Here is a 92990-nt window from a genome sequence, read left to right as displayed (position 1 = left end):
GTACCCTCGGCGGCCCAGCCGCTCCCCCGTCGGGGCGAGCAGCCCGCCCACGGTCACCCCGGCCCAGAGCGGCAGGAGCAGCAGGGGTACGGCCTACTCGCCGCCACGGACCTCGTCGGCGAACTGGCGGGTGGCGTCGGTGAGGGCACCGGCCAGGTCCGCGTACCGCTTGACGAAGCGCGGCGCCTTTCCGGTCCGCAGCCCGGCCATGTCCTGCCAGACCAGCACCTGCGCGTCGGTGTCCGGGCCCGCGCCGATGCCCACCGTGGGGATCGCCAGTTCGTGGGTGATCCGCTTGGCCACCTCGCCGGGCACCATCTCCAGCACCACCGCGAACGCGCCCGCCTCGGCCACCGCCCGCGCGTCGGCGAGCACCTCGTCGGCGGCGTCGCCGCGACCCTGCACGCGGTAGCCGCCCAGGGTGTGCTCACTCTGCGGGGTGAAGCCGATGTGCGCCATCACCGGGATGCCGGCACCGACGATCGCGGCGATCTGCTCCGCGTTGCGGCGGCCACCCTCCAGCTTCACCGCGTGGCAGCCACCCTCCTTCATGAACCGGACGGCGGTGCGCAGCGCCTGCGCCGGACCCTCCTCGTACGACCCGAACGGCAGGTCACCGACGATCAGGGCCTGCCGGGTCGCCCGCACCACGGCCCGGACCAGCGGCAGCAACTCGTCGGCGGTGATCGGCAGGGTGGTCTCGTAGCCGAACACGTTGTTCGCGGCCGAGTCGCCGACCAGCAGCACCGGGACACCGGCCTGGTCGAAGATCGACGCCGTGTACTGGTCGTACGAGGTGAGCATCGGCCACCGCTCGCCGCGCTCCTTGGCGGCCATCAGGTCGCGGGTACGGACCCGCCGGGTGGCCGGACCGCCGTACAACGCGGTCACCTCGTGTCCAGTGGACTCCACCATCTCTGTCTCCCTTCCTCGAGGCCGCCTGCGCGGTCCCCGGGTTCCGTCGCGATCGTCGCACCGCGAGACGGGGTGACGGCAGGGCCCAGTGCAAGATGTCACTCCACCTCGGGCGAGGGCCGCGGCGTCGCCGCCGCGAGGTCACCGCGCGGCGGCGCCGGGCCGCGTCACCGACCCGACGCCCCAGGGGGTACGGCTCAGCCGTGCTCGCGCCACCGGTTGGTGATCGGCAGACGGCGGTCCCGGCCGAACGCCTTCATGGAGATCTTCGTGCCCGGCGCCGACTGCCGTCGCTTGTACTCGGCGGTATCCACCAGCCGCAGCACCTTGTCCACCACCGCCGGGTCGTGGCCCGACTCGACCAGCCCGTCGCGGCCGAGGTCACCGTCGACGTAACCGATCAGGATCGGGTCCAGGACGTCGTAGTCGGGCAGGGTGTCGCTGTCGAGTTGCCCCGGGCTCAGCTCGGCGCTCGGCGGCTTGCCGATCGAGTTCTCCGGGATCGGGGCGGTCGTACCGCGGCGGGCCGCGTCCCTGTTACGCCACTTCGCGAGCCGCCAGATCAGCGTCTTCCAGACGTCCTTGACCGGGTTGAAGCCGCCCACCGAGTCGCCGTACAGGGTGGAGTAGCCCACCGCCAGCTCGCTCTTGTTGCCGGTGGTCAGCACCAGGTGGCCCTCCTGGTTCGACAGCGCCATCAGGATCACGCCACGGACCCGGGCCTGGAGGTTCTCCACGGCCACGCCGGACAGCGACAGGTTGGCCAGGAAGCCGTCCACCATCGGCTGGATCGGCTCCACGCGGTAGTCCAGGCCGGTGCGCTTGGCCAGTTCGGCGGCGTCCTCCCGGGAGTGCTCCGACGAGTGCTGGCTGGGCAGCGACACCCCGACCACCCGGTCCGGCCCGAGGGCGTCGACGGCCAACGCGGCCACCACCGCCGAGTCGATGCCGCCGGAGAGACCGAGCACCACCGACGGGAACCGGTTCTTGTTGACGTAGTCGCGCAGGCCCAGCACCAGCGCCTGCCACACCTCGGCCTCGTCGGCAACCGGCTCGATCAGCCCGCCCACGGCGGCCGGGCCGGACGGTGCGGGCGGAATGTCGTCAAGCGTGCTGTACACGATCCGCATGCCGTCCGCCACCGTCTCGGTGGTGGGCGGGGTGGCGGCGGCCGGCAGCTCGACGTCGTGCACGAGCAGGTGTTCGACGAACTGCGGGGCCCGGGTGAGCAACTCACCGTCGGCGCTCACGATCATCGAGTCGCCCTCGAAGACCAGCTCGTCCTGACCACCGGTCATGTTGACGTACGCGATGGTGGCGCCCGCCTCGGCGGCCCGGCGGCGGACCAGCGGCAGCCGGATGTCGTCCTTGTTCAGCTCGTACGGCGAGCCGTTGATGTTGACGACCAGGCCGACGCCGGCCCGGCGGGCGGCGGCGAACGGACCGCCGGCCTGCCACAGGTCCTCGCAGATGGTCAACGCGACGTCCACGCCGCCGATCCGCACCACGGTCAGCGCGTCGCCGGAGACGAAGTACCGGTCCTCGTCGAAGACCCCGTAGTTGGGCAGGTGGTGCTTGAAGTAGCGGGCGGCCACGACCCCCCGGTGCAGCAGCGCGGCGGCGTTGCGGGCCCCCCGGCCCGGCTCGGCGTCCCCGCTGACCTGCGGCGGCCCGTCGGCGTCCAGATAGCCGACCACGACCGGCACCTCGCCGAGGCCGTCGGCGGCCAGGTCGGCGGCCAGCCGCTGCACGGCGGCCTGGGACGCGGCCACGAAGGAGCGCCGGAAGACCAGGTCCTCGACCGGGTACCCGGTCACCATCATCTCCGGGAAGAGCACCAGCTGGGCACCGGCATCGGCGGCCTGGCGAGTCCAGCTGCGGACCAGGTCGGCGTTCCCGGCGAGGTCGCCGACGCTCGGGTTGACCTGGGACAGGGCGAGACGCAGGGTGGGCATGTCCTCATCTTGCCCCAGGCCGCTCGGAACAATCCGTACCCTCCGACGAGATGACGACCACGCTGGGACGCGGGCGCTCGCCGGGCGGGACACGAGGGGACGACCGGCGGCAGTTCGCGTAACGTCTGCGTAACCAGGCCCGGGAACACTGGGCGATCAGGTCGGGTGCAGCCCGACCAAGGCGGACAAAAGAGTGTCGCGAGGGGTTGGGGAAGTGGACCGTCAGCAGGAGTTCGTCCTCCGGACGCTGGAAGAGCGGGACATCCGGTTCGTCCGGCTGTGGTTCACCGACGTGCTGGGCACGCTCAAGAGCGTCTCGGTGGCCCCCGCCGAGCTGGAGGCGGCCTTCGAGGAGGGCATCGGCTTCGACGGCTCGGCGATCGAGGGCTTCGCCCGGGTCTTCGAATCGGACATGGTGGCCATGCCGGACCCGACCACCTTCCAGGTCTTCCCCTTCGAGGGCGGGGTCAGCGGCGAGAGCGCCCGGATGTTCTGCGACATCCTGCTGCCCGACGGTGGGCCGTCCTGGGCCGACCCCCGGCACGTGCTGCGCCGCGCGCTCTCCAAGGCAGCCGAGAAGGGCTTCACCTTCTACACCCACCCGGAGATCGAGTTCTTCCTGCTGGAGAACGGCCCGCAGGACGGCTCGGTGCCCACCCCGGTCGACACCGGCGGCTACTTCGAGCACACCACACACGCCGTGGCACGGGACTTCCGCCGCCAGGGCGTGCTGGCGCTGGAACGGATCGGCATCTCGGTGGAGTTCAGCCACCACGAGGTCGCACCCGGCCAGCAGGAGATCGACCTGCGCTACGCCGACGCGCTGACCACCGCCGACAACATCATGACCTTCCGGCACGTGGTCAAGGAGGTCGCGCTCTCCACCGGTGTGCAGGCCAGCTTCATGCCGAAGCCGTTCACCGACCAGCCGGGCAGCGGGATGCACACCCACCTGTCGCTGTTCGAGGGCGAGCGCAACGCCTTCCACGACAGCGGCGACCCGATGAAGCTGTCCAAGGTGGCGAAGTCGTTCATCGCCGGCCTGCTGGTGCACGCCCGGGAATACACGGCGGTCACCAACCAGTGGGTCAACTCGTACAAGCGGCTCTTCCCGCAGGCCCTGCCGGACCGGATCACCGAGAGCCCGGCGTACGTCTGCTGGGGTCACCTCAACCGGTCCGCGCTGGTCCGGGTGCCCGCGTACGGCAAGCCCAACTCGGCCCGCGTCGAAGTCCGCTCACTGGACTCCGCCACCAACCCGTACCTCGCCTTCGCGGTGCTGCTCGGCGCCGGCCTGAAGGGCATCGAGGAGGGGTACGAGCTGCCGCCCGGCGCCGAGGACGACGTCTGGTCGCTGACCAGCGCGGAGCGGCGCGCCATGGGTTACGAGGCGCTGCCGGAGAACCTCGCCGAGGCGATCGACGTGATGGCCGGCTCCGAACTGGTCGCCGAGGTGCTCGGCGAGCACGTCTTCGACTTCTTCCTGCGCAACAAGCGGGCCGAGTGGGAGCAGTACCGCCGTGAGGTCACCCCGTACGAGCGGCAGCGCTACCTGGCGCTGTAGGCGCAGGGGCTGACGCGATTGCGCGCTGCCGCTATCGTCTCGATCACCGCGCCGGTACCCCTTCCGGGCGGAGATTCGGGAGGCAGTCGGTGCTGGAGGATCTGCTCAGCGGTGCCTGGCAGAGCGTCGTGTTCGGGATCGTCGGCGTCGGGCTCATGGCGGCCGGCTTCGGGCTCGTCGACGTGCTCACCCCGGGCCGGCTACGGGACCTGATCTGGGTCGACCGCAACGCCAACGCGGGGTTGCTGCTCGCCGCCAACCAGCTCGGCATCGCCGGGATCGTCTTCACCGCGATCCTGACCAGCTACAGCGACTTCGGTAAGGGGCTCGCCTCCACCGTGGTCTTCGGTCTGCTCGGGCTGGGCATCATGGCGTTGGCGTTCGTGGTGCTGGACCTGCTCACCCCGGGCAAGCTCGGCGAGGTCATCTGCTCGCCCGAGCCGCACCCGGCGGCCCGGGTCAGCGCCGCCACCCACTTCGGCGCCGCGCTGATCGTCTGCGCCTGCATCGCCTGAGGGCGGCTGGCCGGGGCGCTCGCGTCCGGGCGGTCGCCCCGGACGTCGTACCCCGGCCCTAGCGTGCCGGGCATGAACCGCACGGATCGCCTCTACGCGCTGGTCGAGGAGCTGCGGGCGGTGTCACCGCGGCCGCGCAGCGCCCGCTGGCTGGCCGCGCGCTTCGAGGTGAGCAGCCGGACCATCGAACGGGACCTCGGCGCGTTGCAGGAGGCCGGGGTGCCGATCTGGGCCGAGCCCGGGCGCACCGGCGGCTACGTCCTGGACCGCGCCCGCACCCTGCCGCCGGTCAACCTGACCGCCGCGGAGGCGGTGGCGATGGCGGTGGCGCTGCACCGGCTCGCCGGTACCCCGTTCGCCGGGCCGGCCGGCACCGCGCTGCGCAAGCTGGTGGCGGTTTTGCCGGCCGCCGACGCCGCCGAGGCGCACCGCCTCGCCGGCCGGGTGCACCTGATCGGCGACGGGCCGGCCACGCCCGTCCCGGCCAGCGTCGCCGACGCGGTCACCGCGCGGCGGGTGCTGCGCATCCGGTACGCCGACCGCTCCGGCGCAGACTCGACCCGTGACGTCGAGCCGCTCGGCTACCTCGGCAACTCCCGACACTGGTACCTGGTGGCCTGGTGCCGGCTGCGCGAGGAGCCGCGCTGCTTCCGCACCGACCGGATCCGCAGCGTCCGGGCGCTGCCCGACGTGGTGGCCCGGGAGCTACGCCTGACCGATCTCGACATCCCGCACGAACGGGTCCGTCCGCTGAGCCTGGTCTGAGACGCCTGCCTCGGCGGGCGCCTCGTCGGCGAAACCCGGCCAGGTGACCCGGAAACACCGACAGGACGCTGTCGCGAACGGCGTCGAGACTGCTCCAGACGACGGCCGAACGGCCGGCACGGAAATTCTGGAGGCAACAAATGTCCAGGTCCACGACGCCCATCACCTGGTTCGAGATCGGCACCGACCGGCCAGAGGATGCGGAGCGTTTCTACGGCGAGCTGTTCGGCTGGACCTTCGAGGAGCAGGGCTCGGCCAACGGCGGTTCCTACCGGGTGACCGGGGCTGGTGGCGACACCGGGATCGGCGGGGCGATCCGGGCGACCGACGGGACGTCGCCGAACTACGCGGTGTTCTACGCCGAAGTCGCCGATGTGGCGGAGACCTGCCGACGGGCCGAAGCGGCCGGCGGCCGGGTGCTGGTGCCGGCGCGTACGACTCCGAGCGGTCTCACGTTGGCCCACCTACTCGACCCGACCGGCAATCGCCTGGGCGTCTTCTCGCCCCCGCCCCAGCAGAGCTGACGGGCGGCCCCCGGGGCGGGCGAGCCCTCCGGGCGTCGGCGAGCCCTCCGGGCCGGTGATCGACTCGGGTTTCAAGGATGTCGCGGTGTCCGGGTGCGCCGGACACCGCGACATCAGGGAAACGGAGTGGATCACGCCGGGGCTGGCCCGGGGGAGGCCCGGACCTGCCCCGCCGGGTCACTTGCCGGGGGTACCTGCGGGTGCGCCGTGACCGCCCGGCCCGCGGTGGCCGCCGGGCCCGGGGAAGACGCCGGCCTCGACGGCCTTGGTGATGGCGTCGGCCTGCTCCTGGGTGAGCTTGCCGTCCTTGACCGCCTGGTCCAGCCGATCCTTGAGCGCGGCCTTCCGGTCCTCGGCGGACGGCCGCTGCGGTCGGTCGGCCGGCCGGTGCTGCTCGCGGACCTTCTTCAGCGCGGCGGTCACCTTGTCGGTGGGCACGCCCAGCTCCTTGGCGAGTGCCTCGGCGAGCTCGTTCTGCCGGTCGGCCTTCGCGCCGGGGGCCGCGCCCGGAGCCGGGGCGGTGCTGGCGTTCGGTGTCGGCGTCGGGGTGTCGGCGGCGAACGCGATCGTCGGGGCCGCGATCCCGACGCCGAGGACGCCGGCGGTGGCCAGGCCAGCCAGCAGGTGTTTCCTACGGATGGTGCGGGACATGCTGTCCTCCAGAGGTTCGGTCCTTCTGCACTGTCATCACCGACGGTGACCGGGCAGTCTGGGCGGAAGCCGTGGCGACCCTGTCAGCGAGCTGACAATCGAGGCCGACGGGCGGCGAAATCGGTTGTGCCATCCTGGCCGGGCGGTCAGGGTTGACGATCCACCGATGGGGAGGGGCAGCTCGGGATGACCGTCGAGATCCGGGAGATTCCGCTCGTCGAGCCGGGCGTCGGGCCGTACGGCATCACGCCCGGCCCGGACGGCGCGCTGTGGCTGACGCTGGCCCACGCCGGCGGAATCGCCCGCCTGTCGCCCGACGGCGCGGTCCGCACCTACCCGCTGGATCCGGCCGGCGGTCGCCCGCTCATCATCACGGCCGGCCCGGACGGCGCGCTCTGGTTCACCCGCTCCGGGGACGACCGGATCGGTCGGATCACCGTCGACGGCGAGCAGCGCACCATCGCCCTGCCGGCCGGCACCGGGCCGGGCGGGATCGCGGCCGGGCCGGATGGCGCGCTCTGGTTCACCGGGATGACCTCCGACACGATCGGCCGGTTGGACACCGACGGCACCCTCAGCGCGTTCCCGCTGCCGGTGACTGGCGGATTCCCCTCGATGATCACCGCCGGCGCGGACCAGGCTCTCTGGTTCACCCTCAACCAGGCGAACGCGATCGGCCGGATCGACCTGGACGGCCGGGTGACGCTGCACCCGCTGCCCACCGCGAACGCGGGCCCGGTCGGCATCACGCTCGGCGGCGACGGCGTCATCTGGTTCGTGGAGATCGGGGCCGGTCAGCTCGGCCGGATCGACCCGGACGGTCAGATCGTCGAGTTTCCGCTCCCGGACCGCGCGGCCCGTCCGCACGCGATCGTGGCCGACCCGGCGGGCGGCGCCTGGTTCACCGAGTGGGGTGCCAACCGGATCGGTCACCTTGATCCCGGCGGACGGATCGAGGGCTACGCCCTCCCCACCCCGAACGCCGAACCGCACGGCATCACCCGCACCCCCACCGGCATCTGGGCCGCCCTGGAAGTCGGCGCGGTAGCCCACCTAACCCCACCCACCCCCTGAACCCCACCCCGCCCCCCCACCTCCCATCCTTGTTGATCAAGAGGTTTGCGTCAGGATCCGCCCGGAAAATGACGCAAACCTCTTGATCACCGGCTGGGGCGGGTGGGGCGGGTGGGGCGGGTGAGGAGTGGGGGTGGGGTGGGGTGAGGTGGGGGGTTATTGGACGGCGGGGGTTGTGGTGAGGGTGGCGGTGGTGGTGTCGAGGGTGGCCTCGGTGCCTACGGGGACGGTCAGTTGGTTGGGGCCGTGGCCGATGGGGAGGCCGCCGAGCACCGGTACGCCCAAGTCGCCGAGGCGTTCGGTGAGGACGTCGACCACCGTGGTGTCCCAGCCGTCGGCACAGTCGGTGAACTGCCCGACCGCCACGCCGGCCAGTCCGTCCAGCGCGCCGGCCCGGCGCAGGTGGGTGAGCATCCGGTCGACCTTGTACGGGGGCTCCTGCACGTCCTCGATCAACAGCACCGCACCGGTCAGGTCGGGCAGGTCCGGGGTGCCGATCGACGCGGCGATCATGCACAGGTTGCCGCCGAGCAGTGTGCCGGTGGCGCGACCCGGTACGCGTACGCCGAAGGTCTCCTCGGTGGGGACCGCGGTGATCGACACCGGCTCGGTGGTCATCAGCGCCGCGTGCAGGGACTCGGCGGAACGCAGCGGCGTCCGCTCGTCGCGCCAGGCCGCCCCCGGGCCGTGCACCCCGGCCAGGCGGGCACCCCGCCAGAGCGCGAACTGCAACGCGGTGATGTCCGAGAAGCCCGCCACCACCTTCGGATCACGGCGGACGGCGGCCATGTCGATGGCGTCCACGATCCGCTGCGCGCCGTACCCGCCCCGGGTGCAGATCACCCCGCGGATCTCCGGGTCGGCGAAGGCCGCGTTCAGGTCTGCGGCGCGCAGGTCGTCGGTGCCGGCGAGGTAGCCGTGGCGGGCGTACGCGCTCGGCGCCGGCACCGGGCGCAGGCCCCAGCCGGTGAGCAACTCCACGCCCCGGGCCACCCGCTCCGGCGAGGTCGGCCCGGACGGCGACACCAGCAGCACGGTGTCACCCGGGCGCAGCACGGGTGGGCGGACGGCAGCGGTCAGGTCGTGGTGGTCGGGCACAGCGGCAGAGCTTAGCCGTGCCGGCAGATCACTGGTCGGCGTACCGCTCGGCCCAGTCCGGGGTCGGCGGAATGGGCGTGATCACGTCGATCAGCACGCCCGCCGGGTCGGCGAGGATGAAGTGTCGCTGGCCGAAGTCCTCGTCGCGCAGCGTCAGCTCCGGGTGGAGCCCGCCGTGGACGACCAGCCGCTCCCACTCCGCGTCGACGTCGGTGACCTCAAGGTTCAGCAGCAGCCCCTGCACCGGCTTCCGGTAGCCGCGGGGATGGTCGGGTGCGCTCTACCACCACTTCGCGAGCAAGGTCGAGCTGTTCCAGGCCGTGCTGACCCAGGTGCAGCAGGAGGTGGGGGACCGGGTCGCCGCCACCGCCGATGCCCAACCGGACCCCTGGTCCCGGCTCACCGCCGGCTGTCAGGCGTTCCTCACGGCCAGCGCCGATCCGAAATTCCAGCGGATCATGCTGATCGACGGACCCGCCGTGCTCGGCTGGCACGAGTGGCGGGCCCTGGACGAGGCAGCCTCGGGTCGCCACCTGGCCGACGCGCTCGCCGACGTCATCGCGGCGGGCATGATCACCCCGCAGCCGGTGGCACCACTGTCCCACCTGCTCTCCGGCGCGATGAACGAGGCGGCGCTCTGGCTGGCCGGATCGACGGACCCGGCCGAGTTGGGCGCCACCCAGGCGGCGTTGTCCCGGTTGATCGACGGGCTGCGGGTCAGTTGAGCCGCTGCGGGTCCGCCGCCAGGGTCACCGCGCGGGCGACGGAGGTCCGCTCACGCGAGCGTGTGCCGGGGCGTGGCACCGCACGGCGTACCGGCTAGCCTCGACGGGTGGCAACCGCGCTGGTGATCGAGAACGACCCGACGGACGACGCGCGCCGGCTGGGTGAGTGGCTGACCGAGGCTGGGCTGGAGCTGTGGGTGGTTCGCCCGCACGCCGGCGACGAACTCCCCGCCGACCTGGAGGGGTACGCGGCCCTGGTCGTGCTCGGCGGCGACCAACAGGCGTACCCGCTGCCGGACGGCTCGCCCGGCGCACCCTGGTTTCCCGCCGTGGAGGGCCTGCTGCGCAAGGCGGTCCGGCACCGGGTGCCGACCCTGGCCGTGTGCCTGGGCGCGCAGCTGCTCGCCACCGCGCACGCCGGGCTGGTGGAGCGCAGCCCGTCCGGGCCGGAGATCGGTCCCGGCGTGGTCGGCCGGCGAGACGCCGCCGAGGGCGACCCGCTGTTCCGGTACGTGCCGCTGATCCCGGACGTGCTCCAGTGGCACTCCGACGAGATCACCGAGCTGCCCCGGGGTGCAACCCTGCTGGCCGCGTCCACCCGTTACCCGCATCAGGCGTTCCGGCTCGGTGACCGGGCGTGGGGTTTGCAGTTCCACATCGAGTGCGACGCCGCGATGATCGCCGACTGGGCCACCGACTCCACCCAACTCGCCGAGCTGGGCTACGACCCGGAGCTGGTGGTCGCGGCCTGCGCCTCGGTGCTGGCCGACGTCGAGGAGGTCTGGCAGCCGTTCGCCGCCCGGTTCGCCGCGCTGGCCCTCGGTGAGCTGGACGACAGCACGACGCGGCGCGGCCTGCCGCTGCTCGGGCACTGATGAGCCGGCCGACCAGGGCACCGGGGCGGCTCGCCCGCTACGGCTTCGGCACCGCCGAGGGCGACGGCGGCGCGCGCGCCGCGGACCTGCTCGGCCCGGACGGGTTGCGGCTGTGGCGGCCGGACGAGCAGGAGCCGGTCGACGAGCCGGCGGGGGAGTTGCTCGCCGCGCTGTCCCGCGCCGCGGACCCGGACCTGGCGCTGCGCCAGCTGCACCGCATCGTGGAGGCCGAGAGCCGCGGCACCGCGGAGGGAACGGAGTCGCCGCTGCTCGCGGACCTGCACGCCGACCCCGGCCTGCGGCGGCGGCTGATCGCGGTGCTCGGTGCCTCGTCGGCGCTCGGCGACCACCTGGTCGCCCACCCCGAGCACTACCGGGCGCTGCGGACCGCCCCGGACGGGCTCGCCCCGACCGCCGAGGGGCGGCTGGAGCCCACTGACGGGGGCAACCCGGTGGCGGCGCTGCGGACCGCGTACCGGTTGGCGTTGCTGCGGATCGCGGCGGCCGACCTGACCGGCGGGCGTGGCCTGGAGCAGACCATGGCCGCGCTGTCCGCGCTGGCCGACGCCACGCTGTCCGCGGCGTACGAGATCGCGGTCACGGAGCTGGCGGAGGGCACCGAGCGGCCCCGGCTGGCGGTCGTGGCGATGGGCAAGTGCGGCGGCGGGGAGCTGAACTACGTCTCCGACGTGGACGTCATCTTCGTGGCCGCCGAGGACGCCGACCTGTCCGCCGCGACCCTGGTGGCGACCCGACTGATCTCCATCTGCGGGCTGGTCGCCTGGCCGGTGGACGCCGCGCTGCGCCCCGAGGGCAGCCGTGGCCCGCTGGTGCGGACCCTCGCCAGCCACCTGGCCTACTACCGACGGTGGGCGCGCACCTGGGAGTTCCAGGCGCTGCTCAAGGCCCGCCCGGCCGCCGGTGACCTGCCGCTGGCCCAGGAGTGGATCGACCAGCTCGCGCCGCTGGTCTGGCGGGCGGCCGAGCGGCCCGAGGCGGTCGAGGACGTCCGCGCCATGCGCCGCCGGATCATCGACCACATCCCGCCGAAGGAGCTGGAGCGCGAGATCAAGCGCGGCCCCGGTGGGCTGCGCGACATCGAGTTCGCGGTCCAGTTGCTGCAACTCGTGCACGGTCGCGGGGACGAGACATTGCGCCCGCCGGGCACCATCCCGGCCCTGCGTGCGCTCGTCGCCGGCGGCTACGTCGGCCGGGCCGACGGCGAGGCCCTGCTGCGCGGCTACCGTTTCCTGCGCAGCGTCGAGCACCGGCTGCAACTCCAGGGCCTGCGTCGGACGCACACCGTGCCCGCCGAGCCCGGCGCGCTGCGCTGGCTCGCCGCCGCGCTGGGTTTCACGGCCGCGCCGGGACGCAGCGCCGTGGAGAGCTTCCGGGCCGAGTGGGTCACCCACGCCACCGAGGTACGCCGACTGCACGCCAAACTGCTCTACCGGCCGCTGCTGGAGTCGGTGGCCCGGGTGCCGGCCGACGGGTTGCGGCTCACCCCGGAGGCGGCCCGAAACCGCCTGGAGATCCTCGGCTTCGCCGACCCGGCCGGGGCGTTGCGACACCTCCAGGCGCTCACCGGCGGGGTGAGTCGCACGGCTGCCATCCAGCGCACGTTACTTCCGGTGCTGCTCAGCGAGTTCGCCGACGCGCCGGAGCCGGACCGGGGGTTGCTCAACTACCGGAAGGTCTCCGACAAGCTGGGCAGCACCCCCTGGTATTTGCGGCTGCTGCGTGACGGCGGCCCGGTCGCCCGCCGGCTGTCCCGGGTTCTCGCCCTGTCCCGGTACGTCGCCGACCTGCTCGCCCGTGACCCGGAGGCGCTGCGGCTGCTGGCCGAGGAGAACGAGCTGGCGCCGCGCTCCCGCGAGGTGCTGCGGGAGGGGTTCCTGGCGGCGGCGGCCCGGCACACCGACCCGGTGGAGGCCACCCGGGCGGTGCGCGCGCTGCGCCGACGGGAACTGGTCCGGGTGGCCTGCGCCGACGTGCTCTGCCGGGCGGGCGCGCTCGCACCCAGCCCCACCCGGCCGGACGGCGCGAACCGGCCGGCTCCCGGGCTGTCCGACATCACCGAGGTCGGTACGGCGCTCGCCGACGTCACCGACGCCACCCTGGCCGCCGCGTTGCGGGCCGCTCAGGCCAGTCAGCCGGCACCGGCCGGGCTGCGGTTCGCGGTGATCGGCATGGGCCGGCTCGGCGGGTACGAGTCGAACTACCTCTCCGACGCCGACGTGCTCTTCGTCTACGACCCTCCAGCCGGTAGCAGCGAGAGCGCCGCCAGCGCCGCCGCGCACGCGATCGCCGAGGAACTGCGCCGGCTGCTCGGCGTGCCCGCCCCCGACCCGCCGCTGGGCGTCGACGCCGACCTGCGCCCGGAGGGCCGCCAGGGTCCACTGGTCCGCAGCCTCGCCGCGTACGCGCAGTACTACGCCCGCTGGTCGCGGGTGTGGGAGGCGCAGGCGCTGCTGCGTGCCCGGTTCGTCTGCGGCGACGCCGACCTGGGCGCCGAGTTCGAGGCGATGATCGACCCGGTGCGCTACCCGGCCGACGGGCTGACCCGCGAGCAGGTCGTCGAGATCCGGCGGATCAAGGCCCGGGTGGAGACCGAGCGGCTTCCGAGGGGCGCCGACCCGGCCACCCACACCAAGCTGGGTCGCGGCGGGCTCGCCGACGTCGAGTGGGCGGTGCAGCTCGTGCAGCTCCGGCACGCCGGCGCGAACCCGGCGCTGCGCGGCACGCGTACCCTTGACGCCCTCGCGGCGGCCGAGCGGGCCGGCCTGATCGACCCGGCGGACGCTGCGGAGATGGCCGCCGGGTGGGCCCTGGCCGCGCAGGTCCGCAACGCGTTGATGCTGGTCCGGGGCCGGGCCGGTGACCAGCTGCCCCGGCACGGGGTGGAGCTGGCCGGGGTGGTCCGGCTGCTCGGCCGCGACGACCCGGGCGAGTTCCTCGACGAGTACCTGCGCACCGGCCGCCGCTCCCGCGCCGCAGCCGAACGGGTCCTGGATGCCTGACGCGTCGCCGCGCCCGGTCGGGCAACGCACGGCACGCGCGCACCTCGGCTGGGCGGCGGCCAGCGGGGTGGCGGTGGTGCTCGCCGTCGCGTTCCTCCTCGCGCCGCCGATGGGCACCGACCTCGCCGCCCAGGTGGCCCGTGCCGGGTTCGCCGAGCGGTACGGCGCCGCGCCGATCGACCTCGGTTGGTACGGCGGCGTCAACCAGTACGGCTACAGCCTGTTCACGGCCCGGTTGGGCGCGCTCATCGGGGTGCGGCCGCTGGGGGCCCTCGCCGCCGTGGTCGGCGCGGCCGCGCTGGGCTGGCTGTTCACCCGCAACCGGGCCCGCCGGCCGCTGCTGGCCGGCGTCCTCGGCGCGGTGGTGCTGGTCGGCAACCTGGCGAGCGGACGGATCACCTTCGCGGTCGGGCTGACGTTCGGGTTGCTGGCCCTCTGCGCGGTCAGCGCGGAACGCCCACCGCGCGCGGTTCGGTTGACGCTCGCCGCGGGCTGCGCGGCCCTGGCGACGGCGGCGAGCCCGGTCGCCGGCCTGTTCACCGGGCTGGCCGGCGCGGCGTTGCTGTTGTCCACCCTGCGAACCGGGGCCGGGCCGGGCCGCCCGCTGCTCGCAGGCTTGCGGGCCGAGCGACCACTGACCGAGGGGTTCGTGCTGGCCGTGGCGCCCGCCGTCACCCTCGCCCCGATCGCGTTGCTCTTCGGCAACGGTGGCACCCAGCCGTACTCGGCCGAGTCGATGCGCATCAACGTCGCGCTCGCGGTGCTGGTGGCGGCCGTGCTGCCGCGCCGCCGCCGGGTGTTGCGCGTCGGCGCGCTGCTCACCGTGCTGCTCCTGGTCGGGGCGTACTACGTGCCCAGCCCGATCGGGTCCAACGCCCTGCGACTGCCGATGCTGTTCGCCCTGCCCGTGCTCGCCGGGTACGCGGCGCTGCCGGGGCCGTGGCTGGCCGGGCTGCTCGCCGCGACCGTGTGGTGGCAGTCGCCGGTGATGACGAGCGACGTGACCCGGGCCGGCGCCCCGGAGAGCGCCGCGAGCTTCTACCGGCCGCTCATCGCGGAACTCGACCGGCGGCAGCCGGTCGGGCGGGTCGAGGTGGTGCCGCTGCGCGACCACTGGGAGTCCGCGTACCTGCCGCCGACCGTCCCACTGGCCCGGGGCTGGGAACGCCAGGTCGACAGCGACCGCAACGCGCTGTTCTACGACGGCAGTCTGAGCACGCAGACCTACGAGCGGTGGCTACGCCACGAGGCGGTGAGCTACGTGGTGCTCGCCCCGGACGCGCCCGCCGACAAGTGGGGTCGCGACGAGGCCGCGCTGATCCGCGCCGGCCTGCCGTACCTGCGGGAGGTCTGGCGTGACCAGACCTGGCGGATGTACGCCGTGGTCGACCCGACCCCGCTGGTCGGCGCCCCGGGCCGGCTCGTCGCCGCCGAGCGCGGCGCGGTCCGGCTGACCGCCACGCCCGGGGACGTACCGGTCCGGGTGCGCTGGTCACGCTGGCTCTCGCTGAACGGCCCGGACGGCTGTCTGCGCCCGGGCGCAGACGGGTGGACCGAGGTGCGCGTCCGCACCGCCGGTGACTACACGATCTCCAGCGGGCTGGCACCGGCGCGACACTGCTGACCGTGCCTGCCGTCGGCCTCCCACCGACGGGCTGGCAGCATGTCCGGCGTGCCCTCCCACCTCGCGCGCTGGACCGGCCTCGCCGGCTCGATGCTGCTCGCGCTCGCCGCCTTCCTCGGTGGCGCGTTCCCCGGCGGCCCCCTGCGCAGCACCCCGGTCAGCATCTGGCAGGGCCCACACGGCCCGCTGATCCTCGCCGCCTGGGCGGTCGGCACCGGCCTGATGGCGTACGCCTGGTGGGCCCTGCGCGACGGGGGCCCGTCGACGCGGTGGGCCCTGGTCACCGTGGGGCTCTGGCTGCTGCCGATGCTGATCGCGCCGCCGTTCGGCAGCCGGGACGTCTACGCGTACGCCTGCCAGGGCGCCAGCTTCGTCGGTGGCATCAGCCCGTACGAGCAGGGCGTCTCCGCGCTGCCCTGCCCCTGGCTGGACACGGTCTCGGTCATCTGGCGCGACACCCCGGCGCCGTACGGGCCGCTGTTCGTGCTCATCGCGGGCGCCGTGGTCAAGGCCACCGGGTCACTGACCGCCAGCATCGTGGTGTTCCGCGCCCTGTCGCTCGTCGGCGTGCTGCTCACCGCGTGGGCCCTACCGGTGCTGGCCCGTAGGGCCGGGGTGCCGGCGAAGCGGGCCGTGTGGCTGGCGTTGGGCTCCCCCCTGGTCGCCGCCCACCTCATCGGTGGTCCGCACAACGACGTGCTGATGCTCGCCGCGCTGGTCGGTGGGCTGGCCGTGGTGGCAGCACACCCGCGCCGGCGAGGAATGCTGCTGGTCGGCGGGCTGCTCCTCGGCGTCGCGGTGGCCATCAAGGTGACCGCCGTGGTGGTGGTGCCGTTCGCCGCGCTGGCGGCCACCGCAGGGCCGTACTCGATCCGCACGCTGATCCGCGACGGCGGCTGGGTGGTCGGCGGCGCAATCGCCAGCGTCGTCGGCGTGACCGTCGCCGGTGGGCTGGACTTCGGTTGGGTCGGTGGGCTGTCCCAGGGCGGCGCCGCCATCGCCTGGACCTCCCCGCCGACCGCCGTCGGGCAGACCATCGGCTACGTCCCGGCGTTGTTCGGCGGTCACATCGACGCGTTGCCGGTGACCCGCGGGATCGCCGTGGTCGTCCTGGCCGTCCTGCTCGTCCTGCTCTGGTGGCGGGCCCGCACCCGCGACCCGCTCTACCACGCCGGCCTCGCCCTCGCCCTCACCGTCGCGCTCGCTCCCGTGGTGCACCCCTGGTACTGGACCTGGCCGTTGTTCGTGCTGGCGGCCACCGCCCAGCGGACCAGATGGTTCACCGTCGTCGCCCTGGTCGCGTCGTTCCTGGTGCTGCCCGACGGGACCGGGCTGCCCCGCTACACCAAGACGGTCGGGGCGCCGCTGATGACACTGTTGGTGATCGTGCTGGTCATCCGATTGGTACGGTCGGCTCGGGCGGCCCGTCAACCGGTCGCCGCCGACTGAGGGAAGGTGCGCCGGTGACCGCTCCCGGCAGGCCCCCCGAGCAGGTGGTTGCCCGCTCCGCGCGGTACGTGGATCGGGTGGCGCGCTCCGCCCGGTACGTGGGTCTGGTCGGGGCGGTTCTGCTCGCCGTGGCCGGATATTTCGGCGGGGCGCTGCCCGACGCCCCGTTCGGCGCGACACCGGCGTCGATCTGGCGAGCCCCGGGCGGCCCGGCCACCCTGACCTGCTGGCTGGTTGGCACCGCGCTGCTCGTCGGGGCGTGGTGGTCGCTGCGCGAAGGCGCCCCGTCGACCCGTTGGGCGTACGTCACCGCCGCGCTGTGGGCGCTGCCGCTGCTGGTCGCGCCGCCGCTCGGTAGCCGAGACGTCTACTCGTACGCCTGCCAAGGCTGGACGTACGCGCACGGCGTCGACCCGTACAGCGTGGGGGTGGCGGCGGCGGGCTGCCCGTGGGTGGACGCGGTGGCGCCGATCTGGCGGGACACCCCGGCGCCGTACGGACCGGTGTTCGTCCTGCTCGCGGCACTGGCGGTCGGCCTCGGCGGGGGCCTCACCGGCACAATCGTGGCGCTGCGCGTGATCGCCGTGGCGGGGCTGCTGCTGGCCGCGCTCTGCCTACCCGCCCTGGCGCGGGCGGCCGGGGCGCCGGCACGACGGGCGTCCTGGCTGGCGCTGGCCGGCCCGCTGATCGGCGTACACCTGGTGGCCGGCGCACACAACGACGCCGTGATGCTGGGACTGCTGCTGGGCGGGCTGCTGATCGTGGTCCGCCGACCGGGTCGGCCGGTCGCATTGCTGCTCGCCGGGGCGCTGCTCGGGTTGGCGGTGACGGTGAAGGCCAGCGCCGTGGTGGTGGCGCCGTTCGCCGCGCTGGCCGCCGTGCAGGGCCGGCACACCGTACGGGCGTTGCTGCGCGACGGCGGATGGCTGGCCGGTGGGCTGCTCGCCGCGTTGCTGGTCACCTCGGCGGCGTCCGGCCTCGGGTTCGGCTGGGTGGGTGGGCTCACCCACAGCGGAGACTCCGAACAGTGGACGTCGCCACCCACCGCCGTCGGCCTGGTGATGGACTACGCCGGCGCGCTGTTCGGACGTGACCCGCAGGCGGTGCCGGTGGTCCGGACGATCGCGCTGCTGCTGCTCGTCGCGGTGCTGGCAGTCCTCTGGTGGCGGACCTGGCAGACCCTACGCGACCCGGACCACGTTCGGCCGCGGGTGGCACAGGTCGACCCGGCGCGGACCGAGGTGGGGCGGGCTGACGCGGCGCGGTCTGACGCGGCGTGGGCTCAGGTTGAGGTGGCGCGGGTCGGGGTGCTGCGCTCGCGGATCGCGCTGCACGGGGCGGCGTTGGCGCTGGTCGCCACCGTGGTCCTGTCCCCGGTCTTCCACCCCTGGTACTCGACCTGGCCGCTGGCGCTGCTCGCGCTCACCGCCGCCCGGACGACCTGGTTCGCGTTGCCCGTCGCGGCGGCAGCCTTCCTCGCCCTGCCCGACGGCACCAACCTGGCCCGCTTCACCAAGGCCCCCGGCGCGCTGGCGATGACCGCCCTGCTCCTGACCGTCCTCGTCCGCACCACCCGCCACCGCCGTCGCCCACCCCGTCGATCATGAGGTTGACGGGTGGCAAGCCGGACTGAACGGCTCGGCAACCTCATGATCGCCACCGTCGCGGGGTCAAGATCGTGCTCGAACATGGATGTAGTGGTGTCCGACCCGATCGAGGCCACTACATCCAGGATCGAGCACGATCTTGGGGTGGGGTGGGGTGGGGTGGGGTGCGGGGCGGGGCGCGCGGGCGCGGGTGCGGGGTGCCGGGGGGTCAGGCTCGCGCGCCGCAGGTGGGGCAGGGTTGGCCTGAGGGCTGAGGGGCAGGGACCCGGCGGGAGCGGAACAGGACGGTCAGGAGCAGGACGGCAGGGCCGGCGAACGCGACGGCGCCAGCGGTCACGGCCAGTTCCGCGAAGGTGACGCTGCCCTGTGCCGAGCCGAAGCTGTCAGCCAGGCCGGGCACCGCCAGGAAACCGGCGGGGGTGACCAGTGTGACGAGCGCCCAGCCGCCGCGGGTGTCCCCGCCCAGTGCCAGACCTGCGGCCAGCAGAGCCCCGACGACCAGCAAGAGCCCGCCGACGGTGGGCAGGAAGACCTCTAAGGTGGCGCCGTAGTAGGTACCGACCGAGTTCAAGCCCACCAGGAACTCCGTCGCCGCTACCGCCAACAGGGCGGACAGCGCCGGCACGAGGCGGATCACCCGGGAGGATTGGTCGGGCAGGGCCAGCCCAAGCAGGCCCAGGACCACCTGCGGCAGCAGCACCATCAGGGGCGGTCGGAGTGCGTCGAGCGCTGCGGCCACCGGTGGCAGCGCAATCGTGAGCAGCAGCGCGAGGGCGATGGCCCACCGGGCGACCCGGCTCGGCGCGACGGCGATCACCACCGCCGCCAGCAGCCACGCCGCCCACGTGACGACACCGAGCGAGACGAACGGACCGACGCGGGGGACGCCCCAGTCCGCAGGCGGTGGATGCAGCTCTGCCGTACCCCAGACACCGGCGAGAGCGGTCGCGGTGACCAGGGCCAACAGCGCCGCGAGGCGTACCCCGGGGATCAGGTCGGTGACGCCCGCGGCCCGCAGCCGCTGGCGGAGGCCGCCGCGCACCAGGTCCGCGGCGTCCGCCGGCGTCGGCCAGCGTTGGTCAGGGGCGGCGAGGTCGAGGTAGGTACCGACGATTTCGGCGCCGCGGGCGCGCCGGTATTCCGCGGGGTACGTGCGCAGCAGCCGGAGGTAGCGGCGTTCAAGGTCGGTCATGCCAGCCCTCCGGCCGTGCGTGGGGTGATCGGGAGGGCGGCCCGAGTCCGCCTGGACAGCCGAGTGGTGGCGGCTTCGACGTTGCGGCGAAGGCGCTCGGTTTCGGCGCTCAACGTGGCTTCGCCGCCAAGGGAGAGGCGGTAGTAGCGGCGCAGTCGGCCGTCGACCACCTCTTCCCGGTCGACCTCGACGAGGCCGGCGTCGACCAGTCGGTCGAGCGCTCCGTAGAGCGTCCCAGGGCGTAGCGACACCCGGTTGTCGGAGAGGGCGGCGACCTCGCCGATCAGCCCGTAGCCGTGCATCGGCTGGGCGGCCAGCGCGGTGAGGATCAGGAAGGTCGGTTCGCGCAGAGGCGTGTCCACGCGAGCAATATATCGGACGCGAAGGTATGCCGGGGGGCGGCGCATAGCGAACCGGGCCAGCTCCGCGGTGAGCGGAGCCGGCCCGGCCGATGTTCGAGCGACTGCTCAGCAGTCGTCGTGCAGGTGACTGCTCAGCAGTCGTAGTACATGGCGAACTCGTGCGGGGTCGGGCGCAGGCGCACCGGGTCGACCTCGTTGGCGCGCTTCCAGTCGACCCAGGTGGAGATCAGGTCGGGGGTGAAGACGCCACCGTCGAGCAGGTAGTCGTGGTCGGCCTCCAGCGAGTCGAGCACGGCCGGCAGCGAGCCCGGCACCTGCTTGACGTCGCCCCACTCCTCCGGCGGGAGGTCGTAGAGGTCCTTGTCGATCGGCGTCGGCGGCTCGATCTTGCTCTTGATGCCGTCGAGGCCGGCCATCATCATCGCCGAGAAGGCCAGGTAGACGTTTGCCGACGGGTCCGGAACGCGGAACTCGACGCGCTTGGCCTTCGGGTTGCTGCCGGTCACCGGGATGCGGGTGCAGGCGGAGCGGTTGCGCTGCGAGTAGACCAGGTTGACCGGCGCCTCGAAGCCCGGCACCAGGCGGCGGTACGAGTTGACCGTCGGGTTGGTGAAGGCCAGCAGCGACGGCGCGTGGTGCAGCAGACCACCGATGTACCAGCGGGCCATGTCGGACAGGCCGGCGTAGCCGGTCTCGTCGTAGAACAGCGGCTCACCGTTGAGCCAGAGGCTCTGGTGGGTGTGCATGCCGGAGCCGTTGTCACCGAAGAGCGGCTTGGGCATGAAGGTCGCGGTCTTGCCGTTGGCCCAGGCCTCGTTCTTCACGATGTACTTGAAGAGCTGGAGCTGGTCGGCGGCGTGCAGCAGCGTCGAGAACCGGTAGTTGATCTCGGACTGTCCGGCGGTGCCCACCTCGTGGTGCGAACGCTCCACGGTGAAGCCGCTGTCGACCAGCCGCCGCACGATCGAGTCGCGCAGGTCGGCGTAGTGGTCGACCGGGGGCACCGGGAAGTAGCCGCCCTTGTACGCGGTCTTGTAGCCGCGGTTGCCGCCCGGCTCCTCGCGGCCGGTGTTCCACGCGCCCTCGACCGAGTCGATGTAGTAGAACGACTGGTGCGCGGAGGTCTCGTGGCGGATCGAGTCGAAGATGTAGAACTCCGCCTCGGCGCCGAAGTAGGCGGTGTCGGCGATGCCGCTCGCCGCCAGGTACGCCTCGGCCTTCTTCGCGACGTTGCGCGGGTCGCGGGTGTAGGCCTCGCGGGTGAACGGGTCGTGGATGAAGAAGTTCAGCGCGAGAGTCTTCTGCGCGCGGAACGGGTCGATGAACGCGGTGGCGACATCCGGGAGCAGGAGCATGTCCGACTCGTGGATCGCCTGGAAACCGCGGATCGACGAGCCGTCGAACGCGAGGCCGTCGGTGAAGAGGTCGTCGTTGACGGACTCGACCGGCAGGTTGAAGTGCTGCATCACGCCGGGCAGGTCACAGAAACGAACGTCGACGAACTTCACGTCCTCGTTCTTGAGGTATCGCAGCAGTTCCTCGGGATTGGCGAACACACATCCTCCTGGCACGTCCACGGGGTGGCTAGGCTTCTGGCGACGCTAGGGCCGGGGGGTTGCCCGGCCGTGTCTCCGTTGTTTCTGCCGTGTTACGTCCCTCGCGGAGCGTCAGCGACGCCCCTGTCCACGCCTCCGGCCCGCCAGGAACGCCGTACCGACTGTGCCAGTGTAATGACATCTGATGCCTTTGGCCTGAATCGGCACACAGCGGCGGCGGCACCCGGCGAGCCCTCCTCCCGGCGCGGATACCCTTGACCGCTGTGACCAATCCGCACCCCCCGGCAGCGCCGGCCACCGACCCCACCTTCACCCCACCGAGCCTCGGTCGGCGGTTCGGTGCGCTGATCATCGACTGGGTGCTCTGCCTGCTGGTGTCCAACTTCTTCGCCGATCCGGTACGCGACGGCTGGGCGCCGGTGCTGGTCCTGGTCCTGGAGTACGGCATCTTCCTCGGCCTGTTCGCCCAGACACCGGGCATGTACATCACCAAGATCCGTTGCGTGAACTGGCACGACGGCGGCCGGATCGGCGTGCTCCGAGCACTGATCCGTGGCCTGCTTCTGGCCCTCGTCGTGCCCCCGCTGATCATGGACGAGCACCGTCGCGGCCTGCACGACCGAGCCGCCGACTCGGTCATCGTCGACGCCCCCCGCGGCTGATCCGGACCCTTCCAAGCCGATCCCGGGTCGCTGCGACCCGCATGGCTCGACCCGCGCGACCCGCAAGCCCAGCCCCCGGCCGGGGGCGGCCGGGCGCCATGAGGTGTACGCGAAGGAGCCGGACCCGTGCGGGTCCGGCTCCTGTCGGCGTACGGCGAAGGGGTCAGCGGCCCCGCGACTGGCGGAAGGCGCCTGGCGGCCGCATGTTCTTCGGGATCGCGCCCTTGGGCATCTGCGGTCGGGCGGTGAGCGCCTTGAGCCGCTTGTCCAGCGAGTTGACGTCCTTGCCGGAGAGGGCGCGGGGCAGGCGCAGCAGCGTCGTCCGGAGCTTGCGGATCGGCAGCTCGCCTTCCTCCTGCCCGATCACGTAGTCGTGCAGGGGAGCGGAGCCGATCACCTTGGACAGCCGCCGCTTCTCCTGACCGAGCAGGCCGCGCACCCGCTGTGGGTTGCCCTCGGCCAGCAGGATCACACCCGGGCGGCCGATCACCAGGTGGACCATGTCCATCTGGGTGGTCGAGCTGACCGCCGGGGTCACCCGCCAGTCGCCGCGCATGTTCTCCATGATCTGTGCCGCCGCGCCGGGTTGCCCCTCGGCGGCGTTCATCATCGCCGCGTTGGACCGCAGGTTGAGCACGATCAGCACCGCGAGCAGGGTGAAGAGGATGCCCAGCGGCAGCCAGATCCAGCCCCAGAGGATGACCGCGACCACGGTGAGCGCGAGCGGGATCAGCACCGCCGCGGCGACCAACGGCGCGAACCACCGGTCCTGCTTGGCGGTGAACTGGAACACCATCCCGATCTGCTTCAGCCGTTGGCCGAACGAGACCTTCTCCTGGGGCTTTGCCATGTCGCAGAGTCTAGTGGTCCCCGCCGGCCCCGTTGATCCGCGTCCGGGTCACCGGGCAGCTGAGTACCTTACGTCGCCGTAGGCGTCGCTGGCGGCCGGGTAAGGAGGGTGCGGGCCGGGAAGATGAGGCGCTCTGCCCATGCCCGGGTGCCGCCTTCGCGCGAAGAGTCGTCAGCAGAAGACGACGACGCCACGAAGGAGCCCGACATGTTCGGCAACGACGCAGAATTCCTGCTCTCCCTGCACCGCTCGCACGCCGCCGAGCTGCGTGCCGACGCGGCCGCAGACCGACTCGCCCGGTCGCTGCCGCGTCCCACCGGCCGCGGCTGGTTGGCCCGCCGCAAGCAGGCCGGCCGCACCACCGACGTCCGCCGGTGACCGCGCCGAGGGCGGCGACTGCCGCGCCCGCGCCGAGGGCGGCGACTGCCGTCCCCGCGCCGAGGGCGGCCGCCGCGCCCGCGCCGAGCGCCCGACTCGATCCGGCCCCGCCGCCCGGTCACCGGCCGAGCGGCGGGGCCGGCGAGGCAGGCCGACATGGCATGCTCGAACACGTGACCGTACGCGCCGCCAGCTCCGTCCTCGTCGGGCGCCACCGCGAGATCGCGGCACTTCAGGGCGCGCTGAGCCGGGCGCGTGCGGGGGAGCCGACCACCGTGTTGGTCGGTGGTGAGGCGGGTGTGGGTAAGACCCGGCTGCTGGAGGAGTTCGCCGGCTGGGCCACCGACGGCGCGGCCCGGGTGCTCGTCGGCCAGTGCCTGGAGCTGGGCGAGGCGGGTCTGCCGTTCGCCCCGTTCGCCGCCGCGCTGCGTGCGGTGTTGCGCGCCGACGGCCCCGAGGTCTTCGCCGGTTACGAGGCGGAGTTCGCCCCGCTGCTGCCGGAGCTGGGCCGTGCCTCCGCGACACTGGCCGCACCGCGTCCCGTCGCACTCAGCGACGCCCCGCGCGGCTACCTGTTCGACCTGGTCGCCGAGCTGTTCCAACGGCTGGCCGACGCTCGTCCGCTGGTGCTGACCATCGAGGATCTGCACTGGGCCGACCGTTCCACCCGCGACCTCATCGGGTTCCTCGTCCGGGCTGCGAGGCCGGGGCGGCTGCTGCTGGTCTGCACCTACCGCACGGACGAGTTGCAGCGGGGACACCCGCTGCGCCCGTTCCTCGCCGAGCTGGATCGCGCACGCGGCGTGGAGCGCGTCGACCTGGGCCGGCTGGACCGCGACGGCACCGGCGCGATCCTCGCCGACCTGCTGGGCGCCGAGCCGCCGGCCCGCGCCGTCGACGACGTCCACGACCGCACCCAGGGCAACCCGTTCTTCATCGAGGAGCTGGCCGTCGCCGGTGACCCGATCGGCTGCGCGGCGCTCCCCGAGACACTGCGTGACCTGCTGCTGGCCCGGGTGGACCGGCTGCCCGAGCCAACCCAGCGGGTGCTGCGGATCGCCGCCGCCGGGGGCACCCGTTTCGCCCACGACCTGCTCGCCGAGGTCGCCGGGCTGCCGGAGGCCGAACTGGAGGACGCGTTGCGCGCCGCCGTCGCCGCCCAGTTGGTGGTGGCCGACCGGGACGGCGACTACGAGTTCCGGCACGCGCTGGTCCGCGAGGCCGTGCACGACGAGCTGCTGCCCGGTGAGCACGCCCGGCTGCACGCCCGCTTCGCCGCCGCCATCGAAGCCCAGCCGCACCTGGTCGCCGCCGGTCGGGCCCCGGCCGAGATCGCGCACCACTGGTACGCCGCGCACGACCACCCCCGTGCCCTCGTCGCCGCACGAACCGCCGCGTGCGCCGCCGCCGACCGGTACGCGTACGCCGAGCAGCGCCGGCTGCTGGAGCGGGCGCTGGAGTTGTGGGAGCTGGTGCCGGACGCCGCCGACCTGCTCGACATGGACCACCTGGCGTTGCTGGAGCAGACCCTGAACGCCGCGGTCATCGCTGGCGACTTCAGCCGTGCCATCACCCTGACCCGGGCCGGGCTGGCCGAGGTGGACGCCGACGCCGCTCCGCTGCGCGCCGCCCGCCTGCTGGACCAGCGGGGCCGACTGATGGCCCTGCTCGGCAAGAGTGACGGCAGCCGGGAGCTGCATGAGGCGTACCGGCTGGCGGCCGGTGGCCCGCCCGGCGTCGAACGGGTGCGGCTGCTCGCCGACATCGCCACCCACCTGGTCAAGGTCGACCCACAGCAGGCGGCCCGGGTGGCCGCCGAGGCCGCCGCGGACGCCGAGGCGTTCGGGGAGAACGTGGCTCTGCTCCCGACGCGGATCGCGCTGCTCTCCCACGGCGGGCGGGACCTGGCCGGCGGGCTGGCCGAGCTGGGCCAGGTGGCCGCCGCCGCCCGTGCGGCGGGGGACGCGTCGACCTTGGTGCTCGCCATGGTGTTCGAGTCGGACATGCTCTGCGAGTTGGGCCGCTACGCCGAGTCCGCGCAGGCCGCCGAGGCGGGCGTGGTCGAGGCGCGGCGGGTGGGGATCAGCCGCTCCACCGGGGCGTACCTGCTGTCCAACCGGGCGGAGGCGCTCATCGCGCTGGGACGGTGGGACGAGGCCGAGGCGGTCTGCGCGGAGGCAGCCCGGATCGACCTGTCGGGTGTCACCGGGCTGCACTGGCTCCAACTGGGCGCCGGGCTGCGACTGGCCCGCGCCCACCCGGGCGCTGACGAAATGGTCGACCGGGCGCTCACCTTCCTGGGGCGGCCCTACCTGTGGGCGAACCATCGCCTGCCCCTGCACGAGCTGGCGATCGAGGCGGCGCTGGCCAAAGACGACAAGGTCGAGGCGGTACGGGCGGCCCGCGTCGCGGTGGCCGACGAGAGCCTGCCGCAGTTGCCCCGGGAGGGTTGGCCGGTGCTCAGCGCCGCGGCGCGTACCGCAGCCCGGGTGAGTGACCGCGAGCTGGCAGCCGCCGTGTCGGCGCTCGCCACCGACCTGCCGGCGCGGCACCCGGCGGCCCGCGCGCACGCCGCCCAGGTCACCGCGCTGCTCGCGGTCGGCGACCAGGCGCTGCCGGCGTGGCGTGCGGCCGTGGACGCGTGGCGGGCCGACGGACAGCCCTACCCGCTGGGCCGGGCGCTCCTGGCCCTGGCGGAGGCGACCGCCGCCGCCGGGGAACGTGACGAGACGGCGGCGGCGGTCACCGAGGCCACCGAGATCGGCCGGCGGCTGAAAGCGGTACCGCTGGTCGAGGCGGCGGCCACCCTGGCGCGGCGGGTCGGTCTGCGCAGCGCGGCCGGGGGCGGGGCGGGAGCGGACCTGCTGACCGCTCGCGAGCGGGAGGTGCTGCGCCTGGTCGCCGAGGGGCACAGCAACAGCCGGATCGCCGAGCGGTTGTTCATCTCCCCGAAGACGGCCAGCGTGCACGTCTCCCGGATCATCGCGAAGCTGGGCGTGACCAACCGGGTGGAGGCCGCCGCCCTGGCCCACCGCCTCGGCCTGCTCACCGAAGCCGCCGCGCCGCGCTGACGCCCTGGATCAGCGTGGCAGGTAGATGCGCCAGCCCTCGATGGTGACCAGGTCGAGGCTGCCCGGTGCGGCGCGCTGCCGCTCGTCGAGCGCGTGGGCCAGCGGCGAGCCGGTCGGGGCGACCCAGGCCGGGGCCGTCGCGCGTTCCACCTCCCGGCGGTACGCGGGGTAGCGGTCGAAACCGGGGCGCAGGGTGTCGTCGACGACCGCGCAGACCAGCTCCTCGGCGCTGGCGAAGGTGAGGCGGTTGCAGGTCCAGTAGCCGGCGTGGACCTGGCGTATCCCGAGGTGGCGCAGGGTGTCCACCAGTTCGGCGTGCCGGGCCTCGGCGGCCCGGGTCGCCGGGACGGTCTGCGCTGCCCGCCAGGTGGCGTGGGCGGCGGTGCCCAGCGTGGCGGCGAGCACCACCACCGCGACCGGTCGGGCCAGCGTCGACACGACGCCGCGCCGACCGCTGACGAACGTCGACGCGACGCCGCGCCCACCGCTGACGAACGGCGGCACCCCGTGCCGGGCCACCGTCCACACCGGCCAGAGCAGCGCCGGCAGGGAGATGAGCAGGCAGGACAGGTAGCGGGAACTCTCCACCGGGGTGAGACCGGCGGCACTGCTCAGGGTGTACGCGCCGAGGGTGGCCACCGCGGCCAGCACCAGCGCCAGCCGGACCGCCGCCGCCACCCGGGGCGACACGACGCCGGGGTCGGCAGGGCCAGGGTCGCGGGTGCGCAGGGCCTGCCAGGCGGTGACGCCGGCGACGGCCAGCAGCAGTGGCAGGGCGAGCGCCCACCACAGTTGCCAGGTGGCGCACTGCCCGGGGGAGCAGAAGCCCATGCCCAGTCCGGGGCCGAGCAGTAGGCCGCCGGTCAGCCGGTCGGCCCAACCCGCGGTGGCGTTCGCGCCGCTGGCCGTGAGCACGGCGTCCAGGGGGTTCCGGCCGTTCAGCAGGCTGTGCAGCAGCAGCGGGGCTGCCCCCAGCACGGCCGCCGCCCCGAGCAGCGCCCCGGCGGCCCCCCACAGCTCCCGGCGGCAGAACCCGACGAGCACCACGCCGGTCGCCGCGACGTACGGCAGCACCAGCGGGTCGACCCAGAGCATCAGCCCGGCCAGGAACCCCCATGTCGCCCAACCCGCCAGCCGCCGGCCGGGTCGCCGAGCGTCGGTCGACCCCCGTCCGGGTCGGCCGCTGGCCAGCTGCACGGCGAGCAGGGCCAGCGCCGCCCCGGCCGCGTTCATCTCGGGGTAGCCGCCACCGGCGATCAGCTGGTTCTTGATGATCCGGTCGGAGCCGAGGGCCAGCAGCGCCACCACCAGCAGCCCGAACCACCGGTCCCCGGTCAGCCGCAGCGTCAACCGCCAGGCCAGCAGCAGGAACAGCGCGTACAGCGCCAGTGTGGGCAGTCGCAGGCCGAGCAGCGACGGTGCGCCGGCCAGGGCGAACACCGGCGCGGCCAGGTACGCCTCCAGCGTGCCCATGTACTGCTGGCCGTAGAACCAGACCGGGAAGCCCTCGCCCTGGGCGATGTGCAGCGCGGCCAGCCCCATGGTGGCCTCGTCGCTGTTCGTCGCCGGTGTGGCGTGCGCCAGCAGCCAGAGCCGGTAACCCACGCCGGCCAGCACGGCCAACCCGGTGAGCCAGCCGACCAGGCCGGGACGCGCGCCCGGCCGCGGGCGTGGAGTGCCCTCGCCGCGCGGCTGCTCGCGTACGCCGACGGTCATCACAGGATCATGACACCCGAACGCCGAGCAGCCGTGCGGCGCTGCCGGCGGTGTCAGCTGGCGGTGGCGACCGAAGCGGCGGCGCGGGCGTCGATGGCCTGCTGGTAGAGCCGGCCGGCCCGGTACGACGAGCGCACCAGCGGCCCGCTCATCACCCCGGCGAAGCCGATCTCCTCGGCCTCCTCGCGCAGCTCCACGAACTCCTCCGGCTTGACCCAGCGAGTCACCGGGTGGTGCCGGGGCGAGGGGCGCAGGTACTGGGTGATGGTGATCAGCTCACAGCCGGCCTCGTGCAGGTCGCGCAGCGCCTGCGAGACCTCGGCCCGCTCCTCGCCCATGCCCAGGATGAGGTTGCTCTTGGTGACCAGGCCGTCGGCGCGGGCCTGCCGGATCACGTCGAGTGAGCGGTCGTAGCGGAACGCCGGCCGGATGCGCTTGAAGATGCGCGGCACGGTCTCCACGTTGTGGGCCAGCACCTCGGGGCGGGAGCCGAAGACCTCGGCCAGCTGCTCGGGGACGGCGTTGAAGTCCGGAATCAGCAGCTCGACGCCGCAGCCGGGCTGAAGGGCGTGGATCTGTCGGACGGTCTCGGCGTACAGCCAGGCGCCGCCGTCGGGCAGGTCGTCGCGGGCGACGCCGGTGATGGTGGCGTAACGCAGCCCCATCGAGACCACCGACTCGGCGACGCGACGCGGCTCGTCGGCGTCGAACTCGGCCGGCTTGCCGGTGTCGATCTGGCAGAAGTCGCAGCGCCGGGTGCACTGGTCACCGCCGATGAGGAAGGTGGCCTCGCGGTCTTCCCAACACTCGTAGATGTTGGGGCAGCCGGCCTCCTGGCAGACGGTGTGCAGCCCCTCACGCGAGACGAGCCCGCGCAGCTGGGTGTACTCCGGGCCCATCTTGGCCTTGACCTTGATCCATGGCGGTTTGCGCTCGATCGGCGTCTCGGCGTTGCGCGCCTCGATCCGCAGCAGACGCCGCCCCTCGGGGGCCGCCGTTGCGGTGCGCGCTGCCTGGCCGGTCGTCGGCGCGGAGTGCTCGATCGTCACGAAAATGAGCCTACGCCGGACGGCGGGTGTCTATGTGCGTCAGGCGACCGGCGTCACGCCGCAGACGTTGTGACGCCGGACACCGGCCCGTCGAAAAACGGCGTCACAGACGGGTGGATCGGGTGCTACGGTCTCGGCCAACAGCGACGACGGAGCCGAGTAGCGCCCGACCCGCCAGAGCAGAGAGCCGCCGGTGCTGAGAGGCGGTCTGGTGCCGGTGCGCGAAGACCCTCCCGAGCTGCGGGAAGAACGGCTGCGGCTCACCCCGTGCCCAGTAGAGCCCGCCCGGCTGGCCCCGGTCATCAGGCGACGAACGAGGCCCCCGCTTCGGCGGGGGCGAAGGTGTGGTGGCACCGCGAGGTTCCCGCTCGCCCACACCTCCCTGGGGCTGATGCGACGCTTCGCCACCCCCGGGCGGCGACGGCGTGGCGATCGACCGAGGAGCAGCCCGCCATGCAACGAACCCTGTCCCATCACCTGCCCGCCCAGATCGGCGCGACCGTGCGGATCGCCGGGTGGGTGCACCGCCGCCGACTGCTCAAGTCGGTGGCCTTCCTGATCGTGCGGGACGCCGCCGGCCTGGCCCAGGTGGTCGTCACCGACCCGGCCGTCCGCGCCGAACTGGAGAAACTCACCGAGGAGACGATCGTCGAGGTAACCGCGACGGTCACCGCGAACGAGACGGCGCCCGCCGGGGTCGAGCTGACCGACCCGACGGTACGTCCACTCGGACCGCCCGCCGTGGCGCCACCGTTCGACCTGTACCGGCCGGCGCTCACCGCGAGCCTGCCCACCCAGTTGGACAACGCGCCCACCGCGCTGCGGCACCCCACCCGGTCGGCCGCCCTACGGATCTCGGCGGCTGCGGTGGCCGGGTTCCGGGCCGCCCTCGACGCCCACGAGTTCGTGGAGATCCACACCCCGAAGGTGGTCAGCTCCAGCACCGAGAGCGGGGCGAACGTGTTCGCGCTGGACTGGTTCGGCCGGCCCGCGTACCTGGCCCAGTCGCCGCAGTTCTACAAGCAGTTGATGGTCGGTGTCTTCGAACGCGTCTACGAGGTGGGGCCGGTCTTCCGGGCCGAGCCGCACGACACGGTCCGGCACCTCGCGCAGTACACGTCGCTCGACGCGGAGCTGGGTTTCGTCGCCGACCACCGGGACGTGATGCGGGTGCTGCGCGACACCCTGGCCGGGATGCTGGGCGCGGTGGGCGAGCGGGCCGGTGCCGCCCTGGCGACGCTCGGCGTCACGCCACCGCGGGTGCCGGCGGAGATCCCGGCGGTGCACTTCACCGAGGCGCTGACCATCGCCGGTGCGCCCGCCGACGAGCCGGACCTGGCACCCGCGCACGAACGGGCGCTCGGGGAGTGGGCCCGCCGCGAACACCGGTCGGACTTCCTCTTCGTCACCGGCTACCCGATGGCGAAACGGCCCTTCTACACCCACCCGGACCCGGCGCGGCCCGCGTACTCGAACGGGTTTGACCTGCTCTTCCGTGGTCTGGAGCTGGTCACCGGCGGGCAGCGGCTGCACCGGCACGCCGACTACCTGGCGGCGTTGGCGGCCCGGGGCGAACCGGTCGAGCCGTACGCCGGTTACCTGGACGCGTTCCGGCACGGCATGCCACCGCACGGTGGCTTCGCCATCGGCCTGGAACGGTTCGTGGCCCGGCTGGTCGGCGCGGCGAACGTCCGCGAGGTCACCGCGTTCCCGCGTGACCTGCACCGCCTGACTCCGTAAGGGGGTGCCCTGCCGGCCCACTCGATCGGGTGAGGGGGCCGGCGGGGATCAGGCGGGGCCGAGCGGCCCAGAGGTTGGGGTTCAGGCCGGGCCGAGCAGGTCCCAGCGGTTGCCGGCGATGTCCCGGAAGACGGCGACCCGGCCGTACGGCTCGGTGCGCGGCGGCTTGACGAACTCGACGTGCCTCTCGACCATCCGGCGGTAGATGGCGTCGAAGTCGTCGACCTGGAGGAAGAACCCGACGCGCCCGTGGGTCTGGTCGCCCACCGCGGCCTGCTGCCGCTCGCCGTCGGCGCGGGCCAGCAGCAGCCCGGTGCCCCCGCCCGGCGGGCGGACCACCACCCAGCGCTTCGGCCGCCCGTCGTTGGTCAGCGACGGGGTGTCCTCGGCCAGCTCGAAGCCGAGTACGTCGGTGAAGAAGGCGATGGCCGGGTCGTACTCGGTGACGACGACGGTGACGAGATCGATCTGCACCGGCCGAGAGTAGGCCGGCCGTCGGTCACCCCGACGTGCGGCCGGGTCTCAGACCTCGATCAGGGTGGGGAGCCGGCGCTCGACCACCGGCAGCACGTCGGCCACGCTGATCGGGCGGCCCAGCTCGGCGCTGAGCGAGGTGACGCCGGCGTCCCGGATGCCGCACGGCACGATCCGGTCGAAGTACGTCAGGTCGCAGTCGCAGTTGATCGAGAAGCCGTGCAGGGTGACGCCCCGGGCCACCCGGATGCCGATGGCGGCCACCTTGCGGGCCGGCCCCCGGTCGTCCTCGGGCACCCAGACCCCGCTGCGCCCCTCGACCCGACCGGCGGTCAACCCGAACTCGGCGCACACGTCGATGAGCAACTCCTCCGTCCGGCGGACGTAGGCGACCACGTCCACCGGGTCGGGCAGGCGCAGGATCGGGTAACCGACGAGCTGCCCCGGACCATGCCAGGTGATCTTGCCGCCGCGGTCCACGTCGACGACCGGAGTGCCGTCCACGGGCCGGTCCCACGGTTCGGTGCGCTTGCCCGCCGTGTAGACGCTCGGGTGCTCCAGCAGCAGCACGGTGTCGCCACGCTCGCCAGCCACCACCGACTCGTGCAGGCGTCGCTGCTCGTCCCAGGCGGCCTGGTAGTCGAGCAGGCCGGCACGGACGGCCGCGAGGCCGGGGGTCGTCGTCGTCACGGCGTCCAGCCTAGTCCCGTTCGCGGTGATCATCCCTGGTGAGCCGCCTCACCAGCCGCCCCGCAGCGCCCGGCTCGGGCGGCGCTGCCGCCCGCTGGTGGGTCCAGCGAACGGGCGGCGGCCGATCACGGTGCCCCGATCGGTCGGGCGGCGGCCTAGCGGTCGGCCGGTGGGATCCGCCAGAGCCAGACGTCGTCGACCCGTTGCGGCTCCCCGAACAGGGCGACGCCGGTACGCCGCAGCGCCTCCTCGTCGACCTCGAACTTCGCGCCGTGCACCTGGTCGGCGAGCACCACCGTCTCGATGCGCCAGTGCCGCAGATCCGACTGGACCTCCCGGATCGTCCCGTCGGTGACGATCGGAACCAGCCCGGTGCGGCCGGCCTGGTCCATCAGCGCGCTCAGGGTGCGCGGCACCGGGCCGATCCGGCCCCGCCCGTCCGGCCCGCCGGGGCCCAGGAAGAAGCCGCCCGGGATCTCGAACTCGCCCTGCCGGTGCGACAACGCGTACGCCTGCCACCGCTGGCCGTCCGGGTAGATGTCCACGGTCAGCGGCACCGGGGTCAGCACCCCGTCCGGGGAGACGTAGTCCCGCCAGGTGCCCGAGGTGATGAACCGGGGGATCGGCTCCCGCTCGTCGGTCAGCAGCGGGGTGGGCAGCAGTGGCACCAGGGCCACCGCGAAGCCGAGCAGCCAGGCCAGCTCCGTGGAGCGGTGCCGGGGTGGCGCGGCGCGCAACTGGTCGACGGCGTACGCCAACAGCAGCCCGATCACCGGTGCGACCACCAGCGCCAGCCGGGCCGGCAGCGCGGCGTTCACCACCGGAAGTTGCGCGACCAGGTCGAACGGCATGGGGAGGTCGGTGCGTCGTCCGTCGACCTTCGCGACCGGCCCGAACGAGAGCACCGTGAAGGCCAGGGCGAGAGCGCCCAACGCCCAGAGGGTGGCCCGACGGTGCGCGTCGGCCCGTCGCCACAGCGCGACGAAGCAGACCACGGTGAGCACCAGCAGCGGGATGCCGAAGAAGGAGTTCTCCTCGGTCGGGTTCGGCGCCAGCGAGGTGCCCAGCCCCGCCTCGCCGGCCAGCGAGCGACGCGGGAAGGCGGCGAACGCCGCGATGTCCTCGGAGTGGATCAACGGGTCGAAGCCGGTGCCGTGGAACCGTTGCGGCCCGGCGAAGTGCAGCCACAACGGGTACGACAGCAGCGCACCGGAGACCAGGGCCGTCACCCCGAGCCCGCGCAGGAAGTTGGGCAGCGCGGCGCGTGCCTCGACCCGGTTCGCCGGGTGCAGCGCCCAGATGGCGACGAACACCCCGAGCGCCAGCGCGGTGAAGAAGAGCCCCTCGGCGGCGATCGAGAAGGCCACCGCGACCAGCACGCCCAGGATCACCCCGTCGCGCAGCCGGTGCCCGGCCCGGCGCAGCGCGAACAGCCGCCAGATCAGCAGCGGCACCAGCCAGCCGGCCGTCCAGTTCAGGTGCGCGTTGGCGTGCGACACCATGCCGGGGGAGTAGGCGATGAACAGGGCGCCGACCCCGGCGGCCAACTGGCTGCGGACCAGGTGCCGGGAGAGCAGCCAGTACCAGACCAGCGCGGTGGCGAGCAGGTTCAGGGTGAGGATCACCAGGAACGTCGCCGGTGGCCCGATCAGGTACGTGAGCGGGGCGAAGACCACCGCGTACACCGTGATCGAGGTGTTGACCGCGAGGTTCACGCCGTCCGGGACGTTGATCAGGTACGTGAAGAGCGGGTTCTCCCCGTGGGTGACCGCGTGCCCGCCGAAGGCCAGCAGCCATTCGAACAGCGCCTGGTCGCTGGAGTTGACGGTGATGGTGCGGACGTTCGGGTCCCGCCACAGCCCGCTGGTCACCCAGACGGCGAGCGCGAGCGCCACCAGCACGACGATGAGGTCGGCCCGGCGGTCCCGGACGGTGCGCGGCGGTGACGCGGGTGCGGGCCCGGTGGCCAGCGACGGGGAGGACGGCACGCAGCGGACGTTACCAACCGGACCTGGACGGGCCGGTCAGACCTGCAAGGAGGGGACCGTTGGGGACGGATTCCGCCCGCCTCGTCGACGGTTCGGCGTACACAGCGCCCGTCGTGAATGTGTGACTGTGCCCCATGTCATAGCGGCGACACATCGTCGTAACGTCTCGGCAACTCGACCGTGACCCAGTTCACAGTCCGCCCCTTCCAGGAGGCCGCCGTGCGCCGCTCCTCATCCACCCTCACCCGGCTGCTCGGTGCGGCCGCCGGGCTCGTCCTCGCCGCCGCGGGCGTGGTCGCCGTCGCCGCGCCCGCCCAGGCCGCCACCCTCACCCAGGTCACCGGGTTCGGCTCCAACCCAGGCAACCTCGCCATGTACGCCTACCGGCCGGACGGCCTGCCGGCCAACTCCCCGGCCGTCGTCCTGCTGCACGGGTGCACCCAGAACGCCTCCAGCTACTTCTCCGGCTCCGGCTGGCAGAAGTACGCCGACCAGTGGAAGTTCGCCCTGATCGTCGCCCAGCAACCCAGCGGCAACAACGCCAACTCGTGCTTCAACTTCTTCGAGGCCGGGGACACCACCCGGGGTCAGGGCGAGGCGCTGTCGATCAAGCAGATGGTCGACCACGCCAAGGCGAACTTCGGGGTGAACGGCTCCCGGGTCTTCGTCAGCGGGCTCTCCGCGGGCGGGGCGATGAGCGCGGTCATGCTGGCCACCTACCCGGACGTCTTCGCCGCCGGATCGATCATCGCGGGCATTCCGTACCGCTGCGCCACCAGCATGGTCAACGCGTTCAGCTGCATGAATCCCGGCTCGGACAAGACCCCGGCCGCGTGGGGCGACCTGGTCCGCGGCGCGTACTCCGGCTACACCGGCCCGCGTCCCCGGGTGGCGATCTGGCACGGCACCTCGGACACCACGGTCACCCCGCTCAACGGCACCGAGTCCCGCGACCAGTGGACCAACGTGCGGGGCGTGTCACAGACCCCGACCAGCACCTCGTCGCTGCCCGGCAACACCAGCCTCGAGGTCTACGGCAACGACGACGTGCGGCTGTACCGGATCTCCGGGATGGGCCACGGCACCCCGGTCGACCCGGGCTCCGCCACCGAGCAGTGCGGCACCGCCGGCGCCTACTTCCTGGACACCATCTGCTCGACGTACCGTGACGCGCTCTTCTTCGGTCTGAACGGCGGCGGTGGCACCACCCCGACCCCGACCCCGACGGCCACCCCCACCCCCACCCCCACGCCGACCCCGACGACCCCGCCGACGTGCGTGACGGCCAGCAACTACGCGCACGTGACGGCCGGTCGGGCGTACCAGTCCGGCGGTTACGCCTACGCCAACGGCTCGAACCAGCGGATGGGCCTCTACAACACCTTCTACACCAGCGCCCTCAAGCAGACCGCCCCCAACTACTGGGTGATCGGCTGCTGAACCCCACCCCACCCCACCCTGTTGACCATGACGTTGTTGCCAGGACACGCCGAGGCGAGTGGCAATAACTTCATGATCAACAGGGGTGGGGTGGGGTGGTCCGGGGGGTTTAGGGGGTTAGGGCTGCTTTGAGGGCTTCGGGGAGGGTTTGGTGGTGGTAAGGGTAGGCGGCTCGGGTTAGCACGCCGGGGAGGACTCGGGTGCTGGTGAGGGCCTCGTGGGCGAAGCCGCCGAGGACCACCTTGAGGGCAAGCGCGGGGATCGGAACGATCGCCGGGCGGTGCAGCTGCCGGGCCAACTCCCGGGTGAACTCGGCGTTGGTGACCGGCGCCGGCCCCACCACGTTGACCGGGCCGGCGATGTCGTCGTGTTCCAGCAGGAAACGGGTCGCGTCCAGCCAGTCGGCCATCGAGATCCACGGCAGCCACTGCCGGCCGCTGCCCAACCGGCCGGCGATGCCCAGCTTGAACGGCAGCAGCTGCGGTTTGAGCATTCCGCCGTCGCGGTGCAGCGGCAGGCCGGTGCGCAGCCGGACCACCCGTACCCCGGCGTCCTCGGCCGGCCGGGTCGCGGCCTCCCACACCCGGCAGACGTCGGCCAGAAAGCCCTCCCCGGCCGGCGCGTCCTCCTCGACCACCCGGTCGCCGGTGTTGCCGTACCACCCGACGGCCGACGAGTTGAGCAGCACCCGGGGGCGGTCCGCGGCAGCGAGCCCGGCGATGGTGGTCGCCAGCGTGGTGGTGCTGTCCACCCGACTGGTGCGGATCAACCGTCGGTAGTCGTCGTCCCAGCGCTTGTCGCCGACGCCCGCGCCGGCCAGGTTGACCACCGCGTCCACCTCGGCCACCACGGCCGGGTCGAGCTGCCCGGCGGCCGGGTCCCACTGTCGTTCCTGCGGCGCGCGCGGCCCCCTGCGGACGAGCCTGGTGATCTGGTGCCCGTCGGCGGCGAGCCGGTCGCCCAACCGGGTGCCGAGGAAGCCGGACGCGCCGGCCAGCAGAATCCGCATACTCCCATCTTCGTCCAAACCCCCGCGCCCGGACGCACCCCCGGGCACTCCTCCCTCGCCGATCTTGCACTTTCCGTCGCCGTTTTACCCTGATACACACCTTTTGGGAGAGCAGCAACTGCAAGATCGGCGAGGGGGTGGGTGGGGTGGGGGTCAGGGTTTGCGGAGGTCGGCCAGGAGGGTTTCCACCTCGGCGTAGGAGTCCGGGCTCAGGGGGCCGAGCGCCAGGGTGGCCAGGTTCTCGTCGGCTTGGGCCACCGTGCGCAGGCCCGGGATCGGCACGGTACGCGGGCTGCGCGCGAGCAACCAACCGAGCGCGCCCTGGGCCAGGGTGCGCCCGTCGGCGGTGAGCGCGGCTCGGACCTGGTCGACCCGGGCCGCCCAGCGTGGCGTCGGTCGGCCGTCGGTGAACCACTCCAACCACTCCGGTGCCCGCCCGCGTACGTCGTCCGTCCCGACCGCCCGGGTCGACCCGGTGAGCAGTCCCATCGCCAGCGGGCCACGGTTGAGGCTGACCAGGTCGTGCTTGTCGCAGACCGCCAGCACCGCCGCGTTGTCGTGCAGCACCGACTCGTCGTGCTGGATCGCCGCGCAGTGCGGGCCGGCAGCCGCGAAAGCCTCCGCCGAGGCCGGATTGTCGGTGCTCCAGCCGTACGCCCGGATCTTGCCCTGGTCGACCAGGGACTCCAGGGTGTCGACCAGATCGAGCGCGGCGGGCACCGGCAGTGCGTTGATGTGCAGCTGGTAGAGGTCGACGTAGTCGGTGCCCAACCGGCGCAGTGAGTCGTCCAGGCTGCGCACCGCGAAGGCCGGGCTGGCGTCGGTGCCGAGCGCCCGCCGGGTGGCCTCCTCGCTGACATTTCCGAACTTGGTGGCGATCACCACGCTGTCCCGACGCCCGGCCAGGGCCTTACCGAGGATCCGTTCGCTGTGCCCGGCGCCGTAGTTGCTGGCGGTGTCGAAGAGGTTCACCCCGAGATCGAGCGCCCGGTGGATGGTACGGATCGACTCGTCGTCGTCCACCTCGCCCCAGCCGAACGGCTGCCGATCGTCACCCCACAGCGGGCCACCAATGGCCCAGCATCCCATCCCGATCGCGCTGACTGTGATGCCGCTGCGTCCCAGCGTCCGTGTCGTCGTCATGGTCAACACTCTCCAACCTGGAGTGCGCTCCAGGTCAAGGACTACCATCTCGCGACATGAGCGGTTACGCCCCCTCGGAGGCCGCCCGCCGCAGCGGCTTCAGCCTGGACACCCTGCGGTACTACGAGAAGATTGGCCTGCTGGCGGACGTGGAGCGCACGGCGGGCGGGCAGCGGGTCTTCACCGACGACGACCTCAGCTGGCTGCTGCTGTTCCGCTGCCTGCGCGACACCGGGATGCCGATAGCGCAGATGCGTCGCTACGCGCAACTGGCCCGCGCTGGTGAGCACACCGCCGCCGAGCGGCACGAGTTGCTGCACCACCACGCGGCGCGGGTCGAGGAGCAGATGCGACTGCTCCAGCGTCAGTACGATCACCTCCGGGAGAAGATCCGCTTCTACGAGCGGCTGCCCGGTGCCGTCCGGGAGTCGCAGATCGAGCAGCCGACGGTGGCAGCGGGCCAGGCGGCGGGCCAGGTGGCAGCGGGCCAGGTGGCGGCGGGCTAGGCGGTGGCCGGGGTGCGGCGGGCCAGCCGTCAGTCGGGAACGTGCGGCGGCGTGGTCAGGCCGAGCAGTTCCTCGGTCGTTCCGACTCGGCCGGTGAGCGCGTTCAGCGCGGTGACCAGCCGTTTCTCCTCGTAGCGGAAGTGCGACTCCAGCAGGGCGGCCAATCCGCCCAGCTCGGCGCGTACCTGGGCGACGGGCAGCGCCGCGTCGCCGCCCAGCAGGTCTTCGACCCGCGTCAGGATGCCCGCGACCACCTCGTGGTCGGTGATCAGGTTGTCGATGACCGGACGCAGCTCGGGGACCTCCTCCGCCAGCACCCGGAACGCGCCCGCGTCCTCGCCGGTGTGGTGCCGGCCCAGTGCGGCGCAGAAGGTCAGGCAGTGCGCCCGTAGATCCCGAGATGGGGTGTCGAGGCTTGCCTGGAGGCGGGCCAGTTCCGCGCTGAGCCAGAGGTGGATCTCGATCATCTGATTGCCGACGGCGGCGAGCCGGCCGGCCGGTGAACCGGTTGGATGCATGTTCGTCCCATGCTGTCCCCGCGCCTCCATGCCCACGGCGGCCTTCGTGCCGGGTGCACCGCGACGCTGTCCGGGAGTCTAGGGCCCCCGGTCGCTCGTGCGCACCCGGGAGCGCCGTGCTCAGGGCTGGTCGGCTGGGAGCGCCGTGCTCAGGGCTGGTCGGCCGGGAGCGCCGTGCTCAGGGCTGGTCGTCCGGGAGCGCCGTGCTCAGGGCGTGGTCGGCTCGTCGGTCTCCCGGACGTCGTGCCAGCGCGCGCGCCAGGCGGCCTCGTGAGCCTCGTGGGTGGTCCGCTCCTGGAAGACGGCGGCCCGCAACGCGTGCCGGGACTGCGACATCACCATCACCTCCACGGCCACCAGGGCCACGCAGATCACGGTCGCCAGGCTGAGCGCGCCCAGCGCCGGCAGGTGCTGGCCGACCGGGAGGGCCGCGATGAGCACCACGATGACGCCGATGCGGGTCCAGGTGACGGTGTGCAGGGTGCGCAGCTGGAAGAGCAGATTGACGGCGAAGTAGCAGATCAACCCGCCGAAGAGCATCGGCACCGCCGGTCCGTCGACCTTCTCGGTGATCCCGCCGGCCGGGTCGGTGATCTTGTGTAGGATCTCCTCGTTGCCGATCGAGAAGAGGATCACTCCGGCGATCATCGGCAGGTAGAGATACGCGTACGCGTCGCGGGCCGTCGCCACCCGGGGGCCACCCTCCGACGCGTGCAGGGCGATCCGGGCGGCCGGCCCGATGAAGTCGAAGTGCGCCCACCAGAGGGCGGCGGTGACCACGATGCCGAGCGCGGCGGCCGCCACCGCCGGCCAGGTGACCGGCTTGCCGAGCAGGTTGCCGCCCACACCCGTGGAAATGATCGACTCGCCCAGCGCGATGATCAGGATGAGGTCGTAGCGTTCGGTCCAGTGCTCGGCGCTGGTCACGCCCCAACCCCAGGTCCCGACGATGAAGCCGGTGGCGTACTGCACCACCACCACGACGATCCACAGCCCGTCGCGGACCAGGGCGGCCTGGTCGGGGTCGGTGATCCGCGGCGGGATCAGCGCGGCGGCCAGCAGCAGCACGATGCTCACCGCCAACTCCGGGGCGAACCGCCACAGTTGCCGCCGTTCCTGCGGGCTGTCCCGCACGACGTGCTGATAGAGGACCATGTGTACGGCCCGGACCACGACGTAGCTGATGGCCACCAGCATCGGCCCGGCGGCGCTTCCGTTCGGATCGCTGAACGCCTGCGGCAGCGCCAGCGCGAACGCGAACAGCGCGACCATCGCGATCACCATGAGCACCGGGACGTAGCCCTCGCCGAGCCGGACCCGGGTGGCGACCAGACTGTGCACCACCCAGATCCACCAGAGCACGGCGAGCACCAGGCCGGCGTGCAGCAGCTGCCGACCGGAGATGTTCGCGGCGGTCGCCCGGGTGATGATGAAGAACGAGAAGACGAAGACCAGGTCGAAGAAGACCTCGAACTTGTCCACCCGGGCACCGGGAGCGATCGGGACGGCCGGTCCCAGTTGTCCGCCCCGCCGGTAGCCCACGGTCCCACTCTGGCAGCGTCCGGCCTGTTCGGAGACCGGAACGGCGATGGCGACGCCCGGTCTGGCGTTACCTCCGGTCCGGTCGGGGAAACACCGGCACCGCGGCCTCGCGTAGCGGGCGGGCGTTCGGCCCACCCGGGACAAGGATGGACAATGACGACGAACAATCCGATCACCACTTCGTTCGCCCATCACTCCACGGCGATGGACGTGATCCGGGGCGTGGATCTCGTGGGGCGGCGGGCGATCGTCACCGGCGGGTCCTCCGGGATCGGCGTGGAGACCGCCCGCGCCCTGGCCAGCGCCGGCGCGGAGGTCACCCTGGCCGTCCGCAACCCGGACGCGGGTCAGCAGGCCGCGAACGACATCACCGGCACCACCGGCAACGACCGCGTCCTGGTCGCCCCGCTCGACCTCGCCAACCAGGAGTCGGTCGCCGACTTCGTGGCCAATTGGGACGGCCCGTTGCACATCCTGGTCAACAACGCCGGCATCATGGCCGCACCCCTGTCCCGCACCCCGCAGGGCTGGGAGATGCAGTTCGCCACCAACCACCTGGGGCACTTCGCCCTCGCCACCGGGCTGCACCGGGCGCTCGCGTCCGGCGACGGGGCCCGGATCGCCTCGGTCAGCTCCGCCGCCCACCTGCGCTCACCGGTGGTCTTCGAGGACATCCAGTACGACCGCCGCGAGTACGAGCCGTGGCAGGCGTACGGGCAGTCCAAGACGGCCAACGTGCTCTTCGCCGTGGAGGCCACCCGGCGCTGGGCCGACGACGGCATCTTCACCAACTCGCTGATGCCCGGCGCGATCCGGACCAACCTACAGCGGTACGTCAGCGAGGAGGAGCTGAACCGGCTGCGCGCCGGCAACGCGGCGGCCTGGAAGAGCGTCGAGCAGGGCGCCGCCACCTCCGTGCTGGTCGCCGCCTCGCCGCTGCTCGACGGCGTGGGCGGGCGTTACTTCGAGGACTGTCAGCAGGCCGCCCCCGCCCAACCGGGCGGGCGGACGGGCGTCGCCGACTACGCGCTGGACCCGGAGGCCGCCGAGCGGCTCTGGCAGCTTTCGACCGCCCTGCTGAAGGGCTGAGGGCCGGAACGACGAAGGGCGCCCCGGTCGACGACCGGGGCGCCCTTCGTCGTTGCTGTGGATCAGGCCAGGCCCAGCTCCGACTCGAAGTTGCCGGCCTCCAGCCGCTCCTTCACCGCGGTCAGGAAGCGGGCCGCGTCGGCACCGTCGATCAGCCGGTGGTCGTAGGACAGGGCCAGGTAGACCATCGAGCGGACCGCGACGACCTCGCCCAGCTCCGGGTCGTTGACCACGACCGGCCGCTTGACCACGGCACCCGTGCCGAGCATCGCCGACTGCGGCGACGGCACGATCGGGGTGTCGAAGAGCGCGCCCCGGCTGCCCGTGTTGGTGAGCGTGAAGGTCGCACCGGCGATCTCGTCCGGGCTGATCTTGTTGGTCCGGGTCCGCTCGGCCAGGTCCGCGACCCGCTTGGCGATGCCGCCCAGGTTGAGGTCACCGGCGTTGTGGATGACCGGCGTCAGCAGCCCACGCTCGGTGTCCACCGCGATGCCGAGGTGCTCGGCCTCCGGGTAGGTGATCGTGCCGCCGTCGAGATCCATCCGGGCGTTGACGATCGGGTACGTCTGCAGCGCCTCGATCGCCGCGAGCGCGAAGAACGGCAGGAAGGACAGCTTCACGCCGTGCCGCTGCACGAAGGAGTCCTTCGCCTGGGCGCGCAGCTTCGCGATCCGGGTGACGTCCACCTCGACCACGGTGGTGAGCTGCGCCATCTCGTGCAGCGACTCGTGCAGCCGGGTGGCGATCGCCTTGCGGATGCGCGGCAGCTTCTCGGTGGTGCCCCGCTTGCCGCTCGGCTGCGGCTTCGCGGCCGGCTTGGTCGCCGGCGCAGCCGCCGACGGCGCGGCCGCCGGGGCGGGAGCGGGAGCGGCCTTCGCCTTCTCGGCCGCCTCCAGCACGTCCTGCTTGCGGATCCGGCCACCCACGCCGGTGCCGTTCAGCGCGGCCAGGTCGACGCCGTGCTCGGCGGCCAGCTTGCGCACCAGCGGGGTCACGTACCCGGCGGCCTCCTCGCCGCCACCCGGTGCCGGCGCGGACGGGCGCGGCGGCGTCGAGGTCGAGGCGGCCGGCTGCGCGGCCTGCTCGGTCTTCGCCGGCTGCGCCGCGCTCTCGGTCTCCGCGGCGGGCTCGTTGTACGACATGCCCGGCGTCGGCTCCTCGACCTCCGGCGTCGGCGTCGGCTCGGCCTTCGGCGCCGGCTTGGCCTCCGCCTTCGGCTCGGCCTTCGGCTCGGGCTGCGCCGGGGCGGGGGCCGCACCGGCGACGCCGATGATCGCCAGGTCGGCGCCGACGGCGGCGGTCTCGTCCTCGGCGACCTTGATCTCCAGCACCGTGCCGGCGACCGGCGACGGGATCTCGGTGTCCACCTTGTCGGTGGAGACCTCCAGCAGCGGCTCGTCGACCTCGATGGTCTCGCCGACCTGCTTCAGCCAGCGGGTGACCGTACCCTCGGTGACGCTCTCGCCCAGCGCCGGCATCTTCACCGCGGTGCCCTCGCCCGACGAGGCGGCGGCCGGAGCCGGGGCCTCGGCCGGAGCCTCGTCCTGGGCCACCTCGTCGGCGGTGCCCTCGGCGGCGGCCGTCGGCTCGGCGGCCGGCTCGACCGACTCGGCCGGGGCCTGCTCCTGCTCCTGCGGGGCGGCCTCGCCACCGCCGGTCGACTCGCCCTCACCGGAGATGACGGCCAGCTCGCTGCCGACCTCGGCGGTCTCGTCCTCGCCGACCACGATCCGGCTCAGCACGCCCGCCGCGGGCGACGGGATCTCGGTGTCGACCTTGTCGGTCGAAACCTCGAGCAGGGGCTCGTCGACCTCGACCGTGTCGCCCTCCTGCTTGAGCCAGCGAGTGACGGTGCCCTCGGTGACGCTCTCGCCGAGCCGGGGCATGGTGACCGATACCGGCATTTTCTGAGACTCCTTCATTCCCCTGGTGGGATCTTCGCCCGTCGCCGGACGCCGCGGTTTGGATGATCAGGCGTGCGCGTGCAGCGGCTTGCCGGCGAGGGCCAGGTGCGCCTCGCCCAGGGCCTCGTTCTGGGTCGGGTGAGCGTGCACGAGCTGGGCGACCTCGGCCGGGTACGCCTCCCAGTTGTAGATGAGCTGCGCCTCACCGATCAGCTCGCCCACCCGGGCGCCGATCATGTGCACGCCGACCACCGGGCCGTCCTCGACCCGGACCAGCTTCACGAAGCCGGTGGTCTTGAGGATCTGGCTCTTGCCGTTGCCGCCCAGGTTGTAGTTGTACGTCTTGACCTTGTCGGCGCCGTACTGCTCCTTGGCCTTGGCCTCGGTGAGGCCCACCGAGGCCAGCTCCGGGTCGCAGTAGGTGACGCGCGGGATGCCGACCTCGTCGATCACGGCCGGGGTCTGCCCGGCGATCTCCTCGGCGACGAAGATGCCCTGCTGGAAGCCGCGGTGCGCGAGCTGGAGGCCGGGCACGATGTCGCCGACCGCGTAGACGTTCGGCACGCTGGTGCGCAGCCGCTCGTCGGTCAGCACGTAGCCGCGGTCCATCTTGACGCCCTGCTCCTCGTAGCCGAGGTTGGCGGTGTTCGGGCCGCGACCGACGGCGACGAGCAGCAGCTCGGCCTCGACGGTCTCGCCGCCCTGGATGGTCAGCTTGACGCCGCTCTCGGTCTTCTCGACCTTCTCGAACGGCTTGCCGACCTTAAAGTTGATCTTGCGCTTGCGGAACGCCCGCTCCAGCGCCTTCGACGACTCCTCGTCCTCGGCGGCGACCAGCCGGGGCAGCGCCTCGACGATCGTCACGTCCACCCCGAAGGACTTCCACACGCTGGCGAACTCGACACCGATCACCCCGCCACCGAGCACGATCACCGACGACGGCACCCGGTCCATGGTGAGCGCGTGGTCGCTGGTGATGATCCGCTCACCGTCGACCTCCAGGCCCGGCAGGCTCTTCGCGTACGAGCCGGAGGCCAGCACGATGTTGCGGCCGGTGTAGCGCTTGCCGTCCACCTCGACCACGTTCTTGCCGACCAGCTTGCCGTGGCCCTCGACGATGGTGATCGCCTTGTTGCCCTTCAGCATGCCCTGCAGACCCTTGTAGAGCCGGGCGATGACGCCGTCCTTGTACGCGTTGACCCCGGCCATGTCGATGCCGATCAGCTCGGCCTTCACGCCGAACTGCTCCGACTCACGGGCCTGGTCGGCGATCTCGGCCGCGTGCAGCAGCGCCTTCGTCGGGATGCAGCCGTTGTGCAGGCAGGTGCCCCCGAGCTTGCCCTTCTCGACCAGCGCGACCTTCAGGCCCAGCTGGACGGCGCGCAGCGCGGTCGCGTAGCCGCCGCTGCCACCTCCGAGAATGACAATGTCGAAGGTCGCTTCGTTCGGCTCGCTCACGTCCAACTCCCAGGTCGCGTCGCTGCATCGGGGGTCACGGGGATGTAACACGGACACACCCCACCTCGGTCATCTTGTCACCACTGAGCACAGGGTGCGTACTGAGGTGCCCAACGACACGTCATCGACACGTACCCTTGGCACCGTTGTCGATGACGCACGGTGGGGGAGAGATCGGGTGGGGTTGTTCCGGCGCCGCAAACAGACGGCTGTGCCGAGCCATGACCGGGCCGCCGATCGTGGCGATCTGGACCATCTGGAGAACTTCATCCGGAGTCGGCGTGGCGTCGAGGCGTTCATCGAGCCCCGGACGACGGTGACGGAGACCACGGTCATCCTGATCGCCGACGACGGCGAGTGGACCCGCCGGCGCATCGACGGCCCGGACGGGGCCCGGCGCTTCGCCCACCGGATGGGCATCCCGGTGTACGACGTCCGCCTGATGGGCTACCCGCAGCGGATGCGCGACTTCAACGAACGACGCAAACGTCGCCCCGAGCGCTACTGACAGCTGCGGAAGGGCCCCCTGCCAGCGCGGGAGGCCCTTCCGTGAGGCCCGTCAGCCGTTGGCGGCGACGTCCTCGACCAGCTGCACCAGCGTGCGGACCGGGACGCCGGTGCCGCCCTTGGTCCAGTAGCCGGTCGGCTCACCCGAGTGGTAACCCGGACCGGCGATGTCGATGTGCGCCCAGGCCACGTCGTCGGCCACGAACTCGCGCAGGAACACGCCGCCCTGCAACATGTGACCGGCCCGGTCCATCCCGGCGTTGACCTGCGAGATGTCCGCGACATCCGACTCCATGCCCTTGCGGACGTCGTCGGGCAGCGGCATCGGCCAGGCCGGCTCGCCGACCGAGTCGCCGACCACCTTCACCCGGTCGCACAGCTCCGGGGTGCCCATCACGCCGGCCACCCGCTTGCCCAGCGCGATGACCTGGCCACCGGTCAGGGTGGAGGTCTCGAACAGGTAGTCGGTGCCGTCCGCGCAGGCGCGGGCGATGGCGTCGCCCAGGATCATCCGGCCCTCGGCGTCGGTGTTGAGCACCTCGACCCGCTTGCCGTTGAACATGGTGATCACGTCACCCGGCCGGTAGCTCGTGCCCGACGGCATGTTCTCCGCCATCGGCAGGTACGCGCTGACCGCCACCGTCGGCTTCAGCGCGGCGATCGCCAGCATGGCCGCACCCACCGCGGCGGCGCCGGCCATGTCGGACTTCATCTCCCACATGCCCTGCGCCGGCTTGATCGAGATGCCGCCGGTGTCGAAGGTGATGCCCTTGCCCACCAGCGCGACCCGCTTGCCGTTGCCGCCGTCCTGCGGGGTGTAGGTCAACTTCACCAGCCGCGGCGGGGCCTCCGAGCCCTGCCCGACCGCGACGATGCCGCCGTACCCGCCGGCGGCCAGCGCCGCCTCGTCGAGCACCTCGACGCCGAGGCCGGCCTCACGGGCGGCGTCGGCGACCGCGTCGGCGAACGACGGCGGACGCAGCTCGTTCGGCGCGGTGTTCACCCAGTCCCGGCTGAGCCGGACCGCGCTCGCCACCGCCTGCGCCCGGGCGATCTCCGCCTGGGCGTCCGCGGCGCTCGCGTCCGGCACCGCGATGAGCACCTCGGCCACCGGCTCCCGCCGGGTCGGCTGGGGGCGGGTCTTGTAGCCGGCGAACCGGTACCCGCCGAGCAGCGCGCCCTCGGCGACCGCGCGCAGCTCGGCCGACGCGTCCGCGTCGTCCGGCAACGGCAGCGCCAGCGCGACCTTGGGCGCGCCGGCCAGGGCCCGGATCGCCGCACCGGCGGCCCGGCGCAGCGTCTCCGGGGCCGGGGCGGCACCCGACGGCTCCGGGCCGAGCCCGACCGCGGTGACCAGGGGGGCGGTCACGGTGCCCAGCGTGGCCAGCTTGATGACCTCACCCGGCCCACCGGTCGCGCCGAGCAGCGCGAGGGTCTCGGTCAGCTTGCCGTCGAACGCGGCGGCGATGCTCTCCGCGCCGCTGGCGAGCAGCAGGGTGCCGGCGAGGCCGCTGGTGGCGCCCTGCTCTCCGGTCTGACTGTGCACGCCGATCACGATCGCGTCGACGGCTAGCTCGGCCGGATCGGTGTCGACCAGGCTCAGGTTGGTGGTGCGGGGTGATGTCACTGAAGCTACTCCGGGCGGGCCGGGCCGGTCGCGTCGTCGCGTACCAGCGGTGAAGGTCTCCGGCGGAACCTACCCGCCGGACGTCATGGCTGTCCCGCCGACGGCGCCAGCGGGCTCCCGCCGATGCTAACCAGCCACGTTGACCCCGGTAAGTTGCCACCCATGACCGACGTGACCTCCGACGCCGCCGCGACCCGGCTGCGCCGTTCCCCACTGCACGAGCGGCACCTCGCCGCCGGAGCCAAGTTCGCCCCCTTCGGGGGCTGGGAGATGCCACTCGAGTACGCCGGTGGCGGCGTGCTCAAGGAACACACCGCGGTGCGTACGGCGGTCGGGGTCTTCGACGTGTCGCACCTGGGTAAGGCCCGGGTGAGCGGCCCCGGCGCGGCGGAGTTCGTGAACGCCTGCCTCAGCAACGACCTGGGCCGGATCGGTCCGGGCCGGGCGCAGTACACGCTCTGCTGCGACGACGCCACCGGCGGGGTGGTGGACGACATCATCGCCTACCTCTACGCCGACGACCACGTCTTCCTCATCCCGAACGCGGCGAACACCGCCGAGGTGGTGCGCCGGTTGCGCGCCGCCGCGCCCGCGCAGGTGACCGTCACCGACGAGCACGAGGCGTACGCGGTGCTGGCCGTGCAGGGCCCCCGCTCGGCCGAGTTGCTGGCCGCCCTGCGCCTGCCCACCGAGCACGGCTACATGAGCTTCTCCGCCGCGACCCTGGCCGGGGTGGAGCTGACCGTCTGCCGTACCGGCTACACCGGCGAGCTGGGCTACGAGCTGGTGGTGCCGGCGGAGCACGCGGTGGCCGTCTGGGACGAGCTCTTCGCCGTCGGCACGGCGTTCGAGCTGCGCGCCTGCGGGCTGGCCGCCCGCGACACGCTGCGTACCGAGATGGGTTACCCGCTGCACGGGCAGGACCTCTCCCTGGACATCAGCCCGGTGCAGGCCCGCTCCGGCTGGGCGGTCGGCTGGGACAAGCCGGCCTTCTGGGGCCGCGACGCGCTGCTCGCCGAGAAGGCCGCCGGTCCCCGACGTACGCTGCGCGGTCTGGTGGCGGTCGACCGGGCCATCCCGCGGCCCGGCATGACCCTGCACGTCGGCGACACCCAGGTCGGCCAGGTGACCAGCGGCACCTTCTCGCCAACCCGTAAGCAGGGCATCGCGCTGGCGTTGCTGAACACCGACGCCAACCTCGCCGACGGCGACCAGGTCGAGATCGACATCCGAGGCCGCCGCGCCCCCCTGACCCTGACCAAGCCCCCCTTCGTAACCCCCTCGGTGAAGTAACCCCCGAGCCCGTTCCGGTGATCAAGAGGTTTGCGTCACGTCCGGACGGAATTCCGACGCAAACCTCTTGATCGACTGGCGAGCGAGGTCAGCGCGAGGGGGTGGGGGGTTCGCCGGAGTCGAGGACTGCCTGGGTCCAGCCGCCCTCGATGACGCCGGTGGCGTCCAGGACGGCCCAGTCGACCACGTCGGACGTCTCCACCACCACCGGAGCGCCGATGCGCACGCTCTGGTCGGTGTTGGCGTCGCTGGCGCTCACGCCGACGATGCGCTCCGGGGCCTCCCACGAGGTCACCCCGGCCCAGACGTACTCCGGCCCGTCGTCGCCGGGCAGGCCGTACTTCACCACCAGCTGCGACTCGGTGGGCAGCTGGCCGGCGACGAACCGGGCCCGCGCGTCACCCAGCGCGGCCCGGGCGGTGGCGACCGCACGGCTCATCGCGTCGCCCGAGCGGGCGTAGCGCACGTCCGGCTGGATCCCGGCGAACAGCGTCGCGCAGGCGGCGGCGTAGTAGCGCCCGTCCGGGCCGGGGTGCCCGGCCGGCGGACGCAGACTGAGGAACGAGTCGGCCTCCGGGTCGGTCGCCGGGTCCAGTTCCAGGCGCAGCAGCACCGGGGCGGTGGCGCCGTGCTGCTCCGGGTTGCCGTACGCCACCGCGATGTCGTGCCCGGTGACCGTGGCCAGCACCGGCAGCTGCACGAACGCCGGCACCTCCTCGCCGGTGAGCCCGTCGGTCCAGTCCCGCAGCAGCCGTCGGGCCGCCCCGGTCATCACCGCGCCCCAGGCGCGGGTGAGATGGTCGGGCACACCCTGGGTCTGCAACTCCAGCAGACCGAAACGCCGCAACCCCTTCGTGGTGAACCACAGACCCTCGGTGTCCGAGGAGTACGGCACCAGCACCCAGTCGACCAGCCGAATGCGGCCCTGCTCGTCGGGGAGGGAGCGCAGCGCGGTCGCCGGGTCGAGGAACTGGAGACCGAAGACGTCCACCACGTCGCTGCCGACGGACTCCGCCACCGCCGCCGCGACCGCCCGGGCGGCCCACTCGTGCGCGGGCGGCCAGCCGGGCCGGTACTCGGCCTGCACCACCACCAGGTGCGTCGCCGCCGCCAACCGGGCCAGCTGCTCCTCGGTGGCGCCGAACGCGGTGAGCAGGTCCGGCGGCAGCGCGGGGAACTCGGCGATCGGCCGGGTGTCGACGCTCATCAGCGGACTGTCGAGCATCTGCCGGGCCAACCCGTGCACCGGCTCGGCCAGTCGGCCGGTCAGGGCCGCCACCGCCGTCTTCGCGCTGACCTTCGGCAGCCCCACCATCGGCACCAGGTAGGTCGCGCTGAGCGACTCCGGCACCGGTACGGGCAGGAAGTCGTCCGTGATGAGCATGCTGGGTCCCCCGGTGGGCCGCGCCGGTGTTGTCGAGCCGAACGCTACCCGGCCCGCCGTGCCCGGTTCAGCCGGACAGCACCAGACCCAGGTAGACCAGCGTGGTGACCACCTCGACGGTCGCGCCCAGCACGTCGCCGGTGATGCCGCCGAGTCGGCGTACCACGTGGGTGAGCAGCGCCAGCGCGACGGCGATCGCGGCGACGACGGCCAGTGGCCCCTGCCACGGGCGGCCCGGCACCGCGGGCACCGCCAGCAGCACGACGGCGAGGCCGCCGGCGGCCAGGGCCACCGGGCCGACCGTGCCGGCCACCAGGGCGCCCAACCCGTCCGGCCGGGCCGCCGGCACCGACCGCCGGCAGGCCAGCGTGACGCCGAACCGCCCGGCCGCGGTCGCCGCGACCACCGCCGCGAGGCACGCCGGCCAGGACCGTCCGGCCAGGTCGGCGAGCGCCGCCGCCTGCACCAGCAGTACGACCACCAGGGCGACCACCCCGAACGGGCCGACGTCCGGCTTCTTCATGATCTCCAGGGCGGCGGCTCCCCGTCGGTACGAGCCGAGCGCGTCCACGGTGTCGGCCAGCCCGTCCAGGTGCAGCCCCCGGGTGAGCAGCGCGGCGGCGCCGACGGTCACGCCCGCCGCCACCAGCGGGGGAGCGAGCCCGGCGGCCAGCAGCAGCACACCGGTCAGCAGGGCGCCGAGCAACGCGCCGACCACCGGGGCGAGGGCCATCGCGGTGCCGGCGACCGGGCGATCGATCCGCCCGGCCCGCACCGGCAGCGTGGTGAACGTGGTGACCGCCAGCCGGGCTCCCGCGAGGAGCCGCGACTCAGCCGGCACGCCAGCCCGACGCCGGCTGCTCGTCCGCCCCGGTGCTGGCCGGGCCCGGCCCGGCCGGCTCCGGCTCGGCGAAGTCCGGCTCGCCGAAATTGGGCTCGACGTCGGGTGCCGGGAGCGTCGGGTCGGCGTAACCCGGGTCGGTGGACTCCGGCTCATCGCCGGCCGGGTCGGTGTCGCCGCCGCCGAGCGACGGGTGGACCGGCAGCGCGGCGGACAGCGCCAGCACCGAGCGCAGCAGCGGGAGCGCCACCAGCGCGTTCGCGCCCTCGCCGAGATCCAGCCGCAGGTCGAGCAGCGGGGTGAGGCCCAGCACGTCGGCGGCGAGCCGCACGGCCGGGTGCCCGCCGTGGTCGGCCAGCAGGCACCAGTGCCGGGCCTGCCCGGCCAGGTCACGGCTCACCATGCCGGCCGCCACCCCGACCGGCCCGTCGAGCAGCACCGGCACCCGGCGGGCGGTGGCGCCGAGCAGCACGCCGGTGGCCACGGCCACGTCGCCGCCGCCCAGCTCGGCGAGGATGTCCTTGGCGCCGCGGGACGAGCGGCGGGTGCGGTGCAACGCGTCACGTACCGCCGCGCAGCGGATCATCCACGCCGCGTCGTCGATCTCACCGGAGTCGGTGATCACCCGGCCCAGCACGCCGGGCGGCTCCGCGCCCGCGGTCGCCGCGAGCACCGCGGCGGCCGCCGCCTCGGTGCCGGCGCCGCACGCCCCGAGCACCAGCAGTTGTACGCCGGCGTCGGCGGCCTGCTCGGCCAACCGCCAGCCGTAGCGCAGCGCGGAGTCCACCTGCTCCAACGGCAGCGCCGGTTCGTTCTCCATGGCTGCGGAGGCCGGGGTGTCCACCACCTGGAGACTGGCGCCGCTCTCGGCGGCCAGCCGGGCCAACGCGCCCCGGCCGGCGCGGGCCTGCGCGGCCCGGCGCGCCGACTCACCGGCGACGGTGCCGGCCGACGCTCCGCCCGCGTGGTCGCCGCGCAGCAGCAGCACCCGCACCGAGCCCCAGGCGGCCGGGGTCGAGGTGCCCTGGGTGGCGGCGGCGAAGCCGACCACCCGGTCCAGCACGCCCAGCCCGGCGCCCGGCACGTCTAGCGTGGCCAGTCGGTCCACCGCCTGCGGGCCCGCGTACTCGTCGGGCATCGGCAACTCCATGCCGGGCTGGATGACCAGCCCGGTGGCCACCATCGGCAGCGCCATGGTGGGTGCGGCCCACGGGTTGCCCGGCTCCTGGGTCGGCACGGCCGGCGGCGTGTGGGTGAGCACGTCGGGCAGTTGCACCTCGGGGGTGGGCTCGGCGTCGGCCAGGCCCGCCACCACCGGTGCGGTGGCGGCGGCGGTCGGCCCGGTGGCGGTCGCGGAAGCGGTCGGCTCGGTCGCGGTGGTGACCGGCTTGAGCCAGACCGGCTGACCGGCGACGACCAGCGCCACCGCGTCGCAGGCGTCGGCGACCGCGCGGTTGGCCGCGCCCAACGCGTCGGTGAACGCCCGGCCCAGCGGCGTCGTCGGCACCAGCGAGAGCCCCACCTCGGGGCTTACCAGCACCACCCGGGCGGCGCAGCCCCGGATCGCCTCGGCCAGCTCGGCGATCGTCGCCACGTCGTCGGCGGGCTGGTGGTCCGGGTCGAGCAGCACCGTCACCCAGCCGCCCAGATCGTCGACGAGCAGCGTCTCGTTGGGCTCGGCGGACGCGAGCACGTCGGCCAACCGGCGCGGGTCCTCGGTGGTCTCCTCGGTGGTCCAGCTGCCCGGTCGCCGGGCGCGGTGCTTCGCCAACCGGGTCGCCCACTCGGTGTCCTCGGGGTCGCCCTCTGGCGCGGTGGCGACGTAGCGGACCACCGGCGCGTCGGTGACCAGGGACTCGGCGAACTCGGACTTGCCGGACCGGATACCGCCGAGCACCAGGACCGTGTTCCACCCGTCTACGGACATGCCCGTACCTTAAGGCCGCCCGGGGTCGCGGTGCCTGCCGGCCCGGTGCTCGCCGTCGTTCAGTCGCAGTGTTCGAATCCGCTGCCGTAGCTGACCCCGCCGGTCGAGCCGCCCCACTTCACGCACGTCCCGGCGGCGTTGGCCCGGACCGGCCCGGCGTAGTAGTCGAACGACCCGCTGTCGGTGCCGCGGGCCTTGCCCTGCACCTCCAGGTACGCCGAGACCGCCGACTTCGCGCCGACCGCGGTGTCCTTGAGGGTGACCACGCAGTTGGTGCCGGTGCCCGCGTGGTAGAGCAGGAAGACGCGGCCCTTGCGCTGCCCGTCACCGCCGGTCAGCGTTGCCGAGTCGATCACCTGGTAGCCGCTGCCGCACGCCTGCGCGGCCGTGTACGGGTTGGGCCGGCTGGACGGGGTACGGCTGGGCGTCGGTCGGCTGCTGGCCGTACCGGTCGGCGCGCCGCCCGGCACCGCGCTGCGGTCGGGGTCGCCACCGGCCGTCGGGTCGGCGGGAGATCCGGTCGGGCCGGCCGTCGCGGTGCGGGTGGCACCCGGCGTGCCGCTGGGCCGGGGCCCGGTGGTGGTCGTGTCAGCGCCCGGCAGCAGGGCGTCGCTGGCTGCCGCCGACTCGCCGGCCAGCGCGGGCGGCCGATTCGGGTCCGTGCCGCCCGGTGTGGTCTCCGGCCGCAGCGCGCTCACCGCGACCGCGACGACCAGCGCGACGAGCACGACCGCGCCCGCCCCGATCAGCAGTGGCCGGCGGCGGTCCGGCCCAGCGGCCCCGAGCGCGTCCTCCCGGGTCGGTTTCGGCTCGGTCGTCGGTTCGGCCGCGACGTTCGCCGCCGGGCGCAGCGGCGCGGGCGCCGGCCCCGCCGGTGGCGAAGCGGCGACCGGCGGGGTGGGCGCCGGGACGGCGGGAGTGGCGGGGTCCGGGACGGCGCCCGGGGCGGGAGCGGCCAACGCCCACGGTGGGCGGGCGGAGACCGGGATGCTCGCCAGGGTCGCGTCGCGGGCGTCGGCGGCGGCAGCGGCCAACTCAGCGGCGCTGCCGAACCGTTCCTCCGGACGCTTGGCAAGCGCGCGGGCGACCACGGCGGCGACCGCCGGTGGGGTGTCCGCCGGCAGCGCCGCCGGGTCCTCCTGGGCGTGCCGGAGCGCCACCGCGAGCGGGTTGTCCCCGTGGAAGGGCGGCTGCCCGGCAAGGCAGAAGTACGCCACCGCGCCGAGCGCGTAGATGTCGGTGGCGGCCGAGACCGGCTGCCCGGTGGCCTGCTCGGGGGACATGTACGAGGCGGTGCCGAGCACCATGTTCGCGGCGGTGAGCCCGGCCATGTTGCGGGACCGGGCGATGCCGAAGTCGACGAGCACCACCCTGCCGTCGGCCTTGACCAGCAGATTGCCCGGCTTCACGTCGCGGTGCACGATGCCGGCGAGGTGGGCGGTGTGCAGCGCGTCCGCCGCCTGGGCCAGCACCGACATGGTGCTGGCCGGGTCCAACCGCCCCACCGTGCGCACCCGGGCGGACAACGGCTCGCCCTCGACGTACTCCATGACCAGGTAGTCGACCTGGCTGCCGTCGTCGAGCACCGACTGCCCCACGTCGTGCACCGGCACCACGCCGGGATGACGCAGCGCGGCCAGCATCCGCGCCTCGGCCCGGAACCGGGCGGTGAACTCCGGATCGGCGACCAGCGACGGCAGCAGCACCTTCACCGCGACCTCGCGTTCCAGCAGCACGTCCGTGCCGCGCCAGACCGCGCCCATCCCACCCGTCGCCACCCGCTCGCCCAGCCGGTACCGGTCGCCGAGCAGAACTCCCCGTGTCAACACCGGGCCCACCGTACCGGCCGGCGTCGATCGGATTGATCCACCCCGGGGTGTCCGGCCGGGGCGAGCGAGCGGCCGTTGCGCGCCGGGCCGACTACGCTGGCGAGGGTTCGTCCCACGGGGACTTCAGCGGCGAGGGGAGACGCGGCATGGCGTGGAGCTGGCGGTACGAGGGCACGGACGGCCAGACGGTCGAGGGACCGGCGGAGTCGTTCGGCAGCCAGGCCGACGCCGAATCCTGGATCGGTCAGACCTGGCGGGAGCTCGCGGCGTCCGGCGTCACCTCGGTCGCGCTCGTGGAGGACGACCGGGTGGAGTACCGGATGAGCCTGCTGCCCACGGCCGAGTGATGGCCTACGACCGGCCGGCCGGCGACGGGTTGGTCCTCGGCGTCCCCAAGGCGGCGTTCCGGCCCAGCCCGGTCTTCCTCGGCCTGGTCGCCCTCTTCGCGGTCACCGGGGTGCTGGCCTGGAACGGGTACGGCAACGTCCGGTTCAACGTGTTCCTCTTCGTGGTGTCCGGCTGGCTGGTGTCGCTCTGCCTGCACGAGTACGCCCACGCCGTGGTGGCCTACCGGGCCGGCGACCGGGACATCGCCCACCGGGGCTACCTGACGCTCAACCCGTTCAAGTACACCCACCCGCTGTTGTCGATCGTGTTGCCGGTGGTGGTGGTGCTGCTCGGCGGCATCGGCCTGCCCGGCGGCGCGGTCTGGGTGGACCGGCACGCCATCCCGGGACGCCTGCGACACACCCTGGTCAGCCTCGCCGGCCCGGCGACCAACGTGCTGTTCACGCTGGTGCTGGTCGCTGCGGTGCGGCTCGGCACCTCGTCGGGTGGTCCGGTGGAGTTCTGGGCCGGGGTGGCGCTGCTCGCCTTCCTCCAGCTCACCGCCAGTGTGCTGAACCTGCTGCCGGTGCCCGGCCTGGACGGCGGCAACATGATCCAGCCGTGGCTCAACCCGCAGTGGCGCAAGATGTACGACCTGTTCGCGCCGTACGGCTTCATCCTGCTCTTCGCGTTGCTGTGGAACCCGCGCATCGGCGGCTGGTTCTTCGACGCGGTCTTCGCGGTCGGTGACCTGCTCGGTCTGCCCTCGTGGCTCTACGCCACCGGCCTGGAGCTGATCCGGTTCTGGCAGGGCTGACCTGAGCTGGGCTGACCGGCCCGGCCGGCGTGCAACACCCACGCCGGCCGGACCGCAACGGCGTCAGGGCCGCTGCGCGGGGGACTCGGTCTTCGCCGCGTCCCGCTCGACGATCGGCTCGACGACGTCGTCGATCGCCTTGAGCAGGTCGGCGTCGAGCTTCACCCCGGCCGCCTTCACGTTGTCGTGCACCTGCTCGGGGCGGGACGCACCGATGATCGCCGACGAGACGTTCGGGTTCTGTAGCACCCACGCCACGGCGAGCTGGGCCATGCTGAGCCCGGCCTGCTCGGCGAGGGGCTTGAGCTGCTGGACCCGGGTGAGCACGTCGTCGTTCATGAACCGGGCGATGAAGTTCGCGCCCGACTTCTCGTCGGTGGCGCGGGAGCCGGCCGGCGGCGGCTGACCCGGCAGGTACTTGCCGGAGAGCACGCCCTGCGCCATCGGCGACCAGACGATCTGCCCGATGCCCAGCTCCTCGCTGGCCGGAATGACCTCGGCCTCGATGACCCGCCAGAGCAGCGAGTACTGCGGCTGGTTGGAGACCAGCGGGATGTGCAGCTCCCGGGCGAGCGGGTGAGCGGCGCGCAGCTGCGCGGCGGTCCACTCGGAGACGCCGATGTAGTGCGCCTTGCCGGAGTGCACGACGTCGGCGAACGCCTCCATCGTCTCTTCCAGCGGGGTGCTGCCGTCGTAGCGGTGGGCCTGGTAGAGGTCCACGTAGTCGGTGCGCAGTCGGCGCAGCGACCCGTTGATCGACTCCATGATGTGCTTGCGGGACAGGCCGCGGTCGTTGCGGCCGGGGCCGGTCGGCCAGTAGACCTTGGTGAAGATTTCGAGGCCCTCGCGGCGCTCGTTCTGCAACGCCCGGCCGAGCACGTCCTCGGCCCGGGTGCCGGCGTACACGTCGGCGGTGTCGAAGGTCGTGATGCCCGCGTCCAGCGCGGCCCGGACGCAGGCGAACGCGGCGTCCTCTTCGACCTGCGAACCGTGGGTGATCCAGTTGCCGTACGAGATCTCGCTGACCAGCAGGCCGGAACGGCCCAGGTGTCGGAATTCCATGTACCGACCCTAGCTCCAGTGGATCACCGTGGCGACTGTCGACTCAGAGCACCGGATTGGCGTCGGTGAGTAACCGGTCGATCTCCGCCAGCACCTCGGCGCGGTCGCGGTGCACCTGGTCGATCAACGGCTCGCCGCGCCGGTCCAGAGCGCCCCACCGTCCGCTGCCGCTCGCCACCAGGAACGCCACCGGGTGGATGACCAGCATCGGGTGCGTCGGCGGGACCAACACCGCGCCGGTGCGGTCCACCACACCGCGCCGACCGGCCACGTCGACCACGGCCAACCCCTCGTCGGTGAAACCGTCGATCTGCTGGCCGTCGGCCAACTCGGTCACGAAGCCGTGGTAGCGGGTCGGCACGACGATCCGGCCGGTCCGGTCGACCGCCCCCCACCCCTCGCGTCGCACCGCGGCCAGCCCGCGCCGGAACGGTCGTACCTCGGCGTAGTTGGGTGCGACCTGCACCGCGCCGGTCGCGTCGATCGCCGTCCAACCGCCCTCGCCGACCACCCAGGCCAGGCCGTCGCTGAACGGGTGCGCGACCCGGAACGAGGGCGGGATCACCGTCGTACCCAACAGGTTGATCAGCGACCAGCGGTCGGTGTCCGGCCGGCGGACCCAGGCCAACCCGTCGTGGAAGGGCTGCGCCTCCGCGTACCGGGCGGGGATGACCAGGTCGCCGTCCTGGCTGGTGTAACCCCACAGCGGCCCGTCCCGCTCCGGCAGCGGGGGTCGGTCCCGGTCGAGCACCTCGTCCCGACTGCGGGGGTACGGCCCGAAGCCATCCGCCGTGGCCCGGGCGGTGACCGCGTCGAGGGCCACCCGGACCCGGTCCAACAGTTCGGCGTCACCGGCGCCGCGCAGGTCGAGCGCCTTCTCGAAGTGCTGGCAGGCTTCCATGAGCCGTCCCTGGTCGTAACACGACCGCCCGGCGTGCTCGTGCAGCGCGGCCCGCAACCGGTCGGGCAACTCGATCGAGTTGGCCTGGGCGAAGAGCTGGTCCGCCTCGGCGAAGTCGCCGCGCCAACGCAGCACGTGGGCCAACCGGGCCTGGGCCAGCGCGGTCCGGCGCAGCTCGCCGGTGGCTTCGGCGTAGGTGAGGGCGAGCCGACCATCGGCCAGCGCGTCGTCCAGGTCGCCGAGAATGCGCGAGGCCACCGCCCGCAGGCTGAGCAGCCGCGCCCGCGCCCGGTTGTCGATCGCCGAGCCCAACTTCTCGGTCAACCGCCGCCGGATGGCCCGCAGGTCGTCCGGCTCCGTCAGATCCTCGCGCAGGGTGACCGGGTCCAACCGCCAGCGGTACGCGGCCAGAACCTGCTCCGGGTCGCCCGGATCGGCCAGCGACGGGCGGGTCACCACCGGCGGAGCCTCGTCGGGTGGCGTGGGCTCCGACGTGTGCTCCTCGTCCGAACCGCTCCTGGGTTCGGGAACGGCCGAGGCGGGCGGCCCAGAGGCCGGCACCGTCGCCGCTGGTGGTGCGGAGACGGGTGTGGTCGCGGAGACGGGTGCTGCGGTCGACGCCGGTGGTGCGGAGACGGGTGCTGCGGTCGACGCCGGTGGTGCGGAGACGGGTGCTGCGGTCGACGCCGGTGGTGCGGAGACGGGCGCCTCGGCCGACGCCGGTGGCGAGGAGACGGGCGCTGTGGTGGGTGGTGGGACCGGTGTCGGGGAAGCGGCGGGGGGCGGTGTGGGCATCGCTGGCGGTGCGGAGACGGGTGTGGTGGTCGACGCCGGTGGCGCGGAGACGGGTGCCTCGGCCGAGGCCGGGGGTGCGGAGACGGGCGCTGTGGTGGGTGGTGGGACCGGTGTCGGGGGAGCGGCGGGGGGCGGTGCGGGTATCGCTGGTGGCGCGGAGACGGGTGTGGTGGTCGACGTTGGCGGTGCCGAGACGGGCGGTGCCGAGACAGGCTGGTCCGCGTCGTCGACCGTTGCGGGCGGCTCAGCGTCGACCGACCACTCGTCGTCTCGCGCCCCATTCGTCAGGGCCGGGCTCGGATCATCGGCCACGACCGACCAGGGGTCGTCCGGCGCGGCCTCGTCCGCCAGATCGTGTTCGACCGGATCGGCGTCCTCGATGGGCGCGGCGGTGGCGGGCAGCTCGTCAACGTCGGCCTGGTGGTGGGACATCGCGGTATCAGGGATTCCGGAGACGGGCCGACTGCCCTGCGCCGATGCCGTTTCGGAAGCTGGTGGTGCGTCGTCGTCCAGGTCGTCCGCCCAGCTGCGGGGTGCGCCGGAGATCGGGTGGGTGGGTGGTGCGGAGACCGGGGCGAAGAGATCGTCTGGTGTGGACTCGTCGGTGACGTCGAGGTCGCTGTCGGCCCCGGGTGCCGACAGCTCCGGGTCCGCTGTGGCCGGCGGCGTGAACAGGTCGGGGTCGCCGGTGGTCGACTCGTCGTCGGCCGGGTCGACCGGGTGCTGCTCCTTAGCCGCGCCCTGGTCGGCCTCGGCCGGCTGGGCGGGGCTGAACCATGCTTCCGGCCCTCGCGTGCCCGGGGCCTGGTCCGGCTCGGCCAGGGGCGTCGCCGGCTCCTCCGAGGGCGGTGGGGGGACGTAGCGACGCGGCGTACCAGGGGCCAGCGGAAGCGTCGGCGCGGCGTTGTCGGCCGGCGGCTGTGGAGCGGCAGGGGCCGGGGCGGCCGGGGTGGCAGGAGCCGGCGCGGTAGGGGCCGGCGCGGTAGGGGCCGGCGTCGGGGGTGTCGGGGCGGGGCGGGTCACCGGTGGGTTCGGCACCTGCCAGGTGGGCGGCGGTGCCACCGGCGGGCGGGCGTCGGCCGCCGGGGTCAACCGCTGCGGCGGGTACGGGCGCTGCGGCGCTGCCGGGCGTTCCGGCGCAGCTGGGCGGTCCGACGAGTGCGGGCGCTCTGCGGGGTGTGGGTGGTCCGGCGAGTGCGAGCGGTCCGGGGAGAGGTCGCGCCGCTGGTCCGCCGGGCGGGCTCCGGTGTCCGGCCCGGAGTAACGCGGCGGTGCGGCAGGGTGCGCCCGGGCCGCCGGTGGCGGTTCGGCCAGCGGCCGGTGACCCGATGCCGGCGGGGCATCCGACCGCTCGTCCGGGCCGGGCGGGTCCACCGGCGCGGGCAGGTACTCCAGCCGCAGGCGCGCGGCAGGCGGTCCCGAGATGGGCCGGTCGGAGGCGGGCGACACCGGTGCGGGCGACACCGGTCGGTCCCAATCGCGGGTGGCGGGGGAGACGGGTGCCGACGACACCGGCCGCTGCGGGGAGGCCGGCGATACCGGTGCGGCCGACACCGGTCGGTCCCAATTGCGGGTGGTGGGCGGGACGGGTGCCGACGACACCGGCCGCTGCGGGGAGGCCGGCGAGATCGGGGCGGCGGACACCGGTCGGTTCCAGCCGGGTGCGGCGGGCGACACCGGTCGCTCCGGGGACACCGGTGGGACCGGCATCGAACGACCGGACGCGGGCGGAGCCGCAGCCGGGCGTACCGGCCGCTCGTCGTACCGCGTGGGGCCGGCCGCCGGTCGCTCGTCGGGGCGGGCGGCCGGGCGGGACGGGACACCGGGCTCGGCGCCGCGGTACGGGTCCGTGGTGCGGTGCGGGTCCGTGGTTCGGTACGGGTCCGTGGTGCGGTGCGGGTCCGGGCGGTGGCTTGGCTCCCGGGTGCGGTCCCCGGTGCGGTCCTGGCGCACCGGCCCCGGGGGTGGCCAGGGCAGACTGCCGTCCGGCCGTTGGCCCGACTGCGGCCGGGGCTCGCGGTACGCGTCCTCGCGAGGCGCGTCCTCGCGGTAGCCGTTCTCGCGGTACGCGTCCGGGCGGGCCTGCTCGCGGGGGCGCCGGTCCGGGTACGCCTCGGCGCGGGCCGCCGCCTCGCGGGGCTGCTGCCAGTGGGAGTCGGTGTCGGGCCGCCGCCGGTCGTCGTCGAGGCGGGGCTGCTCGGGCAGGTCCGGCTCGGGTTGCCGCCGCCGTCCTCCGTTGGGTGCCGGCGCCGGGCCGACACCCTCGTCCGCGCGGTAGCGCGGCTCCGGGCGGCGCAGGTCGTCGACGGCCCGGTCCGGGTATGCGTCCGGGCGGTACCGCGTGCGGCCGTCCACGGGGGCCCACGGGTCGGCGCCGTCGGCGGGCCGGCCGTCGTGCTCACGGGTGGGTCGGTTGCCGTACCCGTCGCCGGGGGGCCGCTCGTAGCCGGCAGCCGGTCGCTCCTGCGTGCGCCGACGCGGTGTGTCGTTCGGCTCTGGCACCCAGCCGGGTTCGGGCCGGGGCGCGGGGGAGACCGGCGGCGTGCCCCGGTAGACCCGGTCCCGCTCGGCGGGCTCCTGGCGGGGTCGGCGGCTGTCGTACCGCTCCGGGCTGCCCTGGTCGCGGTGCCAGGCGGCTTCCCGCGCGGGTCCCCGCTCGTCCGCCGGACGTCGGTCGGACCAGGCGGTACGGCGATCCGACTCGGGGGACCGGCGCTCCTCGCGGCGGGGTGGCTCGGGCAGCGGTCGACGGTACGGCTCGTGGTCGTAGTGGCGGGAGTCGGCCGGGTCGGGCCGGCCGTAGCCGGACGGGTCGGACGCGCGCTCCTCGCCTCGGGACCGGCCGTAGACCGGTGTCTCGCCCGGCTCGTCGTCCACCCAGGATCGACCGGAAGGCGCCTGTTCCGCCAGCGGTTCGTCGGACCACGAGCGGCCGAGGTACGTGCCGTCCGGGCGGGTGGGAGCGAGCGGCGGCACCTCGGCGCGGCCGGTCACCGTCGCCCGGCCGCGTGGTGGCGGCTGGTGGGTGGTGCCGATGTCGCCGGGGTAGCGCTGGCCGGGGAACTGGGGGTGCCACTCGGTGGTCGGTTCGACCACCCAGGACGGTTCGTTCGGGTCTGGCCACCGGTCGTTGTAGCGGCCGTTCATCCGTCGAGCCCGTCGCCACACCCGGCCGCTGGGCCGCTTCTCGCCGGGGGTGAGCTGTCCGCAGCCGGGTTCGGGTGACCTCCGGGCGTCCGGTCGCCGCCTGCCACGCCCCGGTGGCCGGCTCGCGTCCGCTCGCTCACGCGTTGTCACCTCGTTGCAAATTGTCGCGCTGGGGCCTCACGTGCCGGTCAGGTCGCCGTTCGGGCTGGCCGTGGCTGCGGATGGAGGGTAACGGCGTGGGCTCGCTCACCGCCACTGTGGCGCCGCCCACCGGCGCAAACGTTATCCCATTGGTTTCGGACATTTGGTCCTATAACCGAATCTGACCTCGACCATACCGCACCCGCCGACCAGCCGGATCGGGCGGGATCGTCGCGCTCGGTCAGGGGTGCTCCATGATGAGGACGGCGAAGGTGCCGGGAGCGAGGGCCTCGTAGCGATGGGGGGCGTCGCCGGGAAAGGTGGCGTAGTCGCCGGGGTCGAGGTCGACCGGCGCCGTCTCGGGCCCGGCCCGTAGCCGGCCGGCGGCGACCACCACGTGTTCGATGCTGCGCGGGGTGTGGCCGTGGCCGGTTCGCACCGCGCCCGGTTCCAGCCTGATCAGGTAGACGTCGCGGCGCAGGTGCGCCGCGCCGGCGCTGAGCAGTGTTCCGCTGAAGTCGGCCTGCTCGGAGCGGACCTGCGGCCCGTCGCCCGACCGGATCACCCGTACGCCGTCGTCGACCGGCTCGACCAGCCGGCTGAACGGCACGCCGAGTGCGACACCCAGCGCCCAGAGCGTCTCCACACTGGGGTTGCCGATGCCCGACTCCAGTTGGGAGAGGGTGGACTTGGCCACCCCGGCTCGGCGGGCCAGCTCGGTCAGCGAGATGCCGACGCGTTCCCGCTCCCGGCGCAGGGCGGCGGCGATGGTGGCCAGCGGGGCAGCCGGTTCCGAAGGCATGCCTTCGCTCCATTGGATCGAACGTTCGGTCTGACGAACAACGACAACGTGTTCAGCATGATGAACGCACGGCACGATCCGCGCAGTTACCGCGAAACTGCTGCCCCCGGTACGGCTGGGGCAGCAGTTTCGGCGCTGGTGCGTGGTGGTGGCGGGTCAGACCTTGTCGCCCAGATTGACCTGGGGAGCCGGAGCGCGCATCCGCCGGAAGGTGATCGACCGCATGACCGCGTAGAGGTAGAGCGAGCCCATCCGCTGGTCGGTCTTCGGGAAGCGTTCCCGGACCAGCTTGCTGATCTTGCGGCAGATCAGCACCGAGTCGACCACCACACCCAGCGCCAGCACGCCCCAGAGCACGTTGGAGATCAGCCGGACCGGCGCCGGCATGGCGGCGTTCGACCCGAGCAGCACGATCAGCGCGCCACCGAAGAACCAGGTGCCGACGGTACGCCGGGAGTCGACCACGTTGCGGGCCAGCAGCCGCTCCGGGCCACGGTCGCGGGGGCCGCCCTCGCGGCGGAACTCCGACGCGGCCTCGGCGCGCAGTTGGCGCCGGCGCTCCCGCTCCTCCTCCTTGGTGAGGGGGCGGCTCGGGCCGGCCGGGCGGCGACCGGCGGTCGGCCGCTTGGGCGTCTCCCGACCCTTGGCCGGGGTGTAACCCCGGGGACGCTCGGCGGTCTCCTCGGGGGTCACCGAGGTGACGGCCTCGTCGACGAGGTCGGTGGACTTGCGGCGAAAGAGCGACGGCACGCGGCAAGGGTAGCCAACGCGCCGCGCCCGCTGCACATCGCGGTGCAACAGGCCGACGGCTCCGGGTCACGGCGCGCGAGGACGCGCCGTGACCCGGAGCCGTCGTAGCGGAGGGTGTACGGGATTACGGGCGCTCGGCGTGCGCGCCCAGGTCGGCGAGCTTCGCCTCGAAGTCCTCGTAACCCCGGTTGATCAGGTCGACGCCGTACACCCGGGAGGTGCCCTCGGCCGCGAGCGCCGCGATCAGGTGGCTGAACCCGGCCCGCAGGTCCGGGATGACCAGGTCGGCGGCGTGCAGCTTGCTCGGCCCGGCGATCACCGCGGAGTGCTTGAAGTTGCGCCGGCCGAAGCGGCACGGGGTGCCGCCGAGGCAGTCCCGGTAGACCTGGATGTTGGCGCCCATCGAGTTGAGCGCCTCGGTGTAGCCGAGCCGCTGCTCGTAGACCGTCTCGTGGACGATCGACAGGCCACGGGCCTGGGTGAGCGCCACGACCAACGGCTGCTGCCAGTCGGTCATGAAGCCGGGGTGCACGTCGGTCTCCAACGCCACGGCGTTCAGCTCGCCGCCCGGGTGCCAGAAGCGGATGCCGCCCTCCTGGCCGGGGTCGCCCAGCTTCGGTGCGCGGGCGTCGGTGACCTCGTACTCACCGCCGACCGACCGGAAGATGTTCAGGAAGGTCATCATGTCGGCCTGCTGCGCGCCCAGCACCTCGACGTGACCACGGGTCGCCAGGGCGGCGGCCGCCCAGCTCGCCGCCTCGATCCGGTCCGGGATCGGCCGGTGGGTGTAGCCGTGCAGCTTCGGCACGCCCTGGATCTCGATCACCCGGTCGGTGTGGACCTTGATGATCGCGCCCATCTTCTGCAGGATGCAGATCAGGTCGATGATCTCCGGCTCCACCGCGGCGTTGCGCAGCTCGGTGACGCCCTCGGCCATCACCGCAGTCAGCAGCACCTGCTCGGTGGCGCCGACGCTCGGGTACGGCAGGGCGAACTTCGTGCCGTGCAGCCCGTTGGGCGCGGACAGGTGCAGACCCTCCGGCCGCTTGTCGACCGTGGCGCCGAACTCGCGCAGCGCCTGGAGGTGGAAGTCGATCGGACGGGGGCCGATGTGGCAGCCGCCCAGATCCGGGATGAACGCGTGCCCGAGGCGGTGCAGCAGCGGGCCGCAGAACAGGATCGGGATCCGGCTGGAACCGGCGTGCACGTTGATCTGGTCGGTGCTCGCGCTCTCCACGTTCGCCGGGTCGAAGACGAGCTCGCCGTCCTCGGCGCCGTCGGTGACCTTGACGCCGTGCAGGCCGAGCAGACCTCGGACCACCTCGACGTCGCGGATCTTCGGCACGTCGAACAGTCGGCTCGGGCTGTCGCCGAGCAGCGCGGCGACCATCGCCTTCGATACCAGGTTCTTCGCGCCGCGCACGCGGATCCGCCCTTCGAGCGGAGTCCCTCCGTGCACAACCAGGACGTCGTCGGTCAACGCAACCTCCAGCGCGTCGGTGCTGCCGTGTTGATGGTGGGGAGCCTGAATGTTGTCGCTACCCCGAATGCGGCCATATCCAAACGGCCCGCGTGTGTCGTCGCTTGGGCAGCATAGCCCTCGGTGACGAAAAAGGACTCGGTCAGATCGGCGTGTGTGGCATTAATCGGTGATCCGGCACTTTTGCGTACCAAGAGCGCTACGGATCGTGATCAGGACACCGTCGGCGGTGGGGTGTCCGCGCCGGGCAGCGCGAGCATCTGGTCCAGCGCCACCCGGGCGTGGTGCGCGGTGTCGGCGTCCACCGTGATCTGGTTGACGACCCGGCCCGCGACCAGCTCCTCCAGGGCCCAGACCAGGTGCGGCAGATCGATCCGGTTCATCGTCGAGCAGTAGCAGACGGCCTTGTCCAGGAACATGATCTGCTTGTCCGGGTGCGCCAGCGCGAGCCGGCGGACCAGGTTCAGCTCGGTGCCGAGCGCCCACGCCGAGCCGGCCGGGGCCGCCTCGATCGTCTTGATGATGTATTCGGTGGAGCCGACGTGGTCGGCCGCGGTGACCACCTCGTGCCGGCACTCCGGGTGGACCAGGACGTTGACCCCGGGCACCCGCTCCCGTACGTCGTTGAGGCTGTCCAGCGTGAACCGACCGTGCACCGAGCAGTGCCCCCGCCAGAGGATCATCTTGGCGTCGCGCAGCTGCTCCGGGGTGAGCCCGCCACCGGGCTTGTGCGGGTCGTAGAGCACGCAGTCGTCGAGCGACAGGCCCATCTCCAGCACGGCGGTGTTGCGGCCCAGGTGCTGGTCGGGCAGGAACAGCACCTTCGACCCCTGCTCGAACGCCCAGTCCAGGGCGCGCTTGGCGTTCGACGAGGTGCAGACCACACCGCCGTTGCGGCCCACGAAGCCCTTGATGTCCGCCGAGGAGTTCATGTACGTCACCGGCACGGTCTCGCCGGCGATGCCCAGCTCGGTGAGCGTGTCCCAGGCGGCCTCGACCTGGCCCAGCACCGCCATGTCCGCCATCGAGCAGCCCGCCGCGAGGTCGGGCAGGATCACCCGCTGGGTGTCGGTGGTGAGGATGTCGGCGCTCTCGGCCATGAAGTGCACGCCGCAGAAGACGATGTACTCCGCGTCCGGCCGGGCCGCGGCCTCCCGGGCCAGCTTGAACGAGTCACCGGTCACGTCGGCGAACTGGATCACCTCGTCGCGCTGGTAGTGGTGCCCCAGCACGAAGACCTTGCTGCCCAGCTTCGCCTTCGCGGCCGTGGCGCGGGCCACCAGATCCGGATCGCTGGGCGCCGGCAGGTCGCCCGGACACTCGACGCCGCGCTCGGTGTCGGGGTCGCTGCCCCGGCCGAGCAGCAGCAGAGCCGTCGCCGTGTTGGAGGGTTCCACCCAGGTCGAAGTCACGTAGCCCATGGTCCCACAGCGCGAGCGCGCCGCAGCTTCGCTCGGTGTGGGCTGCCACACTGCTCGGCATGCGCGTGCTGCTCTGCCCGGACAAGTTCGCCGGCACCCTGCCCGCACCGGAGGTGGCCGCCGCGGTCGCCGCCGGTTGGCGCACCGTCACCGACGGAGACGATCTGCTGATCCGGCCGCTCGCCGACGGTGGGCCGGGCTTCGTTGAGGTGCTCGCCGAGGCCCTCGGCGGCCGGCGGGTGCCGGTGTCGACGGTCGATCCGTTGGGCCGGCCGGCGGCCGGTGAGATCCTGCTCACCGCCGACGGCGCGACCGCCTATCTGGAGAGCGCGCAGGCGTGCGGCCTGCACCTGCTCTCCGCGGCCGAGCGCGACCCGAAGACCACCACCTCGTACGGGCTGGGTCTGCTGGTGGCCGCCGCGGTGGAGAGCGGTGCCCGGACGGTGGTGATCGGGCTGGGCGGCTCCGCCACCAACGACGCCGGCGCCGGCATGCTCGCCGCGCTGGGCGTGACCCCGCTCGACCCGGGCGGCGCGGCACTGCCGTACGGCGGGGCGGCGCTCGCCGCGGTCGACGCGCTCGACGGCGCGCCCCGGCTGCGGGGCGTCCGGTTGGTCGCGGCCACCGACGTGGACAACCCCCTGCTCGGCCTGCACGGCGCGAGCAACGTCTTCGGCCCGCAGAAGGGCGCCGACCGCGCCGACGTGCTGCTGCTCGACGCCGCCCTGGAGCGTTTCGCGGCGGTGCTGGAACGCGATCTGGCCGGCTGCCCCACCGGGCTCGGCACGCTCCCCGGAGGCGGGGCCGCCGGTGGCATCGGTGCGGCGCTCCTCGCCCTCGGTGGCGACTGCGAGTCGGGGATCGGCCTGGTCACCCGGGCCACCCGCCTCGACGCCGCCCTGGACACCGCCGACCTGGTGATCACCGGGGAGGGGTCGTTCGACCACCAGTCGCTGCGCGGGAAGGTTGTCGCCGGGGTGGCCGCCGCCGCGCGCGACCGGGGAGTTCCCTGCGTGGTGGTGGCCGGGCAGGTGAGCACCGGCCGGCGGGAGGCCGCCTCGGCCGGGGTGACCGACGCGTACAGCCTGGTCGAGCACTTCGGCGGCGAGGAGGGCGGCGGGCTCGACGCCGCGCTGAGCCGGCCCGCGGAGGGGCTGCGCGAGCTGGGCGCCCGGCTGGCCCGGCAGTGGAGCCGCTGAGCCCGTCGAGCGCCCGTCCGGCCCGCCGGGACCGGGCCCACCTGCGGCGGCGGTCACGCCACGCGGGTGCGCCCGGCCGAAGCGGCGTACGATCGGTTGAGGACCACAACCGGGAATCACTGGACGGCGTGCGACGTTGGCCAGTGCGTCCGGACCCAAACCGCGCAGGGAGACTTCCACGTGACCACGCCAGCGCAGACCGAGTCGACCGAGGCCCAGGCCCCTACTTCCGTCGTCCTCACCGACGTCGCGGCGCAGAAGGTCAAGGCCCTGATCGAGCAGGAGGGCCGCGACGACCTGCGGCTCCGCGTCGCCGTGCAGCCGGGCGGCTGCTCCGGCCTGCGGTACCAGCTCTTCTTCGACGAGCGTTCACTCGACGGTGACGTCGTTACCGACTTCGGCGGTGTCGGGGTCGTCGTCGACCGGATGAGCGCCCCGTACCTTTCCGGCGCGACGATCGACTTCGCCGACCGGATCGACGCCCAGGGCTTCACCATCGACAACCCCAACGCGGGCAACTCCTGCGCCTGCGGTGACTCGTTCAACTGAGTCACACCACACCCAGCAGCGACGATGGGGCCGTTCTCCGGAACGGCCCCATCGTCGTACCAGCGGGAACCCGCGCCGGTCCGGGAGCGGTCCCGCCGGAGCCGTGGCGGGCTGGTTGCCGTTGCCCGACCGAGCGGTGACCATCGGGTTGCCGTGCCGGTAGGCTGACCGCGCCCTGCTCCCGACCCCGAGGGTTGACATGAAGATCGCCGTCACCGGCTCGATCGCCACCGATCACCTGATGAGCTTTCCCGGTCGCTTCGCCGATCAGCTCATCGCCGATCAGCTGCACAAGGTGTCCCTCTCCTTCCTGGTAGATGACCTGGTGCTCCGCCGCGGCGGCGTGGCGGCGAACATCTCCTTCGGCATGGGTCAGCTCGGGCTGCGCCCGGTGCTGCTCGGCGCGGTGGGGGCGGACTTCGCCGACTACCGCTCCTGGCTGGAGCGCCACGGCGTGGACTGCGACTCGGTGCACATCAGCGAGGTGGCGCACACCGCCCGCTTCGTCTGCACCACCGACACCGACATGTGCCAGATCGCGTCGTTCTACGCCGGTGCGATGAGCGAGGCGCGCAACATCGAACTGGCCCCGGTCGCCGACCGGCTCGGCGGTCTGGACCTGGTGCTGGTCGGCGCCAACGACCCCGAGGCGATGCTGCGCCACTCGGCCGAGTGCCGCAGCCGCGGTTACGCCTTCGCCGCCGACCCGTCCCAGCAGCTCGCCCGGATGGGCGGCGAGGACGTGATGGCGCTGATCGAGGGCGCCGAGTACCTGATGACCAACGACTACGAGAAGTCGCTGCTGCAGAGCAAGGCGAAGCTGAGCGACGAGCAACTGCTCGACCTGGTCAAGGTGCGGGTCACCACGCTGGGCAAGCACGGTGTGGAGATCGCCGGGCGGGGCATCGACCCGATCCACGTGCCGATCGCGCGGGAGATCCGGGCGGTCGACCCGACCGGGGTGGGCGACGGCTTCCGGGCCGGCTTCTTCACCGCGCTCTCCTGGGGGGTCGGCCTGGAGCGGGCCGCCCAGGTCGGCTCGTTGCTGGCCACCCTGGTCCTGGAGACCGTCGGGACCCAGGAGTACGAGGTCCGCCGCGACCTGTTCGTCAAGCGGCTGGCCGAGTCCTACGGCGACACCGCCGCAGACGAAGTCCGCCCCCACCTCCTCCCGTAACCCGGCCCCCGCCCCCGCCCCCGCCCCCGCCCCCGCCCCCGCCCCCGCCCCCGCCCCGCCCCCGCCCCGCCCCCGCCCCGCCCCCGCGATCTTGCATTTTCTGTCGCCGGTTCGCGGTTTCTGCACGCTTTTGTCCCCGCAGAAACTGCAAGATCGCGGGGGTGTGGGGTGTGGGGTGTGGGGTGGTGGGTCAGTGGGTGCGACGGACGTCGTAGGCGGGGCCTTCTGGACCGTTGACCGAGCCGAGGAACTCCTGGCCGCGCATCCGGCACCAGGCCGGAAGGTCGACCGCCGCCGCCGGGTCGTCGGCCAGCACCCGGACCACCGTGCCGACCGGCACCTCGGGCATCCGTCGCGCCGCCGCGATCACGGGCAGTGGGCAGCGTTGCCCCCGACAGTCGAGTACCTCGTCCGGCATCGTCACAGCCCCACCACCCCCGCCTCGGCGCGCAGCCCGGCGACGATCCCGGGCAATTCGGCCAGGAACCGGTCCACGTCCGCCTCGGTCGTCTCCCGATGCAGACTGACCCGTACGTTGCCGTGCGAGAGCACCCCCATCGCCTCCAGCACGTGCGACGGGCGCAGCGTGGACGAGGTGCAGGACGAACCGGACGACACGGCAAAGCCCCGCCGGTCCAGCGCGTGCAGCAGCGCCTCGCCGTCTACGTACAGGCAGGAGAAGGTGACCAGGTGGGGGAGCCGGAGCACCGGGTCGCCGACCACCTCCACGTCCGGCACCTCCGCCGCGACCCGGGCCCGGACCCGGTCCACCAGTGCGCTCAGCCGGGTCGCCTCGGCCGCCGCGTCGGCCGCCGCCGCGCGCAGGCTCGCCGCCGCCGCCACGACCGCCGGCAGGTTCACCACCCCGGGGGTACGACCGCCCTCCCGCTCGTCTGCCGGCCAGGGTGACTCCCAGCGAGTGCCCTTGCGGACCGCCAGCACCCCCACCCCGGGTGGCCCGCCCCACTTGTGCGCGCTCGCGCTGAGCACCGACCAGCCGGCCGGCAGGGGAACCCGGCCCACCGACTGCGCCGCGTCGACGTAGAGCGGCACACCCGAGTCGGCGCACGCCGCCGCCGCCTCGGCGACCGGCTGGACCGTCCCCACCTCGTGACTGGCGGTGATCAACGCGGCCAGCGCGACCCCCGGTGCCGCAACGGCGCTCGACCACGCGGTCAGGTCCAGCCGGCCCAACCGGTCGACCGGCACCGCCGTGGCGGTCCCGCCCCCGGCGACGTGCCGCTCCGCCGCGTGCAGCACCGCCGAATGTTCGATCGCCGAGTGCACAAGCGTCGCCCCGATCCGGCGCCGTCCCGCCAGGGCCCCGAGCACCGCACCGTGGGCTGCGGTCGTACCGCTGGGGGTGAAGGACACCTCATCGGCGCGGACGCCGAGCGTCAGCGCGGTGGCCTCGCGGGCGGCGTCAAGTAGTTGGCGGGCCCGACGGGCCTGCGTGTACAGCTTGCCCGGGTCGGCCCAGCCGTCGTCGAGGGCGGCCAGCAGCGCCTGCCGCGCCACCGGATGCATGGGCGCGGCGGTCGCCGCGTCCAGGTAGACCGGGGATGCGCTCACAGGCCCGCCTTCGTTCGCGACTGTGGGGCTCGCAGCCCCGGCTCACTCCTCGCGCTCACAGTGCCTGCTTTTGTTCGCGACTGTGGGGCGCGCAACCCCGGCTCACTCCTCGCGCTCACAGGCCCGACGGTATCGCGGCGGTATGCCTAGGATCCCCCCGATGGGGGTCGGACAGTGACCCCACCACGGTTGAGTCCGTCATGGTCGAGTAATCTGCGACCGTCGGTGACGCCTTTGCCGCCGGTGCTGAGGAAAGACGCACCGCGGCGCGCTAGGGAGGCAGGACCAGGTGGTCGCAAGGAGTTCGGAGGTACGGCCGTCGGCCGTACGGCACAGCGCTTCCCCAGGGGTTGGTGGACGCCGGGGACGTGGTGCTGGGCGCCTGGCCGGGCTCGGTCTCGGTGGCGTGGCGCTGCTGGTGCTGCTCACAGGCTGTGACGTGGGTCAGACCTTTCACGGCTTCGGCTGGCCGCAGGGCGGCATCTCGGCCGAGTCGAAGCGGATGTACGACCTGTGGATCGCCTCCTGCATCGCCGCGCTCGCGGTCGGCGTCTTCGTGTGGGGCCTGATCTTCTGGTGCGTCGTGCGCTACCGCAAGCGTGGCAACGCGCTGCCGGTGCAGACCCGCTACAACATGCCGATGGAGTTCCTCTACACCATCGCGCCGATCCTGATCGTCTCCGTGCTCTTCTACTACACGGCGATCGTGCAGACCGACGTCGACAAGCTGTCGAAGAACCCGGACGTCACGGTCGAGGTCGTCGCGTTCAAGTGGAACTGGCAGTTCAACTACCGCGACGGCCAGGGCCCGGACGCCCGCACCACCGCGTCGACGCTCGGCACCAGTGAGGTCATCCCGGTGCTGGTGCTGCCGACCAACCGGTCCATCCGGTTCGAGGAGACCAGCCGCGACGTCATCCACTCGTTCTGGGTGCCGGAGCTGCTGTTCAAGCGGGACGTCATGCCGGGCAAGATCCGCAACGTGTTCGAGGTCTCCAGCCTGGACGCCGAGGGCGCCTACGTCGGGCGCTGCGCCGAGCTGTGCGGCAGCTACCACGCGTTCATGAACTTCGAGCTGCGGGTGGTCTCGCCGGAGAAGTACGACCAGTTCCTCGCGGCCAAGCAGAGCGGCAAGTCCACCCAGGACGCGCTCACCGCGATCGGCGAGCAGCCGTACGCGGAGACCACGCAGCCGTTCGACACCCGGCGGACGCAGGACAACTTCAACCCGGACAAAGTTCCGGCCCGCACGGGAAGCTGAGGCAGCCGCATGAAGACCGAGTGGCGTATCTTCCTGATCATCGCCGGGTTCCTCTTCGGTGCCACCATCCTCTACGGCGCCTGGACGCACGGGGAGTCGGGCGGCGTCGAGTGGGTCGGCACCGTCGCCCTGCTGCTGTCGTTCCTGCTCTGCTCGATGTGCGGTGGCTTCTTCTGGTTCGTCTCCCGCCGCATCGACCTGCGCCCGGAGGACCGCCCGGACGCCGAGATCGCCGACGGTGCTGGCGAAGTCGGTTTCTTCAGCCCGGGCAGCTACTGGCCGTTCGGTCTGGCGCTGGCCGCCGCGCTCGCCGCGCTCGGCATGGTGTTCTGGCAGTACTGGCTCATCGGCGTCGGCCTGGTGTCGGTGGTCTTCGCCGCCTGCGGGCTGCTGTTCGAGTACTACAGCGGCACCCGGCGCACCGCCGAGCACTGACTGATCCGGTCGCCGTCGCGACCGCCCCGGCACGACGAAGGCCCGTTCCCCACGTGAGGGAGCGGGCCTTCGGCCATGCTCGGCGCGGGGCGCAAGGCGCGGGGCGCGGGGACCGAGGCGGGTGCGGGGCCGGGCCGAGAGGCGCGCACGATCAGTGCGGGCGGGTCGAGAGCCGTTGCACGATCGGTGCGGGCGCGCCGCTCTCGGCCGGCGCGGCGGTCAGCGCGCGGCGGTAAGGCGGCGCCGGGCTCAGCTGGCGCGGCGGTCAGCTGGCGCGGCGGTCAGGTGGTGCGGCGGCCAGGCGCGGCGGTCAGCCGGCGCGGTGGTCGGTTGATGCGGTGGTTGGTCGGCGCGGCGGTCAGGCGGCGCGGCGGGCGGGCTGGCGTCGGCGGGCGGCCAGCCGGGTGACCGGGGAAGCGAACGTGGTGATCACCACGGCGGCGCCGCAGTCGGTGCAGATCAGCTCTGGACAGTCGGTGCCGTGGCCGTCGATGCAGGGCGGCGCCTCGAACAGCGCCACGCCATCGCAGACGTCGCAGTAGAGCTCGCGGTGCGACACGGGCGTCTCCTCTCGTACCGGGCGGGCCGCCCCCGGATGCGACAACGACGCACAGACGGAGGCGGAGAATCACTCGGCTGTAGTTTCCCAGACGGGTCCGACAAATCCCCGAGCGCCCGCCGCCCACCCCCGGCAGCGGCGCGTGATCCACTCGACTTCCTGAAAGTTGGGGTGTCTGGGCGCCGCGGACACCGCAGTTTCAAGAAATCCGAGTTGATCAGGGCGAGACGCCGCCAGCCGACGGGCCGAGCCGTCGGTGGGGTCAGGCGGTGGTGCGGTCAGGCCGTGGTGGCGGTCTCGATCCAGCGGTCCAGGGTCGCGGCGGCCGCGCCGGAGTCGATCGACTCGGCCGCGCGGGCCAGGCCGGTACGGAGCGCCTCGATCAGGTCACCGTCGAGGGAGCCCTGGGTGGCCAGCGCCGCCGCCGCGTTGACCAGCACGGCGTCCCGGACCGGTCCGGGCTCGCCGGCCAGCAGGCGACGGGCCACGTCGGCGTTGTACGCGGCGTCACCGCCACGCAGGTCCGCGAGGGTGGACCGGGGCACGCCCAGGTCCGTCGCGTCCAGCACGGCCTCGCGTACGGTGCCGCCCTGGGCCACCCAGACCCGGGTCGGCGCGGCGGTGGTGAACTCGTCCAGCCCGTCCTCGCCGCGCATCACGATCGCCGAGTCACCGCGGGCCGCGAAGACGCTCGCCATCACCGGGGCCATCCGGAGGTCGAAGCAGCCGACCGCGCCGGCCCGGGGGCGGGCCGGATTGGTCAGCGGCCCGAGGAAGTTGAAGAAGGTCGGCACGCCCACCTCACGGCGGACCGGGCCGGCGTGCCGCATCCCGGGGTGGAACCGCGCCGCGAAGCAGAACCCGATGCCGGCCTCCTCGACACAGCGGGCGACCTGCTCCGGTTCGAGGTCCAGCGGGATGCCGAGGAACTCCAGCAGGTCGGCGGTGCCGCACAGGGAGGAGGCGGCCCGGTTGCCGTGCTTGACCACGCGGACACCCGCACCGGCGACGACCAGCGCCGTCATCGTGGAGATGTTGACCGTGTGGGCGAGGTCACCACCGGTGCCCACCACGTCGAGCGCGGTGCGGCGCAGCTCCTCGGGGAGCACCACCGGAACCGAACGGCCCAGCATCGCCTCCACCAGGCCCGCCAGCTCCGCCGGAGTCTCACCCTTGGCCCGCAGCGCCACGGCGAAGGCGGCGATCTGCGCCGCGCTCGCCGAGCCGGTCATGATCTCGTCCATCGCCCAGGCGGTGTCGGCGGTGGAGAGCTCGTCACCGCGCAGCAGCGAGTTGAGCAGGTGCGGCCAGGTCCGATCGCCCATGGCGGGCCTCCCGAGCGTACGAAGTGCGGGTGGGCTGGAACCGGCGCCGACTGGTCCGGCGCCGTGACGGTGCCGGAGGAGTTGGGGACGTCAGGCGGGTGCGTGCGTCCGCAGCAGCTCGGCCACCGTGCCACCGGTGGTCACCGGGTCGAGCGGGTGCACCAGCGTCGCGTCGACCTCGGCGTACGCGGCGAGCCATCGGTCGGCGGCGCGGGCGATCACCAGGCAGGTCGGGGGAGCGTCGTCCCGGTCGTCCTTGATCTGGCGGGCGATGCCGATGCCACCGCCCGGGCTCGCCTCACCGTCGAGCACGAGCAGGTCGATCTCGTAGTCGTCGACCAGCCGGATGGTCTCCGCGTAGGTCGACGCGTCGACGAACTCGATCTGCAGACCGGGCGCGGGTCGGGTGCCGACGGCCATCCGCATCCGGTCACGGACCTGCGGGTCGTCGCTGTAGAGCAACACGGTGCAAAGACGATCACTCATGCCGACACTCCGCTTCGCTCCGCGCCGTCATGAGGCACCATCGCGCTGAGCTTGATGATTCGTTCGCTGCGCTCACTCATGCCGACACTCCCACCTCGTAGCTGCCCGCAGATCGTACCGGTCGGCGTGACGCAGCCGACATCCTGCCCGGCGTCGCGCGTCGGGGCGTACCGTCCGGGCAGCTCAGGCGGTCGCGGCGTCGGCGGCGCGGTCGCGGGCCTCCTGGCGGTCCAGCTCGCGGTCCACCCGGCGGGCCTCCCGCTCGGACTGCTTGACCCACTGCACCACCAGGACCGCGAGCATGGTCACACTGACGAACTCGCCGCCGGCCCAGAGGATGCCGCCGGCGACCACCTGGTCCTGCCACGGGTCGACCCAACCGAGGTTGAGCGACGGGTACCAGTCGCCGCCGAAGAGCGTGCTGCTCTGCATGATGGTGAGGCCGAGCACGGTGTGGAACGGCACGGAGAGCAGCATCAGCAGCGCACGTGCCGGGTACGGCCACCGGCCGGGCAGCGGGTCGAGGCCGAGCAGCGGCCAGAAGAACACGCAGCCGGTCATGATGAAGTGCGCGTGCACCAGCTCGTGCGCCCAGGCGTGTTCGAGGGTGTAGCGGTACAGGTCGCTGAAGTACAGGACGAACGGGTTGACCACGAAGATGGCGAACGCCACAAGCGGAAAGCTGTAGACCCGGGCGACGCGGCTGTGCACGATCGCGAGCAGGCGCTTGCGCGGCCGGACCGGCAGGGTCCGCAGGGCCAGAGTCATCGGCGCGCCCAGGGCCAGGAAGATCGGCGCGACCATGGACAGCACCATGTGCTGGATCATGTGCACGGACAGCAGCGCGGTGTCGTACGCGTGCAGCCCGCTGACCGTGACGAGCGCGATGCCGCCCAGCCCGGGGCCGATGAAGAACACGGTGCGGGCGATCGGCCAGCGGTCGCCGCGCAGGCGCAGCCGGTACACCCCGTAGAGGTAGAGGCCGGCGGCGAGCACCAGGCCGAGGGCCAACCAGCTGTCCAGCCGGGTCTCGCTCAGCACCGCGCCGACGGTGAACGGCGGCGGGGCCGAGGTGGCGGCGAAGATCGGATCGACGTGCAGCACGCTTTTCAGGCTAGGCCAGGCGAACCGGACCCTGACGCTCGGGCCACGGAAGGCGCAGGTTTGCCACCCCGCTGATCGGCGGCCCCGGTCAGGGGCAATAATGACGGCGTGACTGCGGCCCCAGCCATTGACAAGAGCCGGATCCACTCTCTGACCCGACCAAACATGGTCAGCGTCGGGACGATCGTGTGGCTCTCCAGCGAACTCATGTTCTTCGCGGCGCTGTTCGCGATGTACTTCTCGATCCGCGCGGCTGCGCCGGAGCAGTGGGAGAAGCACACCGAGGCGCTGAACATCCCGTACGCGACCACCTTCACGGTGATCCTGGTGCTGTCCTCGGTGACGTGCCAGCTCGGCGTCTTCGCGGCGGAGAAGGGTGACGTGCACGCGCTGCGGCGCTGGTTCACTGTCACCTTCGTGATGGGCCTGATCTTCGTTCTCGGCCAGCTGAACGAGTACCGGCACCTGGTCGAGGACGGCATCAAGATCAACGGAGACGGCTATGGGTCGGTGTTCTACCTGACCACCGGCTTCCACGGTCTGCACGTGACCGGTGGTCTGATCGCCTTCATCATCTTCATGGTCCGTACGACCATGGGCCGGTTCACTCCGGCGCAGGCGACGTCGGCGATCGTCGTGTCGTACTACTGGCACTTCGTCGACGTCGTGTGGATCGGGCTGTACGCCATGATCTACTGGCTCCAGTGATCTTGCGCGTCACACTCCGCGCTGCTGCTCCGTCCCCTGAGACAGGTCCAACCGGTTAAGGACACCGCTCATGACTTCTGACAACGACCGCCGACGCGGTCTGCTCGCGCGGTTGCGCGAGCGGCCCGCCGCGCGCAGCAGGGGCCGCCGCCGGCTGGGCGCCGCGGTCCGGCTGATCGCCGCGCTGATGCTGGCCGGCGGCGCATACACCGTCTTCGCCCCAGGCGCCCAGGCCCAGGACAACCCGCAGCTGACCGGTGCCGCCGCAGAGGGCAAGGCGCTGTTCGACGTGAGCTGCGTGACCTGCCACGGCCGCAACGCCCAGGGTGTCGAGGGCCGCGGGCCGAGCCTGATCGGCGTCGGCGCGGCCTCGGTCGAGTTCCAGGTCAGCTCCGGGCGGATGCCGCTGGCCCGCCAGGAGGCCCAGGCGCACCGCAAGCCGCCGGTCTTCACCGACGAGCAGACCCGTCAGCTGGCCCAGTACATCCAGGAGCTCGGCGGCGGCCCGGTGGTTCCCGACGGCGACGAGCTCCGCGAGGACGGCAACGTCGCGGCCGGCGGCGAGCTGTTCCGGATCAACTGCTCGCAGTGCCACGCCTTCGGTGGCGGCGGCGGTGCGCTCTCCTCGGGCAAGTTCGCCCCGAGCCTGCACCCCGCGACCGACCGTCAGATCTACGCGGCGATGCTGAGCGGCCCGCAGAACATGCCGGTGTTCGGCGACAACCAGCTTCGGCCGGAGCAGAAGGCCGACATCATCGCCTACATCCAGGAGACGCTGAAGTACGACCAGGACCCGGGTGGGTTCAACCTCGGGCGGTACGGCCCGTCCACCGAGGGCCTGGCGATCTTCCTGGTTGGCATCGTGGCGCTCGTGTTCGCTAGCCTGTGGATTGCGGGCAAGTCGTGACCGAGCGGAGCATCCGATTCAGTGCTGTGGTGCCGCTCGGCGCCACCTGTAGCGAGGTGACGGCATGAGCACCCACACCGAGCACCAGGCCCCGCAGGGCCAGGAGCCGCTCGACGTGAACGACCCCAGGCTGACCCGGTTCGACATCGTTCGTGAGGGCGCGCGCCGGGACGACATCGAGATCGTCCACTACGAGCCGCAGGTGCTGCCGGGCACCAAGGCGGAGCGTCGGCTGACCCGGGTGGTCGCCGGCTTCTTCCTGATCACCGGTCTGGCCGCGACCGCCTTCCTCGCCATCTACATCTGGTGGCCGTGGAAGTACGAGGCGGGCCGGGGCGGCGACAAGTTCTACACCCCGCTGCTCGGCTTCACCCTCGGCGTGGCGCTGCTCGCCGTCGGCTTCGGCATCCTGACCTGGGGCAAGAAGTTGCTGCCCAAGGAGGTCTCGATCCAGGACCGGCACGAGGGTCAGGTCGACGCCGAAGGCCGCACGATCACCGGTCAGACCATGCTCTACATGGCGGACGAGCTGGGCGTGAAGCGTCGCCCCCTGCTCGGCATCTCGCTGTTGGCGGGTCTCGCGCCGGTCGCCGCGGTCGCGGCGGCGCCGCTGGTCGGTGGCCTGATCTCGCAGCCGCACAAGAACAACCAGATGTTCACGACCGGCTTCGCCGCGGCCGAGGGCGGCCAGCGGATCCGCCTGGTCCGCGAGGACGGCCGACCGATCCGCCCGGCGGACATCAGCACCGGTGGGCAGCTGACCGTCTTCCCGGGCATCGACCACGGCGTGAGCAACAAGCACGCCGACTCGCCGACGCTGCTGATCCACCTCCGCGACTCGGACGCGCAGGAGTCGCGCCGGGCCAACGAGCGGGTCGGCCACGGTGACTACATGTGGGGCAACTACGCGGCGTTCTCCAAGATCTGCACGCACGCCGGCTGCCCGGCCAGCCTCTACGAGCAGCAGACCAACCGGCTGCTCTGCCCGTGCCACCAGTCCCAGTTCCTGATCACCGACAACGCCCGGCCCGTCTTCGGCCCCGCCAGCCGGCGGTTGCCGCAGCTGCCGATCGAGGTGGACTCCGAGGGCTTCTTCGTGGCGAAGTCCGACTTCACCGAGACCGTCGGGCCTGATTTCTGGGAGCGGCCATGAAGCGTCGAAAGTTTGACCTTGCGGCGACGCCGGGCAAGGCCGCGGTGGGAGTGGACGACCGCTTCGCGGTGGCCACCCCGCTGCGCAAACTGCTGAACAAGGTGTTCCCGGACCACTGGTCCTTCCTGCTCGGCGAGATCGCGCTGTTCTCGTTCATCGTGCTGCTGCTGACCGGTGTGTTCCTCACCTTCTTCTTCGAGCCGGCGATGACCGAGGTCGTCTACGACGGCAGCTACGCGCCGTTGCAGGGCACGCCGATGTCCGCCGCGTACGCCTCCAGCCTGGACATCTCGTTCGACGTCCGGGGTGGTCTGGTGATGCGGCAGATGCACCACTGGGCGGCGCTGCTGTTCATGGCCGCGATCGTCGTGCACATGCTGCGGGTCTTCTTCACCGGTGCCTTCCGCAAGCCGCGCGAGACCAACTGGATCATCGGTTCGCTGCTGTTCTGGGTCGGCTTCCTGGCCGGCTTCACCGGCTACTCGCTGCCGGACGACGGCCTGTCCGGCACCGGCCTGCGGATCGCCTCGGCGATCATGCTGTCCATCCCGGTGATCGGCTCCTGGGTCACGTCGTCGGTCTTCGGCGGCGAGTTCCCCGGCACGATCATCATCAGCCGGTTCTTCATCGCCCACGTGCTGCTCATCCCGGGTCTGCTCGTCGCGTTGATCAGCGTCCACCTGGGCCTGGTCTTCAAGCAGAAGCACACCCAGTGGCCCGGCCCAGGCCGGACCAACAACAACGTGGTCGGCGAGCGGATGTTCCCGCGGTACGCGCTGAAGCAGGGCGGCTTCTTCATGGTCGTCTTCGGCGTCATCGCGCTGATGGGCGGTCTGTTCCAGATCAACCCGATCTGGCTGTTCGGCCCGTACGAGGCCTGGGTGGTGTCGGCGGCCAGCCAGCCCGACTGGTACGTCATGTTCCTCGACGGTTCGACCCGACTCATGCCGGCCTGGGAGATTCCCATCCCGATCGGCGACGGATACGTGATTCCGCCGCTGTTCTGGCCGACCGTCGTGCTGCCCGGCATCCTGGTGGGCCTGTCGACGATGTATCCGTTCCTGGAAGCCCGGCAACTCAAGGACCGCAAGAGCCACAACCTGCTCGAACGTCCCCGGGATGCTCCGGCCCGGACGGCGGTCGGCGCCATGGCCGTTTCGTTCTACGTCGTGCTGACGCTCTCCGGCGCCAACGACGTGATCGCGGACAAGTTCCAGATCAGCCTGAACGCGATGACCTGGGCGGGTCGGGTCGGTCTGCTGGTGCTGCCGCCGCTGGCGTACTACGTCACGTACCGGCTCTGCCTGGGTCTCCAGCAGCACGACCGTGAGGTGCTCGCGCACGGCGTGGAGACCGGCATCATCCGGCGCCTGCCGGATGGCCGGTTCGTCGAGGTGCACCAGCCGCTCAGCGCGTCCAACGGGCACGCGGACGGTCACGGTCAGCTGGACTACGTCGGCTGGGTCGTGCCGAAGAAGATGAACCGGCTGGGGGCGCTCGGCCCGGCCATCCGGGGCTTCTTCTACCCGATCGAGAAGCCGGTGGAGGCTCCGGTCTCGCCCGGTCACCCGCCGGTCGAGCCCCGGCCCGAGCGCGAGGAGATCGGCAGCGGCGAGAGCCGCCGCTGACCGCCCGATCGCACTGTCACGTGGCGCCCGCCGGATTCCGGCGGGCGCCACGTCGTTTCCGCACCCACCGCCCATCCGACCAGGAGTCGGACGGGCATGTTCGGACCGGTCGACCCCGCGCGACGGGCGATCGCAGGAATAACCCCGGTGAGCCGGGTATCCGTGCGGTCCAACGTCTCAAGGGGGGGAAGCATGTTGGGTATCAAACGCCTGGGCCTGTTGGCCGCGCTGGTACTGGTCGGTGTCGCGCCGGCCGCGGCCGCGCAGGCCGCGGCACAGCCGTCGACGCAGGACACCCAGTACCTGCAGGCGATACACCAGGTCAACCTGTTCGAGATCACCGCCGGTGACCTGGCCCAGCAGAAGGGTCAGGACCAGGGGGTCAAGGACCTGGGCGCGATGCTGAAGACCGACCACACCCAGCTGGACCAGACGGTGCAGCAGACCGCGTCCCAGCTCGGTGTGCAACTGCCGAACGAGCCCAACGCCGATCAGCAGGCGGTCATCGACAAGCTGAACAACGCCAGCGGCGCGGAGTTCGACCGGCTCTGGGTGACCAGTGAGCTGGCCGGCCACGTCCAGGCCATCCAGGCCACCCAGACGGAGATCTCGCAGGGCTCCGAGCAGTCGGTGGTCCAGTTGGCGCAGACCGCGCTGCCGACGCTGCAGACGCACTACGACGAGCTGGTGGCGCTCGCCAACAAGCTCGGCATCCCGGTTCCGCAGGTCAGCGCCAGCGGTACGCCCAGCCCGGGCGGCACCGGCACCGAGTCCCCGGCTCCGGGTGGCACCGGGACCGAGTCCCCGGCTCCGGGCGGCACGGGCACCGAGTCGCCGGCTCCGGGCGGCGGCACCACCGAGGTGCCGGCTCCCAGCGAGAGCTGACGTAGCCACAGCAGACGGCCGGTCCACTCAGGCGGGTGGGCCGGCCGCCTCGCGTACCAGCTCAGTCGGCGCTGGCCAGGCCGATCGCGAACGCCTCCTCCAGGTCGTGCTGCGAGTACGCCCGGAACGCGATGTGCGATTCGGTGTTGAGCACGCCCGGCACCTTGGAGATGCTGCCCGCGATGACCTGGGCGATCTGGTCGAACTCGCGGACCCGGACGATGGCGATGAGGTCGACGTGCCCGGCCACCGAGTAGACCTCGCTGACACCGGGAAGGTTGGCCAGGGTCTCCGCCACCTCGGGGATCGCATCGGTGGCGCAGTCGATCAGCACGATCGCGGTGATCACGGGGCATTTCTCCGTTCGTCGGCGTCGTCGCCCATGCTAGATGTTCGGGTCGGAACCGGAGGCGGGAGCCGTCGGGGCTCAGCCCTGGGCGGCGCCGGGCACGGTCACTTCGCTCCCGGCCCGGATCGCCTCCCGCAGCCGCTCGTCGTGCCGTACGGTCGCCCCCGGCCACACGACCGCGCGGCACACGTCCCCGGCCACCCGCGCGCCCGCACCGACCACCGACTCCACACACCGGCCGGTCACCGTCGCGGACGGGTCGACGAGAGTGCCGCCGGCGGCGGCGTGCAGGTTGGCCGCCAGGTAGTCGGCCGGGGTGCCGGTGTCGAAGAAGGTGCCCGGATAGGGCACCACCTCCAGGGCGCCCGCCGCCTCGGCCGGCCGCCACACCGCGCGGACCAGGTCCGAGAAGACGACCGGCAGGTCGCGGACCAGCCGCCAGGGCAGCAGGGAGAAGCCGGTGAAGCAGTGCCCGGCGAAGGTGCCCGGCGCCGCCGGGTCCGCGGCCGGCTGGCCGAGCAGGCGTACGGTCTGCCCGTCCCAGCCGTCGAGCAGGGCGGCCACGTCCGGGCCCGGGGGAGCGGCCGGGTCGGCGAGGTACGCGTCGGCGTTGCCGACCAGCACCGGCCGCCCGTCGATCCAGTCCCGCAGGTTGGCCACCCCACCCGCGGTGCCCAGCGGGTCGCCCGGCTCCACGGACAGGTGCGCGCGGTCGCCGACGTACGCGACCACCTGCTCGCCGAGGTAGCAGGCGTTCACCGCAACCCGGTCGGGACCGGTCAGGCCCAGGCCGGCCAGCCGCGCCAACGCCCGTTCCAGCAGGGGCACGTTGCCCACCGGACAGAGCGCCTTGGGCACCCGTTCGGTGAGCGGACGCAGCCGGGTGCCCTCGCCGGCGGCGAGCACCACCGCGCACAGCTCCGCCGGCACACCGCCCGCGCCGGTCATGGCATGTCGTCGGGCACCGGTGGCGGGAACTGCCCGGCCAACGGCCCGATGTCGTAGTAGGCGAGCAGCCGGGCCGTCGGCCAGGTCAGCTTGGGCAGGTCGTCCAGGGGGTGCCAGGCGGCCTCGAAGACCTCCCCACCGTCGACTGTCAGCTCGGTGCTCGACGCCGGGACCTCGGTCTCGAAGACCATGTCCACCCAGCCCTTGGCGTGCACGACCGCGTTCGGCACCGCCGGGCGCAACCGGGACGGCGGAAGCCGGACGCCGGACTCCTCGAACAGTTCGCGGGCCGCGCCCACCACCGGAGCCTCGCCGCGGTCGAGCAGGCCGGCGGGGAGCGACCAGCCCTTGCCGGGTGGCTGGCGCAGCATCAACAACCGACCCGCGCCCGTCGCCTCGGCGTCCCGGACCAGGGTGACCGCGCCGACGATGTACTTGGGCACGGCCAACCGGACCAGGCGCCGACGCACCGGCAGCGGCAGCCGGTAGAAGGCCTGGTAGAAGAGGGCCCGACCGGTGGCGCGGGAGCGGGGGATCATGACTCCAGGCTAGTGGTCACGAATGTCCTTCGGACGCGCTGGGGCCGGCCGGGTCACTGTCGATGGTCGACCAGGTCGATGAGCTGGCGGACCACGGTGTCCGGTTCGATCACCCGGTCGAAGACCGCGACCAGCAGGGTCTCCAGGTCGGGATAGCCCAACTCCTCGGAGAGGCGCAACAGCGGCAGGTCACTGGCGAGACCCCGGTTGTGCTGACGCAGCGCGAGCCCGATGGTGGCCCGACCGAGGCGGACCTTGTCGCTGATCGTGATGCCCGGCTCGGTGTGCTCGGCGAACCACCGGTTGATCTGCATCTGCGCGTGCGGCGACTTGACGAAGCTCAGCCACTCCCGGCGGGGACCGCGCGGCGCCACCCCGGCCTCGAAGCCGTTGTCGCCGTCGTTCTCGGTGAAGATCTCCACCACGTCGCCCTCGTCCAGCTCCGAGCTGAGTGGGGCCAGCCGACCGTTGATCCGTGCGGCCAGGCAGTGGTCGCCCCGGTCGTTGCCCAACTCGTAGGCGAGGTCGACCGGCGTGGCGCCGGCCGGCAGCACGATCTGCCGCCCGTCGGCGAAGACCTGGATCTGCCCCTCGGCCAGGTCGCAGCGCAGCGACTCGTAGAACTGTGCCGGGTCGGCGGCGTCCGGCTCCCAGTCGAGCACTCGGCGCAGCCAGTCCAGCTGCTCGGCCCGGGCCGCCGCGCTGCCGCTGCCCGAGCGGGGGAACCGGAAGTCGGCGGCGATGCCGTACTCGGCTGAGCGGTGCATCTCCTCGGTGCGGATCAGCACCTCCACCGTGCGGTCCTGCGGGCCGCAGACGCTGGTGTGCAGCGAACGGTAGAGGTTGTTCTTCGGTGAGGCGATGAAGTCCTTGAAACGGCCGGGAATCGGTCGCCAGGTGCCGTGGATCGCGCCCAGGGCGGCGTAACAGTCGGTCGGCGGGCCGTCGACCACCACCACGATGCGGGGCAGGTCGTACGGGGCGGTGTGACCGCCGGCGATGGTGTCCTTCCAGATCGAGTAGAGGTGCCGGGGACGGGGGCTCACCTCGGCGTCGACCCGGCTGCGGCGCAGCGCCACCCGGGCCCGGGTGACCACCGAGTCGAGGTAGCTGTCCCAGCCGGGCCGGTCGTGCACGTGCCGGGCCAGCCGGGCGTGCTCGTCGGGCTCGAGGTGCAGCAGCACCACGTCGTCCAGCTCGCGCTTGAGGGTCTGGATGCCCAGCCGGTCGCACAGCGGGACCAGCACCTCCTGGGTCTTGCGGGCGATCCGTTCCCGCGACGACGCCGAGCGCACCCCGAGGGTACGCATGTTGTGCAGCCGGTCGGCCAGCTTGATGATCAGCACCCGGACGTCCTTGGCGGCCGCGACGATCATCTTGCGGATCGTCTCCGCCTCGGCGGCCTTGCCGTAGAACGCCTTGTCGAACTTGGTCACCCCGTCGACCAGGTGGGCCACCTCGCCGCCGAAGTCCTCGGAGAGGGCCTGGAGGGTGTAGCGGGTGTCCTCCACGGTGTCGTGCAGCAGCGCGGCGACCAGGGTGGTGGTGTCCATCCCCAGCTCGGCGCAGATCTGCGCCACCGCGAGGGGGTGGGTGATGTACGGTTCCCCGCTCTTGCGGAACTGCCCGCGGTGCATGTTCTCCGCGATCGTGTAGGCACGGCGCAGCACGGCGGGGTCGGTGCCGGCGTGGATGCCCCGGTGGGTGCGGACCAGCTGGGTGACCGGGTCGGAGTCGGTGGTCGGCCAGCTGAGCAGCGACCGCAGCCGGCGGGTGAGCGGCAGCTCACCCGGCTGTGTCGGCAGGGCGCCCCCCAGGGCGGCGCCGTGTCCGGCGTCGACGTCCACGAGGGACACCTCCTCACCCCGGCTCCGCATCGCCGGAAGCCGGCGGCGGGAGCAGGCCCACGAATCGGGCAGGACTGCACTTCTCTAACAGCCTAAGCGAGTCGACGTAGTCCGATCGGTCAGTTGGTCATGAGCGTTCGGTCGAGAGTTGGTGGGACGCGCCGTTCTCGGCCTTCGCCAGCAGGTCACGGAACCGGCCCGCGCCACCTGCCGGCGACGACCAACCGGAGGACATCTCGACCAGTCGGGTCTCCGGTCGCTCCAACCAGGACAGGATCCGCTCGGACTCCTCGGCGGTGGCCGCCGGCACCGGGCCGTGCCCGCCCGACACCGTCTCCGCGGTGGCCCGGATGGCGGACAACGTGGGCCGCGGGTGCACGCCCGGCGGGGACACCCCGGCGCCGGCCAGTCGCCCGTGCCGGACCAGCGCCAACTCCCAGCCGCCCCGGGCGGCCGGCCGGGCGGCGGCCAACTCGGCGATCCCGGTCAGCGCGGCCAGCCGCTGCATCCGCACGGTGGCCCGCAGCACGGCCGCCAGCCGGGACCGCACCACGGCGGCCTCCTCGTAGCGCTGGTCGCGGGAGAGCACGTCGATCCGGGCGAGCAGCGCGTCCACCACCGGCTGGGGGTCGCTCGCGGTGGCGGTGCGGAACGGCGCGGCGGCGCTGTCGTCGTACTCCTCGGGGGTGATCTTGTGCTCGCAGGGCGCCGGGCAGCGACCCAGCTCGGCCAGCGCGCAGGCCGGCGTGACGGTGCGCAGCGAGAGCCGGTGCGTGCACTGGCGCAGCGGCACCGCGTCGTGGAAACCGGCGGCGGCCAGCTCGGCGGCCCGCCGGGAGGTGAACGGCCCGAGGTACGCGGTGTCGGTGGGGGAGAGGTCGCGGACGATCGACAGGCGAGGGTACGGCCCCTCGGTCAGCTTGAGCCAGACCATCCTTTCCGGATATTTGCTCCGCCGGTTGTACGGCGGGGCGTGCGCGGCGATCAGCCGCAGCTCGCGGACCTCCGCCTCCAACGAGTGGGCGCACTCCACCGCCTCGACCCGCTCGGCCGCGCCCAACATCTCGGAGATCCGGGCGCGCTTCTCCCCGGCGGTGAAGTAACTGCGCACCCGGGTGGCGATGTCGACGGACGTGCCCACGTAGAGCGGCCGGTCGTCGGCGGCCCGGAAGATGTAGACCCCGGGGACCTTGGGCAGCCCCTCGGCCAGGTGCCGTTTGCGGCGCTGGGTGGGGGTGACCGCCCGGGCGAACTCGATGGCGTCGCCGACCGTGTCCACCCGGTGCCCGCCGAGCCGGCCGATCAGCCCGTGCAGCACGTCGACGGTGGCCTTCGCGTCGTCCAGGGCCCGGTGGGTGGGCTGGGTCGCGGTGCGGAAGAAGGCGGCCAGGGTGCCGAGCTTGCGGTTGGGCACCTCGTCGCGGGTCAACACCCGGCGGGCGAGCGCCGCCGTGTCCAGCACCCGCGGGTTGGGCCAGCGGTAGCCGTGCTTCGCGCAGGCGGCCTTGAGGAAGCCCACGTCGTACGGGGCGTTGTGCGCCACCAGCACCGCGTCGTCGATGAACTCCAGGAAGCTCGGCAGCACCTGCTCGATCGGTGGCGCCGGCACCAGCATCGCCTGGGTGATGCCGGTCAGCACGGTGATGAAGGGCGGGATCGGCTGCCCCGGGTTGACCAGGGTCGCCAGCACCCCCAACTGCTCGCCACCGCGCACCTTGACCGCGCCGATCTCGGTGATGCCGCCGCCGTCCGGCGCGCCGCCGGTGGTCTCCAGGTCGACCACCACGAAGGTGGTGGCGTAGAGCGGCAGCGCCGGGTCCACCCCGCCCACCGCCGGGTCGAGACCGGCCAGTGACTCCTGGACGTACTCCGCCTGTGCCATCGGCGGCACGCTAGCGCCACGGTCCGACACTCCCGTCGCAGCCGTCCCATGCGTCACCATGGGGCTAGGATGAGAGATCGGCTCACTCACCGGGCGGTGGGCCCGGTCGCGGTGGGAGACTTGCCACATGCCCCTCACCGAGCCGTACGACGACCACCTCCCGCAGGAGGATCCGGTCGCGCTCGACGGTGCCGTGGGCAACCCGGACGACAACGTAGTCAGCGACACATCGGGCGCATCCGACCCCACGACGGCGGGCGACGGCCCCGGCGTCGAGCCGGAGCCGACCCTGCCCGAGCCGGTCCGGCAGCGGATCGTGACACTCACCGCGGCGGTGCTGCCCACCCTCCCCGCCGACGAGGTGCCGGTGCCGTTGCGCCGGGTGGCCAAGTTCGCCCCCAACCGGCGGGCCCGGCTCGGCGCGCCGGCCATCGCCGCCCAGCTCACCGCTGACCCGCTGTTCCGGCAGCGGGTCACCGCGCGGGTCCTGGCCGACGTCGGTGATCTCGGTGCGGCCGTGGTCGAGGGCACGGCTCCGGCCGCCGCCGACCCGGTCGAGGTGGCCGCGCTGGCCTACCTGGCCCGCCCGCGTGGCTGGCGGGAGCTGATCGACGCCAGCGGCGCCGCGGTGCGCGCCGAGGCGGACAGCGCCGTCGTCGCCGAGCTGGTCCGCGAGGCCGAGCAGCGGGCCACCCGCGCCGAGCACGACCGCGCGGTGGCCCGGGTCGAGGCCGAGAAGCTTCGCGACGAGCTGGCCCGCGTCCGCGAGGAGTTGGGCCAGCTACGCGAGGAGTCCCGGCAGGTGGCGCGCACCCTGCGGGAGACCCAGGCCCGCGAGCGGAAGGCCACCGAGCTGCTGGCCACCGAGCGCGGCCGGGCCGCTCGCGCCAGCGCCGATGTGGACGCCGAGCTGCGCCGCGCCCGGGCCCGACTGGCCGAGGCCGAGGCCGCCGCCGGGGTGGCCCGGGCCAGCGCCAAGGAAGCCCGCTCGGTCGACGACGCCCGGCTCTGGCTGCTGCTGGAGACCATCGGCCAGGCCGCCGTCGGGTTGCGCCGGGAGTTGGCGCTCGACCCGGTCGACAAGCTCCCCGCCGACTTCGTCGCCGACGCGTTCGCCGAGCAGCCGGGCACCGCCCCGCCCGGCCCCGCCGCCCGGGCCCGCGACACCGACGACCCGGCCCGACTCGACCAACTGCTCGCCCTGCCCCGGGCGCACCTGGTGGTGGACGGTTACAACGTCACCAAGCGCGGCTTCGGCGAGATGTCCCTGGAGCAGCAACGCAAACGACTGATCACCGGGCTGGGCGGGATCGCCGCGCAGACCGGCGACGAGGTCACCGTGGTCTTCGACGGCGCCGAGCGAATGCACGGGCTGCCGCCCGCGCCACGCGGCGTACGGGTGCTCTTCTCCCGCAAGGGCGAGACCGCCGACGAGCTGATCCGACGGCTGGTCCGCGCCGAGCCGGCGGGTCGGCCGGTGGTCGTGATCTCGTCGGACCGCGAGGTCGCCGACGGGGTACGCCGACACGGGGCCTACCCGCTGGGTGCGGACTCGCTGCTGCGGCGGCTCGCCCGCTCCTGACCTCGTCCGCGGAGGTGTTGGGGGCCCAGCCGCCACCAGTGCCGTGATCGACACGAGTTACATGAAGTCGGGGTGTCCGGCCGCTCGCAACAGCCCGTCTTCATCGAACTCGGAGTGGACGTGACCTGTCGGACGGTGCCTCTGTCGTACCCGAGGGCTAGCGTCGCCGCTGTCGCCGACGAGAGGGAGTTGCCATGGCAGCGGATGACGCCAAGGTCTTCGTCGACCGGGATCTGCGAGGTGCCCGGTTCACCAGGTCGACGCTGGCCGGTGCGGTGATGCGCGGCGTCGACGTGGACGGTCTGGACATCGACGCGCCGTGGCTGGCCGAGGGCACGTTCCTGATCAACGGTGTCGATGTGGTGCCGTTGGTCGAGGCCGAGCTGAACCGACGGTTTCCCGGGCGTGAGCTCAGGCAGGCCAACGACCCGGACGACCTCCGGGCGGGGTGGGCCGCGGCCGAACGGGCCTGGGCGGCGGCCGTCGACCGGGCCGTCTCGATGCCCGAGGGTGCTGTCGACGTCTCGGTCGACGGGGAGTGGTCGTTCGCGCAGACGCTGCGCCATCTCGCGTTCGCCGCCGACACCTGGCTGGGCGAGTCGATCCGGCGACTGCCGCAGCCCTTCCACCCGCTCGGGCAACCCCATGCCGAGTACGAGACCGAGGGCTTCGACATGTCGGTCTTCGCCGTCGAGCAGCCGACGTTCGCCGAGATCCTCGAGCTGCGGACCGAGCGGCAGGCGATGGTGCGCGACTTTCTGGCGACCGTCACGCCGGACCTGCTCGCGGAGACCCGGCCGGCCGCCTGGTGGCCCGAGAGGCAGGTGTCCGTCCGGCACTGCCTCCACGTGATCTACCAGGAGGAGTGGCAGCACCTCCGCTACGCGCTGCGTGACCTCGACGCGCAGGACTGAGACCACGACACCGTCTGGCGGATAGCTGACGGGTTCGGTGATGTCGGTTGTTCCGGTCGGGCGGGATACCCCGATTTTGTTGATCTGGAGTGGATCTGGTCCCGTAACGGACGGTCGGATGGAGTTCCTGTCGTACCCGGTGGTTAGTGTCGATGTGACCGACGGTGCTCGGTCGGCGACGACGGGTCGTCGGCCGGGTGCCGCGAGCCGATCAGGAGGCGTGATGCTCATCGACTGCGACCGGTGCGCGAAGCGGGCCGACGGCTGCTCCGGCTGCCCGCTGACCGCCCTGTTCGACGAGACGTCCCCGGCGGCCGGGCTGGTCGCCGCCGAGGTCGAGGCCATCGAGGTGTTCGCCCGGGCCGGCTTCGACGTGGAAGTGCTGGCCGCGCCCGCGCGCCCGGAGCCGGCGCGCCGCCCTGGCCCCCGCCGGGTCGCCTGAGCGCGACACCGCGCCCGGAAGCGGGCTTCTCCCGGGCCATAGGATGAGCGGTCACGGCGGGAGGAGCGGGGCGATGAGCAGGGCAAAACGGGCGGTGACGCGGTGACCCCGCGCGGCTGGGCGCTGTTGGCCCTGGCCGGGCTGACCGTCGCGCTGGTCGTGCTGACCGCGCTGCTCATCCCATGGCACCGACCGCCGGCACCCCGGGCCGATCAGCTCGCCGCGCTCGGTGACCTGCCGGCCGAGCAGGTGGCCAAGGGTCGGGAGTTCCGGGCCGCGCTGCGCCCCGGCGGCTATGCCGCGCTCGCCGCCGGGCTGTTGATCGCCCTCGCGCTCGGGCTGACCCCGCTGGGCGGTCGCCTGGTCGAGCTGGTGGGTCGGCCGTTCGGCGGGCACTGGGCCGCGCAGGCGGTGCTCGGCGGGCTGGCCGTGGTGCTCGTCGCCGACCTGGTGACGCTGCCGTTCGCCGCCTGGCGCCAGAGCGTGCTCACCCGCTACGGGTTGAGCACCAACGGCTGGAGCGGCTGGGCGGTCGACCTGCTCAAGTCGTACGCGGTCAGCGCGGTGATCGGCGCGGTGGCGCTGTTCGGCTTCTACGCGGTCATCCGGCTCGCGCCGCGTTGGTGGTGGGCGTTCGGCGCGGCCGGCGCCGCGCTACTGGTGGTGCTGCTGTCGTTCGTGCTGCCGGTGCTGGTGGAGCCGGTGTTCAACCGGTTCACCCCGATGGAGCAGGGCGCGCTGCGCACCGAGTTGATGAGCATGGCCGCCCGCGACGGGGTGCCGGTGCGCGACGTGCTGGTCGCCGACGCCTCCCGCCGCACCAGGGCGGTCAACGCGTACGTGTCCGGTCTCGGCCCGACCCGGCGGGTGGTCGTCTACGACACGCTGCTGCGCGAGGCGACCCCGGCCGAGGTGACCGCGGTCGTGGCACACGAGTTGGGGCACGCGAAGGACTCCGACGTGGCGGTCGGCACGCTGACCGGGGCGCTGGGTGCCGCGGCGGCCGTGGTGGCGCTCTACCTGCTCGGCTCGTGGGGCCCACTGCTGCGGCTGGCCGGTGTCGACTCGGTGGCCCAACCGCGTGCGTTTCCGTTACTCGTCGCCCTGGTCACGGTGGCCGGGCTGGTCGCCGCGCCGGTGCAGGCGCTGATGTCCCGACGGGTGGAGGCACGGGCCGACGCGCACGCGCTCGCGCTCACCGACGACCCGGAGTCCTTCGAGTCGATGCAACGCCGGCTCGGCTCGGTCAACCTCGGCGACCCCGACCCGCCCCGCTGGGAATACCTCTATTCGGCCTCGCATCCGTCCACCGTGGAGCGGATGGCCGCCGCCCGCGCGTACGCCCGGGAGGCCGGTCGATGAGTCGCACCCTGCTGATCACCAACGACTTCCCGCCCCGCCCGGGTGGGATCCAGTCCTTCGTGCACAACCTCGCGCTGCGTCAACCGGCCGGCTCGGTGGTCGTCTACGCGTCCAGCTGGCGCGGGGCCGCGAAGTTCGACGCCGACCAGCCGTTCGAGGTGATCCGGGAGCGCACCCGGGTGCTGTTACCCACCCCGCTGATCGCCCGCAGGGCGGCGCGGCTGGCTCGCGCGTACGACTGCGACACGGTGTGGTTCGGCGCGGCGGCCCCGCTGGGGCTGCTCGCGGCCGGGCTGCGGCGGCGGGCCGGCATCCGCCGGGTGGTGGCGCAGACCCACGGCCACGAGGTCGGCTGGGCGGCGGTTCCGGCCGCCCGGCCGGCGTTGCGGCGCATCGGTCGGGGTGTGGACGTGACCACCTACCTCGGTGAGTACACCCGTAGCCGGTTGGCGCGCGTGCTGGACGGGGTGACCGAGCTGCGCCGTCTCGCGCCCGGCGTCGACGTGGACACCTACCACCCGACCGTGGACGGCGAGCAGGTCCGGGCCCGGCTCGGGTTGACCGACCGGCCGGTGGTGGTGTGTGTGTCCCGGCTGGTGCCGCGCAAGGGTCAGGACACGCTGATCCGGGCACTGCCGGAGATCCGCCGCCGGGTGCCCGACGCCGCGCTGCTGATCGTCGGCGGCGGGCCCTACCGGGCGACCCTGGAGAAGCTGGCCCGGCAGACCGGCGTGGAGCGGGACGTGGTGTTCACCGGGACGGTGCCGTCGGTCGAGCTGCCGGCGCACTACGCCGCCGGCGACGTCTACGCGATGCCGTGTCGCACCCGCAACCGTGGCGTCGACGTGGAGGGGCTGGGCATCGTCTACCTGGAAGCCTCCGCGACCGGCCTGCCGGTGGTCGCCGGTGACTCCGGCGGCGCACCGGACGCGGTCCGCGAGGGGGAGACCGGCTACGTCGTACGCGGCCGTGACGTCGCCCAGCTCGCCGACCGGGTCGCCCGGCTGCTCGCCGACCGGGACCTGGCCCGGCAACTGGGCGCGGCCGGTCGGGCATGGGTGGAACGGGAGTGGCGCTGGGAGGCGCAGGCGGAACGGATGAGGGCGTTGCTCGCCGGCTGATCGACGGTCAGCTCTCCCGGGGCAGCAGCCGCCCGGACCGCGGCCGTCGAAGTACTCGGCCTTGGCCCAGAAGGTGGACGTGTCGCGGCGTCGCTGTGCCACCAGGTCGTGCCGGCGCTCTCCCGCAGCGGCGCCGCCGACTGGCCTCGCGATCGAGGCTCAGCCCGCGCGTCATCGAGTTGTCGCTGAACGGTATACCTGTGAGTCATATTTATGCCCGTGAGGTATACCGGCCCCCAGTGATCTGGCGGCTCGACGGAGGACCCGGCGATCCGGGGTGAGCTGGCGACATGGTGATGGGAACTCCGAAGGCAGCACATCGATGCCCAACGAACACATCGGACACATTGCGATCACTTCCGCGTGATCCACTCGGGTTCCCTGAAGTCGGGGTGTCCCGGCCTCAAGACGCCCCGACTTCAGGGAAAGACGAGTCGATCATGCTCGTCGGCCCGGCCCGGGTGTGGGCCGAGCCGGGCCGGGCGTGGCGAGGCCGGGTCGGGCCGAGGTGGGCCGTCGTAGTCAGCGGATGCGGGCCAGGATGCGATCGGCGGGCGCCGGGCGGCCGAAGTGCCAACCCTGGGCGGCGTCGCAGCCGATCGCCCGCAACCGTTCGGCCTGCCCGGCGGTCTCCACCCCCTCGGCGGTGACCGTCAGGTCGAGCGCGTGCGCCAGCGAGACCAGCGAGGCAAGGATCCGCTCGTCGGTGCGGCCCACCGACGGCGATCGCAGACCGGCCACGAACTCACCGGCCACCTTCAGCTCGGTCACCGGCAGGTCCCGCAGGTACGCCAGGTTGCTGTAGCCGGTGCCGAAGTCGTCGATGGCGATTCGCACCCCGAGGTCGGCCAGGACCCGTAGGGCGCGGACCGGCTCCTTGGCGGTGCTCATCATCGTGCTCTCGGTGATCTCCAGTTGGAGTCGTTCCGGCGGCAGGCCGGTCTGCCGCAGGAGCGCGAGGACCTCCTGCACCAACCCGGGCCGGTGCACCTGCCGCACCGCCAGGTTGACGCTGACGAACGGCGCGGCGGCGCCCCCGGCCGACCACGCCTCGGCCTCGCGGCACGCCTCGGCCAGCACCCACCCGCCCAGCTGGACGATCAGGCCGGTCTCCTCGGCCAACCCGATGAAGCTGTCCGGACGCAGCACCCCCAACTCCGGGTGCCGCCAACGGACCAGCGCCTCCACGCCGACCAGGCTGCCGTCGCGCAGTGAGGTCAGCGGCTGGTAGTCGAGGTAGAACTCGCCCCGCTCCAACGCCGCCGGAATGGCCGCGGAGAGCGCGTAGCGGGCCAGCTCACGTTGGT

At 72.9% G+C, this 92990-nt stretch carries 80 protein-coding genes (1 of these 80 cut by a window edge); 37 read left to right on the top strand and 43 right to left on the bottom strand.

Annotation, left to right across the window (positions count from 1 at the left end):
- Positions 1-93: 93 nt before the first annotated feature.
- Positions 94-915 carry a 3-methyl-2-oxobutanoate hydroxymethyltransferase gene (gene panB, locus AB0J33_RS20400; RefSeq protein WP_363615564.1) on the bottom strand — a complete coding sequence of 274 codons (822 nt, stop codon included), beginning with the start codon at positions 913-915 and terminating at the stop codon, positions 94-96.
- A 197-nt stretch (positions 916-1112) separates the two neighbouring features.
- Entirely contained in the window at positions 1113-2870 is a 1758-nt protein-coding gene (locus tag AB0J33_RS20395) for an NAD+ synthase (protein WP_363615563.1), read from the bottom strand.
- 214 nt (positions 2871-3084) lie between these two features.
- On the opposite strand from AB0J33_RS20395, the gene glnA (AB0J33_RS20390) reads away from it, so the two are divergent.
- The 4 genes from glnA (AB0J33_RS20390) to AB0J33_RS20375 all read left to right on the top strand — a co-directional run bounded on the left by glnA (AB0J33_RS20390) (position 3085) and on the right by AB0J33_RS20375 (position 6238).
- Positions 3085-4434, top strand: a complete 1350-nt coding sequence (glnA, locus tag AB0J33_RS20390) for a type I glutamate--ammonia ligase (protein ID WP_363615562.1) — start codon at positions 3085-3087, stop codon at positions 4432-4434.
- Between the two features lie 89 nt (positions 4435-4523).
- On the top strand, positions 4524-4949 hold the full coding sequence (locus AB0J33_RS20385) for a DUF350 domain-containing protein (RefSeq protein WP_363615561.1): 426 nt from the start codon (positions 4524-4526) through the stop codon (positions 4947-4949).
- Positions 4950-5021: 72 nt separating this feature from the next.
- Positions 5022-5714 (top strand): WYL domain-containing protein, encoded by a 693-nt coding sequence (locus tag AB0J33_RS20380; RefSeq protein ID WP_363615560.1) that lies wholly within the window; start codon positions 5022-5024, stop codon positions 5712-5714.
- 140 nt (positions 5715-5854) lie between these two features.
- Positions 5855-6238: a VOC family protein gene (locus tag AB0J33_RS20375; RefSeq protein ID WP_363615559.1), complete on the top strand. Its 384-nt coding sequence runs from the start codon at positions 5855-5857 to the stop codon at positions 6236-6238.
- Positions 6239-6415: 177 nt separating this feature from the next.
- Here the strand turns inward: AB0J33_RS20375 and AB0J33_RS20370 are convergent, their stop codons facing one another.
- Positions 6416-6889: a hypothetical protein gene (locus tag AB0J33_RS20370; RefSeq protein WP_363615558.1), complete on the bottom strand. Its 474-nt coding sequence runs from the start codon at positions 6887-6889 to the stop codon at positions 6416-6418.
- A 186-nt stretch (positions 6890-7075) separates the two neighbouring features.
- Between AB0J33_RS20370 and AB0J33_RS20365 the strand changes: the two genes are divergently transcribed.
- A complete protein-coding gene (locus AB0J33_RS20365) occupies positions 7076-7963 on the top strand; it encodes a virginiamycin B lyase (protein WP_363615557.1) in 888 nt (295 codons plus the stop codon).
- A 156-nt stretch (positions 7964-8119) separates the two neighbouring features.
- Here the strand turns inward: AB0J33_RS20365 and AB0J33_RS20360 are convergent, their stop codons facing one another.
- Together AB0J33_RS20360 and AB0J33_RS20355 are read right to left on the bottom strand one after the other, a co-directional pair.
- Entirely contained in the window at positions 8120-9061 is a 942-nt protein-coding gene (locus tag AB0J33_RS20360) for an LD-carboxypeptidase (protein ID WP_363615556.1), read from the bottom strand.
- Positions 9062-9089: 28 nt separating this feature from the next.
- Positions 9090-9305: a hypothetical protein gene (locus AB0J33_RS20355; RefSeq protein WP_363615555.1), complete on the bottom strand. Its 216-nt coding sequence runs from the start codon at positions 9303-9305 to the stop codon at positions 9090-9092.
- Positions 9306-9381: 76 nt separating this feature from the next.
- On the opposite strand from AB0J33_RS20355, the gene AB0J33_RS20350 reads away from it, so the two are divergent.
- The 6 genes from AB0J33_RS20350 to mptB (AB0J33_RS20325) all read left to right on the top strand — a co-directional run bounded on the left by AB0J33_RS20350 (position 9382) and on the right by mptB (AB0J33_RS20325) (position 18361).
- Positions 9382-9786, top strand: a complete 405-nt coding sequence (locus tag AB0J33_RS20350; protein WP_363615554.1) for a hypothetical protein — start codon at positions 9382-9384, stop codon at positions 9784-9786.
- A 107-nt stretch (positions 9787-9893) separates the two neighbouring features.
- Positions 9894-10661, top strand: a complete 768-nt coding sequence (locus tag AB0J33_RS20345; protein WP_363615553.1) for a type 1 glutamine amidotransferase — start codon at positions 9894-9896, stop codon at positions 10659-10661.
- Positions 10661-13681, top strand: a complete 3021-nt coding sequence (locus tag AB0J33_RS20340; protein ID WP_363615552.1) for a bifunctional [glutamine synthetase] adenylyltransferase/[glutamine synthetase]-adenylyl-L-tyrosine phosphorylase — start codon at positions 10661-10663, stop codon at positions 13679-13681. The genes AB0J33_RS20345 and AB0J33_RS20340 overlap by 1 nt, the downstream gene beginning before the upstream one ends.
- Entirely contained in the window at positions 13674-15305 is a 1632-nt protein-coding gene (locus tag AB0J33_RS20335; protein WP_363615551.1) for a hypothetical protein, read from the top strand. The genes AB0J33_RS20340 and AB0J33_RS20335 overlap by 8 nt, the downstream gene beginning before the upstream one ends.
- 48 nt (positions 15306-15353) lie before the next feature.
- Positions 15354-16754 carry a polyprenol phosphomannose-dependent alpha 1,6 mannosyltransferase MptB gene (gene mptB / locus AB0J33_RS20330; protein WP_363615550.1) on the top strand — a complete coding sequence of 467 codons (1401 nt, stop codon included), beginning with the start codon at positions 15354-15356 and terminating at the stop codon, positions 16752-16754.
- A 44-nt stretch (positions 16755-16798) separates the two neighbouring features.
- Positions 16799-18361, top strand: coding sequence for a polyprenol phosphomannose-dependent alpha 1,6 mannosyltransferase MptB (gene mptB / locus AB0J33_RS20325; protein WP_363615581.1), 1563 nt, complete (start codon positions 16799-16801; stop codon positions 18359-18361).
- 208 nt (positions 18362-18569) lie between these two features.
- Here the strand turns inward: mptB (AB0J33_RS20325) and AB0J33_RS20320 are convergent, their stop codons facing one another.
- The 3 genes from AB0J33_RS20320 to glnA (AB0J33_RS20310) all read right to left on the bottom strand — a co-directional run bounded on the left by AB0J33_RS20320 (position 18570) and on the right by glnA (AB0J33_RS20310) (position 21471).
- A complete protein-coding gene (locus AB0J33_RS20320; protein WP_363615549.1) occupies positions 18570-19553 on the bottom strand; it encodes a hypothetical protein in 984 nt (327 codons plus the stop codon).
- Entirely contained in the window at positions 19550-19915 is a 366-nt protein-coding gene (locus tag AB0J33_RS20315; RefSeq protein WP_363615548.1) for a PadR family transcriptional regulator, read from the bottom strand. The genes AB0J33_RS20320 and AB0J33_RS20315 overlap by 4 nt, the downstream gene beginning before the upstream one ends.
- Positions 19916-20046: 131 nt before the next feature.
- The gene (glnA, locus tag AB0J33_RS20310; protein WP_363615547.1) at positions 20047-21471 is read right to left on the bottom strand and encodes a type I glutamate--ammonia ligase; all 1425 of its coding nucleotides are present in this window, start codon (positions 21469-21471) and stop codon (positions 20047-20049) included.
- 263 nt (positions 21472-21734) lie between these two features.
- Here glnA (AB0J33_RS20310) and AB0J33_RS20305 point away from each other — a divergent pair, with 263 nt between their 5' ends.
- Positions 21735-22133, top strand: a complete 399-nt coding sequence (locus AB0J33_RS20305; protein ID WP_363615546.1) for an RDD family protein — start codon at positions 21735-21737, stop codon at positions 22131-22133.
- Between the two features lie 163 nt (positions 22134-22296).
- Here AB0J33_RS20305 and AB0J33_RS20300 read toward each other — a convergent pair whose 3' ends face one another.
- Positions 22297-22983, bottom strand: coding sequence for a DUF4191 domain-containing protein (locus AB0J33_RS20300; protein ID WP_363615545.1), 687 nt, complete (start codon positions 22981-22983; stop codon positions 22297-22299).
- Positions 22984-23190: 207 nt separating this feature from the next.
- Between AB0J33_RS20300 and AB0J33_RS20295 the strand changes: the two genes are divergently transcribed.
- Both AB0J33_RS20295 and AB0J33_RS20290 read left to right on the top strand, forming a co-directional pair.
- On the top strand, positions 23191-23361 hold the full coding sequence (locus tag AB0J33_RS20295; RefSeq protein WP_363615544.1) for a hypothetical protein: 171 nt from the start codon (positions 23191-23193) through the stop codon (positions 23359-23361).
- 173 nt (positions 23362-23534) lie between these two features.
- A complete protein-coding gene (locus AB0J33_RS20290) occupies positions 23535-26432 on the top strand; it encodes an AAA family ATPase (protein ID WP_363615543.1) in 2898 nt (965 codons plus the stop codon).
- Positions 26433-26441: 9 nt separating this feature from the next.
- On the opposite strand, the gene AB0J33_RS20285 is transcribed toward AB0J33_RS20290, so the two are convergent.
- Positions 26442-28148, bottom strand: a complete 1707-nt coding sequence (locus AB0J33_RS20285) for a hypothetical protein (protein ID WP_363615542.1) — start codon at positions 28146-28148, stop codon at positions 26442-26444.
- 53 nt (positions 28149-28201) lie between these two features.
- Positions 28202-29197 carry a lipoyl synthase gene (gene lipA / locus AB0J33_RS20280; protein WP_363615541.1) on the bottom strand — a complete coding sequence of 332 codons (996 nt, stop codon included), beginning with the start codon at positions 29195-29197 and terminating at the stop codon, positions 28202-28204.
- Between the two features lie 453 nt (positions 29198-29650).
- On the opposite strand from lipA, the gene aspS reads away from it, so the two are divergent.
- Complete coding sequence (gene aspS, locus AB0J33_RS20275; protein WP_363615540.1) at positions 29651-30937, top strand: aspartate--tRNA(Asn) ligase; 1287 nt, start codon at positions 29651-29653, stop codon at positions 30935-30937.
- An 81-nt stretch (positions 30938-31018) separates the two neighbouring features.
- Here aspS and AB0J33_RS20270 read toward each other — a convergent pair whose 3' ends face one another.
- From AB0J33_RS20270 to AB0J33_RS20260, 3 genes are all read right to left on the bottom strand, one after another.
- Positions 31019-31411: a VOC family protein gene (locus AB0J33_RS20270; protein ID WP_363615539.1), complete on the bottom strand. Its 393-nt coding sequence runs from the start codon at positions 31409-31411 to the stop codon at positions 31019-31021.
- A gap of 48 nt (positions 31412-31459) precedes the next feature.
- On the bottom strand, positions 31460-32101 hold the full coding sequence (gene lipB / locus AB0J33_RS20265) for a lipoyl(octanoyl) transferase LipB (protein WP_363615538.1): 642 nt from the start codon (positions 32099-32101) through the stop codon (positions 31460-31462).
- A 155-nt stretch (positions 32102-32256) separates the two neighbouring features.
- Positions 32257-34089 (bottom strand): DUF2079 domain-containing protein, encoded by a 1833-nt coding sequence (locus tag AB0J33_RS20260; RefSeq protein WP_363615537.1) that lies wholly within the window; start codon positions 34087-34089, stop codon positions 32257-32259.
- A gap of 219 nt (positions 34090-34308) precedes the next feature.
- On the opposite strand from AB0J33_RS20260, the gene AB0J33_RS20255 reads away from it, so the two are divergent.
- Complete coding sequence (locus tag AB0J33_RS20255; protein WP_363615580.1) at positions 34309-35529, top strand: PHB depolymerase family esterase; 1221 nt, start codon at positions 34309-34311, stop codon at positions 35527-35529.
- Positions 35530-35638: 109 nt separating this feature from the next.
- On the opposite strand, the gene AB0J33_RS20250 is transcribed toward AB0J33_RS20255, so the two are convergent.
- Positions 35639-36538 (bottom strand): TIGR01777 family oxidoreductase, encoded by a 900-nt coding sequence (locus AB0J33_RS20250; protein ID WP_363615536.1) that lies wholly within the window; start codon positions 36536-36538, stop codon positions 35639-35641.
- Between the two features lie 153 nt (positions 36539-36691).
- The gene (locus AB0J33_RS20245; protein ID WP_363615535.1) at positions 36692-37681 is read right to left on the bottom strand and encodes an aldo/keto reductase; all 990 of its coding nucleotides are present in this window, start codon (positions 37679-37681) and stop codon (positions 36692-36694) included.
- Positions 37682-37737: 56 nt separating this feature from the next.
- On the opposite strand from AB0J33_RS20245, the gene AB0J33_RS20240 reads away from it, so the two are divergent.
- A complete protein-coding gene (locus tag AB0J33_RS20240; protein ID WP_363615534.1) occupies positions 37738-38187 on the top strand; it encodes a MerR family transcriptional regulator in 450 nt (149 codons plus the stop codon).
- A 29-nt stretch (positions 38188-38216) separates the two neighbouring features.
- Here the strand turns inward: AB0J33_RS20240 and AB0J33_RS20235 are convergent, their stop codons facing one another.
- Both AB0J33_RS20235 and AB0J33_RS20230 read right to left on the bottom strand, forming a co-directional pair.
- Positions 38217-38705 carry a hemerythrin domain-containing protein gene (locus AB0J33_RS20235; protein ID WP_363615533.1) on the bottom strand — a complete coding sequence of 163 codons (489 nt, stop codon included), beginning with the start codon at positions 38703-38705 and terminating at the stop codon, positions 38217-38219.
- A 207-nt stretch (positions 38706-38912) separates the two neighbouring features.
- On the bottom strand, positions 38913-40187 hold the full coding sequence (locus tag AB0J33_RS20230) for a low temperature requirement protein A (RefSeq protein ID WP_363615532.1): 1275 nt from the start codon (positions 40185-40187) through the stop codon (positions 38913-38915).
- 213 nt (positions 40188-40400) lie between these two features.
- On the opposite strand from AB0J33_RS20230, the gene AB0J33_RS20225 reads away from it, so the two are divergent.
- Positions 40401-41336 (top strand): SDR family NAD(P)-dependent oxidoreductase, encoded by a 936-nt coding sequence (locus tag AB0J33_RS20225; protein ID WP_363615531.1) that lies wholly within the window; start codon positions 40401-40403, stop codon positions 41334-41336.
- A 62-nt stretch (positions 41337-41398) separates the two neighbouring features.
- Here the strand turns inward: AB0J33_RS20225 and sucB are convergent, their stop codons facing one another.
- Both sucB and lpdA read right to left on the bottom strand, forming a co-directional pair.
- Complete coding sequence (sucB, locus tag AB0J33_RS20220; protein WP_363615530.1) at positions 41399-43240, bottom strand: 2-oxoglutarate dehydrogenase, E2 component, dihydrolipoamide succinyltransferase; 1842 nt, start codon at positions 43238-43240, stop codon at positions 41399-41401.
- A 66-nt stretch (positions 43241-43306) separates the two neighbouring features.
- The gene (gene lpdA, locus AB0J33_RS20215) at positions 43307-44698 is read right to left on the bottom strand and encodes a dihydrolipoyl dehydrogenase (RefSeq protein WP_363615529.1); all 1392 of its coding nucleotides are present in this window, start codon (positions 44696-44698) and stop codon (positions 43307-43309) included.
- Between the two features lie 178 nt (positions 44699-44876).
- Between lpdA and AB0J33_RS20210 the strand changes: the two genes are divergently transcribed.
- Positions 44877-45206 (top strand): hypothetical protein, encoded by a 330-nt coding sequence (locus AB0J33_RS20210; protein WP_363615528.1) that lies wholly within the window; start codon positions 44877-44879, stop codon positions 45204-45206.
- Positions 45207-45257: 51 nt separating this feature from the next.
- Here the strand turns inward: AB0J33_RS20210 and AB0J33_RS20205 are convergent, their stop codons facing one another.
- Positions 45258-46832: a leucyl aminopeptidase gene (locus tag AB0J33_RS20205; protein WP_363615527.1), complete on the bottom strand. Its 1575-nt coding sequence runs from the start codon at positions 46830-46832 to the stop codon at positions 45258-45260.
- A 162-nt stretch (positions 46833-46994) separates the two neighbouring features.
- On the opposite strand from AB0J33_RS20205, the gene gcvT reads away from it, so the two are divergent.
- Complete coding sequence (gcvT, locus tag AB0J33_RS20200; RefSeq protein WP_363615526.1) at positions 46995-48125, top strand: glycine cleavage system aminomethyltransferase GcvT; 1131 nt, start codon at positions 46995-46997, stop codon at positions 48123-48125.
- 88 nt (positions 48126-48213) lie between these two features.
- Here the strand turns inward: gcvT and AB0J33_RS20195 are convergent, their stop codons facing one another.
- From AB0J33_RS20195 to AB0J33_RS20180, 4 genes are all read right to left on the bottom strand, one after another.
- Positions 48214-49509, bottom strand: coding sequence for a DUF2314 domain-containing protein (locus AB0J33_RS20195; protein ID WP_363615525.1), 1296 nt, complete (start codon positions 49507-49509; stop codon positions 48214-48216).
- A gap of 67 nt (positions 49510-49576) precedes the next feature.
- On the bottom strand, positions 49577-50350 hold the full coding sequence (locus AB0J33_RS20190; protein ID WP_363615524.1) for an adenosylcobinamide-GDP ribazoletransferase: 774 nt from the start codon (positions 50348-50350) through the stop codon (positions 49577-49579).
- Positions 50340-52277 carry a bifunctional adenosylcobinamide kinase/adenosylcobinamide-phosphate guanylyltransferase gene (locus AB0J33_RS20185; RefSeq protein WP_363615523.1) on the bottom strand — a complete coding sequence of 646 codons (1938 nt, stop codon included), beginning with the start codon at positions 52275-52277 and terminating at the stop codon, positions 50340-50342. The genes AB0J33_RS20190 and AB0J33_RS20185 overlap by 11 nt, the downstream gene beginning before the upstream one ends.
- Positions 52278-52336: 59 nt before the next feature.
- Positions 52337-54106, bottom strand: a complete 1770-nt coding sequence (locus tag AB0J33_RS20180; protein WP_363615522.1) for a protein kinase — start codon at positions 54104-54106, stop codon at positions 52337-52339.
- A gap of 146 nt (positions 54107-54252) precedes the next feature.
- On the opposite strand from AB0J33_RS20180, the gene AB0J33_RS20175 reads away from it, so the two are divergent.
- Positions 54253-54453 carry a hypothetical protein gene (locus tag AB0J33_RS20175; RefSeq protein ID WP_030337978.1) on the top strand — a complete coding sequence of 67 codons (201 nt, stop codon included), beginning with the start codon at positions 54253-54255 and terminating at the stop codon, positions 54451-54453.
- Positions 54453-55250 carry a site-2 protease family protein gene (locus AB0J33_RS20170; protein ID WP_363615521.1) on the top strand — a complete coding sequence of 266 codons (798 nt, stop codon included), beginning with the start codon at positions 54453-54455 and terminating at the stop codon, positions 55248-55250. The genes AB0J33_RS20175 and AB0J33_RS20170 overlap by 1 nt, the downstream gene beginning before the upstream one ends.
- Positions 55251-55313: 63 nt before the next feature.
- Here AB0J33_RS20170 and AB0J33_RS20165 read toward each other — a convergent pair whose 3' ends face one another.
- The 6 genes from AB0J33_RS20165 to nadA all read right to left on the bottom strand — a co-directional run bounded on the left by AB0J33_RS20165 (position 55314) and on the right by nadA (position 65740).
- A complete protein-coding gene (locus AB0J33_RS20165) occupies positions 55314-56312 on the bottom strand; it encodes an aldo/keto reductase family protein (RefSeq protein ID WP_363615520.1) in 999 nt (332 codons plus the stop codon).
- Between the two features lie 43 nt (positions 56313-56355).
- A complete protein-coding gene (locus AB0J33_RS20160; RefSeq protein ID WP_363615519.1) occupies positions 56356-61155 on the bottom strand; it encodes a WG repeat-containing protein in 4800 nt (1599 codons plus the stop codon).
- 382 nt (positions 61156-61537) lie between these two features.
- On the bottom strand, positions 61538-62098 hold the full coding sequence (locus tag AB0J33_RS20155; RefSeq protein ID WP_363615518.1) for a helix-turn-helix domain-containing protein: 561 nt from the start codon (positions 62096-62098) through the stop codon (positions 61538-61540).
- Positions 62099-62254: 156 nt separating this feature from the next.
- Positions 62255-62848, bottom strand: coding sequence for a DUF3043 domain-containing protein (locus tag AB0J33_RS20150; protein WP_363615517.1), 594 nt, complete (start codon positions 62846-62848; stop codon positions 62255-62257).
- A 124-nt stretch (positions 62849-62972) separates the two neighbouring features.
- The gene (murA, locus tag AB0J33_RS20145; protein WP_203177790.1) at positions 62973-64328 is read right to left on the bottom strand and encodes a UDP-N-acetylglucosamine 1-carboxyvinyltransferase; all 1356 of its coding nucleotides are present in this window, start codon (positions 64326-64328) and stop codon (positions 62973-62975) included.
- Between the two features lie 212 nt (positions 64329-64540).
- Positions 64541-65740 carry a quinolinate synthase NadA gene (gene nadA / locus AB0J33_RS20140; protein WP_363615516.1) on the bottom strand — a complete coding sequence of 400 codons (1200 nt, stop codon included), beginning with the start codon at positions 65738-65740 and terminating at the stop codon, positions 64541-64543.
- 68 nt (positions 65741-65808) lie between these two features.
- On the opposite strand from nadA, the gene AB0J33_RS20135 reads away from it, so the two are divergent.
- The 3 genes from AB0J33_RS20135 (at position 65809) to AB0J33_RS20125 (ending at position 68674) form a co-directional block, all read left to right on the top strand.
- Positions 65809-66948, top strand: coding sequence for a glycerate kinase (locus AB0J33_RS20135; protein ID WP_363615579.1), 1140 nt, complete (start codon positions 65809-65811; stop codon positions 66946-66948).
- Positions 66949-67128: 180 nt separating this feature from the next.
- Positions 67129-67497, top strand: a complete 369-nt coding sequence (erpA, locus tag AB0J33_RS20130) for an iron-sulfur cluster insertion protein ErpA (protein ID WP_238661535.1) — start codon at positions 67129-67131, stop codon at positions 67495-67497.
- A 199-nt stretch (positions 67498-67696) separates the two neighbouring features.
- Positions 67697-68674 carry a carbohydrate kinase family protein gene (locus AB0J33_RS20125; protein WP_363615514.1) on the top strand — a complete coding sequence of 326 codons (978 nt, stop codon included), beginning with the start codon at positions 67697-67699 and terminating at the stop codon, positions 68672-68674.
- Positions 68675-68864: 190 nt separating this feature from the next.
- Here the strand turns inward: AB0J33_RS20125 and AB0J33_RS20120 are convergent, their stop codons facing one another.
- Together AB0J33_RS20120 and AB0J33_RS20115 are read right to left on the bottom strand one after the other, a co-directional pair.
- The gene (locus tag AB0J33_RS20120) at positions 68865-69098 is read right to left on the bottom strand and encodes a sulfurtransferase TusA family protein (protein WP_363615513.1); all 234 of its coding nucleotides are present in this window, start codon (positions 69096-69098) and stop codon (positions 68865-68867) included.
- Complete coding sequence (locus AB0J33_RS20115; protein WP_363615512.1) at positions 69095-70246, bottom strand: aminotransferase class V-fold PLP-dependent enzyme; 1152 nt, start codon at positions 70244-70246, stop codon at positions 69095-69097. Before AB0J33_RS20115 ends, AB0J33_RS20120 begins: the two co-directional genes overlap by 4 nt.
- A 289-nt stretch (positions 70247-70535) precedes the next feature.
- Between AB0J33_RS20115 and coxB the strand changes: the two genes are divergently transcribed.
- On the top strand, positions 70536-71507 hold the full coding sequence (coxB, locus tag AB0J33_RS20110) for a cytochrome c oxidase subunit II (protein ID WP_363615511.1): 972 nt from the start codon (positions 70536-70538) through the stop codon (positions 71505-71507).
- A gap of 9 nt (positions 71508-71516) precedes the next feature.
- Positions 71517-71942, top strand: coding sequence for a cytochrome c oxidase subunit 4 (locus tag AB0J33_RS20105; protein WP_363615510.1), 426 nt, complete (start codon positions 71517-71519; stop codon positions 71940-71942).
- 358 nt (positions 71943-72300) lie between these two features.
- Here the strand turns inward: AB0J33_RS20105 and AB0J33_RS20100 are convergent, their stop codons facing one another.
- The 4 genes from AB0J33_RS20100 to AB0J33_RS20085 all read right to left on the bottom strand — a co-directional run bounded on the left by AB0J33_RS20100 (position 72301) and on the right by AB0J33_RS20085 (position 75425).
- The gene (locus AB0J33_RS20100; protein WP_363615509.1) at positions 72301-72501 is read right to left on the bottom strand and encodes a hypothetical protein; all 201 of its coding nucleotides are present in this window, start codon (positions 72499-72501) and stop codon (positions 72301-72303) included.
- A gap of 278 nt (positions 72502-72779) precedes the next feature.
- Entirely contained in the window at positions 72780-73826 is a 1047-nt protein-coding gene (trpD, locus tag AB0J33_RS20095; protein ID WP_363615508.1) for an anthranilate phosphoribosyltransferase, read from the bottom strand.
- A 90-nt stretch (positions 73827-73916) separates the two neighbouring features.
- Positions 73917-74312, bottom strand: coding sequence for a hypothetical protein (locus AB0J33_RS20090; protein ID WP_357759704.1), 396 nt, complete (start codon positions 74310-74312; stop codon positions 73917-73919).
- A 183-nt stretch (positions 74313-74495) separates the two neighbouring features.
- Positions 74496-75425, bottom strand: a complete 930-nt coding sequence (locus tag AB0J33_RS20085) for a cytochrome c oxidase assembly protein (protein ID WP_363615578.1) — start codon at positions 75423-75425, stop codon at positions 74496-74498.
- A gap of 99 nt (positions 75426-75524) precedes the next feature.
- Here AB0J33_RS20085 and AB0J33_RS20080 point away from each other — a divergent pair, with 99 nt between their 5' ends.
- From AB0J33_RS20080 to AB0J33_RS20060, 5 genes are all read left to right on the top strand, one after another.
- Positions 75525-76124 carry a heme-copper oxidase subunit III gene (locus AB0J33_RS20080; protein WP_124820713.1) on the top strand — a complete coding sequence of 200 codons (600 nt, stop codon included), beginning with the start codon at positions 75525-75527 and terminating at the stop codon, positions 76122-76124.
- Between the two features lie 70 nt (positions 76125-76194).
- Positions 76195-77031: a cytochrome c gene (locus tag AB0J33_RS20075; RefSeq protein ID WP_363615507.1), complete on the top strand. Its 837-nt coding sequence runs from the start codon at positions 76195-76197 to the stop codon at positions 77029-77031.
- A 64-nt stretch (positions 77032-77095) separates the two neighbouring features.
- The gene (locus AB0J33_RS20070) at positions 77096-78184 is read left to right on the top strand and encodes a Rieske 2Fe-2S domain-containing protein (protein WP_363615506.1); all 1089 of its coding nucleotides are present in this window, start codon (positions 77096-77098) and stop codon (positions 78182-78184) included.
- Positions 78181-79812 carry a cytochrome b N-terminal domain-containing protein gene (locus AB0J33_RS20065; RefSeq protein ID WP_363615505.1) on the top strand — a complete coding sequence of 544 codons (1632 nt, stop codon included), beginning with the start codon at positions 78181-78183 and terminating at the stop codon, positions 79810-79812. The genes AB0J33_RS20070 and AB0J33_RS20065 overlap by 4 nt, the downstream gene beginning before the upstream one ends.
- Before the next feature lie 192 nt (positions 79813-80004).
- Complete coding sequence (locus AB0J33_RS20060) at positions 80005-80697, top strand: DUF4142 domain-containing protein (protein WP_363615503.1); 693 nt, start codon at positions 80005-80007, stop codon at positions 80695-80697.
- A gap of 61 nt (positions 80698-80758) precedes the next feature.
- Here AB0J33_RS20060 and AB0J33_RS20055 read toward each other — a convergent pair whose 3' ends face one another.
- The 5 genes from AB0J33_RS20055 to AB0J33_RS20035 form a co-directional block, all read right to left on the bottom strand.
- On the bottom strand, positions 80759-81046 hold the full coding sequence (locus AB0J33_RS20055) for an Lrp/AsnC ligand binding domain-containing protein (protein WP_088988344.1): 288 nt from the start codon (positions 81044-81046) through the stop codon (positions 80759-80761).
- A 78-nt stretch (positions 81047-81124) separates the two neighbouring features.
- Positions 81125-81994: an NTP transferase domain-containing protein gene (locus AB0J33_RS20050; RefSeq protein WP_363615502.1), complete on the bottom strand. Its 870-nt coding sequence runs from the start codon at positions 81992-81994 to the stop codon at positions 81125-81127.
- The gene (locus AB0J33_RS20045; protein WP_363615501.1) at positions 81991-82533 is read right to left on the bottom strand and encodes an NUDIX domain-containing protein; all 543 of its coding nucleotides are present in this window, start codon (positions 82531-82533) and stop codon (positions 81991-81993) included. Before AB0J33_RS20045 ends, AB0J33_RS20050 begins: the two co-directional genes overlap by 4 nt.
- Before the next feature lie 53 nt (positions 82534-82586).
- Positions 82587-84380, bottom strand: a complete 1794-nt coding sequence (locus tag AB0J33_RS20040; RefSeq protein ID WP_363615577.1) for an HD domain-containing protein — start codon at positions 84378-84380, stop codon at positions 82587-82589.
- A gap of 127 nt (positions 84381-84507) precedes the next feature.
- Positions 84508-86262, bottom strand: coding sequence for a DEDD exonuclease domain-containing protein (locus AB0J33_RS20035; RefSeq protein ID WP_363615500.1), 1755 nt, complete (start codon positions 86260-86262; stop codon positions 84508-84510).
- A 127-nt stretch (positions 86263-86389) separates the two neighbouring features.
- On the opposite strand from AB0J33_RS20035, the gene AB0J33_RS20030 reads away from it, so the two are divergent.
- The 5 genes from AB0J33_RS20030 to AB0J33_RS20010 all read left to right on the top strand — a co-directional run bounded on the left by AB0J33_RS20030 (position 86390) and on the right by AB0J33_RS20010 (position 91683).
- Positions 86390-87844 (top strand): NYN domain-containing protein, encoded by a 1455-nt coding sequence (locus AB0J33_RS20030; RefSeq protein WP_363615499.1) that lies wholly within the window; start codon positions 86390-86392, stop codon positions 87842-87844.
- A gap of 194 nt (positions 87845-88038) precedes the next feature.
- The gene (locus AB0J33_RS20025) at positions 88039-88758 is read left to right on the top strand and encodes a DinB family protein (RefSeq protein WP_363615498.1); all 720 of its coding nucleotides are present in this window, start codon (positions 88039-88041) and stop codon (positions 88756-88758) included.
- A gap of 223 nt (positions 88759-88981) precedes the next feature.
- Positions 88982-89200, top strand: a complete 219-nt coding sequence (locus AB0J33_RS20020; protein ID WP_363615497.1) for a hypothetical protein — start codon at positions 88982-88984, stop codon at positions 89198-89200.
- Positions 89201-89302: 102 nt separating this feature from the next.
- On the top strand, positions 89303-90562 hold the full coding sequence (locus tag AB0J33_RS20015; protein ID WP_363615496.1) for a M48 family metalloprotease: 1260 nt from the start codon (positions 89303-89305) through the stop codon (positions 90560-90562).
- Positions 90559-91683, top strand: coding sequence for a glycosyltransferase family 4 protein (locus AB0J33_RS20010; RefSeq protein WP_363615495.1), 1125 nt, complete (start codon positions 90559-90561; stop codon positions 91681-91683). Before AB0J33_RS20015 ends, AB0J33_RS20010 begins: the two co-directional genes overlap by 4 nt.
- 522 nt (positions 91684-92205) lie before the next feature.
- Here AB0J33_RS20010 and AB0J33_RS20005 read toward each other — a convergent pair.
- Positions 92206-92990 carry the end of a bifunctional diguanylate cyclase/phosphodiesterase gene (locus tag AB0J33_RS20005; RefSeq protein WP_363615576.1) on the bottom strand. The gene runs 874 nt beyond the window's last position, so the window shows 785 of its 1659 coding nt (coding positions 875-1659); its start codon lies beyond the right edge, outside the window; the stop codon is at positions 92206-92208.

Origin of the sequence: Micromonospora sp. NPDC049645 (assembly GCF_040675155.1) — a bacterium.
Lineage (GTDB): Bacteria > Actinomycetota > Actinomycetes > Mycobacteriales > Micromonosporaceae > Micromonospora.
Note: the sequence above shows the minus strand (reverse complement) of the source record. Positions and strands in the feature narration are given on the sequence as shown.

What these genes read in the sequence shown, in the direction of transcription:
- AB0J33_RS20380 (WP_363615560.1), top strand. Translation starts at nt 5,022, where the DNA reads ATGAACCGCACGGATCGCCTCTACGCGCTGGTCGAGGAGCTGCGGGCG.
- AB0J33_RS20155 (WP_363615518.1), bottom strand. Translation starts at nt 62,098, where the DNA reads ATGCCTTCGGAACCGGCTGCCCCGCTGGCCACCATCGCCGCCGCCCTG.
- AB0J33_RS20225 (WP_363615531.1), top strand. Translation starts at nt 40,401, where the DNA reads ATGACGACGAACAATCCGATCACCACTTCGTTCGCCCATCACTCCACG.
- aspS (WP_363615540.1), top strand. Translation starts at nt 29,651, where the DNA reads ATGCAACGAACCCTGTCCCATCACCTGCCCGCCCAGATCGGCGCGACC.
- AB0J33_RS20060 (WP_363615503.1), top strand. Translation starts at nt 80,005, where the DNA reads ATGTTGGGTATCAAACGCCTGGGCCTGTTGGCCGCGCTGGTACTGGTC.
- AB0J33_RS20075 (WP_363615507.1), top strand. Translation starts at nt 76,195, where the DNA reads ATGACTTCTGACAACGACCGCCGACGCGGTCTGCTCGCGCGGTTGCGC.
- AB0J33_RS20320 (WP_363615549.1), bottom strand. Translation starts at nt 19,553, where the DNA reads ATGACCGACCTTGAACGCCGCTACCTCCGGCTGCTGCGCACGTACCCC.
- AB0J33_RS20165 (WP_363615520.1), bottom strand. Translation starts at nt 56,312, where the DNA reads ATGGAATTCCGACACCTGGGCCGTTCCGGCCTGCTGGTCAGCGAGATC.
- AB0J33_RS20295 (WP_363615544.1), top strand. Translation starts at nt 23,191, where the DNA reads ATGTTCGGCAACGACGCAGAATTCCTGCTCTCCCTGCACCGCTCGCAC.
- panB (WP_363615564.1), bottom strand. Translation starts at nt 915, where the DNA reads ATGGTGGAGTCCACTGGACACGAGGTGACCGCGTTGTACGGCGGTCCG.
- AB0J33_RS20135 (WP_363615579.1), top strand. Translation starts at nt 65,809, where the DNA reads ATGCGCGTGCTGCTCTGCCCGGACAAGTTCGCCGGCACCCTGCCCGCA.
- AB0J33_RS20240 (WP_363615534.1), top strand. Translation starts at nt 37,738, where the DNA reads ATGAGCGGTTACGCCCCCTCGGAGGCCGCCCGCCGCAGCGGCTTCAGC.
- trpD (WP_363615508.1), bottom strand. Translation starts at nt 73,826, where the DNA reads ATGGGCGATCGGACCTGGCCGCACCTGCTCAACTCGCTGCTGCGCGGT.
- AB0J33_RS20020 (WP_363615497.1), top strand. Translation starts at nt 88,982, where the DNA reads ATGCTCATCGACTGCGACCGGTGCGCGAAGCGGGCCGACGGCTGCTCC.
- AB0J33_RS20195 (WP_363615525.1), bottom strand. Translation starts at nt 49,509, where the DNA reads ATGCTCATCACGGACGACTTCCTGCCCGTACCGGTGCCGGAGTCGCTC.
- AB0J33_RS20335 (WP_363615551.1), top strand. Translation starts at nt 13,674, where the DNA reads ATGCCTGACGCGTCGCCGCGCCCGGTCGGGCAACGCACGGCACGCGCG.
- AB0J33_RS20300 (WP_363615545.1), bottom strand. Translation starts at nt 22,983, where the DNA reads ATGGCAAAGCCCCAGGAGAAGGTCTCGTTCGGCCAACGGCTGAAGCAG.
- AB0J33_RS20065 (WP_363615505.1), top strand. Translation starts at nt 78,181, where the DNA reads ATGAAGCGTCGAAAGTTTGACCTTGCGGCGACGCCGGGCAAGGCCGCG.
- AB0J33_RS20235 (WP_363615533.1), bottom strand. Translation starts at nt 38,705, where the DNA reads ATGCATCCAACCGGTTCACCGGCCGGCCGGCTCGCCGCCGTCGGCAAT.
- AB0J33_RS20025 (WP_363615498.1), top strand. Translation starts at nt 88,039, where the DNA reads ATGGCAGCGGATGACGCCAAGGTCTTCGTCGACCGGGATCTGCGAGGT.
- AB0J33_RS20370 (WP_363615558.1), bottom strand. Translation starts at nt 6,889, where the DNA reads ATGTCCCGCACCATCCGTAGGAAACACCTGCTGGCTGGCCTGGCCACC.
- AB0J33_RS20340 (WP_363615552.1), top strand. Translation starts at nt 10,661, where the DNA reads ATGAGCCGGCCGACCAGGGCACCGGGGCGGCTCGCCCGCTACGGCTTC.
- AB0J33_RS20045 (WP_363615501.1), bottom strand. Translation starts at nt 82,533, where the DNA reads ATGATCCCCCGCTCCCGCGCCACCGGTCGGGCCCTCTTCTACCAGGCC.
- AB0J33_RS20070 (WP_363615506.1), top strand. Translation starts at nt 77,096, where the DNA reads ATGAGCACCCACACCGAGCACCAGGCCCCGCAGGGCCAGGAGCCGCTC.
- gcvT (WP_363615526.1), top strand. Translation starts at nt 46,995, where the DNA reads ATGACCGACGTGACCTCCGACGCCGCCGCGACCCGGCTGCGCCGTTCC.
- AB0J33_RS20245 (WP_363615535.1), bottom strand. Translation starts at nt 37,681, where the DNA reads ATGACGACGACACGGACGCTGGGACGCAGCGGCATCACAGTCAGCGCG.
- AB0J33_RS20395 (WP_363615563.1), bottom strand. Translation starts at nt 2,870, where the DNA reads ATGCCCACCCTGCGTCTCGCCCTGTCCCAGGTCAACCCGAGCGTCGGC.
- AB0J33_RS20185 (WP_363615523.1), bottom strand. Translation starts at nt 52,277, where the DNA reads ATGTCCGTAGACGGGTGGAACACGGTCCTGGTGCTCGGCGGTATCCGG.
- AB0J33_RS20050 (WP_363615502.1), bottom strand. Translation starts at nt 81,994, where the DNA reads ATGACCGGCGCGGGCGGTGTGCCGGCGGAGCTGTGCGCGGTGGTGCTC.
- AB0J33_RS20090 (WP_357759704.1), bottom strand. Translation starts at nt 74,312, where the DNA reads ATGAGTGATCGTCTTTGCACCGTGTTGCTCTACAGCGACGACCCGCAG.
- AB0J33_RS20175 (WP_030337978.1), top strand. Translation starts at nt 54,253, where the DNA reads ATGGCGTGGAGCTGGCGGTACGAGGGCACGGACGGCCAGACGGTCGAG.
- AB0J33_RS20375 (WP_363615559.1), top strand. Translation starts at nt 5,855, where the DNA reads ATGTCCAGGTCCACGACGCCCATCACCTGGTTCGAGATCGGCACCGAC.
- AB0J33_RS20010 (WP_363615495.1), top strand. Translation starts at nt 90,559, where the DNA reads ATGAGTCGCACCCTGCTGATCACCAACGACTTCCCGCCCCGCCCGGGT.
- AB0J33_RS20030 (WP_363615499.1), top strand. Translation starts at nt 86,390, where the DNA reads ATGCCCCTCACCGAGCCGTACGACGACCACCTCCCGCAGGAGGATCCG.
- AB0J33_RS20170 (WP_363615521.1), top strand. Translation starts at nt 54,453, where the DNA reads ATGGCCTACGACCGGCCGGCCGGCGACGGGTTGGTCCTCGGCGTCCCC.
- AB0J33_RS20035 (WP_363615500.1), bottom strand. Translation starts at nt 86,262, where the DNA reads ATGGCACAGGCGGAGTACGTCCAGGAGTCACTGGCCGGTCTCGACCCG.
- AB0J33_RS20365 (WP_363615557.1), top strand. Translation starts at nt 7,076, where the DNA reads ATGACCGTCGAGATCCGGGAGATTCCGCTCGTCGAGCCGGGCGTCGGG.
- AB0J33_RS20160 (WP_363615519.1), bottom strand. Translation starts at nt 61,155, where the DNA reads ATGAACGGCCGCTACAACGACCGGTGGCCAGACCCGAACGAACCGTCC.
- AB0J33_RS20105 (WP_363615510.1), top strand. Translation starts at nt 71,517, where the DNA reads ATGAAGACCGAGTGGCGTATCTTCCTGATCATCGCCGGGTTCCTCTTC.
- AB0J33_RS20285 (WP_363615542.1), bottom strand. Translation starts at nt 28,148, where the DNA reads ATGACCGTCGGCGTACGCGAGCAGCCGCGCGGCGAGGGCACTCCACGC.
- sucB (WP_363615530.1), bottom strand. Translation starts at nt 43,240, where the DNA reads ATGCCGGTATCGGTCACCATGCCCCGGCTCGGCGAGAGCGTCACCGAG.
- AB0J33_RS20125 (WP_363615514.1), top strand. Translation starts at nt 67,697, where the DNA reads ATGAAGATCGCCGTCACCGGCTCGATCGCCACCGATCACCTGATGAGC.
- AB0J33_RS20250 (WP_363615536.1), bottom strand. Translation starts at nt 36,538, where the DNA reads ATGCGGATTCTGCTGGCCGGCGCGTCCGGCTTCCTCGGCACCCGGTTG.